The 105,432-nt window shown below is 71.1% G+C and carries 81 protein-coding genes, 1 tRNA gene, 1 other RNA gene and 1 pseudogene (1 of these 84 running past the window's edge); 37 read left to right on the plus strand and 47 right to left on the minus strand.

From position 1 onward, the window contains the following. Positions 1 to 45, plus strand: partial view of a CdaR family transcriptional regulator gene (locus tag AV521_RS16615; RefSeq protein WP_256725568.1) — the final stretch only. 1,557 nt of this gene lie to the left of the window's left edge; 45 of the gene's 1,602 nt are visible here — the last part of the coding sequence; its start codon lies off the left edge, out of view; it ends in the stop codon at positions 43 to 45. Here AV521_RS16615 and dapE read toward each other — a convergent pair. From dapE to AV521_RS16635, 4 genes are all read right to left on the minus strand, one after another. After that, a complete protein-coding gene (dapE, locus tag AV521_RS16620; protein WP_076089047.1) occupies positions 26 to 1,096 on the minus strand; it encodes a succinyl-diaminopimelate desuccinylase in 1,071 nt (356 codons plus the stop codon). The genes AV521_RS16615 and dapE overlap by 20 nt on opposite strands. Beyond that, positions 1,093 to 2,688 (minus strand): amino acid permease, encoded by a 1,596-nt coding sequence (locus AV521_RS16625; RefSeq protein ID WP_079249268.1) that lies wholly within the window; start codon positions 2,686 to 2,688, stop codon positions 1,093 to 1,095. Before AV521_RS16625 ends, dapE begins: the two co-directional genes overlap by 4 nt. A 95-nt stretch (positions 2,689 to 2,783) precedes the next feature. After that, on the minus strand, positions 2,784 to 3,425 hold the full coding sequence (locus AV521_RS16630) for an IclR family transcriptional regulator (RefSeq protein WP_076089051.1): 642 nt from the start codon (positions 3,423 to 3,425) through the stop codon (positions 2,784 to 2,786). 296 nt (positions 3,426 to 3,721) lie between these two features. After that, the gene (locus AV521_RS16635; protein ID WP_076089053.1) at positions 3,722 to 5,512 is read right to left on the minus strand and encodes a DEAD/DEAH box helicase; all 1,791 of its coding nucleotides are present in this window, start codon (positions 5,510 to 5,512) and stop codon (positions 3,722 to 3,724) included. Between the two features lie 335 nt (positions 5,513 to 5,847). On the opposite strand from AV521_RS16635, the gene AV521_RS16640 reads away from it, so the two are divergent. Both AV521_RS16640 and AV521_RS16645 read left to right on the plus strand, forming a co-directional pair. Next, a tRNA-Cys gene (locus AV521_RS16640) sits at positions 5,848 to 5,919 on the plus strand. Between the two features lie 131 nt (positions 5,920 to 6,050). Then, positions 6,051 to 7,031 carry a hypothetical protein gene (locus tag AV521_RS16645; RefSeq protein ID WP_076089055.1) on the plus strand — a complete coding sequence of 327 codons (981 nt, stop codon included), beginning with the start codon at positions 6,051 to 6,053 and terminating at the stop codon, positions 7,029 to 7,031. Positions 7,032 to 7,043: 12 nt separating this feature from the next. Here AV521_RS16645 and AV521_RS16650 read toward each other — a convergent pair whose 3' ends face one another. The 7 genes from AV521_RS16650 to AV521_RS16680 form a co-directional block, all read right to left on the minus strand. Then, positions 7,044 to 8,204 carry an SUKH-4 family immunity protein gene (locus AV521_RS16650; protein WP_076089057.1) on the minus strand — a complete coding sequence of 387 codons (1,161 nt, stop codon included), beginning with the start codon at positions 8,202 to 8,204 and terminating at the stop codon, positions 7,044 to 7,046. 340 nt (positions 8,205 to 8,544) lie between these two features. Beyond that, positions 8,545 to 10,854 carry a xanthine dehydrogenase family protein molybdopterin-binding subunit gene (locus AV521_RS16655; protein ID WP_076089059.1) on the minus strand — a complete coding sequence of 770 codons (2,310 nt, stop codon included), beginning with the start codon at positions 10,852 to 10,854 and terminating at the stop codon, positions 8,545 to 8,547. Further along, positions 10,851 to 12,938, minus strand: a complete 2,088-nt coding sequence (locus AV521_RS16660) for a (2Fe-2S)-binding protein (RefSeq protein WP_076089061.1) — start codon at positions 12,936 to 12,938, stop codon at positions 10,851 to 10,853. Before AV521_RS16660 ends, AV521_RS16655 begins: the two co-directional genes overlap by 4 nt. Further along, positions 12,935 to 13,828, minus strand: coding sequence for a xanthine dehydrogenase family protein subunit M (locus AV521_RS16665; RefSeq protein ID WP_076089063.1), 894 nt, complete (start codon positions 13,826 to 13,828; stop codon positions 12,935 to 12,937). The genes AV521_RS16660 and AV521_RS16665 overlap by 4 nt, the downstream gene beginning before the upstream one ends. Before the next feature lie 258 nt (positions 13,829 to 14,086). Continuing rightward, positions 14,087 to 15,757 carry a beta-N-acetylhexosaminidase gene (locus tag AV521_RS16670; protein ID WP_107480932.1) on the minus strand — a complete coding sequence of 557 codons (1,671 nt, stop codon included), beginning with the start codon at positions 15,755 to 15,757 and terminating at the stop codon, positions 14,087 to 14,089. 188 nt (positions 15,758 to 15,945) lie between these two features. Beyond that, a complete protein-coding gene (locus AV521_RS16675; RefSeq protein WP_076089065.1) occupies positions 15,946 to 16,233 on the minus strand; it encodes a DUF3039 domain-containing protein in 288 nt (95 codons plus the stop codon). A gap of 29 nt (positions 16,234 to 16,262) precedes the next feature. Beyond that, positions 16,263 to 16,835 (minus strand): YqgE/AlgH family protein, encoded by a 573-nt coding sequence (locus AV521_RS16680; protein WP_069780554.1) that lies wholly within the window; start codon positions 16,833 to 16,835, stop codon positions 16,263 to 16,265. A gap of 276 nt (positions 16,836 to 17,111) precedes the next feature. Here AV521_RS16680 and murA point away from each other — a divergent pair, with 276 nt between their 5' ends. Then, entirely contained in the window at positions 17,112 to 18,452 is a 1,341-nt protein-coding gene (gene murA, locus AV521_RS16685) for a UDP-N-acetylglucosamine 1-carboxyvinyltransferase (RefSeq protein ID WP_076089067.1), read from the plus strand. 139 nt (positions 18,453 to 18,591) lie between these two features. Here murA and AV521_RS16690 read toward each other — a convergent pair whose 3' ends face one another. The 6 genes from AV521_RS16690 to AV521_RS16715 all read right to left on the minus strand — a co-directional run bounded on the left by AV521_RS16690 (position 18,592) and on the right by AV521_RS16715 (position 25,907). After that, positions 18,592 to 18,873 carry an HU family DNA-binding protein gene (locus AV521_RS16690; RefSeq protein WP_023550134.1) on the minus strand — a complete coding sequence of 94 codons (282 nt, stop codon included), beginning with the start codon at positions 18,871 to 18,873 and terminating at the stop codon, positions 18,592 to 18,594. A 386-nt stretch (positions 18,874 to 19,259) separates the two neighbouring features. After that, positions 19,260 to 20,684 (minus strand): NAD-dependent malic enzyme, encoded by a 1,425-nt coding sequence (locus AV521_RS16695; protein WP_076089069.1) that lies wholly within the window; start codon positions 20,682 to 20,684, stop codon positions 19,260 to 19,262. A 413-nt stretch (positions 20,685 to 21,097) separates the two neighbouring features. Continuing rightward, a complete protein-coding gene (locus AV521_RS16700) occupies positions 21,098 to 23,485 on the minus strand; it encodes a UvrD-helicase domain-containing protein (protein WP_076089071.1) in 2,388 nt (795 codons plus the stop codon). Between the two features lie 130 nt (positions 23,486 to 23,615). Further along, on the minus strand, positions 23,616 to 24,386 hold the full coding sequence (locus AV521_RS16705) for an anti-sigma factor (protein ID WP_256725569.1): 771 nt from the start codon (positions 24,384 to 24,386) through the stop codon (positions 23,616 to 23,618). A gap of 62 nt (positions 24,387 to 24,448) precedes the next feature. Then, positions 24,449 to 25,033, minus strand: coding sequence for a sigma-70 family RNA polymerase sigma factor (locus tag AV521_RS16710; protein WP_030167252.1), 585 nt, complete (start codon positions 25,031 to 25,033; stop codon positions 24,449 to 24,451). A 280-nt stretch (positions 25,034 to 25,313) separates the two neighbouring features. After that, positions 25,314 to 25,907 carry an ABATE domain-containing protein gene (locus tag AV521_RS16715; protein ID WP_076089075.1) on the minus strand — a complete coding sequence of 198 codons (594 nt, stop codon included), beginning with the start codon at positions 25,905 to 25,907 and terminating at the stop codon, positions 25,314 to 25,316. Positions 25,908 to 26,303: 396 nt separating this feature from the next. Here AV521_RS16715 and AV521_RS50840 point away from each other — a divergent pair, with 396 nt between their 5' ends. The 5 genes from AV521_RS50840 to AV521_RS16740 all read left to right on the plus strand — a co-directional run bounded on the left by AV521_RS50840 (position 26,304) and on the right by AV521_RS16740 (position 28,805). After that, a complete protein-coding gene (locus AV521_RS50840) occupies positions 26,304 to 26,432 on the plus strand; it encodes a hypothetical protein (protein WP_256725575.1) in 129 nt (42 codons plus the stop codon). Positions 26,433 to 26,509: 77 nt separating this feature from the next. Then, positions 26,510 to 26,944, plus strand: a complete 435-nt coding sequence (locus AV521_RS16725; protein WP_076089077.1) for an SRPBCC domain-containing protein — start codon at positions 26,510 to 26,512, stop codon at positions 26,942 to 26,944. Beyond that, positions 26,931 to 27,281: a helix-turn-helix transcriptional regulator gene (locus tag AV521_RS16730; RefSeq protein ID WP_076089079.1), complete on the plus strand. Its 351-nt coding sequence runs from the start codon at positions 26,931 to 26,933 to the stop codon at positions 27,279 to 27,281. Before AV521_RS16725 ends, AV521_RS16730 begins: the two co-directional genes overlap by 14 nt. A gap of 45 nt (positions 27,282 to 27,326) precedes the next feature. Further along, positions 27,327 to 27,995, plus strand: coding sequence for a DUF2182 domain-containing protein (locus AV521_RS16735; protein ID WP_076089081.1), 669 nt, complete (start codon positions 27,327 to 27,329; stop codon positions 27,993 to 27,995). 42 nt (positions 27,996 to 28,037) lie between these two features. Then, a complete protein-coding gene (locus AV521_RS16740) occupies positions 28,038 to 28,805 on the plus strand; it encodes a DUF899 domain-containing protein (protein WP_076089083.1) in 768 nt (255 codons plus the stop codon). A gap of 16 nt (positions 28,806 to 28,821) precedes the next feature. Here AV521_RS16740 and AV521_RS16745 read toward each other — a convergent pair whose 3' ends face one another. The 4 genes from AV521_RS16745 to AV521_RS16760 all read right to left on the minus strand — a co-directional run bounded on the left by AV521_RS16745 (position 28,822) and on the right by AV521_RS16760 (position 33,972). After that, entirely contained in the window at positions 28,822 to 29,982 is a 1,161-nt protein-coding gene (locus tag AV521_RS16745) for a uroporphyrinogen-III synthase (RefSeq protein WP_076089085.1), read from the minus strand. Positions 29,983 to 30,069: 87 nt separating this feature from the next. Next, positions 30,070 to 31,461: a NarK/NasA family nitrate transporter gene (locus AV521_RS16750; RefSeq protein ID WP_076089087.1), complete on the minus strand. Its 1,392-nt coding sequence runs from the start codon at positions 31,459 to 31,461 to the stop codon at positions 30,070 to 30,072. Between the two features lie 169 nt (positions 31,462 to 31,630). Continuing rightward, on the minus strand, positions 31,631 to 32,320 hold the full coding sequence (locus tag AV521_RS16755; protein ID WP_076089089.1) for a response regulator: 690 nt from the start codon (positions 32,318 to 32,320) through the stop codon (positions 31,631 to 31,633). Further along, positions 32,320 to 33,972, minus strand: coding sequence for a sensor histidine kinase (locus tag AV521_RS16760; RefSeq protein ID WP_256725570.1), 1,653 nt, complete (start codon positions 33,970 to 33,972; stop codon positions 32,320 to 32,322). Before AV521_RS16760 ends, AV521_RS16755 begins: the two co-directional genes overlap by 1 nt. Before the next feature lie 236 nt (positions 33,973 to 34,208). Here AV521_RS16760 and AV521_RS16765 point away from each other — a divergent pair, with 236 nt between their 5' ends. The 3 genes from AV521_RS16765 (at position 34,209) to AV521_RS16775 (ending at position 37,100) form a co-directional block, all read left to right on the plus strand. Further along, on the plus strand, positions 34,209 to 35,069 hold the full coding sequence (locus AV521_RS16765; RefSeq protein WP_076089091.1) for an ABC transporter ATP-binding protein: 861 nt from the start codon (positions 34,209 to 34,211) through the stop codon (positions 35,067 to 35,069). Beyond that, positions 35,066 to 35,944: an ABC transporter permease gene (locus AV521_RS16770; RefSeq protein WP_076089093.1), complete on the plus strand. Its 879-nt coding sequence runs from the start codon at positions 35,066 to 35,068 to the stop codon at positions 35,942 to 35,944. The genes AV521_RS16765 and AV521_RS16770 overlap by 4 nt, the downstream gene beginning before the upstream one ends. Positions 35,945 to 36,014: 70 nt before the next feature. Next, positions 36,015 to 37,100, plus strand: coding sequence for an ABC transporter substrate-binding protein (locus tag AV521_RS16775; protein WP_076089095.1), 1,086 nt, complete (start codon positions 36,015 to 36,017; stop codon positions 37,098 to 37,100). A 69-nt stretch (positions 37,101 to 37,169) separates the two neighbouring features. On the opposite strand, the gene AV521_RS16780 is transcribed toward AV521_RS16775, so the two are convergent. Continuing rightward, complete coding sequence (locus AV521_RS16780) at positions 37,170 to 38,141, minus strand: LysR family transcriptional regulator (RefSeq protein WP_076089097.1); 972 nt, start codon at positions 38,139 to 38,141, stop codon at positions 37,170 to 37,172. Positions 38,142 to 38,225: 84 nt separating this feature from the next. On the opposite strand from AV521_RS16780, the gene AV521_RS16785 reads away from it, so the two are divergent. Continuing rightward, a complete protein-coding gene (locus AV521_RS16785) occupies positions 38,226 to 39,443 on the plus strand; it encodes an MFS transporter (protein ID WP_076089099.1) in 1,218 nt (405 codons plus the stop codon). 100 nt (positions 39,444 to 39,543) lie between these two features. On the opposite strand, the gene ssrA is transcribed toward AV521_RS16785, so the two are convergent. The 5 genes from ssrA to ftsE all read right to left on the minus strand — a co-directional run bounded on the left by ssrA (position 39,544) and on the right by ftsE (position 43,471). Continuing rightward, positions 39,544 to 39,912: a transfer-messenger RNA gene (gene ssrA, locus AV521_RS16790) on the minus strand. Positions 39,913 to 40,013: 101 nt separating this feature from the next. Continuing rightward, the gene (smpB, locus tag AV521_RS16795) at positions 40,014 to 40,493 is read right to left on the minus strand and encodes an SsrA-binding protein SmpB (protein WP_076089101.1); all 480 of its coding nucleotides are present in this window, start codon (positions 40,491 to 40,493) and stop codon (positions 40,014 to 40,016) included. A gap of 96 nt (positions 40,494 to 40,589) precedes the next feature. Continuing rightward, positions 40,590 to 41,762 carry a S41 family peptidase gene (locus tag AV521_RS16800; protein ID WP_079249270.1) on the minus strand — a complete coding sequence of 391 codons (1,173 nt, stop codon included), beginning with the start codon at positions 41,760 to 41,762 and terminating at the stop codon, positions 40,590 to 40,592. Between the two features lie 67 nt (positions 41,763 to 41,829). Beyond that, entirely contained in the window at positions 41,830 to 42,747 is a 918-nt protein-coding gene (ftsX, locus tag AV521_RS16805; protein WP_076089105.1) for a permease-like cell division protein FtsX, read from the minus strand. Positions 42,748 to 42,781: 34 nt separating this feature from the next. Next, positions 42,782 to 43,471, minus strand: coding sequence for a cell division ATP-binding protein FtsE (gene ftsE, locus AV521_RS16810; RefSeq protein ID WP_076089107.1), 690 nt, complete (start codon positions 43,469 to 43,471; stop codon positions 42,782 to 42,784). A gap of 235 nt (positions 43,472 to 43,706) precedes the next feature. Between ftsE and AV521_RS16815 the strand changes: the two genes are divergently transcribed. After that, positions 43,707 to 43,898 (plus strand): hypothetical protein, encoded by a 192-nt coding sequence (locus tag AV521_RS16815; RefSeq protein ID WP_023550109.1) that lies wholly within the window; start codon positions 43,707 to 43,709, stop codon positions 43,896 to 43,898. Positions 43,899 to 43,992: 94 nt separating this feature from the next. Here AV521_RS16815 and AV521_RS16820 read toward each other — a convergent pair whose 3' ends face one another. The 4 genes from AV521_RS16820 to AV521_RS16835 all read right to left on the minus strand — a co-directional run bounded on the left by AV521_RS16820 (position 43,993) and on the right by AV521_RS16835 (position 49,488). Beyond that, positions 43,993 to 44,961 (minus strand): hypothetical protein, encoded by a 969-nt coding sequence (locus AV521_RS16820; RefSeq protein ID WP_076089109.1) that lies wholly within the window; start codon positions 44,959 to 44,961, stop codon positions 43,993 to 43,995. Between the two features lie 298 nt (positions 44,962 to 45,259). After that, the gene (gene prfB / locus AV521_RS16825) at positions 45,260 to 46,366 is read right to left on the minus strand and encodes a peptide chain release factor 2 (RefSeq protein WP_076089111.1); all 1,107 of its coding nucleotides are present in this window, start codon (positions 46,364 to 46,366) and stop codon (positions 45,260 to 45,262) included. A gap of 61 nt (positions 46,367 to 46,427) precedes the next feature. Continuing rightward, positions 46,428 to 47,654 (minus strand): serine/threonine-protein kinase, encoded by a 1,227-nt coding sequence (locus AV521_RS16830; RefSeq protein ID WP_076089113.1) that lies wholly within the window; start codon positions 47,652 to 47,654, stop codon positions 46,428 to 46,430. A gap of 157 nt (positions 47,655 to 47,811) precedes the next feature. Further along, entirely contained in the window at positions 47,812 to 49,488 is a 1,677-nt protein-coding gene (locus tag AV521_RS16835; protein ID WP_076089115.1) for a serine/threonine-protein kinase, read from the minus strand. Between the two features lie 426 nt (positions 49,489 to 49,914). Between AV521_RS16835 and AV521_RS16840 the strand changes: the two genes are divergently transcribed. From AV521_RS16840 to AV521_RS16865, 6 genes and pseudogenes are all read left to right on the plus strand, one after another. Next, positions 49,915 to 53,742 (plus strand): FHA domain-containing protein, encoded by a 3,828-nt coding sequence (locus AV521_RS16840; protein WP_076089117.1) that lies wholly within the window; start codon positions 49,915 to 49,917, stop codon positions 53,740 to 53,742. 299 nt (positions 53,743 to 54,041) lie between these two features. After that, positions 54,042 to 55,427: an ABC transporter substrate-binding protein gene (locus tag AV521_RS16845; RefSeq protein WP_076089119.1), complete on the plus strand. Its 1,386-nt coding sequence runs from the start codon at positions 54,042 to 54,044 to the stop codon at positions 55,425 to 55,427. Positions 55,428 to 55,434: 7 nt separating this feature from the next. Beyond that, positions 55,435 to 56,778, plus strand: coding sequence for a carbohydrate ABC transporter permease (locus AV521_RS16850; protein ID WP_079249271.1), 1,344 nt, complete (start codon positions 55,435 to 55,437; stop codon positions 56,776 to 56,778). Between the two features lie 186 nt (positions 56,779 to 56,964). Then, positions 56,965 to 57,873, plus strand: coding sequence for a carbohydrate ABC transporter permease (locus AV521_RS16855; protein ID WP_076089123.1), 909 nt, complete (start codon positions 56,965 to 56,967; stop codon positions 57,871 to 57,873). A gap of 186 nt (positions 57,874 to 58,059) precedes the next feature. Further along, positions 58,060 to 60,297, plus strand: a complete 2,238-nt coding sequence (locus AV521_RS16860) for a bifunctional glycosyltransferase/CDP-glycerol:glycerophosphate glycerophosphotransferase (protein ID WP_076089125.1) — start codon at positions 58,060 to 58,062, stop codon at positions 60,295 to 60,297. Between the two features lie 254 nt (positions 60,298 to 60,551). Next, positions 60,552 to 60,928: pseudogene (locus AV521_RS16865) on the plus strand (CDP-glycerol glycerophosphotransferase family protein); the annotation flags it as partial. 97 nt (positions 60,929 to 61,025) lie between these two features. On the opposite strand, the gene AV521_RS16870 reads toward AV521_RS16865, so the two are convergent. Further along, positions 61,026 to 61,439 (minus strand): organic hydroperoxide resistance protein, encoded by a 414-nt coding sequence (locus tag AV521_RS16870; RefSeq protein WP_076089127.1) that lies wholly within the window; start codon positions 61,437 to 61,439, stop codon positions 61,026 to 61,028. A 118-nt stretch (positions 61,440 to 61,557) separates the two neighbouring features. Here AV521_RS16870 and AV521_RS16875 point away from each other — a divergent pair, with 118 nt between their 5' ends. Beyond that, entirely contained in the window at positions 61,558 to 62,052 is a 495-nt protein-coding gene (locus AV521_RS16875; RefSeq protein ID WP_076089129.1) for a MarR family winged helix-turn-helix transcriptional regulator, read from the plus strand. Here AV521_RS16875 and AV521_RS16880 read toward each other — a convergent pair. Further along, the gene (locus tag AV521_RS16880) at positions 62,006 to 63,718 is read right to left on the minus strand and encodes a glycosyltransferase family 39 protein (RefSeq protein ID WP_305965170.1); all 1,713 of its coding nucleotides are present in this window, start codon (positions 63,716 to 63,718) and stop codon (positions 62,006 to 62,008) included. The genes AV521_RS16875 and AV521_RS16880 overlap by 47 nt on opposite strands. Positions 63,719 to 63,851: 133 nt before the next feature. Here AV521_RS16880 and AV521_RS16885 point away from each other — a divergent pair, with 133 nt between their 5' ends. The 3 genes from AV521_RS16885 (at position 63,852) to galE (ending at position 67,922) form a co-directional block, all read left to right on the plus strand. Further along, positions 63,852 to 65,120, plus strand: coding sequence for a glycosyltransferase family 87 protein (locus AV521_RS16885; protein ID WP_076089133.1), 1,269 nt, complete (start codon positions 63,852 to 63,854; stop codon positions 65,118 to 65,120). A 67-nt stretch (positions 65,121 to 65,187) separates the two neighbouring features. Next, complete coding sequence (locus AV521_RS16890) at positions 65,188 to 66,885, plus strand: glycosyltransferase family A protein (protein ID WP_079249273.1); 1,698 nt, start codon at positions 65,188 to 65,190, stop codon at positions 66,883 to 66,885. Between the two features lie 56 nt (positions 66,886 to 66,941). After that, the gene (galE, locus tag AV521_RS16895) at positions 66,942 to 67,922 is read left to right on the plus strand and encodes a UDP-glucose 4-epimerase GalE (protein WP_076089136.1); all 981 of its coding nucleotides are present in this window, start codon (positions 66,942 to 66,944) and stop codon (positions 67,920 to 67,922) included. 357 nt (positions 67,923 to 68,279) lie between these two features. Here galE and AV521_RS16900 read toward each other — a convergent pair whose 3' ends face one another. Then, positions 68,280 to 68,906, minus strand: a complete 627-nt coding sequence (locus AV521_RS16900) for a TetR/AcrR family transcriptional regulator (protein WP_076089217.1) — start codon at positions 68,904 to 68,906, stop codon at positions 68,280 to 68,282. Positions 68,907 to 69,125: 219 nt separating this feature from the next. Here AV521_RS16900 and AV521_RS16905 point away from each other — a divergent pair, with 219 nt between their 5' ends. The 4 genes from AV521_RS16905 (at position 69,126) to AV521_RS16920 (ending at position 74,943) form a co-directional block, all read left to right on the plus strand. Further along, positions 69,126 to 70,037 carry an ABC transporter permease gene (locus AV521_RS16905; RefSeq protein WP_076089138.1) on the plus strand — a complete coding sequence of 304 codons (912 nt, stop codon included), beginning with the start codon at positions 69,126 to 69,128 and terminating at the stop codon, positions 70,035 to 70,037. Continuing rightward, complete coding sequence (locus tag AV521_RS16910; protein ID WP_076089140.1) at positions 70,030 to 70,842, plus strand: ABC transporter ATP-binding protein; 813 nt, start codon at positions 70,030 to 70,032, stop codon at positions 70,840 to 70,842. The genes AV521_RS16905 and AV521_RS16910 overlap by 8 nt, the downstream gene beginning before the upstream one ends. 196 nt (positions 70,843 to 71,038) lie before the next feature. Next, on the plus strand, positions 71,039 to 73,270 hold the full coding sequence (locus tag AV521_RS16915; RefSeq protein ID WP_076089142.1) for a CDP-glycerol glycerophosphotransferase family protein: 2,232 nt from the start codon (positions 71,039 to 71,041) through the stop codon (positions 73,268 to 73,270). Continuing rightward, positions 73,267 to 74,943 carry a glycosyltransferase family 2 protein gene (locus tag AV521_RS16920; protein ID WP_076089144.1) on the plus strand — a complete coding sequence of 559 codons (1,677 nt, stop codon included), beginning with the start codon at positions 73,267 to 73,269 and terminating at the stop codon, positions 74,941 to 74,943. The genes AV521_RS16915 and AV521_RS16920 overlap by 4 nt, the downstream gene beginning before the upstream one ends. 104 nt (positions 74,944 to 75,047) lie before the next feature. Here the strand turns inward: AV521_RS16920 and AV521_RS16925 are convergent, their stop codons facing one another. From AV521_RS16925 to AV521_RS16935, 3 genes are all read right to left on the minus strand, one after another. Next, positions 75,048 to 76,559, minus strand: a complete 1,512-nt coding sequence (locus tag AV521_RS16925) for a hypothetical protein (RefSeq protein ID WP_371917043.1) — start codon at positions 76,557 to 76,559, stop codon at positions 75,048 to 75,050. Beyond that, positions 76,540 to 76,941 carry a GtrA family protein gene (locus AV521_RS16930; protein ID WP_256725571.1) on the minus strand — a complete coding sequence of 134 codons (402 nt, stop codon included), beginning with the start codon at positions 76,939 to 76,941 and terminating at the stop codon, positions 76,540 to 76,542. The genes AV521_RS16925 and AV521_RS16930 overlap by 20 nt, the downstream gene beginning before the upstream one ends. Positions 76,942 to 77,157: 216 nt before the next feature. Beyond that, positions 77,158 to 82,095 (minus strand): NAD-glutamate dehydrogenase, encoded by a 4,938-nt coding sequence (locus AV521_RS16935; protein WP_076089150.1) that lies wholly within the window; start codon positions 82,093 to 82,095, stop codon positions 77,158 to 77,160. Positions 82,096 to 82,861: 766 nt separating this feature from the next. On the opposite strand from AV521_RS16935, the gene AV521_RS16940 reads away from it, so the two are divergent. Next, a complete protein-coding gene (locus tag AV521_RS16940) occupies positions 82,862 to 83,428 on the plus strand; it encodes a DJ-1/PfpI family protein (RefSeq protein WP_076089151.1) in 567 nt (188 codons plus the stop codon). A 209-nt stretch (positions 83,429 to 83,637) separates the two neighbouring features. On the opposite strand, the gene AV521_RS16945 is transcribed toward AV521_RS16940, so the two are convergent. Both AV521_RS16945 and AV521_RS16950 read right to left on the minus strand, forming a co-directional pair. Further along, positions 83,638 to 84,306: an HAD family hydrolase gene (locus AV521_RS16945; protein ID WP_076089153.1), complete on the minus strand. Its 669-nt coding sequence runs from the start codon at positions 84,304 to 84,306 to the stop codon at positions 83,638 to 83,640. A 72-nt stretch (positions 84,307 to 84,378) separates the two neighbouring features. Beyond that, entirely contained in the window at positions 84,379 to 84,891 is a 513-nt protein-coding gene (locus tag AV521_RS16950; RefSeq protein WP_076089155.1) for a hypothetical protein, read from the minus strand. A 329-nt stretch (positions 84,892 to 85,220) separates the two neighbouring features. Here AV521_RS16950 and AV521_RS16955 point away from each other — a divergent pair, with 329 nt between their 5' ends. Next, positions 85,221 to 85,745 carry an Rv3235 family protein gene (locus AV521_RS16955; protein WP_076089157.1) on the plus strand — a complete coding sequence of 175 codons (525 nt, stop codon included), beginning with the start codon at positions 85,221 to 85,223 and terminating at the stop codon, positions 85,743 to 85,745. Between the two features lie 101 nt (positions 85,746 to 85,846). Here AV521_RS16955 and secA read toward each other — a convergent pair whose 3' ends face one another. Then, entirely contained in the window at positions 85,847 to 88,657 is a 2,811-nt protein-coding gene (gene secA / locus AV521_RS16960) for a preprotein translocase subunit SecA (protein ID WP_076089159.1), read from the minus strand. A gap of 252 nt (positions 88,658 to 88,909) precedes the next feature. On the opposite strand from secA, the gene AV521_RS16965 reads away from it, so the two are divergent. After that, complete coding sequence (locus AV521_RS16965; RefSeq protein ID WP_076089219.1) at positions 88,910 to 89,479, plus strand: GNAT family N-acetyltransferase; 570 nt, start codon at positions 88,910 to 88,912, stop codon at positions 89,477 to 89,479. A gap of 59 nt (positions 89,480 to 89,538) precedes the next feature. Beyond that, complete coding sequence (locus tag AV521_RS16970) at positions 89,539 to 90,741, plus strand: winged helix-turn-helix domain-containing protein (RefSeq protein WP_076089161.1); 1,203 nt, start codon at positions 89,539 to 89,541, stop codon at positions 90,739 to 90,741. A gap of 37 nt (positions 90,742 to 90,778) precedes the next feature. Here the strand turns inward: AV521_RS16970 and AV521_RS16975 are convergent, their stop codons facing one another. From AV521_RS16975 to mtnA, 7 genes are all read right to left on the minus strand, one after another. Continuing rightward, the gene (locus AV521_RS16975; RefSeq protein WP_023550070.1) at positions 90,779 to 91,525 is read right to left on the minus strand and encodes a response regulator transcription factor; all 747 of its coding nucleotides are present in this window, start codon (positions 91,523 to 91,525) and stop codon (positions 90,779 to 90,781) included. 204 nt (positions 91,526 to 91,729) lie between these two features. Continuing rightward, a complete protein-coding gene (gene hpf / locus AV521_RS16980) occupies positions 91,730 to 92,422 on the minus strand; it encodes a ribosome hibernation-promoting factor, HPF/YfiA family (protein ID WP_256725572.1) in 693 nt (230 codons plus the stop codon). Between the two features lie 310 nt (positions 92,423 to 92,732). Beyond that, positions 92,733 to 93,623, minus strand: coding sequence for a ComF family protein (locus AV521_RS16985; RefSeq protein ID WP_076089223.1), 891 nt, complete (start codon positions 93,621 to 93,623; stop codon positions 92,733 to 92,735). Between the two features lie 141 nt (positions 93,624 to 93,764). Beyond that, a complete protein-coding gene (locus AV521_RS16990; protein WP_179023147.1) occupies positions 93,765 to 95,600 on the minus strand; it encodes an LpqB family beta-propeller domain-containing protein in 1,836 nt (611 codons plus the stop codon). Next, the gene (gene mtrB, locus AV521_RS16995; protein WP_179023149.1) at positions 95,590 to 97,704 is read right to left on the minus strand and encodes an MtrAB system histidine kinase MtrB; all 2,115 of its coding nucleotides are present in this window, start codon (positions 97,702 to 97,704) and stop codon (positions 95,590 to 95,592) included. Before mtrB ends, AV521_RS16990 begins: the two co-directional genes overlap by 11 nt. Before the next feature lies 1 nt (position 97,705). After that, positions 97,706 to 98,395 (minus strand): two-component system response regulator MtrA, encoded by a 690-nt coding sequence (gene mtrA, locus AV521_RS17000; protein WP_191870552.1) that lies wholly within the window; start codon positions 98,393 to 98,395, stop codon positions 97,706 to 97,708. A 4-nt stretch (positions 98,396 to 98,399) separates the two neighbouring features. After that, positions 98,400 to 99,542 carry an S-methyl-5-thioribose-1-phosphate isomerase gene (mtnA, locus tag AV521_RS17005; RefSeq protein WP_076089163.1) on the minus strand — a complete coding sequence of 381 codons (1,143 nt, stop codon included), beginning with the start codon at positions 99,540 to 99,542 and terminating at the stop codon, positions 98,400 to 98,402. A gap of 140 nt (positions 99,543 to 99,682) precedes the next feature. Between mtnA and AV521_RS17010 the strand changes: the two genes are divergently transcribed. Genes AV521_RS17010 through AV521_RS17030 form a run of 5 tightly spaced genes read left to right on the plus strand, consistent with a single transcriptional unit; the run spans position 99,683 to position 105,323 of the window. Next, positions 99,683 to 101,047, plus strand: coding sequence for a glycerophosphoryl diester phosphodiesterase membrane domain-containing protein (locus tag AV521_RS17010; protein WP_076089165.1), 1,365 nt, complete (start codon positions 99,683 to 99,685; stop codon positions 101,045 to 101,047). A gap of 4 nt (positions 101,048 to 101,051) precedes the next feature. Then, positions 101,052 to 101,831, plus strand: a complete 780-nt coding sequence (locus tag AV521_RS17015) for a DUF4129 domain-containing protein (RefSeq protein ID WP_076089229.1) — start codon at positions 101,052 to 101,054, stop codon at positions 101,829 to 101,831. After that, positions 101,828 to 103,024: a DUF4350 domain-containing protein gene (locus tag AV521_RS17020; protein WP_076089167.1), complete on the plus strand. Its 1,197-nt coding sequence runs from the start codon at positions 101,828 to 101,830 to the stop codon at positions 103,022 to 103,024. The genes AV521_RS17015 and AV521_RS17020 overlap by 4 nt, the downstream gene beginning before the upstream one ends. Continuing rightward, a complete protein-coding gene (locus AV521_RS17025; RefSeq protein WP_107480933.1) occupies positions 103,024 to 104,013 on the plus strand; it encodes a MoxR family ATPase in 990 nt (329 codons plus the stop codon). The genes AV521_RS17020 and AV521_RS17025 overlap by 1 nt, the downstream gene beginning before the upstream one ends. Beyond that, a complete protein-coding gene (locus AV521_RS17030; protein ID WP_076089171.1) occupies positions 104,013 to 105,323 on the plus strand; it encodes a DUF58 domain-containing protein in 1,311 nt (436 codons plus the stop codon). Before AV521_RS17025 ends, AV521_RS17030 begins: the two co-directional genes overlap by 1 nt. Positions 105,324 to 105,432: the final 109 nt, after the last annotated feature.

Below are 105,432 nucleotides of genomic sequence, written 5' to 3' on the forward strand. Positions count from 1 at the left end.
CTGCAGTTGCGGGCGCTGGCCGGTCTCAGCTCAGCCACGCCCTGAGCCCGGCCTCACACCGCTCCAGGTGCGCGACGGGGACGTACTCCCCCGCCGTGTGGGCGAGGGACGGGTCCCCCGGGCCGTAGTTGAGCGCGGGCACGCCCAGCGCCGCGAACCGGGCGACATCCGTCCAGCCGAGCTTGGGCCGTGGCTCGGCCCCGAGCGCGGCGACGAGTCCGCCGACCCGGTCGAGGTGGGGCAGTGCCCCGGCGACGGCTTCGGTGACGCGGACCTCGTACTCCGGGAAGAGGGCGCGTACGTACGCCTCCGCCTCCTCGGGTGAACGACTCGGCGCGAAGCGGCAGTTGACGGTGACGACGCACTCGTCGGGTACGACGTTCCCGGCGACCCCGGCCCGTACGGCGACGGCGCCCAGCCCCTCCCGGTACTCCAGCCCGTCGACCACGACCCGCTCCGCCCGGTGTTCGTCGAGCCGCCGCAGAACCTCACCGGCCTTGTGGGCGGCGTTGACGCCCTGCCAGGCGCGGGCGGTGTGGGCGCGGGCGCCCTCGACCACGATGTCGGCGGTGAGGATGCCCTGGCAGCCGGCCTCCACGCCCGCGTCGGAGGGCTCCATGAGGATGGCCAGCCCGGCATCGGCGAGCAGGTCGGGCCGCTCGGCGCCGATGCGGCCGAGCCCGTTCCGGACCCCGTCGACCTCCTCGCACTCGTAGAAGACGTAGGTGAGGTCGCGGACGGGCGCGGGCACGGTCGCGGCCAGCCGCAGCGCCACGGCGACCCCGCCCTTCATGTCACAGGCGCCGAGCCCGTGCACCCGGCCGTCGGCGAGCCGCGACGGGAGGTTCCCGGCGGCCGGCACGGTGTCCAGGTGCCCGGCGATCAGGGCGCGTTCGGAGCGGCCCAGCCCGGTGCGGGCGACGACGGAGTTGCCGACCCGCTCGACGCCGAGGTGGGGCAGGCCGCGCAGGGCGGTGTCGACGGCGTCCGCGATGACGTCCTCCCGCCCGCTCTCGGAGGGCAGGTCGACGAGGGCGCGGGTGAGGGTGACGACGTCGGCGGTGAGGTCGAGTGCGGGGATGCCGGGGGCGGTCATGCGGAGTCTTCCTGGAGTGCGGGGTCTTGCTGGAGTGCCAGGTCTTCCCGGCGGCTGTCGAGCCCGTTGAGCTTGGAGTGCCGGATGCCGTAGAGGCCGTAGACGACGAGCCCGGCCGCCAGCCACGCGCCGAACGCGATCCAGGTGTCGCCGCCCAGGCTGCCCAGCATGTAGACGCAGAAGCCGACGCCGAGGAGCGGTGTGACGGGCGAGAACGGCACCCGGAAGGAGCGCGGGGTGTCGGGGCTGCGCCGGCGCAGCAGTACGACCGCCAGGTTGACCAGCATGAACGCGAACAGCGTGCCGATGCTGGTGGCGTCGGCGAGTCTGCCGAGCGGCACCAGGGCGGCGAGGACCGCGATGAAGCCGGACACGATCACCGTGTTGGCACGGGGCACGCCGGTACGGGGATGCACCTTGGCGAACAGCGGCGGTACGAGCCCGTCCCGGGCCATCGCGAAGAGGATGCGGATCTGCCCGTACTGCACGGTGAGCACCACGCTGGTGGTGGCGACGACCGCGCCGACGGACAGCAGGATCGGCCACAGACTCCCGCCCCCGACGGACCGCACGAGCACCTCACTGAGCGTGGCCTCGGTGCCCGCGAACTGCTTCCACGGCATGGCGCCGAGCGCGGCGACCGCGACGAGGACGTACAGCGCGGTGACGAGGACAAGGGACAGGATGATGGCGCGCGGCAGGTCTCGCTGCGGATTCCGGGCCTCCTCCCCCGCGGTGGAGGCGGCGTCGAAGCCGATGTAGGAGAAGAAGAGGGAGGCCGCTCCGGCACTCATGCCCGCGGCGCCGAGCGGGAAGAGGGGGTGGAAGTTCCCGGCCCGGAAGGCGGTGAAGGCGACGGCACAGAAGAGGACGAGGGCCGCGATCTTGACGCCCACCATGATCGTGTTGGCGACGGCGCTCTCCCTGGCGCCGCGCAGCAGGACGACCATGGCGAGTACGACGATGAGGGCGGCGGGGATGTTGAGGGTGCCTCCGGCGCCGGGCGGCGCGCTGAGCGACTCGGGGAGAGTCACCCCGAAGGTGAGGTCGAGCAGCTCATTGACGTACTGCCCCCAGCCGACGGCGACGGCGGCCACGGACACCCCGTACTCCAGGATCAGACACCACCCGCACACCCAGGCGACCAGCTCGCCGAGGGTGGCGTAGGTATAGCTGTAGGAGGATCCCGAGCCGGGGATCATGCCGGCCAGTTCGGCGTACGACAGCGCCGAGAACAGGGCGGTGACGCCGGCCAGGACGAAGGAGACGACGACGGCTGGGCCCGCCTCCGGCACGGCCTGGCCGAGCACCACGAAGATTCCGGTGCCGAGCGTTGCGCCCACGCTGAGCAGGGTGAGCTGGGCTACGCCCATGGTCCGCCTCAGCGGGCTACCGCCTGCTTCGCCGACCAGTGTGTCCACGGTTTGCCGCCGGGTGAGCCGACGTCTTGTAGCTTCCACCGCACTGTTCCCTCCGCCTTGGGGCTGTTTGGCCCCTGATGATGCGGAGGTATGGGTGCGGTCGGGTGAGCGGATCGGCCAAAGGTGCGGGTTGGATCTTGGCCGGATGAGCAAAGAGGTGGCGAAGGGCATCGCCGAGTGCGGGTGGGTGGGGGCTGGTCGCGCCCACGCGGCGGAGCCGCGAGTCCGACACGGCCCCGCACCCCTTGGGGAGTGACTACAACGCGTCAGCGCAGGGCGTCGGCGACCTCTCGGGCCGCTTCGACGACCCGCGGCCCCACCCGCTCCGGTACGGAGTCCGCCAGCATCACCACGCCCACGCTGCCCTCGACCCCCGTGACCCCGACCAACGGCGCCGCCGCCCCGCTCGCCCCGGCCTCCAGTTCCCCGTGCGTGAGGGTGTACCCGGGCCCCTCGGCCGGCGACTGCCGAGCGGCCAGGATGGCCCGGCCCGCGGCCCCCCGGTCCAGCGGATGCCGGAACCCGGCCCGGTACGCCACGTGATAGTCGGTCCACGTCGGCTCGACCACGGCGACGGCCAGCGCCTCCGTCCCGTCCACCAACGTCAGATGCGCCGTCGCGCCTATGTCCTCGGCGAGCGACCTGAGCGCCGGCAACGCGGCCTCCCGCACCAGCGGATGCACCTGCCGCCCGAGCCGCAGCACCCCGAGCCCGACCCGGGCTCGTCCGCCCAAGTCACGCCGTACGAGCGCGTGTTGCTCCAACGTGGCGAGCAACCGGTACACAACGGTACGGTTCACGCCCAGCTTCGTGGACAGCTCGGTGACGGTCAGCCCGTGGTCGGTGTCGGCCAGCAGCTTGAGGACGCGCAGTCCCCGGTCGAGCGTCTGAGAGGTCTCCGCGGTCACGACGCCCACTCCTTTGGTGGTGAGGTCGGCGAACCCCTGAGCGGCGAATGCGTCACCGAGTCCCGTCGGCGACGCGCTTCAGAGGCCGCCGATCGGCAGGTCGGCCCGGCGGCTCCGGGCCAAGTCGCTTCACGGCTGCGCTCCGCGGCGGCGCTGCCACGGGGCGTGTGCGTAGCGGGACAGTAGCGAAGCAGGTTCGCTGAGCGGAAGTCTCCGTCCAGAATCCGGGCAGGACCAGATCCGGCCTGCTGTGATTCGTCCGGGTACGCACATGCCCCAGGAACCTGCACGCCGGTCTACCGCATCCGCGTGGCCCACTCCTGCACCTTGGCGATCCGCTGCCGCAGCTGCCCCGCCGTGGCCTCCGCACTCGGCGGCCCCCCGCACACCCGGCGCAGCTCGGTGTGGATCACCCCGTGCGGCTTGCCGCTCTGGTGGACGTACGCGCCGACCATCGTGTTGAGCTGTTTGCGCAGCTCCATCATCTCCTTGTGGCTGACCACCGGCCGCCGCTCGGCGGGCAGCTCCAGCAGGTCGGCCTCGGTGTCCGGCTTCTTACGGCTGTGCGCGATCTGCCGGGCCTGCCGCTTCTGCAGCAGCATCTGCACCTGATCGGGCTCCAGCAGCCCGGGAATCCCGAGGTAGTCCTGCTCTTCGTCGCTCCCGGGATGGGCCTGCATGCCGAACTCGGCGCCGTCGTACAGCACCCGGTCGAAGACGGCGTCGGACTCCAGCGCCTCGAACGGCAGCATGTCCTGCTCGCCGGTGTCCTCGTCCTGCTGCTTGTTCGCCTCCTCCATCTCCTTCTCGGATTCGGCGTACGGGTCCTCCTCGCCCTCCTTCTTCGGCTTGTCGAGGGCGTGGTCCCGTTCCTTTTCCATCTCGTTGGCGAAGGTCAGCAGGTCAGGGACGGTCGGCAGGAAGACGGACGCGGTCTCGCCGCGCCGCCGGGACCGCACGAACCGCCCGACGGCCTGAGCGAAGAACAGCGGGGTCGAAATGGTGGTGGCATACACCCCCACCGCGAGCCGCGGCACGTCGACGCCCTCGGACACCATCCGCACGGCGACCATCCACCGGTCGCCACTGTCGCTGAACTCGTCGATCCTGTTCGAGGCGCCGGCGTCGTCGGACAGCACGAGCGTGGCCTTCGTACCGGTGATCTCGCGGATCAGCTTGGCGTAGGCGCGGGCGGAGTCCTGGTCGGAGGCGATGACGAGGGCACCGGCGTCCGGGATGGCCTTGCGGACCTCGGTCAGCCGCTGATCGGCGGCGCGCAGCACGCTCGGCATCCAGTCGCCGCGCGGGTCGAGCGCCGTACGCCAGGCCTGGCTGATCGCGTCCTTGGTCATCGGCTCGCCGAGCCGGGCGGCGACCTCGTCACCGGCCTTCGTACGCCAGCGCATGTTGCCGCTGTAGGAGAGGAAGATGACCGGCCGGACGACCCCGTCCGACAAGGCGGACCCATATCCGTACGTATAGTCGGCGGCGGACCGCCGGATCCCGGCGTTGTCCTCCTCGTACGTCACGAAGGGGATGGGGTTGGTGTCGGACCGGAACGGCGTACCGGTGAGCGCGAGCCGGCGCGTGGCGGGCTCGAAGGCCTCCAGACAGGCCTCGCCCCAGGACTTGGAGTCACCGGCGTGATGGATCTCGTCGAGGATGACGAGGGTCTTGCGCTGCTCCACCCGGTTCCGGTGGAGCATGGGCCGCACGCCGACACCGGCGTAGGTGACGGCGACCCCGTCGTACTCCCTGCCGAGCGGCCCCGCGCTGTACTCGGGGTCGAGCTTGATCCCGATCCGGGCCGCCGCCTCCGCCCACTGCTTCTTCAGATGCTCGGTCGGTGCGACCACGGTCACCTGCTGCACGACGTGGTGGTGCAGCAGCCAGGAGGCGAGCGTCAGCGCGAAGGTGGTCTTGCCGGCGCCGGGCGTGGCGACGGCCAGGAAGTCACGCGGCTGCTCCTGGACGTACTTCTCCATCGCCCCCTGCTGCCAGGCGCGCAGCTTACTGGCGGTACCCCAGGGGGCCCGGCCGGGGAAGGCGGGCGAGAGGTGGTGCGAGTGCGCGGAGGAAGCAGACATAGGGGTGGGCCCGGAGGGCCCTCCGTTGAGGGCGGTGGCGGGCGACGGGCGGGCAGTAGTCACGGTCTCCGTATGTATGGGCTCGTCTTGTGGGGCGGCTACGTATGACAACCGGGCCACCCTACCGGCGCCCCCCACCGTCCACGGCCGGACGAGCCCGGGTGACCCGCGGGTGGGACCCACGTCACAGCCTCCACGATCACCACCACGACCCCGGCACCACCAAAGGCCCCCTCCACCCCCTTTCATGAACGCGGTATGGCAGTCCCATTGCAGCCCCGCACGTCCCCTTGAGCCGCCCCGCACCCTCCCCATAGCTTCGTATCCACGAACACGGCCGTGTGCCCGAGTGGTTCAGGGGCTCGCCTGCAAAGCGAGTTACGTGGGTTCGATTCCCGCCACGGCCTCTACGTCTTGACCAGGCAGAACCAGCGGGGCGGCACCCATGACGGGGCCGTCCCTCTGCTCGCCCGTCTCCGTTCTCGTCCCACTTCCCGGCCGAACTGACCTGGTGGCGGCGGCGTTAGGGTTACCGCACATGTGGCCAGGACAGCAGCCGCCCGGGGGCGAGCAGAACCCGCAGCACCAGAATCCCTACCAGCAGCCGAACCCGTACCAGCAGACGGGCTATCAGCAGCCGAACCCCTATCAGCAGCCGGGGCAGCCTCAGTGGGGCGCGCCCCCGCCCCTGGGGGCGCCGCAGCCGCCGAGCGGCGGAGGCAACCGGACCAAGGTCGTCGCGATCGGGGCGGCCACGGCCGTGGTGGTGGCCGCCGGCGTCAGCGGTTTCCTGATCCTGGGCGGCAACAAGGACGACAACGCCGGTGGCGGCAAGCCCAAGGCGTCGGCCAGTGCGCCGCCGCAGAGCCCGGCGGCCTCCGCTTCCGGGTCGGACGACTCACGCGGCACCGGGGCCGAGAAGCCGACCGTCCCTGGCTGGAAGGTCACCGTCAACGCCAAGTGGGGCATCGCCTTCGACGTGCCGGCGGACTGGGAGGTGGAGCCCCCGACCGCCGCCATCGGTTACGCGGACCACAAGACGGGCAAGCCGATCGCCTACATGTCAGGCATAGCGTATGACAAGCCGAAGTGGTGCACGTCCGACGACGACAAGGACGGCCGGACGGAGGACACGGAACTGGCCGCGACCGGCACCAAGGGCGCGGGCGGTGCCAAGAACACCGACCAAGTGGCGCTGAACACGGTGGGCTGGTGGGTCTACGCCCCCTATACACAGCCGGACAAGAAGAGCTTCACCGTCGATGAGAAGGCCCAGCCCTACACGACCACCGCGGGAGTCAAGGGGAGCATCGCCTGGGCCTGGTCGACCAACACGCCCCAGCGGGGCAAGTGCGCCAGCGACGGCAAGGCGCTCTCGTTCGGCTTCAAGAACTCGGCCGGTGACTTCGTGTCGTGGATCTTCTACGGCGCCAAGGGCGTCCACGACGAGGTGCCCAAGGCGACCGTCATGAAGATCCTCAGCACGGTCCGTCTGCACGGCACGCCGACGCAGTCCTGAACCGGTTCGTGCTCAGAGTGCCCCACCCGACTTGTCCTGGAACTGTTCCGTCCAGTAGTGCCAGTCCGTGGTCGGGAGGGTGGCTGTGGGGTCGAGGGTGGTCAGGGTGTGGAGCATGGCGGCGGCCAGCTGGTCGTAGGCGCGGGTCGTCAGTTCGGCTGCGAGGTGGCCGTCGATCGTGCGCTCGTGGTGGAGGAGCCAGAGTGTGAAGGCGAGGGTGGAGACGTCGGTGTTGAGGGGGTGGAGCGTCGCCCCCGGCTCGCTGAAGGTCAGGACCGAGCCCGTTCTCCCGTCGACCACCAGGCTGTTGTCCCCGACCAGGCGTCCCAGGCGGATCAAGTGGTCTGCGTGGGCCGGGAGTTCGTCCGGAGGGTGATCGCCGGCGCAGTCCTCGGTGGCGTACTCCCGGAGCGTCGGCAGCGGGACGTCCGTGTCGGCGTGGAAGAGGACCGCCTCCTCCGGCAGCCCGGTCTCGCGCAGGAAGCGCCGGGTCGGCTCGTGCGTGAGCGTCGCGGGGAAGTCGACCTCCTCGAAGCGGGCCACCCGGCCGTGCCCGAACTGCTGGTCGAGCAGGCGGGCCGGGACGTCCAGGGTCAGCCCGGACGCCGTGCCGGGGCCCGCGACGAGAGCCAGCGGGCGGATCAGGGCCGCCGCCTTCCAGTACGGCGGGACCTTTCCGTCCGTGCCCTCCTCGAAGAGGGAGAGCAGCCGGCGGGTGGCCTCGGTCACCGTCCTGGGGCCGTACCGGCCCGCGAGGGAGGCGAAACGGCCGCGCAGGCCCGCCAGTTCCTCGGTGACCGCGGCGAAGCGCAGGAGGGTGTCCAGGGAAGGGGCGAAGGGGCGGGCGCCGGACGGGTCGAAGAGGTAGGCCGTCGTCAGCTCGCCGGTGCCGCCGTCGAGCAGGATGGACTCGCGCGCCATGCCCGCCGGGTTGAGCAGTTCGCCTATCACCAGCCGGTCCCGCAGCTCGTCCGCCACGCGGAACGGGCCGTCCGCGGCGTCGGCGAGCGTGCGCAGGCCATGCCTGCGGAGCGGGGAGAAGGTCAGCAGGTCGGTGGCCGCGGGCAGGCCGGAGCCGCTGAGCAGGCCGCGCGTCGGCGCGTGCGTGACATAGCGGTCCAGCTCGGCCTCGGTCAGCGTGATCGCCGTGACCCCGGCGTCGGTCGTGCTCATCGCTCCCCCGCGATCTTCCCCGTCGGTGCACACGTGAGTCCGTCCACGTGTGAGTCCGTGAGTGCCACTGCCCCCACTGCTCAGGACACTACGCCGCCCCACTGACAACGGTCCTCATCGGCAAAGACGCCCGGCGGGGCGGGGCCGTTGCGCGGCCTCGGGAATCACCCGTGCCCTCGCCCCCGGCCGCACCCTCCCGGACTCACGTGAAGTGGATGCCGCCCGGCACCACGGCCTGGCGCCGCTCCGATGAACAGCGGGATGCGCAGGCCCAACTCTCCCACGCGGGGCGGTTGTTCCTAGCGCCACTCCTCGGGCGTGTCGGGCGTGTCGAAGGTGCTCACTGGGGCGTGACCACCGCTGCCTGCGGGCGGATCGGGAGCCGGTTGACCGGGCGGCCGGTGGCCGCGCGGACCGCGGAGGCGACCGCGGCCGGTGCCGTCACGACCGGGACCGCGCTGACGGACTTGGCGCCGAAGGGGGCGACGACGTCCCGCTCCTCGACCAGTTTGACGATCCGGATGTCCGGGGCGTCAAGCGCGGTCGGCAGGGCGTAACCGGTCAGGTCGGGGTGACGGATCAGGCCGCGGGGCGTCCGGAGGTTCTCCGTCAGGGCGATGCCGATGCCCTGGGTCACGCCCGCCTCGATCCGCGCGGCCAGCTGGGTCGGGTTGAGGATCCGGCCCACGTCCTGGGCGACCGCCAGCTCCACCACGCGGACCGAGCCCAGCTCGATGTCGACGTCCACCACCGCGCGGATCGCGCAGAAGGCCAGGCCCACGAAGGCGTCGCCCTGCCCGGAGCCGTTCAGCGGCTCGGTCGGGTGCGGACGGCACTGCGCGGTTGCCCACAGCTCCTTGCCGTCCATCGCCTCGGTGACGGTGGTCGACAGCACACCGTCGTACGAGGTGATCTTGCCGTCGGTGATCTGCAGCAACTCGGTGGACATGCCGAACTTGTGCGCGAGGGGCTGCAGAAGCTGGGTGCGGACCATCTTCGCCGCGCGCTCCACCGCGCCGCCCGACACCCAGGTGTGCCGGCCCCGGCAGCCCGCGCCGGCCGGCGGCTGGTCGGTGTCGACCGGCGCCACATGGACTTCCTCGATGCCGAGGGTCTCCTGGACGATCTGCCGGGCGAGGGTGGTGAAGCCCTGGCCGGTCTCGACGGCCGCGCACAGCACGGTGGCGACCCCGTCGTGGACCTTGACCGTCGCCGTGGACACCTCGTCGGCGCCCTCCGCGCCGAGCATGTGCACCATGCCGAGGCCGTAGCCGACGCCCCGGCGCACCGCGCCCGGTTCGCCCGCGCCCTCGGGCCCGCCGGGCAGCAGCCACTCCTCCTCGGGGGTGTCCTTGGGCAGGGCGGGAAGCGGGAAGTCCCGTACCGCCTGCAGGAGTTCGGCGACCGGGGCGGGGCATGTCACCGTCTGGCCGATGGGCAGGACGTCGCCGGTCGCCAGGACGTTGCGCAGGCGCAGTTCGGCCGGGTCCAGGCCCAGCTTCTTGGCCAGCTTGTCCATCTGCGCCTCGTAGGCGGCGCACACCTGCATCGCGCCCTCGCCGCGCACATGGCCGGAGGGCGGGTTGTTGGTGCGTACGGCCCAGCCCTCGATGAAGGCGTTCGGGACGACGTACGGGCCGCACGCGAAGGAGACCGCGGCGGCCAGGGATTCGGCGGAGGTGTCCGCGTACGCGCCCGCGTCCAGCAGGACCTGCGCCTCCACCTTCACCAACTTGCCCTCGGCGTCCGCGTGGTGGCGGTAGCGCAGCAGGGTGGGATGGCGGTGGGCGTGACCGAGGAAGGACTCCTCGCGGGTCGCCGTGAGCTTCACCGGGCAGCCGGTCTTCAGCGCGAGCAGGCCGAGCGGGAGCTGGAAGCCCTGGTCCTCGCGGTCGGCGGTGGCGCCCGGCACCCCGGTGACGACGATCTTCACCCGATCCGGGGACAGGCCGTAGCAGGCCGCGGCCGAGTTGCGATCGCTGTGCGGGTCGGTGGAGGCCAGGTACAGCTCGACGCCGCCGTCGGGACGGGGCACGGCGAGACCTGCCTCGGCACCGATCGGGGCCGGGTCCTGGCGCCCTATCCGGTACAGGCCCTCGACGACGACCTCGCCGGCCGCCTCCGGATCGCCGTGGTGCAACGGGATGTGCCGGATCAGATTGCCGTCCGGGTGCAGGGGTTCCGCCTCGAAGGCCTGCTCCGGGTCGGTGACGGGATCGAGTACTTCGTACTCGACGATGACGGCGGCGGCGGCCATCCGCGCGGTGTCCGGGTGGTCGGCGGCGACGGCGGCGATGGGCTCGCCGTGGTGGCGTACGACCTCGGAGGCGAACACCGGCCGGTCGGGGGTGCCCCGGCCGTGGCGCGGGGTGCCGGGCACGTCCTCGTGCGTGACGACCGCGCGTACGCCGGGCATCTCGCGCGCGTGGCTGGTGTCGACGGACACGATGCGCGCGTGCGCGTGCGGGGAGCGCAGCACGGCCGCCCACAGCAGGCCCTCGGCCCACAGGTCGGCCGCGTACGGGAAGGTGCCCTCGGTCTTGGCGCGGGCATCGGCGTGCGGCAGGGAGGCACCGAGGCCGTGCGGCAACGACTCTGCCTCGGCAGCGGGTTCCGCGGCAGTGGTCGCCGTGGCGGCTTCGTTGCTCACGCCTGGCCTCCGTCCTGGCCGTAGTGCGGGTCGTGCGGGTCGTGCGGGCCCGGTGTGCCGTGCGGCGGCGTGCCGTACGGGTCGGGCGCGCCGTACGGGTCCGGTGCGTCGCCGTAGGCGGCCGCGGCGGCCGGCGGCGTGTCGAACGCGCCCGGCGCCTCGAACGCCGACGGGTTGACGCCACCGGAGCCGGGACCCGCCTGGTGAGGGATACGTACCTCGTCCGCGTCCGTCTCGGCGTCGCCGGCGGCGGCGTGGGACGACGCCTCGCGTTCGGCGACGACCTCCTTGACAGCGTCGAGCACGCCCCGGTAGCCGGAGCAGCGGCACAGGTTGCCGCACAGCGCCTGCCGGGTCTCCAGCTCGGTCGGAGCCGGGTTGCCCTCCAGCAGGTCGTGCACGGTCATCGCCATGCCCGGCACGCAGAAACCGCACTGCACGGCACCGCACCGGGCGAGCGCGCGCTGCACGTCGGAGGGCTGTCCGTCGGCGGCCAGGCCCTCGACCGTACGCACCTCGCAGCCGGCCGCGGTGACCGCCGGGGCCAGGCAGGAGGCCACCAGACGGCCGTCGACCTGGACGTTGCAGGCGCCGCACTCGCCCTGCGAGCAGCCGTCCTTGGCGCCCGCCAGACCGAGCCGCTCACGCAGGACGTACAGCAGCGACTCGCCGATCCAGGCGTCGGTGACGGGCCGGTCGACGCCGTTGACGCGCAGGACGTACGACGCGAGCGGGTGGTCGTCGTGCGGCGGGGGCGCGGGGTGCTCCTCGGCGGCCGCCTCCGGGCGGGGCGCGGTGTCCTCGCCGGTGGTTTCGGTGCCGCTCCCGGGCGTGTCGCCCTCCCCCGGTGCCTCAACGGCCCGAGAACCACGCCCATCCGGTGCCGGATCCGGTACGGCTGTCCCGTGCGCGTCGGCGGTGTGCTCCGGTACGGCTGCTGCGGCCGGGGGCCGGGGTGCCGCCGGGGCGGCGGTCACTGCGGCGCCGGGCGCGTCAGCCGTGGCGGGCGTTGTCGCGGCCTGCGGAGCCTCGGAGGTTCCTGCGGGGCCGCCGTGGCCCGCCGGGCCGTCAGCGGGGCGCCCAGAGGCCTTCGCGGGGCCGTGGTCGTCCACGTCCGGCATCGCGGCCGGCTCGGCATCCGGTTCCGCCGACCCGGTGAACTCGCCTGGGTGACCGGCCTCGACGTGCGCCTGCGCGGCGTCGACGCGCCCGGCGTCCGGCTGCCCGGCCTCTTCGTGCCCGGTCTCCTCGTGAGGGGCCGGGGCTTGCCCGTACCGCTCGTCCGGGGCGTACTGACCGTCGGGCGCGAACTGCCCATCCGGCACGTACTGCTCATCGGGTGCATACCGCTCACCCGACGCGAACTGCTCGTCGCGCACATACCGCTCGTCCCGCGCATATCCCTGCGCCCCCGCACCATCCGGCGCCGGGACCGGCGCGGCCGAACCGCCCGCCGGGTGCGCGTCCGTGTGGTCCGGCAGGCCGGGGTGACCGGGGTCCGCGGGGCGGTCCCAGGCGCGGCCCGCCTCCTCCGTCGCCCAGGGGGCGGGCGCGCCGCCGGGCAGCGTGGCCGGCGGGGTGCCGCCCCACTGTTCGACCAGGGAGGACGTGGTGAACTCGCCCGATTCGTCCGGAAGGTCACCGCCGGCGACCGGGATGGACCACTGCCCGGTGACGTCGCGTCCCGGCGCGGCCCCGGTGACGTCGCGTCCCGGCGCGGCCGGGGCTGCCGCGGGTTCCTCGAAGGTCCACTGCTGGGTCGCGCCGGGCCGGTAGGTGAACCGGTCGTCCGCGGCCGGCGCCTGGGGCGTGGCGTTCGGGTCGGGCCACTGGACGCCGCTCGCGGGCGCGGTCCAGGTGCCGGGCGCGGCGGGATCGTCGGCACCGGGGGCGGCCGTTATCCGCGGCGGCACATAGCCGTGTCCGGGCGCGGCCAGCGGGCTGTCGCCGGACAGCAGGGCGTCGATGCCGCCCTCGGGGAGCTTGACGAAGGCGGTGGCGCCGTCGTCGTAGTCGCCCTGGGGCAGCGGGTCCCAGCGTCCGCCGCCCTGGGGCGTGCCCTGTCCGTGCTGGTCGTCGGTCACGACAGCGCCCTCCCCAGTGCTCGTCGGGCCAGTGCGGCGACGGTGCGCCGCAGGTGCAGTACGGCGGGCGGAAGCGGGGTCACCGAGCCGTCGGGCTCCGGTACCGGGTCCGGGATGCAGGCCGCGGCGACGTACTCGCCGAAGGCGTTCAGGGCCTCCGGGACGAGCGCGCGGTCGTTGTCCCAGTCGATCAGCTGCGCGACCCACTGCTCGGCATCCAGGGGCCTGAGCGGCATCGGCGCTATGGCGCCCACGGCGCACCGCACTCCGCGCCGGGCGGGGTCGAGGACGAGCGCCACGGAGGCCAGCGCCCGGCCGGGGCCGGTGCGGCCGGTCGCCTTCAGGAAGACCTGCGGGGCGTGCAGCAGCGGCACGCGCACGTAGCCGATGAGTTCGCCGCCGCGCAGCATCTCCACGCCGGCCAGCAGGTGCGACACCGGGATCTCCCGGCGGGCACCGCCCGGGCCCGCGATGATCAGCGTCGCCTCCAGGGCGGCCAGGACCGGCAGCGCGTCACCCGTCGGAGCGGCCGAGGCGATGTTGCCGCCGAGGGTGCCCGCGTTGCGGATGTGCGGCGGGCCCGCGGCGCGCGCGGCGGCGGCGAGCGCCGGGATCAGGGCCGCGAAGTCGGGGCGTCCCATGCGCGCGTGCGTGAGGCCCGCGCCGAGCAGCGCGTGGCCGTCCTGGTACTGCCAGCCGCGGATCTCGCTGATCCGCCCGAGGCCCACCAGGGCGGCGGGCCTGAGCTGGCCGGAGTTGACGGCGGCCATGAGGTCGGTGCCGCCCGCGACGGGCACGGCGGTGGGCACGGCGCCGAGGGCCGCCACCGCCTCGTCCAGCGTCGTGGGCAGCGTGACGGCCTGCGCCGCCTGCGGTGCGTGCGTGGTCAAACCGGCTGCCCCTTCCCGCTGCCCCACCTGGTCCCACCTGTGTGGCCGTACGGTACGTGCTCACAGGGCGGACGTGGCAACTCTGGCACATCTTCGCAAGGGCCGAACGCGGGGGTCCGCTAGGAGGCATTCGCCCACCTCATCGCGGAGATGGTCCGTTTTCACACGGCATCACCGGTGCGCACCGATTGACACTCTTTGGTGATCCTTGGAGCGTTTTTCCAGCACTTGTTCGGGACAGTCGGCTGGACGGCACGGTCACTTGTTCGGGGGCTGTCCCTCGATCGGGCGGCCGGGGACACCGGGGCGCCGCTGCCATGGCCGGGGCCCGGCGGGCGGCCGGTAGGCGACGCCGAGGGCGTCAAGTCGCGCGTAATGGGCGGCCATACGGCGTTCGAACCCGGCGAAGTCCCGTTCCTCAGGGGCGGGCAGCCGGCTCCAGGCCACCTCGGCGAAGGCCGCGAGCCGGGGGAAGGCCTGGTAGTCCACGCGCGCGGCGTCCTCCAGCACCTCGGTCCAGACGTTGGCCTGAGTGCCCAGCACATGCAGGGCCTCCGCCTCGGTGAGGTCGGCCGGGACGGGTTCGAACCGGTAGACGTCCTCCAGGGTGCGCACGAACCCGATCGGCACCGGCTCGTCCTCGCCCGGGGCCTGACGGTGGTCCAGATACACGAACTGCTCCGGGCACATGACGACGTCGTGGCCGGCCCGCGCGGCCGCGATCCCGCCGCCGTAGCCGCGCCAGGACGACACCGCGGCGCCCTTCGCGAGGCCGCCCTCCAGGATCTCGTCCCAGCCGATGAGGCGGCGCCCGCGCGCGGCGAGCCAAGCGTCGAAGTGGCCGATGAACCACGACTGCAGCTCGTCCTCGCCGGCGAGGCCGAGGTCCGCGATCCGGTTCTTGGCGGTCACCGACCCGGTCCACTGCTCCTTGCGGCACTCGTCGCCGCCGACATGGATGAACTGCGAGGGGAACAGCTCCAGGACCTCCTCGAACACCCCCTCGTAGAAGCGCAGGGTGGTGTCAGTGGGGGCGAGTACGTTGGCGGAGATCCCCCAGTTGTCCCAGACGTCCAGGGCGGTGGTGTCGATGACATCGGAGTTGCCGAGTTCCGGATACGCGGCGATGGCGGCCTGTGAATGGCCCGGTACGTCGATTTCCGGGACGACGGTGATATGCCGCTCGGCGGCATAGGCGACGATCTCCCGGATGTCGTCCTGGGTGTAGTAACCGCCGTGCGGTTTCTCCTCCCACAACGGCGATGCGCGGTGACCGAATTTCGACCGCGCCCGCCAGGAGGCGGTTTCGGCCAGCTTCGGATACCGCTTGATCTCGATCCGCCAGCCCTGGTCGTCGGTCAGATGGAAGTGGAAGACGTTGAGTTTGTGCGCGGCCATCAGATCGAGATAGCGCAGCACACCGTCCTTGGGCATGAAGTGCCGGGCCACGTCGAGGAGAAGGCCGCGCCAGCGGAATCGGGGCGCGTCGCGGATGGTGACGGCCGGGAACTCCCACTCGGTCCGGCCGCTGACCGGAGCGCGCCGGAAGGCCTCCGGGCCCAGCAGTTGACGAAAGGTCTGGGCGCCCCAGAACAGACCGGCCTCGCTCGCGCCGTCGATGCAGACGAGATATCCGTCGGCACACAGCTGATAGCCCTCGTCACTGCCGAGTGCGTCCGCGAGCGCGGGGTTGATCCGCAGCAGGATGCGGCAGCCGCTGTCGCGCAGCGGGGCCAGCGGCAGCCCGGTCCCCGCGCCGACGGTCGTCCGCAGCCAGCGCGCGACCCGCTCGGTGCCCTCCGTGGCCTCGATCTCGGTGTCCGCGTCGATGACGAATCCGGTTCCGCCGCCGGGCAGCGAGGCCGCGAGGCCGGCCGGCGCGGGGATCAGCGACACGTCGGGTTCCGGGAAGAGGGGTTTGTCGCTCATGCCGCCCGCCGCACCTCCGCCACGCGCGTTGCACTGAGTGCAACGACCGTTCCACTGTGCACAACTGCGAGGAGGCTACAGGTCTCGACCACTCATGACCAGAGAACACGAGGACCCCCGGAACGCGCGCACCGCGCACGCGACCGGGGGCCTCACGACCTCGGACAGACGAGTCCTGGACGGATCCTTTACTTGTCGCCGCCCTTGCCGCCCTTGTCGTCGCCGCCGCTGCCCATGGATTCGTAGATCTCCTTGCACATGGGGCACACGGGGTACTTCTTCGGGTCGCGGCCCGGCACCCAGACCTTGCCGCACAGCGCCACGACGGGGGTGCCGTCGAGGGCGCTCGCCATGATCTTGTCCTTCTGGACGTAATGGGCGTAGCGCTCGTGGTCACCGTCGCCGTGGGACACCTGCGGCGTCGGCTCTACGAGGGTCCCCGTACCAGTCCCGCGCTCGGGCTCAAGAGTGCTCATACCAGCCAGGGTACTGAAGCACACACGTATCAGTTGAGCGAAGGGTCGTCCGGATATGTGGCCACCATCGCCAGTTCGTTGCGCTGGCGGCGCAGGACCTCGCGCCAGAGTCTTTCCGGGGCCGGCGAGGAGACGTCGCCGGGCTCCGACTCGACCACGTACCAGGCGCCCTCGACCAGCTCGTCCTCCAGCTGGCCGGGGCCCCAGCCGGCGTATCCGGCGAAGATTCTCAGGGAACCGAGGGCCGCGGCGAGCAGCTCGGGCGGGGCCTCCAGGTCGACCAGGCCGATCGCGCCGTGCACCCGGCGCCAGCCGAGCGGGGCGAGGTCGCCGTTCGCACCGCCCGGGATGACCGCGACGCCGAGCGCCGAGTCCAGCGAGACGGGACCGCCCTGGAAGACCACACCGGGCTCGCCGGCCAGGTCGGCCCAGCCCTCCAGGATGTCGCCCACGTCCACGGGGGTCGGGCGGTTGAGGACGACACCGAGGGAGCCCTCCTCGTCGTGGTCGAGAAGGAGCACCACCGCGCGGTCGAAGTTCGGGTCCGCCAGGGCGGGAGTGGCCACGAGCAGCCGCCCTGTGAGCGAGGACACCTCGGTCATGCCAGAAATGATCCCGCATCTTCCCCCGGAGTGGGGAGCCAACGGGGGTGCGGGAGTGAACGCAGCTCAGGGAGCGCGGAAGCGCCCCAGGCGCACGTCCGGGGCCGGTGACCCCATGTGCCCGAAAGGGAACGGTTCGTGTTGTGACACAGCTATGACGTGGCTGGGTGGTACTTGGGCTTACGGGAGGGGGGTAATCGGCGATTACCCTGTCTTCCCGGCCCCTGCGCACAGTGATCGGCCGGCCCCTGCCCGACTCATCGGAACGCGAGATACATGACCGTCAACGACGATGTCCTGCTTGTCCACGGCGGAACCCCGCTGGAGGGCGAGATCCGTGTCCGCGGTGCGAAGAACCTCGTACCGAAGGCCATGGTCGCCGCCCTGCTGGGCAGCGCGCCGAGCCGACTGCGCAATGTTCCCGACATCCGTGACGTGCGGGTCGTCCGCGGCCTGCTCCAGTTGCACGGGGTGACGGTCCGTCCGGGCGAGGAGCCCGGCGAGCTGGTGATGGACCCGACGCACGTCGAGAGCGCCAATGTGGCTGACATCGACGCCCATGCGGGTTCCAGCCGTATTCCGATCCTGTTCTGCGGTCCGCTGCTGCACCGTCTCGGCCACGCGTTCATTCCCGGCCTCGGCGGCTGTGACATCGGCGGCCGGCCCATCGACTTCCACTTCGACGTGCTGCGGCAGTTCGGCGCGACCATCGAGAAGCGCGCGGACGGCCAGTACCTGGAAGCCCCTAAGGGTCTGCGCGGTACGAAGATCCGGCTGCCGTACCCGTCCGTGGGCGCGACCGAGCAGGTGCTGCTGACGGCCGTAATGGCCGAGGGCGTCACGGAGTTGTCCAACGCGGCCGTCGAGCCGGAGATCGAGGACCTCATCTGCGTGCTGCAGAAGATGGGCGCGATCATCGCGATGGACACCGACCGCACGATCCGCATCACCGGTGTGGAGAGCCTCGGCGGCTACACCCACCGTGCCCTGCCGGACCGCCTGGAGGCCGCGTCCTGGGCCTCGGCGGCCCTCGCGACCAACGGCAACATCTATGTCCGCGGCGCCCAGCAGCGCTCGATGATGACGTTCCTGAACACCTACCGGAAGGTGGGCGGCGCCTTCGAGATCGACGACGAGGGCATCCGCTTCTGGCACCCCGGTGGCCAGTTGAAGTCCATCGCACTGGAGACGGACGTACACCCCGGTTTCCAGACGGACTGGCAGCAGCCGCTGGTGGTGGCCCTGACGCAGGCCACGGGCCTGTCCATCATCCACGAGACGGTCTACGAGTCCCGTCTGGGCTTCACCTCGGCCCTGAACCAGATGGGCGCCCACATCCAGCTCTACCGCGAGTGCCTGGGCGGCTCGGACTGCCGTTTCGGCCAGCGCAACTTCCTGCACTCCGCGGTCGTCTCCGGCCCGACCAAGCTGCAGGGCTCCGACCTGGTCATCCCCGACCTGCGCGGCGGCTTCTCGTACCTGATCGCGGCCCTGGCGGCCGAGGGCACGTCCCGCGTCCACGGCATCGACCTCATCAACCGCGGCTACGAGAACTTCATGGAGAAGCTCGTGGAGCTGGGAGCGAAGGTGGAACTGCCGGGCAAGGCCCTCGGCTGACGGCACACCACCCAGCTCCGGCCCGGACACCCGGCGGTGTTCTTACGACGATGGGGCGGCACCCGGAAACCCGGGTGCCGCCCCATCGTCGTTATGCACAGTGCCCCTACGCCGTCCCGTTGGCACAGGGGCGGCAAGGTCACTTGCCCTTGGCCGCTTCCTTGAGCTTGCTGCCCGCGGTGACCTTCACGCTGTAGCCGGCGGGGATGTTGATCGGCTCGCCGGTCTGCGGGTTGCGCGCGGTGCGAGCGGCACGGTGGGTGCGCTCGAAGGTCAGGAAGCCGGGGATGGTGACCTTCTCGTCGCCCTTGGCGACGATCTCGCCGACGGTCTCGGCGAACGCGGCCAGCACGGCGTCGGCGTCCTTGCGGGTCACCTCGGCGCGATCGGCCAGCGCGGCCACCAGCTCACTGCGGTTCATGTTGTTACTCCCGTGTTTTTCTTGCCGTTGGGGTGTGCCACGCGGCGGATCCGCCCGAGGCACTGCGATGCCGATGCGCTCGCGCCCAGGGACGCATCCTGCCCCTACCTGCGGCGGTAAAGCCAATCCGGCACCCGTAGGAGTCGTGAGAACACCCTGGGGAGTCACACGAAAAGCGCCCGCTCGGCGTCACCCTAGAGCGCGCCCGGCACCAGCTGGTTCCACGACGCGCCGGTGCGGGGGCAGCCGTGGTGATCCTCACAGCCTCCACACAGTACAGGGCGGGAAAATCAGCCCTTCCGGCGCTCGACGACGTGGCCGTGCGGGCCGAAGCGGGGGGTCCGGGGACAGCGGCCCCGGTACCCGCCCGCAGCAACGCCGGTCGCCTACTCGGCCGACGCCGACGCGCCGACGGCCTTCGCGGCGTCGCGCACCGCTCCGGCGACGGCGCCCGCGACCTTGTCGTTGAAGACACTCGGGATGATGTAGTTCGGGTTCAGCTCGTCCTCGGTCACCACGTCGGCGAGGGCCTGCGCGGCGGCCAGCATCATCTCGGTGTTGACGGTGCGGGACTGGGCGTCCAGCAGGCCGCGGAAGACACCCGGGAAGACCAGCACGTTGTTGATCTGGTTCGGGAAGTCGGAGCGGCCGGTGGCCACGACGGCGGCCGTCTGACGGGCGACGGCCGGGTCGACCTCGGGGTCGGGGTTCGCGAGCGCGAACACGATGGCACCGTCGGCCATGGCGGCCACGTCGTCGCCGTCCAGCACATTGGGTGCCGAGACGCCGATGAACACGTCCGCGCCGCGCACGGCCTCCTTCAGAGTGCCCGTGAGGCCCTCGGGGTTGGTGTTGTCCGCGATCCAGCGCAGCGGCGAGTCGGCCGGTGCGCTCACCAGGTCCTCGCGGCCGGAGTGGACGACACCGTGGATGTCGGCGACGACGGCGTTCTTCACACCTGCGGCGAGCAGCAGCTTGAGGATGGCCGTACCGGCCGCGCCGGCGCCGGACATGACGACCCGGATGTTCTCGATGGCCTTGTCCGCGACGCGCAGGGCGTTGGTCAGGGCGGCGAGGACGACGATGGCGGTGCCGTGCTGGTCGTCGTGGAAGACGGGGATGTCGAGGGCCTCGCGCAGCCGGGCCTCGATCTCGAAGCAGCGCGGCGCCGAGATGTCCTCAAGGTTGATGCCGGCGAACCCGGGGGCGATCGCCTTGACGATCTCCACGATCGCGTCGGTGTCCTGGGTGTCCAGGCAGATCGGCCAGGCGTCGATGCCGGCGAAGCGTTTGAAGAGGGCCGCCTTGCCCTCCATGACGGGCAGCGCGGCCTTGGGGCCGATGTTGCCGAGGCCGAGCACGGCGGAGCCGTCCGTCACGACCGCAACGGAGTTGCGCTTGATGGTGAGGCGGCGGGCGTCCTCGGGGTTCTGGGCGATCGCCATGCAGACACGGGCCACACCCGGCGTGTAGACCATGGACAGGTCGTCACGGTTGCGGATGGGGTGCTTGGACTGCATCTCGATCTTGCCGCCGAGGTGCATCAGGAACGTACGGTCGGAGACCTTGCCGAGGGTGACGCCCTCGATGCCGCGCAGCTTCTCGACGATCTCCTCGGCGTGGGCCGTGGAGGTGGCCGCGATGGTCACGTCGATACGGAGCTTCTCGTGGCCGGACGCGGTGACGTCGAGGCCGGTGACCGAGCCTCCGGAGGACTCCACGGCGGTGGTGAGCTGCGAGACGGCGGTTCCGCTCGCGGGCACCTCCAACCGGATGGTCATCGAGTAGGAGACGCTGGGCGCCGTTGCCATGGCCGACTTCCTCTGCTTTCACCGTGTCGCGAGTTGTGCCGTCCGATCGTCGCACCTACCCGCGAGTACCTGATAGTCGCCCGGGGTTGCGGACGTTTTGTTCACAGGGATCGGCAGGCAGGTGCGTGGTTTCGGAAAACCACTTCCACCATACGAGAAATGATCAGGCGGGAAAAGGGGTGCGCACCCCAAAGAAAGAGACCCACATCACGGACGTGATGTGGGTCTCCCACAAGTTCATGACACCGACCCGCCATGCTCGCCTCGCGGCAAGTGGTCCCTCGCAGGGACGAAGGTTGGGCCCGGGGGCTTGGATCGGGCCGGTGCCACACCAAGGCTAACAAACCGACGTCGTACGGCCATTCCCGTCCGGGATGTTCACAGGAAAGTCAGTCGCACAGCAGATCGGAAAGTCAGTCGCGCAGCAGATCCGGCACCCCGGCCGCGTCCGGCTCGTCCCGCTCCCCCGACACCACCGTCAGCTGCTGGGTGGCCCGGGTCAGCGCCACGTACAGCACGCGCAGCCCGGCCGGGGACTCGTCGGCGATCTCCGCGGGCGACACGACGACCGTCGCGTCGTACTCCAGCCCCTTGGCCTCCAGGCTGCCGAGCGCCACCACCCGGTCGCCGAGCCCGGCCAGCCACCGCCGGGCCTCCTCGCGCCGGTTCATGGCGACGACCACGCCGACCGTGCCGTCGACCAGGCCCAGCAGCCGCTCGGCCTCGGCCCGCACGGTCCGCTCCGCCGAATCCCGTACGACCGTGCCGTGTCCGTCGCTCGTTGTCACAAAACGCGGCTCGACGCCCGTGGACCGCACCGCGCGCGGCGACTCGGAGCCGGGCATGGCGAGCGCGAGCACCCTGGCGGCCAGCTCGGCGATCTCCGCCGGGTTGCGGTAGTTCACGGTGAGCTGGAAGCGGCGCCGGGGCCGGGTGCCGAGGGCCTCGTCGCGGGCCTCGGCCGCCTCGTCCGGGTCGGACCAGGAGGACTGGGCCGGATCGCCGACGACCGTCCAGGTGGCGTGCCGGCCGCGACGGCCGACCATGCGCCACTGCATCGGCGTGAGGTCCTGCGCCTCGTCCACGATGACGTGTGCGTACTCGGTGCGCTCCTGCGCGAGCCGCTCGGCCCGCTCCCGCTGGCTCTCCTCGCGCACCGGCATCAGCTCCTCCAGGCCGGTGAGCTGGTCCAGCGGATCGAGCTCGCGCTTCCTGCGGGGGCGGGCCGGGGCGCCGAGGATCGCCTGCAGCTCGTCCAGCATGGCGATGTCGTGCACGGTGTGGCCGTCCCGCTGCAGGGCGCGGGCGACCTTGCGGACCTCGCCGGGGTTGAGGATCCGGCGGGCCCAGCGGCCGAGCCGCTTCTCGTCGGCCATGGCCTTGAGGACCTGCTTCGGGGTCAGCTCCGGCCACCAGGCGTCGAGGAACGCGATGAAGGCGTCCTCGGTCGTGACGTCCTCGTCGAAGGAGGAGCGCAGCTCGGCGGCCAGCTCCGGGTCGGCGTGCCGGGCGGCCGCCCCGGACTTGGCCCACAGGGCGTCCAGAAGCAGCTTGCGGGCGCGCGGTCGGAGCAGGTTGACGGGCGCGGTGCCGCCGAGGGCGGTGCGGCGGACCCGGTCCAGCTCGGCCGCCTCCAGCTCCAGCCGGCGCCCGAAGGCGACGACGCGCAGGCGGGCGGGCGGGCCGTCGAAGGCCTGCGGCCCGGCGTCCTCGTCCCGGGCGGGCCGGGCGGTGGGCCCCAGCTCCAGCGCGCCCCGGGCGGCCTTCCGCAGCACCTTCAGCATCCGGTACGAGCCCTTGGCGCGGGCCACGGACGGGGAGTCGTACAGCGTGGCCTCGGCGCCGACGGCGTCCACGGCGAGTGAGCCGATCGCGCGGATCGCGACCTGTCCCTCCTCGCCGAGCGAGGGCAGCACGCCCTCGGTGTAGGCGACGAGGAGCGGGGTCGGGGAGACGATGAGGATGCCGCCCGCGTACCTGCGTCTGTCCTGGTAGAGCAGATAGGCGGCGCGGTGCAGGGCGACCGCGGTCTTGCCGGTTCCCGGCCCGCCCTCGACATAGGTGATGGAGGCGGCGGGGGCGCGGATGACCAGGTCCTGCTCGGCCTGGATGGAGGAGACGATGTCCCGCATGGTGTGGCCGCGGGCCTGGCCGAGCGCGGCCATGAGGGCGCCGTCGCCGATGACCGGCAGCGTGCGGCCGTCCAGGCGGGCGGTCAGCTCGGGTCGCATCAGGTCGTCCTCGACCCCCAGCACCCGGCGCCCCTTGGACCGGATGACCCGGCGCCGTACGACCCGGCCCGGGTCCACGGGCGTGGCCCGGTAGAAGGGCGCGGCGGCCGGCGCCCGCCAGTCGATGACCAGCGGCGCGTAGTCCTCGTCGAGGACGCCGATGCGCCCGATGTGCAGGGTCTCGGCGATGTCGGCGGTGTTGTCGTCCCGCACGGCGCCTTCGGCGGGCTCCACGGCGGTGTAGGCCCCGTCGGGGCCCTTCTTCCCGTCCTTGCCGAGCAGCAGGTCGATCCGCCCGAAGAGGAAGTCCTCGAACTCGTTGTTGAGCCGGTTCAGGTGGATGCCGGCCCGGAAGACCTGCGCGTCCCGCTCGGCCAGCGCGCCCGGGGTGCCGACCTGTCCGCGCTTGGCCGCGTCGTTCATCAGGAACTCGGCCTCGTGGATCTTCTCCTCCAGCCGCCGGTACACCCGGTCCAGGTGTTCCTGTTCGACGCTGATCTCCCGGTCACGGACGGAGTCGTGTGCGTCGTGTACCGAGCCGACCGCGGACTGCTGAACCTGAGCGGCCACCGGGCCCCCTTCTGACGTGCTGGGCAGCCGTCAACCGTACGCGAAGGGGGGCCCTCAAAGCTACGGCGTGGTGCGGCCGGGGCGGCCGCACCACCCGGGCGCGCGCGAGGCTGTGACGGTGTGCGGCGCGCTACGCCTGCACCTGCACGATTTTCTTTCCGTCGAAGGTCACGACCTCGAAGTGGTCGATCTCGTTCGGCTTGAAGGCCGCCGCGCCGCCGATGTAGAGCGGCTTCTTGGACTCCTCGGTCTTCGCGGTCGGGATGCCGTAGCCCCAGTTCGGCACGGACCAGGAGGACATCGTCACACGCTGGCCGTTCTTCGCGACGAGCACCAGCGAGCACTTCAGGGGGCCCGTGACGTTCTTCAGCTCCAGGACCGCCTGGGTGCCCCAGTCCTTCTGCTGCATGCCGACGGTCGCACTGGCGTGGGACGTCGGGTCGGTGGCCGACACCTTGTTGGCCATGGCCTCGAAGGTGGTCTGCGCGGAGGACGCGGTGACCTGGCCGCCTCCGCCCGACGAGCCGCTGTTCGCGGCGATGGCGGCCAGCGGTCCGGCGATGATCAGGGCGGCCGCCGCGGCGATCATGTAGAAGGAACGCCGCCGCTTCTGGGCGCGCTTCTCGGCGACCTCGTCGACCAGCTTCTCCACCAGCCGCGGGCTGGGCCTGGCGGACAGCGAGTCGCCGATCGCGGGGGTGCTGCCGGCGCCCGGCAGGTCCGCGAGCGCGGCGAGCATCGGCTCCATCCCGGCCAGCTCGTCCAGCTGCTGGGCGCACCACTCACAGCCGGCGAGATGCGCCTCGAAAGCGGTTGCCTCGGCGTCGTCGAGAATCCCGAGGGCATAGGCGCCGACGGTCTCGTGCTCGCTCGGCACCGAAGATCCCTGGTTGGGGCTCATGGGGCCAGACATACCCGGACCACCCATGCCGAATCCCTGCATCCCCCCGTATCCACTGCTCATCACGCCGTCACCCCCCGCTCCTCCAGTGCCAGCTTCATCGATCGCAGGGCATAGAACACCCGAGACCGCACCGTGCCACTGGGTATGCCCAGTGTCTCGGCCGCCTCATTGACCGTACGCCCCTTGAAGTACGTCTCGACGAGGACCTCCCGGTGGGCCGGGGTCAGGTCGTCGAGCGCGTCCGACAGCGTCATCAGCCACAGCGCCTTGTCGATCTCGTCCTCCGCGGGGATGACCTCCAGCGGCGACGGATCGACCTCCTGCGGCCGGGCCTGCCGGCTGCGGTGGCCGTCGATGACGATGCGGCGCGCGACCGTCACCAGCCAGGGGCGTACCGATCCGGTCGCCCGATTGAGCTGACCGGCGTTCTTCCAGGCACGGATGAGCGTTTCCTGTACGACGTCCTCGGCGCGCTGCCGATCACCGGCGACCAGCCGCAGGACATACGCGAGCAGAGGTCCGGCGTGCTCTCGGTACAGCGCACGCATCAGCTCCTCATCGGGTTCCGAGGGCTGCGAGGACATGCGATGTCGGGCCCTCGATCCACGTTCATTGGCCACGGCCGCATCCTTGCGCACGCCCACCTCCGGTGTCCGGGGGTTCCCCCAGTCGGTCGCTCGCCCACCCGTACGGAAACGAGCGTTGAGGTGTTCAAACGGAGGTGACAGTTTTCTCGGGGGTGACGTGACGACAGGGACATGCGAGCACATTCCTCCCGCATGATCTTTACATTTCCGACACATCGGAGGTGGGTCGTCCGGGATGGCAGAGCTGCCCGGCTGGGTCGGCCGAGAAACCGGGTGTTACGCAAATCACGCCCGGGCGAGCCGGGTTCAGGCGGGTCGGGGCGCGGTCGGGGCCCGCTCAGGCTCGGGTGAGGGCGACCCGCCGCCGGTGCCGGGCCACCCGCTCCCGGTTCCCGCAGACCTCGCTGGAGCACCATCGCCGGCGCCGCCCGCGGGAGGTGTCCAGGTACACGAGCGGGCAGTTGTCCCCTTCGCACTCCCGTACGGCGGCCCTGGCGACGGGATCGGTGAGCAGCTCGATGGCGTCCCGGGCGACGACGGCGAGCAGCTCCGCGCACGTCGGCGGACCGGCCAACTCCCTGATGAGGCGACCGTCTTCGGCGGGTACGGCGAGCGGGGCCGGGGTCGAGGCGCGGGCGGCCTCGTTGACGCGGGCGAGGGAGCGGTCCCACGACGGAGGATCCACGGCATGCGGAGCCCGCACCAACCGCCCGATGTGCGCCCGCAGTTCACGGAACCCGGCGAGCCAGGGGCCGTCGGCGTGGGCCAGCGGCGTACCCTCCGGCACGAGCCCCGCCCCGCCGATCCACGCGCACAACGCCTCGGCGGAGTCCAGCCGTTCGGCCGGATGCGTGGTCGCGAGGAGATCGAGACAGATCCGTCCGGCGTCGAAACGCAGCTCGTACGCGGGCGTGGCCGTACCCAGTGCCATGTGCCTGTCACCGCCTAGGCAGGAAGCGTGGGGGAACCGAAGGGGGCTCTTCTCTTCACAGTGCCCGCCCGGACGCCAGGCCGGAACCCCTCGTACCGGGCTGGACGCACGCGCATGCGAACGCGCGCCTCGGCCATGTCCGGGACCGGGGCCTCCGGGTTGCCTGAAGACATGACGAACACACCCACCAGAATCGCCGTCCTGATCGCGGCGACGATCACCGTGGGTTTGAGCGCCGGGGTCTTCTACATCTTCGCCCTGCGCGGTGATGCCGGCCCTGGCCCGCGGCGACGACCGGACGTATGTCGAGGTCATGCGGAACATCAACACCGTGATCCAGAACCCGGTGTTCTTCCTGAGCTTCATGGGGGCGCTGTTGCTGACGGGACTGTCGGCGTGGCAGCCGCGCGGCACACCGTGCACGAGGTGGGCCAGAACGCGGTCCGGGCGGTGGGCTCGGCGCCGGCCCTGGGACACCCGACCCGAGCACTGCTGCTGTACGGCCGCCTCGGCCGCTCCGCGTAGGCGCCGATCCGGTTGACGCAACCGATTGGTTGCCATAGTGTCGCAATCAGTTGGTTGCTATACATGTGGAGGCAGCTATGGCATTCCCCGATCGCATCGAGCGGACCGTCGAGATCGCGCACCCGCCGGCCAAGGTGTGGGCGGCGCTCACCACGGCCGAGGGACTGAGCGCCTGGTTCGGCGACAAGGCCGGGATCGATCTGCGCCCGGGCGGCTCGGCCTGGATGAAATGGGACGGCGGCCACTCCGCCGACATGCGGGTGGAACGGGTGGAGGAGCCGAGGGTGTTCGGCTACACCTGGCGCATGGCCGGACTGCCCGAGGACGATCCGCGCCGCACCTATGTGGAGTTCACGCTCGAACCGGTCGCCACCGGCACCCGGCTGACGGTGGTCGAGACCGGCTTCGCCCAGCTGCCGGACGACGTCTACCGCACGGAGTACGACGGCCACACCGAGGGTTGGGCGCGCGAGCTGGGCGAACTGGTCGACTACCTCGATGCCGCAGCCTGATGTCGAGGCGGTCGCCGAACAGGTCTTCGCCGCTCTGGCCGACCCGACCCGGCGCACCGTCCTTGCCGCGCTGGCCTCCGGGGGACCGGCCACCGCCACGGACCTGGCCGGACGGTTGCCGATCACGCGGCAGGCGATCGCCAAACACCTGGCCCTGCTGGCCGAGGCCGGACTGGTGACGGCCGAACCGGGTGAGCGGCGCCGGGTGCGGTACCGGTTGCGGACCGCGCCGATGCAGGTGGCACAGCAGTTCCTGGCCGCGCTGGCACGTGACTGGGACAGTCCGCTCGACGCGCTGAAGGATCACCTCGACGAGCAGGCGCGCGGATCATCGTGACGGGGTCCGGCGCCGCCCGCACCCACTGCGGAGGGAGCACCGACGGTGAACGCGGAATTCCGCCGGCCGGCCGAGCCGGCGATCGCACTGGGGATGACGCTCGCGACGGCCGCGGCATGCTGGGCGGCCGCGGTCCGGCTGATGCACGGCATGGACATGGGGGTCGCGACCAGACCCGGGGCGTCGGGGTTCTTCGCCGCGACGTGGACGACGATGATGGCGGCGATGATGCTGCCGGGCGCGGCTCCGGCCGTCGCCCGGCACGTCCGCGCGACCGGCGGGCTGCGCACCGCGCTGCCGTTCACCACGGGCTACGTGGCCGTCTGGGCGCTCGCGGGTGTCGTGGCGTACGCGCTGGACCGGCCGCACGGCTCGACGGCCGCCGGCGCCGTGGTGATCGCGGCGGGCGCCTATGAACTCACGCCGGTCAAACGGTACTTCCGGCGCCGCTGCCGTGAGGCCGCCGGTTCCGGGCTCAGGTACGGGTGGTACTGCGCCGGTTCGAGCGGCGGGCTGATGGCGATGCTCGTGGCGCTGGACGTGATGAGCCCGTTGTGGATGGCGGTGGTCGCCGTCCTCACCTGCGCCCAGAAACTGCTGCCCGCGAAGACCGCGATCGACGTTCCGCCGGCACTGGCGATCGTCGGGCTCGGAATCGTGATCGTCATCGCGCCTTCGCTGGTTCCGGGGCTGCTCATGCCACCAGGGACATGACGACACCGAAGAGGAAACGGGACAAGAAACGGAGAACAGACCATGACCGGTCACAAGACGGGGACACGCGAGGAGTGGCTTGCCGCGCGGCTGGAGCTGCTCAAGGCGGAGAAGGAGCTGACCCGGCGCGGCGACGAGCTGACCCGGCGCCGGCAGGAGCTGCCCTGGGTCCGGGTGGACAAGGACTACCGCTTCGAGACGGACGAGGGGACGGTGTCGCTCGCCGACCTGTTCCAGGGCCGCTCGCAGCTGCTCGTGTACCACTTCATGTTCGGGCCCGACTACACCGCCGGATGCCCTTCCTGCTCGGCGATCGCCGACGGCTTCAACGGCTCCGTGGTCCATCTCGCCCACCACGACGTGATGTTCTGGGCGGTCTCGCGGGCCCCGCTCGCCAAACTCCACGCCTACCGGCAGCGGATGGGCTGGAGCTTCCCGTGGGCGTCGTCCCACGGCAGCGACTTCAACTTCGACTTCGGGGTGGCGCACACCGAGGAGGAATGGGAAGCGGGAGTCGTCGCGTACAACTTCGGTGCGGAGGACCTGCGGCCGGCGACGGCCGACGAGAAGAGTTCCCGCGACGCCTTCACCCGCTCCATCGTCGGCACGGACTGGCAGACGTACCGCCGCGAAGGACCCGGTGTGAGCGCGTTCGCGCTGCAGGACGGCACCGTCCACCACACCTACTCGGCGTACGCACGCGGCCTGGACGCCCTGTGGGGCATGTACCAGTGGCTCGACCGCGCACCCCTCGGCCGTAACGAGACCGGCTTCTGGTGGCGCCGCCACGACGAGTACGACGGCCGGTGAGCGACCACCCGGTGGGCTACGCGTCCGCGTACTTCGCGTCCGCCGCCGGGTCCAGGGCCAGGCGGTAGCCCCGCTTCACCACCGTCTGGATCAGCTTCGGCGACCCCAGAGCCGTACGCAGACGGGCCATCGCCGTCTCCACCGCGTGTTCGTCGCGGCCCGCGCCCGGCAGTGCCCTCAGGAGTTCGGCCCGGGGCACCACCCAGCCGGGCCGCCGGGACAGGGCGCGCAGCAGCGACATGCCCGCCGGCGGCACCGGCCTGAGGTCGCCGTCGACCAGGACCGCATGGCCCCGGATCTCCACCCGGTGCCCGGCGATCGGCAGCGAGCGGGCCCGGGCCGGGAGTTCCTGGCAGAGCAGCTGGACCAGAGGGCCCAGCCGGAAGCGTTCCGGCTGGATCGTGTCCACGCCGTGCGCCTGCAGCGGGATCGCCGTGACCGGGCCCACGCAGACCGCGAGGACGTCGTGGCACAGGGCCGACAGCAGGTCGGGGAGCAGGCCTCGGGTCTCCGCCCGGGAGAGCAGGGACGCGGCCGCAGGGGCGCTGGTGAAGGTGAGCGCGTCCAGGGACCGGGCGACCGTCGCGTCCAGGAGGCGGTCCAGCGGGGTGATGTCCTCCGGGGGCATCCAGCGGTACACCGGCACCGGGACCACCTCCGCTCCCCCGGCCCGCAGGGACTCCACGAAGCCCGGAAGCGGTTCGCCGTGCAGCTGTACGGCGATACGGCGGCCCTCCACACCCTCCTCCAGGAGCCGGTCCAGGACCTCGGCCAGGGACTCCGAGGAAGGTGACCACTCCTCCGTCAGGCCGGCCGCGCGGATCGATCCCTTGACCTTGGGGCCCCTGGCCAGCAGTTCGGCGCCGCGCAGCCGGCCGAGCAGCTGCTCGCCGAGACCCCAGCCGTCGGCGGCCTCTATCCAGCCCCGGAAGCCGATCGCCGTCGTGGCCACGACCACGTCCGGCACCTGGTCGATGATCCCCTTCGTGGCGGCGAGGAGCTCGCCGTCGTCGGCGAGCGGCACGATGCGCAGGGCGGGGGCGTGCAGGACCGCCGCACCGCGCCGCTGCAGCAGGGCGCCCAGCTCTTCCGCCCGGCGCGCGGCGGTGACACCCACGGTGAATCCCGCGAGCGGACCGTGCTCAACGGCTCCGGTGTGCTGCTCTTCGTCGTACATGGGGCTCTCCTAGCTGACCGGCACGCCGAACGAGCCTGTCAACGGCGCATGACAGGCTCGGTTCGACTTCATTGCACCGGTGTTACGTCACACTTCCGCGTAGCTGAGCTGCGGTTTTGTCTCCTGTGTAGCCATGGTCGCAGCCTGCTTCGCCGGGCGCCGAAGGTATACGGCCCATGTCACCCCGAAGCAGAGGCCGTAGAAGGCGAGGAAGGCGACGAACGCGCCGGTGCCGGAGCCGTAGGAGAGGAAGGACTGGCGGAAGGCCAGGTTGATGCCGACCCCGCCGAGCGCGCCGACCGCGCCGATGAGCCCCATCGAGGCGCCGGACAGACGGCGGCCGTAAGCCACGGCCTCCTCCCCTTCCAGGCCCTTGGCCAGGGCCTTTGCCTGGAAGATGCCGGGGATCATCTTGTACGTCGAGCCGTTGCCGAGGCCGCTGAGCACGAACAGCGCCACGAAGACGCTCACGAACAGCGCCAGCGACTTCTGCTGGCTCGCGACGATCAGGACGGCGGTCGCGGCGGCCATGGCGACGTAGTTCCACAGGGTGATGCGGGCACCGCCGTACCGGTCGGCGAGCCGGCCGCCGAGCGGCCGGATCAGCGAGCCGAGCAGTGGGCCGATGAAGGTGAGGTAGGCCGCCTGCAGCGGCGTACGCCCGAACTGGATCGTCAGCACCTGCCCGAAGGCGAAGCTGTAGCCGATGAACGACCCGAACGTCCCGATGTAGAGGAAGGACATGATCCAGGTGTGCGCGTCCTTGACGGCGTCCTTGGCCGCGCCGGTGTCGTTCTTCACCGTCGCCAGGTTGTCCATGAAGAGGGCGGCCAGCACCGCGGCCACGACGATCAGCGGGATGTAGATGCCCAGCAGCAGGCGCGGGCCGCCGCTGGCGCCGATGACCGCGAGGGCGACGAGCTGGATGACGGGCACGCCGATGTTGCCGCCGCCCGCGTTCAGGCCGAGCGCCCAGCCCTTCTTCTTCAGCGGGAAGTAGGCGTTGATGTTGGTCATGGAGGAGGCGAAGTTGCCGCCGCCGATACCGGCCAGCAGGCCGACCCACAGGAACGTGGTGAAGGACGTCCCCGGCTCCATGACCGTGTAGGCCGCGATCGTCGGGACGAGCAGCAGACTCGCCGAGATGATCGTCCAGTTGCGGCCGCCGAAGACGGCCACGGCGAAGGTGTAGGGGACGCGTACGACGGCGCCGACGAGGGTGACCATCGAGGTCAGCAGGAACTTGTCGGCGGGGGTGAGGCCGTACTTGGGGCCCATGAACAGGACGAGGACGGACCACAGGGTCCAGATCGAGAAGCCGATGTGCTCGGAGAGGACGGAGAACCACAGGTTCCGGTTGGCGATCCGTTCCCCGGTCGCCTTCCAGAACCCCTCGTCCTCCGGGTCCCAGCGCTCGATCCAGCGGCCACTGCGACGGGTTGGGGCTGAGGGGGCTGGTGTTGGGGCTGGGGCTGTCATCACGCCTCCACGGGGGCTCCGGCTGCTCGGTCTGCCGTCGACCTGCCATCGACTGACTGAGCCCGAAGGTAGGGAGGGCGCGTTTCCTGCCTGTGGCTGTGAGTGACCGGAAGGGAACGTTGCTCTCACTCGCGGGGAGGCGGACCGGTGAGGGCAGGCCGCCGGGGCCTCAGGAGGCGATCCGGTACCGGTGCTCCGGGCGGCCCGTCGCGCCGTAGCGCAGAATCAGCCGGACCATGCCCTCCTTGACGAGGTACGACAGGTAGCGCTGGGCCGTGGCCCTGGAGACGCCGGTCAGTTCCGCGGCCTCGGCGGCCGACAGATCGCCGTGCGCGGCGCGCAGGGCCTGCTGGACGAGGGCGAGCGTGGGCGCGGAGTGGCCCTTGGCCGGCACCCGGGGGACGGCCGGTGGCCGGACCGCGCTGAACAGGGCGTCCACATCGGCCTGTTCGGTGTCCGTGGTCTCCCCGAGGGTGTCGACACGGTGCTGGAGTTCGCGGTACGAGGTGAGCCGCTCGGCCAGGTCGGCGGCGCCGAAGGGCTTGACCAGGTAGCCCACGGCACCGAGTTTCATGGCGGTGCGGACCGAGGCGATGTCCCGGTCCGCGGTGATCATGATGGCGTCGGGGCGGGCGCCGCCCGCGTCCCCGGTGAGCCTCCGCAGGACGTCCAGTCCGCTGCCGTCGGGCAGGAAGATGTCGAGGAGGAGCAGGTCGGGGCGGAGGTCGCGCGCCGCCGCCAGGGCCTCGGTCACGCTCGCCGCCTCGCCCACCACCTCGTAGCCCTGGACCCGGGACACGTAGTCGCAGTGGATGTGGCTGACCCGGAAGTCGTCGTCCACGACCAGGGTGCGGATCATCAGCGGTCACCTCCCACGGGCAGCGCCTTCGTGAAACGTTCCTCGCCCGCCGGTACGGGAACCGGCAGCCGTACGGTGAACACCGCGCCCGGGCCCTCGCTGACGGTGACCGCGCCGCCGTGCCGTGTCACCAGGCGGTGGACCAGGGCAAGACCGAGACCGCGCCGGGCGGTGCCCCTCTCGGGCCGGGTCGACCAGCCGTCCTCGAAGATCGACTCGCCGGCGCCGGGCGGGATACCGGGGCCCGTGTCCGCCACCCGTACGGTCGTGCCTTCCGCGTCCTCGGTGAGCGTGAGCCGGACCGCGCGTCCCCCCGGCGGGACAGGCCCGTCGCCCGCCGCGTCGATGGCGTTGTCCAGCAGGTTGCCGGCGATCGTCAGCAGCCGGCGCAGATGCGGCGGGTCCTCGCCCAGCGCGGAGTCGTCGTCGAGTACGACGCGCACCCCGCGTTCGGCGGCGACGGTGGTCTTGGCCACGACCAGGCCGACCATCAGCGGGTTGCCGATCCGCCCCCGCACGGCCTCGGTGAGCGCCTGCCCGGCGCCGGCCGACTCCACGGCCAGCTCGTACGCGTCGTCGTGGGCCCCGATGTCCAGCAGCCCGGCGAGCGTGTGCAGGCGGTTGGTGAACTCGTGCTGCTGCGCCCGCAGCGCGTCGGTCAGTCCGCGCACGGAGTCCAGCTCCCGCAGCAGCCCGACCAGTTCGGTGCGGTCGCGGACGGTCACCACCGCGCCCAGTTCGCGCCCGCGCAGGGTCACCGGCATCCGGTTGACGACCAGACAGTGCTCGTCGGTCAGCACGCTGATGTCGGTGCCGGTCAGGGTCCCGTCCAGGGCCCGGCGCAGCCGTCCGTCGGGCAGCACCTCGGCCAGGGTGCTGCCGAGCGCGGTGCCGAGGCCGAGGAGACGGCGGGCTTCGTCGTTCACCACCGTGATCCTGCCGTTCGGGGCGAAGGCGAGCACGCCCTCGCGGATACCGTGCAACATCGCCTCACGGTCCTGGAGCAGCCCGGCGATCTCCTCCAGCTCCAGTCCGAACGTGATCCGCTTCAGCCGCCTGGCCAGCAGATACGCGGCCGCGGAACCGAGCGCCGTGGCGATCGTGGCGTACACGGCGAAGGTGGGCAGTTCGCTCCACAGCTCACCGAGCACCGTGTGTTCCGGGATGCCCACCGACACCTCGCCGACCAGCTCGCCCGTCGGCCCGTACAGCGGGACCTTGCCGTTGGCGGAGCGCCCGGTCGCGCCCTGGTCGGTGCCGACGTGCGGGAGGCCGTCGCGGACCGCGATCGGCTCGGTCACCGGCGACCCCACCAGCTGCGGCATGGGGTGCGAGTGGCGGATGCCGTGCAGGTCGATCACCACGACGTACGACGCCCCCGACGACTGCCTGATGCGTTCGGCGACGGCCTGCACCACGTCTCCCCCACCCTCCTGCATGGCCCGCCGGATCTGCGGGTCCGCGGCCGTCGTCTTGGCGATGGCGACGGCCCGCTCCTCGTAGGTGCGATCGAGTGCGGAGCGCTGCGCGAAGGCGAACAGGACGAATCCGATCACGCCGGTGAGCGCCAGGATGACGAGCTGGCTGGCCAGGATCCGCGCGGACAGTCTCCCCCTCCCGCCGCGCCCGATCCGCATACGGATGGGTGTCACAGGTGCCTCATCGCCCCTGTTCTGGATGGTGCCGGGCCGGCCCTGCGCCGGACCCGTGGTGGCGTGATTGTGCCTGATGGCCGAATTTCTGCCCACCCCCGTATCACTGAGCAGAACGAGCAGAACCCCGGTTTACGCGGCTATCGCGGGATACCTCGGAAACAGCGACGTAACAGCCGGTGGCTTCTAGCGTCTGCCTTCACCTCGACCTCCGAGGGCGAAAGGAGACGGCCCCCATGGCTTCGCGAAACGATGTCGCGACGAGCCCCATCGCCGGCGCAGCCGACCGCGAGGACGCGCGCATCGAGATATCCGGGCTCACCAAGCGATTCCTGACCCCTGCCGGTGAGGTGTTCACGGCGCTGCAAGGCGTGTCGTTCACCGTGGAGCCGGGCCAGTTCTGCGCGGTGGTCGGCCCCACCGGCTGCGGCAAGTCGACCACGCTCGGCATGGTGTCCGGGCTCGACCGGCCCAGCGAGGGCTCGGTCAAGGTCGGCGGCCGCGAGGTGGACGGCATCACCGACGGCGTCAGCTTCATGTTCCAGGCGGACGCCCTGCTGCCCTGGAAGACCGTCCTCGGCAATGTGCTGATGGGGCCGGTCTTCCGTGGCGTGCCCAAGCAGCAGGCCCAGGCCTCGGCGCGGGACTGGCTGCGCCGCGTCGGCCTCGCCGGGTTCGAGGACCGCTACCCGCACCAGCTCTCCGGCGGTATGCGCAAGCGCGTGGCGATGGCCGCGGCCCTGATCAACGAACCCAAGATCCTGATCATGGACGAGCCGTTCGGCGCCCTGGACGTGCAGACCAAGGCGATCATGTCGACCGAGCTGCTGGGCCTGTGGGAGCAGATCCGTCCGTCCGTCATCTTCATCACCCACGACCTCGACGAGGCCGTGGCGCTCGCCGACCGGGTCGTCGTGATGACCTCCAGCCCCGGGTCGGTCAAGGCGGTCTTCGACATCGACCTGCCGCGTCCGCGCGGCTCCGTGCAGGAGATCCGCTTCCAGCCCCGCTTCATCGAACTCCAGCACCAGATCTGGGAAACGCTGCGCGAAGAGGTCGAGCGCGCGTACGCACGCACCGCAGGAGGCACGGCATGAGTACGACGTCCACCGCATCCGCCGCGCCGGCCAAAGGCAGCGGGCAGAACTCGGCGGCGGCCGCCGCCAGGCGGGCCGCCCGGGGACGTGTCATGCGGGTGTGGGCGGGCCGCATCGGCATCGCGGCCTTCGTCATCGGCGGCTGGCAGGCCTTCACCGCCTGGGGCATCGTCGACCCGTTCTTCTTCGGGCAGCCGTCCGGAATCTGGCAGCGGCTGATCGATCTCTTCCAGAACGGCACCGAGTTCGGCTCCTTCTACGCGAACATCTGGACCACCATCCAGGAGGCGCTCCTCGGCTTCGCCGCCGGTTCCGTCGCCGGAGTCGTCTTCGGCGTGGCACTGGGCCAGAGCCGCTATCTGTCCGACGTCCTCGGGCCCTACATCAAGATGGTGAACGCGATCCCTCGGATCGTCCTCGGCTCGATCTTCATCGTCGCCTTCGGCATCGGCGTGACCCCGAAGATCCTGCTCGCCGCGGTGCTGGTGTTCTTCATCGTCTTCTTCAACGCCTTCCAGGGCGTCCGCGAGGTCGACCGCAACATCCTGGCCAACGCCCGGGTGCTCGGCGCCTCCCAGCTGCAGATCATCCGGCACGTCATCGTGCCCTCCGCGCTCACCTGGATCATCGCCAGCCTGCACAGCGCGTTCGGCTTCGCCATCGTCGGCGCGCTGGTCGGCGAGGTGCTCGGCGCGCAGAGCGGACTGGGTCTGGTCATCAAGACCGCGCAGAACAACTTCGACCCCAACGGCGTGTTCGCGACGATGCTCGTCATCGCGGTCATCGTGCTGGGCGCGGAGTGGCTGATCGGCAAGCTCGAACACCGTCTGCTGGCCTGGCGTCCGCCGGCCCCCTCCGAGGCCAACTCCCTCTGATCACCTCCCCGTTGATCCCCCCTTCCGCTTCCCTCTCCGCTTCCCCCGTCCCGTGAACGAAAGAGCCGCCATGTTCAAGAGAACCCTCACCGCATCGCTCGTCACCGTCCTGTCCCTCGGCGCGGCCACCGCGTGTTCCAGCAGCTCCGGCAGCTCCGGTTCGGGCGGCTCCGGCGGCACCCCGAACGTCAGGCTCATGGTCGGCGGCATCGACAAGCAGATCTACCTGCCGTTCCAGCTCGCCCAGAACCTCGGCTTCTACAAGAAGTACGGCGTCGACGTCACGCTGAGCACCGAGCAGGACGGCGGGACCGGTGCCGAGGACGCCATGGCCTCGGGTCAGGTGGACATGGCCGGCGCCTGGTACAACCACACGATCGACTTCCAGGTGAAGGGCAAGGCGGTCGAGGACATCGTCCAGCTGTCCGGCGCACCGGGCGAGCGGGAGATGTGCGCCACGAAGAGCGGCGTGCACTCGGCCGCCGACTTCAGGGGCAAGACGCTCGGCGTGACCGACCTGGGCTCCGGCACCGACACCCTCACCCAGTTCCTGGCGGCCAAGAAGGGCATCAAGACCAGCGACTTCCACCGGATCGGGGTCGGCGCGGGCTCCACCGCCATCGCCGCGCTGCAGAACGGCAAGGTCGCCTGCGTGATGACGACACAGCCGACGGTCGCCGCGATCCAGAAGAAGGGCATCGGCTACTCCGCGGTCGACGTGGCCACCACCCAGGGAGCCACGGTGGCGACCGGCGGTGCCTGGCCCGCCGCGGGTGTCATCGCCCGTACCGACTGGGTCAACTCGCACAAGGACGCGGCCCAGAAGGTCGTCGACGCGCTCGTGGCCACCATGCACTGGATCAACACGCACAGCGCGGCCGACATCGCCGACAAGCTGCCGCAGTCGTTCGTGCAGAACCAGCTCGTGACCAAGGCCGACTACATCGCGGCCCTGACCCAGGACAAGGGGCAGTTCCTCCCGGACGGCATCATGCCGGCGGGCGGCCCGAAGAACGTCCTCGCCACGGAGGAACTGGTCGGCCACGCCACCTCGAAGGTCGACCTCGGCACGACGTTCACCAATGACTTCGCCCTCGCGGCCAACAAGAAGGAAGGCCTCACCACCAAGACGGCACCGGCGGGTTCGGCGGGCTGATCCGCGGCACACGCCCGCACGGGGCCGCCCGGGTGCTCACGACCCGGGCGGCCCCGTGCCGTGAGCACATCACTGCCGGGCCGTCATCGCCGTCTCGTCCGCCTCCGGGATCCAGCTCCCGCCCGGCCGTCGCAGCCAGCCCTCCGCCTCCGCGGCCTCTCGCGCCGCCCGGCGCAGCGCGTCCAGCCCGGGATGGACCAGGCCCTTGCGCCACACCAGGGAGACCGGTGACAGCGGGACGGGCTCGACGAGGGGCCGGCGCACCGTGCGGGGCAGAGCCGGAAAGTCCACCACGGCCAGCACCGGATGACGTGTCTTGCCCATGATCCGCTCGAACTCCTCGTCGCCGACGGCGAGCGGGAGGGGCGGGGCGAGCCGGATGCCGCGCCCCTCGAAGAGCCGGCACGCCAGATCCGTCCACTCCCGGGTACGCGGGTTCCCGGCGCCGGCGTACACGGTCTCACCGGCCAGCGCGGCCAGCGGCACCTCCGCTCGGGCGCCCAGCGGATGGTCTTCGGGAAGTACGACGGCCATGGGCTCGAAGCGCACCGGTTGCTGCTCCAGCCCCGACCGCACCGCCGGGTCCAGGCCGGCGAAACGGCCGAAGGAGGCGTCCAGCCGGCCGGCCAGCAGCTCGGCGGCGGCTCCGGTCAGACCGCTCTCGTAGCGGGCCATCAGCTCGCCGTCGGGGGCGAGTTCGCGGGCCCGGTGCAGGACGCGGCGGCCGGTGACCAGGCCCGCGGAGTTGAGGTCCACGAGCAGGGGGCGGGCCTGGCCGAAGGAGGCGAGGAGCTCGTCCTGGGCGGTGAGCACGCGGCGCGCGAGCGGCAGCAGGCGTTCGCCGTCCGCCGTCAGCGTCACCTGCCGGGTCGTACGGACGAACAGCTCCGCGCCCAGCTCCCGTTCCAGCCGCCGTACGTCCCGGCTGAGCGCCTGCTGGGCGACGTACAGACGGGCGGCGGCGCGGGTGAAGTGGAGCTCCTCGGCGACGGCGAGAAAGGCGCGCAGGAGCCGGGGGTCTATGGCGGAGGGGGCCGGCATGGCGGTGAATTTACAACGCGGGTGCGTGAATAGGTACGGAGAAGGTGTTGGACCCGGTGATCCACTCCGGGCGAGGGTGGGGACATGCCCGCGCCCATATCAGCGACAACTCCCGTCTACCGCCGCCTCTTCAGCCTCCCCGGAACCCGTGCCTTCACCGCCGGCAACCTGCTCGCCCGTCTCCCCATGGGCATGTTCAGCGTCAGCGCGGTCGTGATGATCGCCGGTTCCCGGGGCTCGTACGCCCTGGCCGGTGCCGTCACCGCCACCGGTCTCGCGGCGACCGCGCTGGCCGGGCCCTGGGTCGCGCGGCTCGTGGACCGGCACGGGCAGGCCCGCGTCGCCGTACCGGCCACACTCGCCTCCGTGCTCGGCAGCCTCGCGCTGCTGCTGTGCGTGCGCTACGGCGCCCCCGACTGGACCCTGTTCGCCGCCTACGTCCTCACCGCCACCACCCCCAACATCGGCGGCCTGTCCCGCGCCCGCTGGGCCCATCTGCTGCGGGAGGACCCCGAGGCACTGCACACCGCGAACTCCTTCGAGCAGGCCGCCGACGAACTGTGCTTCATGCTCGGCCCGGTGCTCGCGTCCTTCCTGACCGGCACGTTCTTCCCCGAGGCCGGCACACTCGTCGGTGCGGTGCTGCTGCTCACGGGCATGCTGCTGTTCGCCGGGCAGCGGTCGACCGAACCGCCGGTCCAGCGGCGGGCCCGGGGGAAGGGGCCGCTGCGGGCGGCCGGGTTTCCCGCGCTGCTCGCCGGATTCGTCGCCACCGGTGCCGTCTTCGGGTCCATGGAGGTCGTCACCATCGCGTACGCCGACGCGCACGGGCACCGGTCGGCGGCCGGACTGGTCCTCGCCCTGCAGGCGGCGGGCTCGTGCGCGGCGGGCCTGCTGTACGGCGCGCTGCGGCCGACCGGACCGGCCGAGCGACGGCATCCCTGGTGTCTGGCCGCGATGACGGCACTGATGACCCTGCCGCTGCTCGCCGCCCGCGGCACCGGGTCCCTGATCGCGCTGGCCGCCGCCCTGCTGGTCGCGGGCATGGCCACCGCGCCGACCATGGTGACCGCGATGACGCTCGTTCAGCGCCGTACCCCCGAGGGATGCCTCAACGAGGGCATGAGCCTCGCCGTCACCGGGCTGCTGACCGGGATCGCCTGCGGCTCGGCGATCGGCGGCTGGGCGGCCCAGCACACCGCACCGGGATCGGGCTTCGCCGTACCGGTCGCGGCAGCCGGCACGGCGCTGGCCATCGGCACGGCGGCCGTACTGCGGCCCTCGGGTCAGCGGGACTCGTAGCCGTACGGAGGCTGCGGCTGCTGCGGCCCGCGAACAGACGTAAGGCCCCGCCGCTTGAAGCGGCGGGGCCTTCGCCCACATGGGGTGCCCCCGGAGGGGCTCGTGGAGATGGCGGGAATCGAACCCGCGTCCAACGGTGCGGAACCAGGGCTTCTCCGTGTGCAGTTCGCTGCGCTTTTCTCAGCCCCGGCAATCACGCGAACAAGTCGCCGACGGGCTCAGTCACTGTTTGGTTTCCCTTTTCACCCCGTGACCGGGATCAAGGTTTAGTTCCCTAGCTGATGCCAGGATCCGGGTCGGGAACAGCCCCGGGCTGACACTTCGCAAGTCGCTACTTAGGCAGCGAGGGCGAAGGAATCGCGCTTGGTGTTGGCGATTATTTGTTTCGGCCTGTGGTTTACGAGATCATGGCCGCTTCCTCGACACGCTTCCCCTGCTTCGACAGCCGCTGTCGAAACCGATCATCCCCATGTTGATTTCTCAAGGTGCACACCGGCCGCTCGCGTCCGGTGCTGGTGCCATCGTACGGGAACAACGCGGGCCCGTGCCAGCGTATTCCCACCGACCGGCCTAGCCGCGCTGACGCCTGCGCGCCGACGCCATGGCCCGGTCCGCCTCGCGGCGGTCCTGCTGCTCGCGCAGGGTCTGGCGCTTGTCGTACTCCTTCTTGCCCTTCGCCAGCGCGATCTCGACCTTGGCCCGGCCGTCCTTGAAGTACAGGGCGAGGGGCACGATCGTGTGACCCGTCTCCTGGGACTTGGACTCCAGCTTCTCGATCTCCACGCGATGCAGAAGCAGCTTCCGCTTGCGGCGGGCGCTGTGGTTGGTCCAGGTGCCCTGGCTGTACTCGGGGACGTGCACGTTGTGCAGCCACGCCTCGTGGCCGTCCAGCTGGACGAAGCCGTCGACCAGCGAGGCCCGTCCCTGGCGCAGTGACTTCACCTCGGTGCCCATGAGGACCAGACCGGCCTCGTAGGTGTCGAGGATGTGGTAGTCATGCCGCGCCTTCTTGTTCTGCGCGATCAGCTTGCGCCCTTTTTCCTTAGCCATAGTGCCGACCATTTTGGCACTACGGAGGGGCTGTGCGTACAGCCGATTAACACGAGGCCAAGAAGGACCGAGAGGGACCGCAAGGCCCACGCATGACTACGAGGGGTCACCCAGGCCGGTGAGGACCGTCTCCGCCCGCTGCAGGGCGTCCTCCTGGCCCGCGTCCAGGTCCGGGGTGATGCCCCGGCCGTCGACCGCATGGCCCGAGGGGGTGCGGTAGTGGCCGACGGTCAGCTCGGCCACCGAGCCGTCGGGCAGCGTGGTCGGCATCTGGATGGAGCCCTTGCCGAAGGTGCGCGAACCGATCACCACCGCGCGGCCCCGGTCCTGCAGCGCCCCGGTGAGCATCTCGGCCGCGCTCATCGTGCCACCGTCGACCAGGACGACCAGGGGCCGGGAGGTGTCGCCGCCGGGGTCGGCGTGCAGGGAGCGCGGGGCGCCGTCGACGTCGTAGGTGGCGACCAGGCCGCCGTCGAGGAAGGCGGAGGCGGTCTCCACCGCCTCGGTCACCAGGCCGCCGGAGTTGCCGCGCAGGTCGAGGACGACCCCGGCGTCGGCCGGGGCCTGCCGCAGCGCGGCCCGCACGGCGTCGCCGGAGCCCTTGGTGAACGCGGCGATCTTGACGACGGTGACCCCGCCGGTCAGTCTGCGCTCGGTGACGGAGTCGGTGGACAGGCTCGCCCGGCGCAGTCTCTCGGTCCACACGCGCGTGCCACGTTCCAGGCCCACGGTGACGGTCGTACCGGCGGCCGCGTCGTCGGCGTCGCCGCGCAGCAGGGAGACGACCTCGGTGACCGGCCGTCCGTCGACCTTGCTGCCGTCGACGCTGCGCAGCCGGTCGCCCGTGCGGATCCCGGCCTCGGCGGCCGGCGACCCGGGCTGCACCTTGGTCACCTCGATCCGGCCGTCCCGCGCGCGTGCCGCCCACAGTCCGACGCCGGTGTACCGGCCGTCGAGGGACTCCTGGAACTCCTGGTACTCGCCTTCGGAGTAGACGGCGCCCCAGCGGTCCCCGCTGCGGCTCACGGCCCGCTCGGCGGCCTCCATCGGGGACTTGCCGTCGGCCATCGCCTCGGCGGCGGCCTTCTGGACGTCCTCGTGCCGGGTGGCCGTGGGCGCCGGGCCGACGGCGGCCTTCCGCGCGGTGGCGTCGGGCTCCGGGAAGGAGCCGGTCGCGGCGCCGGTGACCAGGACTCCGGCGAAGACCAATGTCAGGGCGGCCCCGCGGCGAGTGCGGCGGGGCTGAGAGAACCGGTCTCGGCCTGACATGGCCGTGAGTCTAGGACAAGGCGAAGGGCCGTACGGCCGGATGTCCGTACGGCCCTCTTGGTATGCGTCACACCTTCAGGTACTTGCGCAGCGCGAAGAATGCCGCCAGCGACGGCATCAGCACGCTCGTGGCGAGGATCAGCGGCAGCTTGGTCAACACCGCGTTCCAGCCCACGAAGTTGATGAGCGTGAGGTGGTGGGAGAGGTCCATGCCGTGGTCGATGGTGAAGTACCGGCCGACCACCAGGGCCACGCAGGCGAGCCCGCCGCCGATGAGTCCGGCGACCGCGGCCTCGGCGATGAACGGCGCCTGGATGTAGAAGCCCGAGGCACCGACCAGGCGCATGATCCCGGTCTCGCGCCGACGGCTGAACGCCGAGACGCGCACGGTGTTGATGATCAGCAGCAGGGCGACGATCAGCATCATCGCCATCACGCCGAGCGCGCCCCGGTTCATCAGATTCAGCAGTGTGAAGAGGTTGTCCAGGATGCCCTTCTGGTCCTGCACGGACTGCACACCGGCGCGCCCGTTGAAGGCCGACGCGATGACCTGGTACTTCTGCGGGTCCTTGAGTTTGATCCGGTACGACTCCTGCATCTGGTCCGGCGTCAGCGAGCTGGCCAGCGGAGAGTTGCCGAACTGCTCCTTGTAGTGCTTGTACGCCTCGTCCTGCGACTCGTAGGACACCTTCTCCACGACCGGCATCGCGCGCAGGTCGTGCAGGATCTGGTTCTTCTGGTCCTGGGTGACCGCGCCCTTGGCGCAGTTGACGTCCGAGTCGGCGTCGTGCTTGTTGCACAGGAAGATCGAGACGTTGACCTTGTCGTACCAGTAGCCCTTCATGGTGCTCACCTGGTCGCTCATCAGCAGCGAGCCGCCGAAGAGGGCCAGGGACAGGGCGACGGAGACGATGACGGCGAAGGTCATCGTCAGATTGCGGCGGAGACCGACACCGATCTCCGACAGGACGAACTGGGCGCGCATGGCGTCTGGTCGAGCCTTTCCGTCGTGAACTTGCTTAGTGCTGGTAGCCGTAGACGCCGCGGGCCTGGTCGCGGACGAGGCGGCCCTTCTCCAGCTCGATGACGCGCTTGCGCATCTGGTCCACGATGTTCTGATCGTGTGTCGCCATGATGACGGTGGTGCCCGTCCGGTTGATCCGGTCGAGCAGCTTCATGATGCCGACGGAGGTCTGCGGGTCGAGGTTGCCGGTGGGCTCGTCGGCGATGAGCAGCTTGGGCCGGTTGACGAAGGCCCGCGCGATGGCCACGCGCTGCTGCTCACCACCGGACAGCTCGCCGGGCATCCGCTCCTCCTTGCCGCCGAGCCCGACGAGGTCGAGCACCTGCGGCACGGACTTGCGGATCTCGCCGCGGGACTTGCCGATGACCTCCTGGGCGAAGGCCACGTTCTCCGCGACGGTCTTGTTCGGCAGGAGCCGGAAGTCCTGGAACACCGTCCCCAGCTGGCGGCGCATCTGGGGCACCTTCCAGTTGGAGAGGCGTGCGAGGTCCTTGCCCAGCACGTGCACCTGTCCGTGGCTGCACCGCTCCTCGCGGAGGATGAGCCGCAGGAAGGTGGACTTTCCGGAGCCGGAGGACCCCACGAGGAAGACGAACTCGCCCTTGTCCACCTCCAGGGAGACATCCCTGAGTGCGGGGCGGGTCTGCTTGGGGTAGACCTTGGAGACGTTGTCGAATCGGATCACGGATGCACCACGGGTCGCCGGGGGTAGATGAGCGTGACCATACGCGAACCGGGTGTGCAAGTGCAGTCGCAGGTCGAGGTTGGGGCAGGCTTGTCGTTTTTGTACCTGCTCCTGATGTCGCCCCGCTCTCCGGAGGCCCGCGCGGGGCTTGCGCGAACCTGGCACAGTGGAGGGGGAACGTTCTCGTTCCTGTGAGCGTTGTACGAGTTATGGCCGGAGCAAGGAGGGCGACCGCATGACGTACGACCGGTTGGTGTGCGCGAACTGCGCGGCGCCCGTGAGCGAGGGCCGGTGCCCGGTGTGCCGTGCCAACCGCGAGCGACTGCAGCAAGAGGGTTTTCTGGGCGGGGTGAACCCGATGGCGCTGATCGCGCTGCTGGCGGTGCTGATCGCCGCGGTGGCGCTGCTGGCGCACCAGACCGCGTAAGAAGAGCCCCCAGAAACCCGTCAGGGCCCGGAGCGCCAAGCTCCGGGCCCTTCGGTTTGCACATCAGGCGCGCTGCGTGACCGTACGGCTACGCTCAGGCGGCCGCGCCGCCCCGGCCGTTCACCAGCCGCGGCAGGACACGGAAGCCGATGCCGCCGGCGATCATCGTCGCGGCACCGATCACCAGGAACATGGTCTCGCCGGCACCGGTCTCGGCGAGCTGCTTGCCGTGACCCTGGCTCTTGTTGTCGGAGCCCGTGTCGGTGAGGGCCGAGGAGCCCTGGTCCTGGGTGGCGTTGTTGTTGCCGCCCTGAGGGGTGTCGTTGTTGCCACCGGTGCTGGAGGAGCCACCGGTGCTGCTCGAACCACCGGTGCTGCTCGAACCACCGGTGCTGCTGGAGCCGCCGGTCGTGCTGGAGCCACCGGTGCTGCTCGAACCACCGGTCGTGCTGGAGCCGCCAGTGCTGGAGCCGCCAGTGGTGGAACCGCCAGTGGTGGAACCGCCGGTGGTAGAACCGCCGGTGGTAGAACCGCCGGTGGTAGAACCGCCAGTGGTGGAGCCGCCAGTGGTGGAGCCGCCGGTAGAGGCATCGCCACCGGTACCGTTACCGCCGCCGGTGTTGCCGTTGTCACCACCGTTGCCGTTGCCGCCACCGGTGTTGCCATTGTCACCGCCGGTCGTGCCGCCGCCGATGACACCGCCAATGGTGACGTCACCGGAGGTGGAGGCGTCACCGCCCGTGGTGCCGGTGCCACCGGTGGTGCCGGTACCGCCAGTGGTGCTGGTACCGCCGGTGGTGGTACCGCCGGTGGAAGCGTCGCCACCGGTGGTGGAGCCGCCGGTGCCGTTGGTGCCGCCGTCGGTGGTGCAGATGGCGATCGGGCAGCCGCCGTCGGTGCCGCCGTCGTCCCCGGCGTTCGTGTGCACGCCCAGGTTGATCGGGCCGGCCTGGACATCGATGCCCGCGGCGGAGGCCGCGCCGGCGGCGGTCAGTGACGCACCGGCCGCGATCACGGTGCCCGCGGCTATCCGCGCGACCCGGATCCGCGTCTTCTTCGTCATATGGTTGCTACCCCCAGTAGCTGTTCGTCAATGAGGCGGCGTGGGGCGTTGCCGTGATCGACGGGAGGCAGCCGGTGACGAAGTCCGCGTCAACTCATTCCCCCGGTTCACATGCGCCCCTTTAAGTACGCATGCCGCGTGTCACCCTTCCGATTTTTCAAAGCAACGTCAAGGCCGTTGCGGGCGCATTGTCCCTTGAGTGATCGTTTGGGGTGAGTTGAAGCCTGTGAGTGTGATGTAAAACCCAGACAAAAGACAAACTGCCGCCTCTCGGGCGGCAGTTGTCATGTCGACAAAGTTACTTCTCCTGCTGCTTGCGCCAGCGAATACCGGCCTCCAGGAAGCCGTCGATCTCGCCGTTGAACACGGCCTCGGGGTTGCCGACCTCGAACTCGGTGCGCAGGTCCTTCACCATCTGGTACGGGTGCAGCACGTACGAACGCATCTGGTTGCCCCAGGAGTTGCCGCCGTCGCCCTTGAGGGCGTCCATCTTGGCCTGCTCCTCCTGCCGGCGGCGCTCCAGCAGCTTGGCCTGGAGGACGTTCATGGCCGTGGCCTTGTTCTGGATCTGCGAGCGCTCGTTCTGGCAGGAGACCACGATGCCGGTCGGGAGGTGCGTGATGCGGACCGCGGAGTCGGTCGTGTTGACGCCCTGGCCCCCGGGGCCGGAGGACCGGTAGACGTCGATGCGCAGGTCGGACTCGTCGATCTCGACGTGGTCGGACTGCTCGACGACCGGGAGCACCTCGACACCCGCGAAGGAGGTCTGACGGCGGCCCTGGTTGTCGAAGGGCGAGATCCGCACGAGACGGTGCGTGCCCTGCTCGACGGACAGGGTGCCGTAGGCGTACGGCGCCTGGACGGAGAAGGTGGTCGACTTGATGCCGGCCTCTTCGGCGTACGACGTCTCGATGAGCTCGGTCTTGTAGCCGCGCTGCTCGGCCCAGCGCAGGTACATGCGCTGCAGCTTCTCGGCGAAGTCGGCGGCGTCGACGCCACCGGCCTCGGCGCGGATGTTGACCAGCGCCTCACGGGAGTCGTACTCGCCGGACAGAAGGGTGCGGACCTCCATCTCGTCCAGCGACTTCCGCACCGCGGCCAGCTCGGACTCGGCCTCGGCGCGGGTGTCCGGGTCGTCCTCCTCCTCGGCCATCTCGAAGAGGACGGCGAGATCGTCGATCCGGCCGCGCAGCGCCTCCGCCTTCCTGACCTCGGCCTGGAGGTGGGAGAGCTTGCTGGTGATCTTCTGCGCCTCGTCCGGGTTGTCCCAGAGGGACGGCGCGGCCGCCTGCTCCTCGAGCACGGCGATGTCTGCCCTCAACGTGTCGAGGTCCAGGACGGCCTCGATCGACTCCATGGTCGAGGAGAGGGACTTCAGCTCTTCGGATACATCGACGACTGCCACGCCTTCAAGCGTAACGGCTGTGGCAACCGACCTGGGCCGTGCTGCACCGCGGAGGGTGCCCTCAGGGGGTCGATGTGCTGTGGGTGTCCTGCGCCGGGCCGCCGTCGCCACCGGAAGAGGCCAGGTACGCGCCGACGCCCACGACGGCCGCCACGGCCAGCCCGGCCACGCCCAGCGTGATCCGGCGCCGTCGTACCGTCGCCCGATGCTTGGCCGAGCCCGGCCGTGGCGCGCCTGCGGTCCGGGGAGCGCGGGCCGTCCCGTGCGCACCGCCCGCCAGCTCGTCCGCCCCGGGCACCCGCATCGACGTGTGCGTGTCCCGGTTGGAGTCCGGCTTGGCTCCGGGGACGAGGGACACCGCGCCCCGCCGGCGTACCGGCTCGCCCGTCGGCGCGTCCGCCGGCCCGGACTCCTCGGCCTCCTCCTCGGAGAGGTCCGGCTCGTCCACGTCCAGCGGCGGCATCCCGGCCAGCGTCGGCAGCTGCTCGCGCAGCCGCGCCGCCAGCTCCGAGGCGCGCAGCCGGGACGCGGGCGCCTTGGCCAGGCACTGCACGAGCAGCTGCCACAGCTCCTCGGGGATGCCGGGGAGGGGGACGACCGTCTCCGTGACGTGCCGTCGTAGCACCGCTCCCGGGTGCCCGCCGCCGAAGGGGGTGAAGCCGGCCAGCAGCTCGTACAGCACCGTCGCGAGGGCGTAGATGTCCACGGAGGCCCGCGGTGGCAGGCCCTCGACGATCTCGGGGGCCAGGTAGTCCGGCGTGCCGATGATCTTCGTGGCGCGGGTCCGCTTCGGTGAGTCGATCAGCTTGGCGACGCCGAAGTCGGTGAGCAGGGCGGGGTGGGCGCCGCCGGGGCCGAGCGGGCCCTGCATGTCGAGGAGGACGTTCTCGGGCTTGACGTCCCGGTGGACGACCCCGGCCGCGTGGGCCGCCGCCAGCGCGTCGGCGATGTCGGCGACGATCGCCACGGCCGCCTCGGGGGCGAGCCGCCGCTCGCGCTCCAGACGGGTCCGCAGATCGGTGCCGCGCACCAGGTCCATGACCAGGGCCAGGTCGTTGCCGTCGACGACCAGATCGCGCACGGTGACAATGTGCGGGTGCTCCAGGCCGAGCAGCGCGGTGCGCTCCTGGACGAAGCGTCCGACGAGCTCCTCGTCGGAGGCGAGGTCCTCACGCAGCAGCTTGACGGCGACGGGGCCCTCGGGTCCCTCGCCCAGCCACACCGTGCCGGCGCTGCCCCGCCCCAGGATCTGGTTCGCGGTGTACCGGCTGCCGATCTTCCGTGCCAAGACTGCTCCTACAGACGCGCGTTGTCGCGTGGTGCCGAATAAAACTACGCGTCCGACGAGCCAACCTTCACCGCAGCGGCGGAAATCACCCGCCAGATGTCGACAAATCCGCAAACTCGCGGTCAGTTACCGCGAGTACGCGCCGTTCGGTGGCCGTTCAGTTGCCGCTGCCCGAGGAGCCGCCCAGATCCTTGATCCACTTGCTCGTCTGGTTGACCCAGTGGGTCACCTCGTGCCAGTAGCTCCGGCCCTGGCCGACCCAGGTGTGCAGCGGGGTCAGCTCCCAGATCAGCCAGCTCGCCACGACCAGGATGACGATCGTGAACAGACAGCCCTTCAGGCAGCCGAGCCCCGGGATCTTCATGGGGTTGGCGCTGCGCTGCCGCGGCGCGCGGGGCTCCCGGGCGGGCCGCTGCGGCTCCGGGGCGGGCGGCGCGTACCGCTGCGGCTGCTGCGGGGCGTACTGCTGGGGCTGCTGCGGCGCATAGCCGTACCCCTGCTGGTATCCCTGCTGCCCGCCGCGCGGCTGCGGCTGCCGGGGGCGGCCCTGCGGGGCCTGGCGCGGCTGCTGGCCGGGCCGGGCGACCTGCCGCTGCGGCCGGTGGCGCAGCGGATCGTCGTCCGGGGACAGGAACTGCTGGACCTGCGTCTGCTCATTGCGGTCGCGTGCGGCGCGCAGCTGGGTCTGCCAGGGGTGCGGCTGCTCGGGCTGCTGCCCCTGCGGACCGGTGTTCGGCAGCACCGCCGTCGGGTCCGCCGCGCCCGTGTTCGGCAGTACGGCGGTGGGGTCGGCGGCGCCGGGGCCGCCGGTGTGCGGCAGGAAACTGGTCGCGGCGTTCGGGTCGTACGACCCCTGCGGCGCGTTCGTCGGCAGCACCTGGGTGGGGTCGGCGGCACCGGGCACACCCGGGACGGCGGTCGGGGCCGGGTCGGGGGCGAGCAGCGCGCCGATGCCCTCGGCGGCGGCGATCTGCGCGGCGTTCGCGTGCACACCGATGCCCTCGGAGACGACCCGCAGGCCGCGCGCGAGGTTCTCGGCGCTCGGCCGTTCCTCCGGGTTCTTGCGCAGGCAGCGTTCTATGACCGTCCACAGCGGGTCCGGGACGGTGGAGGGGCGGCGCGGCTCGGCGCTCAGGTGCTGGTGCAGGACCTCCAGGGCCGTGCTGCCCGAGAACGGCGGGCGGCCGGTGACCAGCTCGTACAGCAGGATGCCGGCGCCGTAGATGTCCACGGCGGAGGTCTGCGGGCGGCCCTCGGCGGACTCCGGTGCCACGTACGCGGGCGTGCCGACGAACTCCTGGGTGCGGGTCAGGCCCGGGGAGTCGGCGAGGCGGGCGATGCCGAAGTCGGTCAGCATCGGGTGCATCTGGCCGTCGTTCTGCGCCAGCAGCACGTTGGCGGGCTTCAGGTCGCGGTGGACGACGCCGTCGGCATGGCTCGCGGCGAGCGCGTCGGCGACCTGTGCGGTCATCAGCGCGGCGGCCACCGGCGTGAAGGGGCCGCTCTCACGCAGGTAGCGGTGCAGGTCGGGGCCGTCGACGAGGTCCATGACCAGCGCCAGCAGATCGCCCTCGACGACCAGGTCGCGGACCCGGACGATGTTCGGGTGGGTCAGGCGGAGCAGGACGGAACGTTCGCGCAGGAAGCGCATCACGATGTCCGGGTCGCTCGCCAGCTCCTCCTTGAGGACCTTGATCGCGACCGTCTCACCGGGCTGCCCGGGTACGGCCGCCTCGGCGCCCGCGGTCTCGCGCTGGCGGGCACGCCAGACGGTGCCTGTGGCGCCGCGTCCGAGCGGCTCCTCAAGCAGGTACTTGCTGCCGACTGGCCGCACGTCACGCGCTCCCTGCTGCTTGCTGTTGCTTGCTTGCCTGCATTCCGGTGCTCCGCCCCACTGTAGTGCCGCCTTTCAAGGCACTACGCAAGCGTTACCGAGCCCGTTCGAGATGTTCGAAGACTGCGGCGTGATTCGACTTGTCCAGGCCGTAACGAAGGGGATGAAGGGTTCGACGGGAAGACGCACGAGCCGGTCCGCCGGTTGCCGGAGCCGGACGTGACCGATCTCAAGTGATCGCCCGTGCGCCATCCGTCAGGCACTTTTGGGGGCAGAGCCGACCAATCAAGATCACTTGTCACCGGGTCCCGGGCGCGTTGTCAGTGGCAGGTGCGAGGATGCCTTCCAGTACTGGCCGACGTGCTCGTGTGGGGTGGGGGGAAGTCCGTCCCGCGCAGACCCGCGCAGAAGGGACCGCTGACGCCGATGCAGATCCGGCTGACCGTCGTAGACCCGCTGGGCCCGTCCACGCAGCGGGGCCGCGCCGCGAGCCGCGACGTGCTGGTCACGGCGCCCACCGGCACGGACCTCGGCGCGGTCGCGTCGGCTCTGACCGGGGCGGTCACCGGGGAGGGCGGCGCGGGCCGCGACACCGGTGCGGCATCCGTGGTGCTGTACGCGGGCGCCGAACGCCTCGATCCCCGCCGGCACACCCTCGGCGAGCCTCCGCTGATCGACGGCGCCGTGCTGTCCCTGGGCGCCCCGGCGGCCGCCGAGCCGCATCCCGAGCTGGACGACGCGCCGACCCAGCTCCATGTCGTGGCGGGCCCGGACGCGGGCGGGGTCCATCTGCTGCACGGCGGGCGGATCACCGTGGGCCGTTCGAGCGAGGCGGACGTACCGCTGGACGACCCCGATGTGTCCCGATTGCACTGCGCGGTCACCGTCGGCGCGGACGGGCGCGTCTCGGTCGCCGACCTCGGCTCGACGAACGGGACGGTGCTGGACGGGGGGCGCGTGGGGGAGCGGCCGGTGCGGTTCCCTGCCGGGGGCTTGTTGCGGATCGGGGAGTCCGCGCTCCGGGTTGCTTCGGCCGGGGGGCCGGGGACGCGGGTTGTCTCCGACGGGGAGGGATGCGTCCGGGTTGTTCCGGGCGGGGTGTCGGGGGCGGAAGCGTCGTCTTCGGGTGCGGGGGGTGCTCGTGGGGGCGGGGTGCCGGGTGGTGCGGACGGGGCTTCCATGGGGGCGGCCCAGCATGGGTATGACTCCGCCGGGTGGGGGGCTTCCGGGGGCGGGGGGCTGGAACATCGGCGTTCGGAGCCGGGCGTGGTGCCGGGGCAGGGCGGGGCGCCCACGATCGAGAACCGTAGCGGTGGGGACACACATGCCGGGCGTTTCGGTGTCGGCGGATCGACTCCTGTGGGCGGAGATCCGTACGCCGGTGCGGCGGCACACGTGCCGCCTGCCGACGGTGACCCGGAAACCGGCGAGGATCCGCACGCACAAGGCAGCCGTAAAGGCACCCCCGTCAGAGGCACCGATGTCCCGCAGGGTGCGCGGCGGCGGGGGCTCGGTGCGTGGGCTCGGCGGCTGGCCGGTGGTCGCGGGGAGCAGCCCGACGTGCCCGAGGCGTACGACGGGACCGGGCCCGTCGCCCACGCCGCCCCGGTGGTCGTCGCGCCGCAGCAACCCGAGACCTGGCCGGATCCCGCAGCCCTGCTGCTGACGGCGCTCGGGCCAGGGCCCCGGCTGTGGGAGCGCGGACCCGGCCATGCGGAGACGCTGACCGTGCGGCTCGGTACGGCCGACCGGAGCGCGCCGGACGGCTCCGGGCTGCTGCCCGCGGTACCCGTGACGGCGGCGCTGCGCGAGGCGGGCGCGCTGGGCCTGGCCGGTCCACGCCCCCGGCTGTCCGGGCTGGCCCGCACCGTGCTCGCCCAGCTGGCCGCGCTGCACTCCCCCGACCAGCTGGAGATCGTGCTGATCAGCGCCGACCGCTCGCGTCCCGTGGCCGAGCGCACGGCCGAGTGGGCCTGGCTGGGCTGGCTCCCGCACGTCCGGCCGGGCCATGGCCAGGACTGCCGGCTGCTGCTGGCCTACGACCGCGAACAGGCGGCCGCCCGCACAGAGGAACTGCTGCGCCGGGTGGACGACCACGCGGCGGCCGGCAGAAGCGCGGCCCGCCCCGCCACCCCCGCACACAGCGAGCCGTCCAGCACCGCCACGCACGGCTCCCGCGCGGCTGCCGCTGCCCAGAGCTCCCCCTCGGGCACGCCCGAGGCTCTCGGTGCGCCCGCTCCGGGCTTGGCGGCCACCGGCGCCCACGGATCCAGCCCCGCCGCCCCGGGCACACCCGCCCAGGAGCGCGTTTCCGGCCACCCCGGCACTCCCGCCCAGCTCTCGGGCACTCCCGCCACACCGGCCCAGGCACCAGTCACCGGCCGCCCGGGCAACCACGCCGGCTCTGCCGACCCCGGGCCCGGACACACCCCCGGCACCCCCGGCACACCGCCCCGGACACCCACGCCGGGCCACCCCAGGACTCCCGGCACACCGGCCCAGGCACCAGTCACCGGCCCCAGTGGCTACGGCAACTCCGCGCTCGCGCACACCCCGGGCACGCCCGGCGTACCGCCTCGGGCACCAGCCCCCGGCAGCTCCGCACCACCGCACGCGTCCGGCACACACACCACGCCCCACCTGACGGCAACCGCCGCCCCCTCCACACGCCGCCCCTCCTGGGCCAAGGGCGACGGTGAGGTCGCCGGGAACACCGGATTCGCCGGGCCCTACACCGTCGTCGTCGTGGACGGGGATCCCGGTGGTGGTGCCCTGCGGGACGCGGTCGCTCGGCTTGCCGTGGCCGGGCCTCGGGCCGGGATTCATGTCGTGTGTCTTGCCGAGACGGAGCCGGCCTCGGCCGCCTCACCCGTGGCGCTGACGTACGAGGCCGCGTGCGCGGTGGCGCCGACGTTCCGCCACTGCGGTGCCGTGGCGCTGCTCAGCGGTGATGTGGCGACCGCGCTGCATCTGATGCGGGTGGCGCCCGGCGGGCCCGTGGGACCGGGCACGCTCGCCGCCGTGGACGCCGTCTCCCCCGCCTGGGCGGAGCGGTTCGCGCGGGCGTTGGCGCCGCTGCGGCCGGACGGCCCGGTCGGCGAGCGGGACACGCGCGTGGCCACGCCGTTGCCGCAGTCGGCGCGGCTGCTGGACGAGCTGGGGCTGGCCCGGGCCACCCCGGCGTCGCTGATGGCGCGCTGGGCGGACGCGGCCGATGACACGGAGTCCCTGGGCGGGCGGGCACGGGCGGTGCTCGGCGCCGGACCGCGCGGGCCGCTCGTCGCCGACCTGGTGGCCGACGGCCCGCATCTGCTGATCGAGGGACCGGCCGGCAGCGGTCGTACGGAGCTGCTGCGGGCCGTGGTGGCCTCGCTGGCCGCGGCCGAGCGGCCGGACCGGCTGGGTGTGGTGCTGGTCGACGGCCGGGACGGCATCGGGACGGGCGCGGCGCGCGGCGAGGGCCTGCGGGTGTGCACCGACATACCGCATGTCACCACGCATCTGGTCGCCAACGACCCGGTGCGCATGCGGGAGTTCGCCCAGTCGCTGACCACCGAGCTGAAGCGACGGGCGGAGCTGCTGGGCCGGACGGACTTCGCCCAGTGGCACGCGGGGCGTGCGGTGTCGGGCCGTATGGTCGCGCAGCGTACGTCCGCCTCCGGTGACATAGAGACGCCGCCCAGCTCCACCCTGCGGCTGCGGCCGGGGGCAGCGGGGCGGCAACAGGCCGAGGCGGCGCCGCCGTTGGCGCGGCTCGTGGTCGTCGTCGACGATCTGGACGCGCTGGTCTCGCCCTCGCTCGGCTCGCCGGGCCGGCCCGCCGCCGGGTCGGTGATGCGTGCGCTGGAGGCGGTGGCCCGGGACGGCGAGCGGCTCGGGGTGCATCTGGTGGCGGCGGCCGCCACCGGTGGCCGTACGGCGGAGACCGAGCCCGCGCGGCGGGCGGCCCTGCGGGTCGTGCTCGACGCGCCCCAGCAGGGGCCGGAGGAAGCGGCGCCGGGGCGTGGGCTGTTGGCGTACGCCGACGGGCGGGCCGTCGGTTTCCAGGGCGGCCGAGTGACGGGCCGTATCCCGCGTACGGCGACCCAGCGGCCCACGGTCGTCCCGCTGGACTGGCAGCGGATGGGCGACCCGCCGGCCCGCCGGCCCGTGCGGGAGCTGGGCAACGGCCCCACCGACCTGGCCCTGTTGGCGAGCGCGGTGGAGCGGGCGGCCCGGGAGGTGTCGGCGGCGCGCGTGCCGTCCCTCCTCTGACCGGCTCAGGTGCCGCCCCCTCCCCCTGCCTCGCCCCTCCTCCGGCCCGAATCCTTCCGGATCGGCCCGGATCTGCCCCGTACACCCCCGGTCACGAGCCGGTCACGATGAGCGGGTTGACACCGCAGGCGCTCTTGCCCGCCCCGAGCGGCCCGCGTACACCGGACCGCACGGGACCGTCGTCTTGACGTTCGACGCCGTACCGCGACGCGCCACGAAGTACCACTTGGTACGACGATGTACCACGATGTACCACGACGTACCACTACGTTCAGCGGAGAACGACGAACGGGGAAGTGATGCGCAGCAAGAGCAGCACCATCCGGACATACAGGGCCGTCACCACACTCGCCGCACTGCTGGCCGGAGCCCTCGCGCTCAGCGCCTGCTCCAGCAGCGGCGACAAAAGCGGCGACAAGGAGAAGAGCAGCGGGGGGCAGACCCCGGCCGGCTCCACCGTCACCCTGCCGAAGCTGAACGGCGCCCATCTGGAGGTGGCCGCCGTATGGACCGGCGCCGAGCAGGACAACTTCAAGAAAGTCCTCGCCGAGTTCGAGAAGCGCACCGGCGCGACGGTCACTTTCGTGCCCGCCCAGGACCCGATCATCAACTTCCTCGGTTCGAAGATCGCGGGCGGTCAGCCGCCGGACGTGGCGATGCTGCCGCAGCCCGGCGCCATCAAGCAGGCCGTGCGGCAGAAGTGGGCCAAGCCGCTCGGCCCGGACGCCCTGAAGGAGCTGCAGCAGAACTACTCGCAGGGCTGGCAGGACATCGGCAAGGTCGACGGCAAGCAGTACGGCGTCTACTACAAGGCCGCCAACAAGTCGCTGATCTGGTACAACGCCAAGGTCTTCGCGAACGCGGGCGCCCAGGAGCCGAAGACCTGGAAGGACCTGCTGACGGCGGCGCAGGCGGTGTACGACTCCGGGGTCACGCCGTTCTCGGTGCCGGGCGCGGACGGCTGGCCGCTGACGGACTGGTTCGAGAACGTGTATCTGTCCCAGGCGGGGCCCGAGAAGTACGACCAGCTCACCCAGCACAAGATCAAGTGGACGGATCCCTCGGTCAAGCAGGCGCTCACGACGCTCGCCCAGATCTGGGGCAAGAAGGACTTTCTGGCGGGCGGTCAGGACGGCGCGCTGCAGACCGAGTTCCCGGCCTCGGTCACCCAGACCTTCACCGGTGGCGACCAGCCGAAGGCCGCGATGGTCTACGAGGGCGACTTCGTGCAGGTCAACATCGCCGAGACCAAGGCGAAGGTGGGCACGGACGCGAAGGTGTTCCCGTTCCCGGCGGTCGGCTCCACCGCGCCCGTGGTCTCCGGCGGTGACGCGGCGGTGATCCTGAAGGACTCCAAGGCCGCGCAGGCTCTGGCCACCTTCCTCGCCTCCCCGGACGCGGCGACGATCCAGGCGAAGCTCGGCGGCTATCTCTCGCCGAACAAGAACGTGCCGATCTCGGCATACCCGAACGCGGTGCAGCAGAAGATCGCCAAGGCGCTGATCGCGTCCGGTGACGACTTCCGCTTCGACATGTCCGACCAGGCCCCGCAGGCCTTCGGCGGCACCCCGGGCAAGGGCGAGTGGAAGGACCTTCAGGACTTCCTGAAGAACCCGGCGGATGTGGCGGGCGCGCAGGCGAAGCTGGAGAAGGACGCGGCGGCCGCGTACGGAAGCGGGAGCTGATCCGGCGATGGCGTCGGCAGCGGCGGCCGGGACCCCACCGGGCCCGGCCGCACCCCGCAGTCGCAGGAGCGTGACCGGCACCCGGAAGACCGTGGCAGCACTGTTCCTGCTGCCCGCCCTGGTGCTGCTCGGCGCGCTCGTGGTCTACCCGATCGGGTACTCGCTCATCCGCAGCTTCTACAACGCCTCCGGCGACGGTTTCGCCGGCGTCGACAACTACAAGACCCTCTTCACGGACGACGGGATCCGCACCGCCCTGAAGAACAACGTCATCTGGGTGGTGTTCGCGCCCATGGTCTCCACCGCGCTCGGTCTGATCTTCGCGGTGCTGACCGAACGGGTGCGGTGGGGAACGGCGTTCAAGCTGGTCGTCTTCATGCCGATGGCGATCTCGATGCTGGCGGCCGGGATCATCTTCCGGCTGGTGTACGACCAGGATCCGCACAGGGGCGTCGCGAACGCGGTGTGGGTGGGTGTCCACGACACCTTCGCGCAGTCGTCGGCGTTCCCGAAGGCCCACCCGGGCCGCGAGTCGCCCCTCGTCGCGCAGAACGGCGGCTTCATCACCAGGGCCACCGTGCACGCCGGCCGGACCGTCACCCTTCCCCTCGTCGGCGTCGCCCCCGATCAGATGCCGGGCAGCGCGAAGAAGGCCGTGGCGGCCGAGCCGGAGCCCGGGAAGATCACCGGCACCACCTGGCAGGACTTCACGCGCGGCAAGGGCGTGGGGCGGCTCGGCGTGCCCGATCCGTCCGAGCTGGGCTATGCCGGGATGCGGATCGAGGCGGTGAAGGACGGCAAGGTGGTCGCCGCCACCAAGGCGGCCGACGACGGCACCTTCACGCTGCCCGCGTCCGCCGACGGGGCACGACTGCGGCTTCCCGCGAGCAACTTCAGGGCGCCGTACAACGGTGTCGAGTGGCTCGGCCCTTCGCTGGTCACCCCGGCGGTCATCGGGGCGTATGTATGGATGTGGGCAGGTTTCGCGATGGTACTGATCGCGGCCGGGCTCGCGAGTGTGCCCCGGGAACTGCTGGAGGCGGCGCGGGTGGACGGCGCGAACGAGTGGCAGGTGTTCCGCAAGGTCACCGTGCCGCTGCTCGCGCCGGTCCTCGCGGTGGTCACCGTCACGCTGATGATCAACGTGCTGAAGGTGTTCGACCTCGTCTACATCATCGCGCCGGGCTCCTCCCAGGCCGACGCGAACGTGCTCGCGCTGGAGCTGTACCGCAAGGGCTTCGCGGAGGGCCAGCCAGGCGTCGCGAGCGCGATCGCGGTGCTGTTGCTGGTGCTGGTGATCCCCGTGGTGCTGTTCAACGTCCGCCGGCTGAGGCGGGAGGTCAGGCGATGACGGCACGACGCCCACGCATCGGCTGGAGGGCCGGGAGTTACCCCCCGGACGAAAACAACAACGTTCGCCGGCTGAAGCGGGAGGGCAAGCGATGACGGCACGACGCCCACGCATCGGCTGGAGGGCCGGGAGTTACCCCCCGGACGAAAACAACAACGTTCGCCGGCTCAGGCGGGAGGTGCGGCGATGACGGCGGCCGCCGGGAACGTCACGGAAGTCGGCCCCGTCCAGGCGGTGAAGGCGCGGCAGTCGCTCGGTGCGAGGATCGCCGAGAGGCTGAGCGGCGGTCTGGTCCGGGTGTTCCTGATCGTCGTGGGCCTGTTCTGGCTGGTGCCGACGGTCGGTCTGCTCATCTCCTCGCTGCGCTCGCCGGAGGACATGAGCGCGAGCGGCTGGTGGAAGGTGTTCACCAAGCCGTCCCAACTGACTTTCGACAGCTATCAGAAGCTTCTCGAGAACGGCGACATCACCCATTCCCTCTGGAACACCGTGCTGATCACGGTCCCGGCGACGGTGCTGGTCGTCGTGGTCGGCTCGCTCGCGGGCTACGCGTTCGCGTGGATGGAGTTCCCGGGCCGGGACTGGTGGTTCCTGGGCGTGGTGAGTCTGCTGGTGGTGCCGGTGCAGGTGGCGCTGATCCCGATCGCCGAACTGTTCGGCAAGATCGGCCTGTTCGGGACGATCCTCGGGGTTATCCTGTTCCACACCGGCTTCGGGCTGCCGTTCGCGGTGTTCCTGCTGCGGAACTTCTTCGCGGAGATCCCGCGCGAGCTGCTGGAGGCGGCCCGGCTCGACGGCGCCGGTGAACTGCGGCTGTTCGCACGGGTGGTGATGCCGCTCGGCGGGCCGGCGATCGCGAGCCTCGGCATCTTCCAGTTCCTGTGGGTGTGGAACGACATGCTGGTCGCGCTGGTGTTCACCAAGTCGGGCACCCAGCCGATCACGGTCGCGCTGCAGACACAGGTACGGCAGTTCGGCAACAACATCGACGTGCTGGCGCCCGGCGCGTTCATCTCCATGGTGATCCCGCTGGCCGTGTTCTTCGCGTTCCAGCGGCAGTTCGTGTCCGGGGTGATGGCGGGCGCGGTCAAATAGCCGTCCGTCACACAGCCGCGCTCTTCCAGCGCTCTTTCGGCGCTCTTCCGGGGGCGGGCCGCACATGGCCCGCCCTTTCGCGTTCCCCCGGTGTCCCCCACATGCCGTAAGGGACCGTAACCAATTCACTCCATCGGCCGTTCCCGGTCAAAGTCCCCGCGCCGACCGACGACCCATGGATGCCCCTTGCCCAGGTTCAGTGTCATTGTCCCCGCGTACAAGGTCCAGGCGTATCTCTCCGAGTGCCTGGACTCGGTACTCGGGCAGTCGTATCCCGATCTGGAACTGATCGCCGTGGACGACTGCTCCCCGGATGCCTGCGGCGCGATCATCGACGAGTACGCGGCCCGTGACGCGCGCGTGCGGGCCGTGCACCGGGCCACGAACCAGGGGCTCGGCCGGGCCAGGAACGCGGGGATGGCCGAGGCGAGCGGCGACTATCTGGTCTTCCTGGACAGCGACGACACGCTCGCCCCGGACGCGCTGCACGCGATCGCCGACCGGATCAAGGAGTCCGGCGAGCCGGACGTCCTGATGTACGACTACGCGCGCGCCTACTGGGACGGCCGGGAGGTGCGCGACCATCTCGCGGCCCAGCTGACCGAGCAGGGCCCGGCGCCGTTCCGCCTGGAGGACCGGCCGGGGCTGCTCAGGGTGCTGATGGTCGCGTGGAACAAGGCCTACCGGCGGGAGTTCGTCGAGGAGCACGGCTTCGCCTTCCCGCCGGGCTACTACGAGGACACCCCCTGGACCTTCCCGGTGCTGATGACGGCGGGGTCGATCGCCACCCTGGACCGGGTGTGCGTGCGCTACCGGCAGCGCCGGCAGGGCAGCATCCTCGGCAGCACCAGCCCTCAGCACTTCGATCTGTTCGAGCAGTACGACCGGGTGTTCGCGTATGTCGAGCAGTACCCCGAACTGGCGCGATGGCGGCCGGAGTTGTTCCGCGCCATGGTCGACCACTGTGCGACGGTGTTCACGAACGGGAGCCGGCTGCCGCGCGGGAGCCACGGTGAGTTCCTGCGCCGGGCGCGCGCCCACTACCGCCGCTACCGCGTCCCGGGAACCCGGATGCGGCGACGGAACATCCTGGTCCGCTTCGGCCTGCACCGCACCTTCCGGGCGCTGCAGCTGGCCTCGGCCGTTGCCCGGCGCACGCTGAAGGCGGTGGTGAAGCTGGCCCGCGCCGTGCGCACCGGCGCGCTGCGGCTGCACTACCGGATCCAGCTGCGGCTCCCCGTCCGCGCCGACCGGGCGGTGTTCAGCGCCGGTGCGGGCCGCGGTCACGGCGGCGATCCGGGCGCCCTGGAGGAGGCGTTCCGCACCCATGCCCCGCATGTGCGGACCGCGTGGATCGCCCGGCCCGAGCACCAGCACACGGTCCCGCCCGGCCCGCGCCGGCTGCGGCCCGGCACCGCCGCCTACTGGACGGCGCTGGCCCGCTCCAAGTACCTGGTCACCGACGACGTCCTGGACCGGCGGCTGCGCAAGCGGCGCGAGCAGATCGTGATCCAGACCCGGCAGGGCACCCCGCTCAAGCACATGGGCCTTGACCTGCAGGAACACCCGGCGGCGGCCTGCGGCACCGACTTCGCGGAGCTGCTGCGCGGGGTCGATCAGTGGGACCTCGTCCTGTCCGGCAACCGGCACTCGACCCTGACCTGGGAGCGGGTCTTCCCGGGCCGCTACACGACGCTGGAGTACGGCGCCCCGCGCAACGACGTCTTCCAGCAGGCGAGTTCGGCGGACGTGGCCCGGCTGCGCGGGTTGCTGGGCATTCCCGAGGGCGCGGTCGTGATCCTGTACGCGCCGACCTTCCGCGACCATCAGCGCACCCAGCTCCCGCTGCTGGACCTGGACCGGATCGCGCGCCGTCTCGGCCCGCGCTTCGTGATCCTGGCCCGCCCCCACCCGGTGCACGGCGGCCCGCTCGGCACGGGCACCCGGGTCATCGACGTGGGCGGCCATCCGAGCGTGGAATCCCTCTGTCTGGCCTCGGACGCCCTCCTCACCGACTACTCGTCGCTCATGTTCGACTACGTCGGCCTGGACCGGCCGATCGTGGTGCACACCGGCGACTGGCAGGCCTACCGGGCGGCCCGCGGAACCTACTTCGACCTGCGTGCCTTCCCGCCGGGCGCGGTCGCGCGCACCGAGGACGAGCTGATCGACATCTTCGCGACCGGCCACTGGCGCGGCTCGCGCTCGGCGCAGCTGCGGGCGGCGTTCCGCGAGCGGTTCTGCCCGTACGACGACGGACGCGCCGCCGAGCGGGTCGTACGGCATGTGGTGCTCGGCGAGCACGGTCTGCCGTCGGTCGTGCCGCTCGCGGAGCGCACCCCGGCGCCGTCGGCCTGCGCACGCTCCCCGCTGGCCACCGTGCCGCGACCTTCCGGTTCCTTCCCCGTCACCGAGAGGGGATGAACACCGTTGATCTCTCCGGAAGTCCCCCTGCGCCTCGGCTCGACGCGGCCCACCCCGAGCCGGCCGTCCACCTGGCGTCCGGCGGGACGGCCCGGCCGCGTGCCCGGCCGCGTGCCCGGCCGGGTGCCCGGCCGGGTGCGCAAGACGAAAGAAAGTACAGAACGGCCCGCTTCAGCGTCCCCTCCCAGGGGATGGCCGCCCGGCTGTCCCTGACACGGGACTCGGTTCCCGGCCAGCCCTTCGGCGATCTGCGGCACCGCGCTTCGGGGGACGTGTGCCTGGCCGCCGACGCGCTGGTCACCGACTGCTCGTCGATCATGTCCGACTACGCCGACCTGGATCGGCCGATCGTCGTGTACGCCGACGACTGGGACATCTACCGGGAGACGCGGGGCGTCTACTTCGACCTGGTGGCCGAGCCGCCCGGCCCGGTGGCGCGCGCCCCTCAGGAGCTGGCGGCCGTCTTCCGGGACGGCTCGTACGCGGGCGCGGAGGCGACGGCTCCGCGGCCGCGTTCCGGGAGCGGTTCCGCGAGTTCGACGACGGCCGGGCCGCCGAGCGGGTCGTACGGACGCTGCTGGGCGAGCCGATGCCGGAGCCGGGCGCGGTACGGATCCCGGCGCAGGCGGCCGAGCGGGACGCGCTGACGTCGGCGTGGGGCGGACGGAAACGCGCGGGTGCCGGTCCCTGCCGAAGGGGACCGGCACCCGGGTGAGTCCCTCGGTCGGTTACTCGACGACCAGGTCGACGTCGATGTTGCCGCGGGTGGCGTTGGAGTAGGGGCAGACCTGGTGGGCGGTCTCGACCAGCTTGCGGCCGGTCTCCTGGTCCAGGTTGTCGGGCAGCTCGACGCGCAGCGTCACCTTCAGCCCGAAGCCCTCGCCCTGCTTGCCGATGCCGACCTCGGCGGTCACCGCCGCGTCGCTGACATCCACCTTCGCCTGCCGGCCGACGAGGCCGAGGGCACTGCCGAAGCAGGCGGCGTATCCGGCGGCGAAGAGCTGCTCGGGGTTGGTGCCCTCGCCGTTGCCGCCAAGCTCCACCGGCGGAGCCAGCTTCAGGTCGATCTTGCCGTCGGAGGAGACGGCGCGGCCGTCCCGGCCGTGGGTGGCGGTGGCGACTGCGGTGTAGAGCGCGTCCATGGTGACCCGTCCTTCTCGATGTTCTCGATGCGGTGTCCGTTGCGAGCTTGCGAGTACAAGTAGAGCACACAATTAAGTTGTGCACAACTAAATGGACCACAAGAGCTACCCTGGACCCATGACCGCCTTGCCCTCCTCGCCCTCGCCCTCGCCCTCCGCCGACGCCGACTGGCTCCGCCTGGACCGCCAGATCTGCTTCTCGCTGCACGCCGCGTCCCGCGCGTTCAACGGCGTCTACCGCGTGATCCTCAAGGACCTCGGGCTCACCTACCCGCAGTACCTGGTGATGCTGGTGCTCTGGGAACAGGACGAGCTGCCCGTCAAGGCGCTCGGCGAGCATCTGCGACTCGACTCCGGCACGTTGTCTCCGCTGGTCAAGCGGCTGGAGGGGGCCGGCCTGGTGCGCCGGGAGCGCAGCGCGCAGGACGAGCGCTCGGTGCGGGTCCGGCTCACCGAGGAGGGCGCCGCGCTGCGCGAGCGGGCCCTTCAGGTCCCGCGCCGCATCATGGGCGCGACCGGCTTCGACCTGGAGGAGATCGCCGGCCTGCGTGAACGCCTCGACCAGCTCACGACGGCACTGGACGCGGCGGCGGTGGCGGAAGCGGGGCGCTGAGCGGGCCGGCCGACGCGGGCGCGGGACGCGCGGGCGGGGGACCGACTGCGAGCGGACCGGCGGGGAGTGGACCGGCGGGGAGTGGGTTGCGGACGTACAGCCGTACGGCCGTCCCGTCCCGAAGGATCGGCTCCTGCCCGGTGAAATCCCTTTTCAGCACGGCGAGTTCGGCGCGGTCGACGGGACTGCGCGGGGTCCGGTGCCCGGCGAGCAGATCCTGGTCCGCCACGGCCCACACCCGGTCCAGCCGCCCCAGCCGCCGCCGTACCTCACGCGGCCCGGCCTCGCGCCCGTACAGGGTCCCCGACTCGGCCGGCCCCGCCACCAGGACCACATCCCGCACCCCGCGGAACGCCCGCGGATAGGCGAGGGCCACATTCCGCACATGGTCCGGCAGAAACACCACCGCGTCCCCACCCCCCAGCTCCCGCCCCACCACTCGCGAAACGGCCCCCAGATCATCGGCCCGGGTCCCGGGGTCCCGATCGGCCCGGAGAAGCGGCAGCTGATGCAGAAAGCCGAGCACGACGGCGAGAACACCGGTGAGGGTGACGAGAGGGGGCTGTGGGAGGAGGTGCGACTGGGGGTGCCCTTCCGGCATGGCGCGCACACGGCGACCACCGAGCCGCATCCACACCAGTGCCCCCGCCACCCGCTCGGCACCCGCCGCCACCATCAACGGCGCCCCGCTCAACGCGTACAGCACATACCGGTCGACATACAGCGGCGAGACCTGGGACACCAGCATCAGCACCGCAGGGGGGACCACCGTCAACGGCAACGCCACCCCTGCAAGGGTGACTTCCCCCCGCCGCCCCACCAACCCCGCCAGCCCCACCAAGGCCAGCGCCAGAGACACCTCGTACACCCCACCCGCAGGCCCGAGAAACCCCCGCACCAGCCCTTCCGCCGTATCCGCGGTAGGCCTCCGCAGCCACGCCACCTGCGCCGCCTGCCCCCGCGACACGAACACCATCGGCAGCAGCGAGACCACGACCCCGCCCGCCGCACACCCCCAGCGCCGCCGCACCGGCGCCCCCACCCGGGCCAGCGCCAGCGAGCCCGCATGGGCGCACAGCAGCAGCACCGCGAACTCGTGCAGCCAGCAGGTGAGGCCGAGGACCGCGCCGTACGCCCACCAGTCCCGCCGGGAACCCCCCTGCACGGCCCGTACGAACAGCAGCGTCGCACCCGTGGCCCCGGCCGCGACCAGGGCGTACGAGCGGCCCTCCTGCGCATAGTGGCCGGCCATCGGCGCACCGGCGTAGAGCAGCCCGGCCCACAGCCCGACGCGCGGCCGGGCCAGCCGGGTGCCGAGCGCCGCCACCAGCCCCGCCGTCACCGCCGCCGCGCACACCGACGGCAGCCGCAGCACGACCTCGCCGGGGTGCACGGCGAGGACGGCGTGCATGAGCAGGTAGTACAGACCGTGCACGGCGTCCACGTCGTGCAGCAGCCGCCAGATCTGCGGCACCGTACGCCGCCCGACCTGGAAGCTGACGGCCTCGTCCCGCCACATCCCGTCCCGGTCGAGCCCCCAGAGCCCGACCGCGAGCATCACCAGGGCGGGCACACCCACGGCGACCCGGCGCCGTATCCGGGCCCGTCGCCCCTCCGGCACATGCGTCGCCCCACCGGCCGGTACGACGCCTGCCGTTGCGACCACCCTGCGCGACTGCGGTTTCGGAGGAAACCCGACGTTCACCACGGCCCGTTCTTTTACGATTAACCAATCTTTTAACGGCTATTGCGGCGTATCGAAATCGAGACCGCATCCGCGCCGCTTAGGCTCCCATGCGATGAACCGTCTCCGTGTCACCTCCGGTCCGGTCCCCGCCCTCGCAGCTCTCTGGCTCACCACGCGTGGCCTGATGCTGTGGCTGCTCCTCCACGACAGCCCCGCGCTGCTCGGCGGCGGTTCGGTGGCGGGTGAGGTGTCACGGCTGTACGCCTCCTGGTACGACATCCTCGTACACGGTTCCTTCCCGACGCACGACACCCTGTGGCAGTACCCGCCGGGCGCGGGCGCGGTGCTGCTGACGCCGGGCCTGCTGCCGTGGCTGACGTACTTCCGGGCGTTCGTGGTGCTCACGCTGGCCACCGACGCGCTGGTGACGGCGGCCCTGGTGCGCGTGGGCAGGCGGCCCGGGCGCAGCCTGCTCGGCGCGGCCCTGTGGACGGCCGGTCTGCCGCTGCTGCTGCACATCCCGCTCGCCCGCTACGACATCCAGGTCACCGCCCTGGCCGTGCTCTCCCTGCTGGCGCTCCGCCGCTCGCCGCGCGCGGGCGGGGTGCTCGCGGCGCTGGGCGCGATGGTGAAGGTGTGGCCGGCGCTGGTGCTGCTGGGCACACCCCGGGGGCGGGCGACGCGCGGGGCGTGGGGGTGGGCGGCCGGCGCCGGGTTCGCCACGCTCGCCTTCTTCGCCGTGTCGTTCGAGCATCCGCTGTCCTTTCTGCGGGAGCAGGGCGGACGCGGGGTACAGATCGAGTCACTCGGCGGTACGGCGCTGAGCCTGGCGCGGCACGCCGGATGGTCGGGCGAGCCGCGCTTCCAGTACGGCGCCGTCGAACTGGTCGGCCCGCATGTGCGCGCCGTCGCCACCGCCTGCCTGGTGCTGACGGCCGTCTCCTTCGCGCTGCTGGTGCTGTGGCGGGTGCGGGCGCGGCGCTGGAGCGAGGCCACGCCGTTCGACGCGGCGCTGTGCGCGGTGCTGCTGTTCACGGTCACCAGCCGGGTGATCAGCCCGCAGTACATGATCTGGCTGGTCGGTCTGGCCGCCGTGTGCGTGACCTCGCGGCACACCAGCCAGCGGCCGGTCGCGGCGCTGGTCCTGGCGACGACCGCGCTGACCACGCTGGAGTTCCCGCTGCGCTACGGCGATGTGATCGACGGCACTTGGACGGGCTGCCTGCTGATGCTGGCGCGCAACGGGATCCTGGCTGCCGCGGCCGTGCTGTCGTTCGTCCGGTTGTGGCGAGCGACACGGCCGGATGGAGAGACCGTGCCGGCGACGGAACCCCGACCCGGTTCTGACCGTCTTCTGGATCAGGCGCTGAGCCTCTCTTAACAACGCATGAGGAATACTCTTACCAACGTATTATCGAGTATTTCTACGCTCCCGGCCCGTGGACCCGATGCGACCAGACCCGTCCGACACACCCGACACACCCGGCACACCCCATACAGCAGGCACCGCCGAATCGACCTCCGATCCGGCGGGCACCGCCGAGCCGCCGCGCGCGGCGCAGGTCGGTGTCGTCGTCATCGGCTACAACGACCGCGCCCATGTGGGCGACGCCGTGCGTTCGGCGCTGGCCCAGGGGCAGGCGGTCGCCGAGGTCGTCGCCGTGGACGACTGCTCCACGGACGGCAGCGCCGAGCTGCTGGACCGGCTGGCAGAAGACGAGCCCCGGCTGCGGGTGGTGCGCCGGGAAGTGAACAGCGGCGGCTGCGGCAGCCCTCGCAACACCGGGATCGACACGCTGACGACGCCGTACGTGATGTTCCTGGACAGCGACGACGTGCTGCCGCCCGGTGCCGTGGACGCGCTGCTGGCGGCGGCCACGGGGGCGCACGCCGAGGTCGCGAGCGGGCTGTGCGTGCGCCGCGAGCTGCCCTCGGGGCGTGAACAGCCCTGGCAGGAGCCCCTCTACACGGCACACACGGTCCTCGCGCGCCCCTCCGAGCACCCGCGCCTGGTCCACGACACGCTGTGCGTCAACAAGCTGTACCGCACCGACTTCCTGCGCGAACACGGTATCCGCTTCCCCGACGGCCGCTTCCTCTACGAGGACATCGTCTTCACCGCGCGTGTGCTGGCCGCCGGTCCGCGCATGGCACTCGTACCGGACCGCGTGTATCTGTGGCATGTGCGCCGGTCCGCCGAGCAGTTGTCGCTCTCGCTGGACCGGGACCGCATCGACAACTGGAAGGCGCGCGTCGAGGCGTGCACGCTGGCGTACGACATTCTGCTGAGCGCCGGGCAGAAGGAGCTGGCGCGGGCGGTGCGGGCCAAGTTCCTCGATCACGAGGTGCGGATGTACACGCGCGAGCTGGGGTTGCGCGACGCGCACTATCAGCGCGCGTGGTGGGCGCACACCCAGGAGTACCTCGCGCACTATGACGCCGCCGACTGGGAGCTGAATCCGAGCGCCCCGGGCCGGCTGCTCGCGCGGGTCGTCCTGGAGTCGCCCGAGCCCCGCGACCTGCCCCGCATGCGTGAACTGGCCGCGCGCTCGGCGCGCCTCCTGCCGCCCTACGCCCGCACCCCCGACGGCCTCCCCGTCTGGTCCGAGGACCTCCCCCAGGTCACCCTCACGCCGCTCCTGACCCGCCCGATCGCCAAGCTCCCGCTCGCCTTCGAGGCAGAACTGCAGCCACGCGCGCGTGCCTCGCGTCTGCTCCTGCGGCTGCACGAGATGTACGGCAGGGTGGCGGAGGCGGAACCGCGCGAGGTGGACGTGAAGTGGCAGTCCCGGGACGATGAGCGCACACGCGGGCGCACGACGGTCCCGCTCACGCCCTCCGGCCCGGAGACGGACCCGGTCAGCTGGTCGGCCGACCTGGCCGTCGACCTGGACGCGCTCGGCGCGGGCACCTGGGACCTGCTGCTGACCGTACGCTTTGCGGACAAGACGCAGCGGGACGTCACGGCGCACGCCCTGACGGGCGCCGGCCGGCTCAGCAGGCGCGCCGTCCCGAGCGTCCGGCACGGCGTGCTCCTGGTACAGCCCTATGCCACGCACTCCGGCGCACTCGCCGTGCGCGTGGCGAGCGGCGTGCGCGGGGTGGTACAGGTGGCACGCAGCCGGCTGCGCCGACTGCTGCACTGAGAGAGCCCCGCTTCACTGACACACGGGGACCGACTGACGAGGAGACGGGCCGCACAATGACCTGGCTGATCACCGGCGGTGCCGGATACATCGGGGCACACGTCGTACGGGCGATGACCGAGGCGGGAGAGCGCACGGTCGTCTACGACGACCTGTCCACGGGCGTCGCCGAACGCGTACCGGCACAGGTCCCGCTGGTGCGGGGCTCGGTCCTGGACGCCGACCTGGTGGCCCGCACGCTCGCCGAGCACGAGATCAGCGGGGTCGTGCACCTGGCGGCGAAGAAGCAGGTGGGCGAGTCGGTGGAGCGCCCGCTGCACTACTACCGGGAGAACGTGGAGGGTCTGCGCACCCTCCTGGACGCGGTGACGCAGGCGGAGGTCCCGTCCTTCCTCTTCTCCTCCTCGGCGGCGGTCTACGGCATGCCGGACGTCGACCTGGTGACGGAGGAGACCCCCTGCGAACCGATGTCCCCTTACGGCGAGACGAAGCTGGCCGGCGAGTGGCTGGTCCGGGCGACGGGCAAGGCGACCGGCCTGTCGACCGCGTCGCTGCGCTACTTCAACGTGGCCGGCGCGGCGAGCCCGGAACTGGCCGACACGGGCGTGTTCAACCTGATCCCGATGGTCTTCGAGAAGCTCACCGAGGGCGCGGCGCCGCGCATCTTCGGCGACGACTACGCGACGCCGGACGGCACCTGTGTGCGCGACTACATCCACGTGGTCGACCTGGCCGAGGCCCATGTCGCCGTCGCCCGCGCGCTGGCCTCCTCCCCCGGCACCGACCTGACTCTCAACATCGGCCGGGGCGAGGGCGTCTCCGTGCGCGAGATGATCGACCGCATCAACGCGGTCACCGGCTACGACCGCCCGCCGGCCGTCACCCCGCGCCGCCCCGGCGACCCCGCGCGCGTCGTCGCCTCGGCCGACCGCATCGCCACCGAGCTGGGCTGGCAGGCCAAGTACGACGTCCAGGACATGATCACCTCGGCCTGGGAGGGCTGGCTCCACCGCCACCCGGAGGCGGCCCGCTCGTAAGGGGCCGCACCGATGGACGGGCCTCTGGCAGAGGCCCGTCCACAGGCCATCCGTGACTGAACACACAGTCCCCCACACCCCTTGGGCAACCCCAGCACCATCGCCCCAGCAGCACCACCGCGGCGGCACGGGTGGGCACAACGGAGCTCGGCACCCCGGAGGCGGCCCGCTCCTAGGCCGCACCGATGGACGGGCCTCTCAAGAGGCTCGTCTGCCGGTCATCCGTGGCTGATCGCACAGTCCCCCGCACCCCTTGGGCAACTCCAGCACCACCAGGGCGGCACGGGTGGGCGCAGTGGTGCTCGGCGAGCGCCCGCAAGCGACACGCGCCCGCCCTGCCACAGCACCGCGCGGCCCTCACAGCGCCTTGAGCGCCCCCGCCGTGGCCCTGGCCAGGTTCTCCAGGTACCCCTTGGGCAGCTTCGGGGAGCGGATCACGACCGCGCGCCAGTACAGGGGACCCGAGATCAGGTCGAGCGCGAGGTCGGGATCCACACCCGCTCGCACCTCCCCCCGCGCCTCCGCCGCCGCCACGATCTTGCTGGCCACGCCCTCCTGACCGTCCCGCAGGGCCTTCTGGAAGGCGTCGGCGATGTCGGGGTTGCGGGCCGCCTCCGCCTGCAGGTCGGGGATGATCTGCGAGGCGACCGGGTGGCGCAGGGCGCGGGACGTGACCTCGTAGAGCAGGCGCAGGTCGCCTTCCAGGGAGCCCGTGTCAGGGACCGGAAGGCCCAAGACCGCCATCGCCGAGACGACATCCAGGACGAGGTGCAACTTGGAGCGCCAGCGCCGGTACACCGCCGTCTTGCCGACACCCGCCCGCCGCGCAATGCCCTCGATGGACATCCGGGCGTAGCCGACCGCCGCGAGTTCCTCGAAGACCGCACCCCGAATGGCTTCGGTCACATCCTCCCGGAGTACGGCGGCCCCCGCGGGGGTCCGGCGGCGCTGGGAAGTCCGCGGCTCGTCGGCGTTCGTCGTCATGACGCACAGCATAGGCCGTGACGACGATACGGTTGCGTTCCGACGTCGATTGGTTCTACGCTCACGTGGCGACGATACGGTCCCGTTCCGACGTAAGAGAACGTGAAGAGAAGCGTAAGGAAACGCGCGAAACGACGAAACGTCGGACCATGGACCACCGACGTGACCCGGCTGCCGGCCGGGCGCGGCACCCCCTCCCCCCGAGCGAAAGCAGCGGATGTGAGCCAGGTCCTCGACACACCGCCCCCCACCCAGGCTCCGGCCGACGATCTCGCGGCGCTGGCCGCCCGACACGGCCTGACGGTCAGCGGTGCCCGCCCGACGCTGCCCGAGTACGTCCGCCAGCTGTGGGCCCGGCGTCACTTCATCACCGCCTTCGCCACCGCCAAGCTCACCGCGCAGTACAGCGAGGCGAAGCTCGGCCAGATCTGGCAGGTCATGACCCCGCTGCTGAACGCGGCGGTCTACTACTTCATCTTCGGTGTGCTGATGGGCACCAAGAAGGGCGTCCCGGACTACATCCCGTTCCTGGTCACCGGCGTGTTCGTCTGGACGTTCACGCAGAGTTCGATCCAGGTCGGCACCCGGGCGATCTCCGGCAACCTCGGCCTGGTGCGCGCCCTGCACTTCCCGCGCGCCGCCCTGCCGATCTCCTTCTGCATCCAGCAGCTCCAGCAGCTGCTGTTCTCGATGGCCGCGCTGGTCGTCATCCTGCTCAGCCTGGGCGTGCCGATCTCCGTCTCCTGGCTGCTGGTGATCCCCGCACTGGTCCTCCAGTTCCTGTTCAACGCGGGCATGGCGATGATCATGGCGCGGATGGGCGCCAAGACCCCGGACATCGCCCAGCTGATGCCGTTCGTGCTGCGCACCTGGATGTACGTGTCCGGCGTGATGTGGAGCATCCACACGCTCACCAAGAAGGACCACCTGCCGCACATCGTCACGATCCTGCTGGAGACCAACCCGGCCGCGGTCTACATCGACCTCATGCGGTACGCGCTGATCGCCAGCTTCCATGCCAAGCAGCTGCCCCCTCACGTATGGTCCCTCGCCGTCGGCTGGGCCCTGGCCGCCGGCGTAGGCGGTTTCATCTACTTCTGGAAGGCTGAGGAGAAGTACGGCCGTGGCTGAGCAGACCGAAGAGAAGATCCCCACTGTCATCGTCGACAACGTCGACATCGTCTACCGGGTCCACGGAACCGGCGCCGGCCGCGGCTCCGCCACCGCCGCCCTCAACCGCATGCTGCGCCGCAAGCAGGCCGAGCAGGCCGCCGGCGTACGCAAGGTGCACGCCGTGAAGAAGGTCTCGTTCGTCGCCTACAAGGGCGAGGCGGTCGGCCTCATCGGCACCAACGGCTCCGGCAAGTCGACCCTGCTCAAGGCGGTCGCCGGCGTGCTCCCCGTGGAGAGCGGCCACATCTACACCGACGGCCAGCCCTCCCTGCTCGGCGTCAACGCGGCCCTGATGAACGACCTCACGGGTGAGCGCAACGTCTACCTCGGCGGCCTCGCCATGGGCATGTCGCGGGAGCAGGTCAGGGAGCGCTATCAGGACATCGTCGACTTCTCCGGGATCAACGAGAAGGGTGACTTCATCACCCTCCCGATGCGCACGTACTCCTCCGGCATGGCCGCCCGGCTGCGGTTCTCCATCGCCGCCGCCAAGGACCATGACGTCCTGCTCATCGACGAGGCCCTGGCCACGGGCGACCGCAGGTTCCAGATGCGCTCCGAGGAACGGATCCGCGAGCTGCGCGAGCAGGCGGGCACCGTCTTCCTGGTGAGCCACAACAACAAGTCGATCCGCGACACCTGCGAACGAACCCTGTGGCTGGAGCGCGGCGAGCTGCGCATGGACGGCCCCACGGAGGACGTCATGAAAGAGTACGAGGCCTTCACCGGCGACAAGAAGGGCGACGGCAAGAAGGCTGCCTAGCGCGACGCAAGAAGGTGTCGCAGACCACGGTATGAATGTGGCTTGAAAGTTACTGTTAGGGAAACCGCAGGCTGCGGAACCCCGTCTTCCTCTCTGGCCCTTCTTACTCCACGTGCGGTTATCCCTTTCATCCGCTCTAGTGACAGTATGTTATGAAAGGGTTTCTTACTCGATGAACCCAAAGGAGTCCACAGCGATGCCCCAACTCAGCGTCATCGTCTACGGACCGAACGCACAGGGGCATCTGACAGAGCTGTTGGATTCCCTGGAGGCCCATCCGCACTCCGACGCCGAGGTGATCGTCGCCGCGGTCGGCGACTGGGCGCGGGAGGCCGTCGCGGGACACGCCCCCGAAACGGTCGTCGTACCACTGCCGGAGGACACCGGTGACGCGGCGGCCCGGGCCGCCGGCGCCGCCCGTGCGACCGGCCGCTGGCTGCACTTCGTCCACGCCAAGGACAGCCTGCCGGCCGGCGCCGCCCGGCTGATCGCCGAGCGGACCGCCGAACTCGACGCCGCGGACGCCGAGGGCACCGCCGGGGCCGCGAGCGCCCCCGTGGACGTCCTCCTCCTCGACCACGTCAGCACCACCTGGCAGACCGCCGCCGCCCCTTCCCGCGACGGCCGCCTCCTCGCCGCCGTCGGCCGCGAGGGCCTGCCCCTGGACGAGTCCGCCGACCTGCTGCGCCTCACCCCGCTGCTCGGCAACCGGGCCCTGCGCGCCGACTTCTGGCGGGCGCACGAGGAGCACCTCACCACCGACGACGAGCCGTACGCCGCCCAGACCGCCCTGCTGCACGCCGGCCGCGTCGCCTGTCTGAACCAAGTGGCGTACGAACACCGCGAACTGCGTCCCGAGAGCCTGCCGCCGCGCGCCCCCGAGGACCGCTTCGCGCTGATCGAGCGCTACGAGTCGCTGCTCGCGCTCGCCAAGGACCGCCGTGCCGCCCGCGTGGTGGTGTACGACCTGATGATGCGCGACCTCGTGCGCACCTTCGCCGGGGAGAACCTGCCCGACGCGGTGGCCCGCGAGTTCTTCCGCCGGGCCTCCCTCGCCGCGGTCCGCTGGCGCCCCGAGTACCACGAGCGCCCCGCGGGCGTGGAGGGCGTACGGCACGCGCTGCTGGAGGAGGGCGCGTACACCAAGTACCGCGCGTTCCAGGCCGTCAACCGCACCCGCCGCGCCGCGAAGAAGGCCGTACGGACGCGTAAGAAGCAGGTCGGCGCCAAGCTCCGCGACCAGCAGTACCGGCACGCCCTGAGCCAGCCGGTCGACCCCAACCTGGCCGTGTTCGCCGCCTACTGGGAGCGCGGAGTGGCCTGCAACCCGGCCGCGATCGCCGCCAAGCTCCGCGAACTCGCCCCGCACATCCACCCGGTGTGGGTGGTGTCGAAGAGCAACGAGGCCCTGCTGCCGCCCGGCACGGACCATGTGATCCCCGGCACCCGCCGCTACTGGGAGACCATGGCCACCGCCAAGTACCTCGTCAACAACGTCAACTTCCCCAACGCGGTGGTCAAGCGCCCCGACGCGATCCACCTCCAGACCCACCACGGCACTCCGCTCAAGCGCATGGGCCTGGACCAGATGGAGCACCCGGCCGCCGCCAAGGGCCTGGACTTCGACGCCCTGCTGGGCCGCATCGACAAGTGGGACTACAGCGTCAGCGCCAACGGCCACTCCACCCGCATGTGGGAGCGTGCCTACCCGGCCCGCTACACCTCGCTGGACTACGGCTACCCGCGCAACGACGTCTTCTACTCGGCCACGGCCGCCGACGTCCGCGCCGCCCGCGAACGCCTCGGCATCCCGCGCGGCAAGACGGCCGTCCTGTACGCCCCGACCCACCGCGACTACGAGGCCGGTTTCACCCCGCGCCTGGACCTCGCCGAACTCGCCGACCGGCTCGGCGACAACACGGTCCTGCTGGTCCGCGCCCACTACTTCTACGGCGGCGCGGCCTCCCCGCTGACCGGACTGCGCCGCTCCGGCCGGATCATCGACGTCTCCTCCTACGACCCCGTCGAGGAGCTGTGCCTGGCCGCCGACGCGCTGGTCACGGACTACTCGTCGATCATGTTCGACTACGCCAACCTCGACCGCCCGATCGTCGTCTACGCCGACGACTGGGAGACCTACCGGACCACCCGGGGTGTCTACTTCGACCTGATGTCCGAACACCCCGGCCAGGTCGCCCGCACCCAGGAGGAGCTGACGGAGATCTTCGTCTCCGGCGCCTGGCGCGACGACAGCGCCGCCAAGGCACGAGCCGCCTTCCGGCGCCGGTTCTGTGAGTACGACGACGGACGCGCCGCCGAACGGGTCGTACGACGGGTGTTCCTGGGCGAGCCGGAGGAGGCCCTGCCACCGGTGATCCCGCTCGAGGAACGCACCCCCGCCCCGACCCCCGAGGAGGCCTCGGCATGACGACCACGACGACGACCCCGGACGTCACGGTCACCGTCATCGTGTTCAACGACGCGGAGCGCCTGCCCCGGGCGGTCGCCTCGTTGCGCGCGCAGACGCACACGAACATCGAGATCATCATCAGCGACGACCACTCCACGGACGACACGCCCACGGTGGCGCGTCAGCTGGAGGCACAGGACGACCGCATCCGCTACCTCCGTCTGCCGGAGAACAGCGGCGGCTGCAGCGCCCCGCGCAACCGGGCCGTCGACATCGCCCGGGCGCCGTATCTGATGTTCCTCGACAGCGATGACGAACTCCCGCCGAACGCGGTCGAGTTGCTGCTCGCCGCGCACCGCGAGCGCAAGGTGGACTTCACCATGGGCGCGGTCCGGCGGGTGCGGGTGGACAACGGCCGCCGTACGACGTGGATGCCGCACCTGGTGGCCGAGCGCCGCACGGTCGAGGGCATCGACGCGGACCCGCGGCTGCTCTTCGAGCACCTGTCGACGAGCAAGATGTACGCCCGCTCCTTCCTGGACCGGCACGAACTCCGTTTCCCGGAGGGCATCCACTACGAGGACCAGCTGTTCTCGGCGCAGGCGTACTGCCTGGCGAAGGCGTTCACGATCATCCCGGACCCGGTGTACGTCTGGTACATCGACCCGTACGCGGCGGCGGCCTCGGCGTCCATCTCCAACCAGCGGCACAAGGTCCAGAACGTGCAGGACCGGGTCAACGTCCAGCGCATGATCGACGACTTCCTGGTGGAGAGCGGACACGCGGGGCTGCGCGAGGACAAGGACTTCAAGTTCCTCAAGCACGACTTCCGGATGTACGCGGGTGACCTGCCCTACCGCGACGAGGAATGGCTCCAGGCGTTCGCGGACATCATGAACCCCTACCTGGACACCCTGTCCCCCGGCGCGTACGCCCGCCTCCCCCGCCCCGAGCGGGTGATCCTGGAGCTGCTGCGGGACGGCCGGCTTGAGGAAGCCGTGTGCGCGGCGCGCGGGCTCGGGAACGGGGTGGCGCCGAGGCAGGTCACGGCCGACGCGTCCGGAGTGCCGTACTGGGGCGACAGCGTGCCTTCCGACGACCGCGCCCGCCGCGAACTGGAGGTGTCCGACCTGGAGTTGGACACGCGTCCGTTCCCGAGCGCGCAGTTCCGTCATGAGATCACGGAGCTGACCCCCGGTCCCGGTGCCTCGCTCACCCTGGCGATCCGCACGTACGACCCGGGCCTGCGCCTGCCGGTCGGCCCGCAGCGCGCCAGCCTGATCCTGTCCCCCGGCAACCGCCGGATGACGGTCCCGTTCCGTCTGAACCCGATCCGTCCCGGTCTCTTCGAGGGCGAGGTCCACCTGGACCTGACGCAGGCCCCGCTCCCCCTCCAGGGCTTCGAAGGCGTACGCCACCCCCTGATCCGCCTTCAGCAGCAGGGCCTGTCCAACTCCGGTCTGCTGCTGGCCCCCCTGTCCTTCCCGACGCTCACGGCCCGCATCGACTACCGCTCCGGCGCGGCCCCGCACGAGCTCACCATCGAACCGGAGGGCCGCAACCCCGGCCGCCTGCAGCTCCGCTGGCGTCCGGTGGGAGTCACGGCTCGCGTGATCCGTCCGGTGGTCAAGCGAGTGGCCCGCCCCCGCGTCCGCAAGGCAGCGAAGCTGTTGTCCAGCGTGCTCAGGTAGAAGGCCGGGTTTCGAAGCGCCGGTGTGCCGAAGGGGCGCGGGCGACTGCGGGTCGGTTGTGGCTGACCGCGCAGTTCCCCGCGCCCCTTCACGCTTGCGGCAGCTCAGTGCACGACTCGGTAGAGGATCTGGTCGTCCGGGCCGGCGGTCACCTTCCGAAGGCCCGGGCCGGACAGGCTGCTCGGACCCACGACCCAGCGGACGCCGTACTCCCGCAGGATCCCCGCCCGCTCAGCCGCAGGCGTCCCCGCGGCGAAATACCGCTCGACCGCCGCCTCCCGGCGCCCCGCGTCCGGAAGGAACACATCCGGATACCCGGGCGCCACGGTGTACGCCCCGTACGCGGGGATCTGCCGCGCCGCAAACGTCCGGGCCATCACCACGTCCCCGTACTTCACCCACGGCGTGATCCAGTGATACCCCACCCACGGCTCCCGGTACTTCGCCGCCACCACCGAAGGCAGCGCACCCTTCCCGGTCACATACCCGAGCATCCCGGCCTGCGTCCACGCCCCGATGGCCAGCGCGGCGCCCAGCACACACGCCCACCCCACGCGCACCGCCCGCCGCCCGGCCGCCACGACCTCCAGCGCGGCGGCGAGCTGCGCCGGGATCAGCGCGGCCGGCAGGGCCCGGCCCCAGGAGTAGTGGCCGGTCAGCCCGCCCGCGGCGAACATCAGCGTCCCGAGGACGAAGAACAGGACCAGCGGATCCCAGCGGTCGCGCCGGAAGCGGAGCACCAGCGCCGCCACCCCGAGCAGCACCAGCCCGAACCGCTCGGCCAGATGCTCGTACAGCGGCTGGTGGATGGCCTCCAGATCCGCGCCGGCGGAGAAGAGCGAGAAGAAGTCGTAGTACGGCCACAGCCACAGCAGGACCATCCCGAGCGCCAGCGCGGCGGCCAGGCGCAGCAGCACCGTGCGGGCCGGTCGCGCCGCGATCACCATCGCCAGCGCGCCGAGGGACGCCACGACGCCCGTGAACTGGTGGCACAGCAGGATCAGCGCCCAGAGCACGCCGAGCCACAGCCACCGTCCCCACGCGGTCTCCTCGCGCAGCGCCCGCGTGAGCCAGGCCCAGAAGTGGAAGGTGAGGCCGAGCGCGAAGACGCTGGGGTACGACACCGTCAGCGCCAGTGAGTTCAGGCCCAGGAAGCCGGACCAGTTGAACAGCACCGGGCCCCAGAGGAAGAACAGGCTCAGCAGGGCCAGCGCGGGTGCCGCACGGTGCGCGGTCAGGGTGCGGACGTATCGCCAGACCCCGGTGACCAGCAGCGTCAGCGCGACGAGCGCGCCGAGCCGCAGCACCACGAACACCGACAGGCCGGTCACCTTGGCGACCAGCCCCAGCACCAGCATCCACGGCGAGTAGTAGGGGCTCGGCGTGTCCGCGTCGACCAGCGGATTGCCGGGACGGAACAGATGGTGGCTCAGGCGCTCGATGGTGGCCGCGTGCATGCCGAGGTCGCCCGCCCACGGCAGACGGACGATCACCAGGAGCAGCAGCGCCACGACGAGCGCGGCGGCCACCTGCGGCAGTATCCGGCCGGCCCGCGCGGCGCCGCTGTGCGGCTGTGTGCGGTTCAACGGCTCGGTGTCAGACGGTGCGATGTGCATCCTGCTGGAACACCCACGTGCGGTAGACGAGAAAGCGGAAGGCGGAGGCGAGCACGATCGACGCGGCCTTCGCCACGTTCGATTCCAGCACACTGTGCAGGCCGAGACCGTGGTACCCGACCCAGAACAGGCCGATTTCCATGACGACACCGAGGCCGCTGAAGACGAAGAACAGGATGATCTGGCTGCGCGTGCGCGAAGCCCGGTCACGATAGGCGAAGTAGCGGAAACCCAGGTAATTGGTCGCCATCGCGACACAGCTGGCCACAACGGTCGCGGTCATCGCCTGCCCGCCCAGACCGCGCAGCAGCAGGTTGAAGATCAGGAAATTGACAAGGACACCGCTACCGCCGACGATCCCGAATTTCACGATCTCCAGCACGACACGTGTGACGGGTCTGGCCGGAGCCGGCGCGGGGGGTGCCGGCGCCGGACGGGTCTCGGTGAGTTGAACAGTCACAGCGCCGACCCTATCCGAGAGGCGCTGATTAGCAGGAAACGGTAAATTCATTGATCATTTTTTACTAAGGACCAGCAAGAAGCGGAACGCCCCGGTCCGACTCCGCGTCGGGCCCGGGGCGGTCTCGCCGTCGTACCGCTACGAATGCGTGCGCAGCAGCGTCCGCATCGTCCGCATCGCCACCGAGAGGTTGGCGAGGTCGAACGTCTCCGAACCGCGGATCTCCTCCAGGGTGGCGCGCGCCCGGCTCAGGATGGGCGCGTTCTTCTGCTCCCAGGCCTTGAAGCGCCGCTCCGGAGTGGAGGTGCCGTTGCCGGCCGCGAAGACGTCCGCGGTGAGCGCCGCGTGCGCCGCGTACAGGTCCTCGCGGATGGAGGCGCGGGCCATGGACTGCCAGCGGTCGTTGCGGGGCAGGTCGCTGATGCGGTCCATCAGCTGGGTGATGTTCAGCCGGTCGGCAAGGTCGTAGTAGACCTCGGCGACGTCGAGCGGCTCCTTGCCCGTGCGGTCGGCCACCGAGACGATGTCCAGCGTCGGGAAGGCGGACGAGAAACCGGCCACGCGCGTGGCGAGCTCGTCCGGGACGCCGACCGCGGACAGCTCGTCGTACACGCGCTGGTACCACTCCAGGTCCGCGCCGCGCAGCAGCTTCGGCAGCTGCTGCCAGACCTGCTCGACCCGCTCGGCGAAGAACTCGACCGTCTCGGCGAGCTGGAGCGGCTGCGGCCGGTTGTTGAGCAGCCAGCGCGTGCCACGCTCGACCAGCCGGCGCGAGTGCAGCCGGATCCGGGTCTGGACGTCCGCGTCGACCTGGTTGTCCAGGGCCTCCACCGCGTCCCACACCGGCGCCGAGCTGAAGATCGTTCGGGCCGCGGTCTGCGCCCGGACGATCTCCTCCAGGGAGGCCCCGGTCTCCTCGCGCAGCCGGTGCAGATACGTCGTACCGCCCGTGTTGACCGTGTCGTTGACCAGCACGGTCGTGGTGATCTCGCGGCGCAGCGGGTGGTTGTCGATCGCCTCGGCGAACCGCTCGCGCAGCGCCGTCGGGAAGTACGCGTGCAGCAGGCCGCGCAGATACGGGTCGTCGGGCAGCGAGGTGTGCAGCAGTTCCTCGGCGACCGTGATCTTCGTGTACGCCAGGACGACGGCCGTCTCCGGGCCGGTCAGGCCCTGGCCCTGGCCGAGGCGCTCGCGGATCTGCCGGTCGGCCGGCAGGAACTCCAGAGCCCGGTCCAGATGGCCCTCGCGCACCAGGTGGCGCAGGAACCGCTGCTGGGCGTGGAGCATGGCGCCGGCCTGGGACAGGGCGTTGGCCAGGGCGGTGTTCTGCGCGTAGTTGTTGCGCAGCACCAGTGCGCCGACCTCGTCGGTCATCTCGGCGAGGATCTTGTTGCGCTGCTTGACGGTCATGTCACCGTCCGCGACCAGGCCGTTCAGCAGGATCTTGATGTTCACCTCGTGGTCGGAGGTGTCCACACCGGCGCTGTTGTCGATCGCGTCGGTGTTGATCTTGCCGCCGTGCAGGGCGAACTCGATGCGGCCGAGCTGGGTCAGACCCAGGTTGCCGCCCTCGCCGACGACCTTGACCCGCAGGTCCCTGCCGTCGACGCGGATGGCGTCGTTCGCCTTGTCGCCGACGTCCGCGTTGGACTCCGCCGAGGACTTCACGTACGTGCCGATGCCGCCGTTCCACAGCAGGTCGACCGGCGCGTGCAGGATCGTCTTCATCAGGTCGGCCGGGGTCATCTTGGTGACCTTGTCCTCGATACCGAGGGCCTCGCGGATGTGGGCGTTGACCGGGATCGACTTGGCGCTGCGCGGGAAGATCCCGCCGCCCGCCGACAGCAGCTCCGTGTTGTAGTCGGCCCAGCTGGAACGGGGCAGCTCGAACAGACGGCGGCGCTCGGCGTACGAGGTGGCCGCGTCCGGGACGGGGTCGATGAAGATGTGCCGGTGGTCGAAGGCGGCGACCAGGCGGATGTGCTCGGAGAGCAGCATGCCGTTGCCGAACACGTCACCGGACATGTCACCGATGCCGACGACCGTGAAGTCCTCGGTCTGCGTGTCCACGCCCAGCTCACGGAAGTGCCGCTTCACGGACTCCCAGGCACCGCGCGCGGTGATGCCCATGCCCTTGTGGTCGTAGCCGGCCGAGCCGCCGGAGGCGAAGGCGTCGCCGAGCCAGAAGTTGTACCTGTTCGCGACGTCGTTGGCGATGTCGGAGAAGGTCGCGGTGCCCTTGTCGGCGGCGACGACGAGGTAGGTGTCGTCCCCGTCGTGCCGGACCACGTCCTGCGGCGGCACGACCTCGCCGGCGACCATGTTGTCGGTGATGTCGAGCAGCGCCGAGATGAACGTCTTGTAGCTGGCGATGCCCTCGGCCAGCCAGGCGTCGCGGTCCTTGCCCGGGTCCGGCAGCTGCTTGGCGACGAAGCCGCCCTTCGCGCCGACCGGCACGATGACGGTGTTCTTCACCATCTGCGCCTTGACCAGGCCGAGGATCTCGGTGCGGAAGTCCTCACGCCGGTCCGACCAGCGCAGACCGCCGCGCGCGACCTTGCCGAAGCGCAGGTGCACACCCTCGACCCGCGGCGAGTACACCCAGATCTCGTACGCCGGGCGGGGCGCCGGCAGGTCCGGGATGGCCTGCGGGTCGAACTTCATGGACACGTAGTCGTGCGGCGAGCCGTCGACCTTCTCCTGGAAGAAGTTCGTGCGCAGGGTCGCCTTGATGACGGTCAGGAAGGACCTGAGGATCCGGTCCTCGTCCAGGCTCGCCACCTGGTCCAGCGCCGCGTCCAGCTCCTCCAGCAGGGCGTCCGTGATCTCCAGGCCGGCCTTCTGCCGGTCCGGTGACATCCGCGCCTCGAACAGCGAGACGAGCAGCCGGGTGGTGTGGACGTTGTTGCGGAGGGTGTCCTCCATGTAGTCCTGCGAGAAGGTCGAGCCGGCCTGCCGCAGGTACTTGGCGTAGGCGCGCAGCACCATCGCCTGCCGCCAGCCCAGCCCGGCGCTCAGCACCAGGGCGTTGAAGCCGTCGTTCTCCGCCTTGCCGGTCCAGGTGGCGGCGAAGGCCTCCTGGAAGCGCTCACGGGCGTCGTCGCCGAGGTACTCCCCGCCGCCCGCCCCCTTCGGCATACGCAGACCGAAGTCGTAGATCCAGGCGGTGGTGCGGTCCGAGCAGCGCAGCTCGTACGGCCGCTCGTCGGTGACCTCGACGCCGAGGCGGCTGAGCACCGGCAGCACGTGCGAGAGGGAGACCGAGCCGCCCTTCTGGTAGATCTTGAACCGGCGCTCCTCGGGACCTGCGCCCACCGGCTCGTACAGGCTCAGGCTGAAGGTCTTGTCCTCGCTGAGCTGCTCCAGGTGGACCAGGTCGGCGACAGCGGAGCGCGGGGTGTGGTCGGCCTTGTAGCCCTCGGGGAAGGCGTGGTTGTAGCGGCGCAGCACCTCGGCGGCGCGCTCCTCGCCGCACTCGGCGGTCAGCGCCTCGCCGAACGCGTCGGCCCAGGAGCGGGCTGCCTCGACCAGGCGGGCCTCGATGCGGTCCTTGTCGGCGTCGGACAGCTCGGGCAGCTCGGTGCCCGGCGGGACGCGGACGACGAAGTGCAGCCGGGAGAGGATCGACTCGGTGTTCCAGGCGGTGAAGTCGACGCTGATCCCGCCGAGCTCCTCCTTCAGGATGTCGATGATCCGCAGCCGGACACCCGTGGTGTAGCGGTCGCGCGGGAGGTAGACGAGGGCCGAGTAGTAGCGCCCGTACTCGTCCTGCCGCAGGTAGAGCCGCAGACGACGCCGCTCCTGCAGGTAGAGCACGCTCGTGACGATGGACTGCAGTTCGGCGACGGGCGTCTGGAACAGCTCGTCGCGCGGGTAGGTCTCCATGATCTGGAGCAGGTCGCGGCCGTCGTGGCTGTGGGGCGAGAACCCGGCGCGGTGCAGCACCTCGTCGACCGTGCGGCGGATCACGGGGACCCGGCGCACGGACTCGGTGTACGCGGCCGAGGAGAACAGCCCGAGGAACCGCCGCTCCCCCACGACGTTCCCGTCCGCGTCGAACTTCTTGACGCCGACGTAGTCCAGGTACGACGGCCGGTGCACGGTGGCCCGGCTGTTGGCCTTGGTCAGCACGAGCAGCTTGTGCTCGCGGGCCTTGGCCCGGGCGTCGGCCGTCAGCCGCTCGAAGGAGGGGCTGACCGGGTGCTGGTCGTCCTCGGCGTGCTGCGGGTCGGAACGCAGGATGCCGAGGCCGGTGCCGGGGACGGCGGCGAGCGTGTCGTCCTCGCGCAGCTGGTACTCGCGGTAGCCGAGGAAGGTGAAGTGATCGTCGGACAGCCAGCGCAGCAGCTCGCGGGCCTCCTCGACCTCGGGCCGGGGCAGGTCGCCCGGAACGGGCTCGCTCTCCAGGTCGGTGGCGATCCGGGTCGCCGCGTCCCGCATCTTCTCCCAGTCCTCGACGGCCTCGCGGACGTCGGAGAGGACACACAGCAGATCGGCCGTGATCTGCTTCAGGTCGGCGCGGTCGGTCTCCCGGTCGAACTCGACGTGGATCCAGGACTCGAAGTGCGCGTCGTGCGGCAGGTCGCCGGTCGGCGGGGTCGGCACGACCTCGATCAGCTTGCCGGTGAGATCGCGCCGGACGACGAACTGCGGATGGACGACGACATGGATGCCACGGCCGCGCCGGGTCAGCTCATTGGTGACCGAGTCGACGAGGAAGGGCATGTCGTCGGTGACGACCTCCACGACCGAGTGGCTGCAGGTCCACCCGTTCTCCTCCACGGTCGGGGTGTGGACCCGCACGTTCGCCGTGCCCTGGGGGCGGTTCTCGGCGAGCCGGTAGTGCGAGACCGCGGCGCCGAAGACATCGACCGGGTCGCGGTCGGCGAGGTCTTCCGGGGCGGTGTGCAGGTAGTAGCGCTGGAGGAACGCGAGTACGGACTCGCTGTCCGGGGTGCTCGGGGAGCCCTCGCCCGCGGTCCCGGTCGGTAGGTGCCCCCCGACCGGGCTGTTCTCAGCTACCCGGGCAGCCCTCTCGAGCAGCTCGGCCTTGGCTTCGTCCAGCTTGGTCTGCATTGTCCTCTGACTCCTGTCGCGCGCCATTGCGTGACGTAGAAGGAAGTACGGCCTCTTTCCCTCCGGCTCGACGCCACGGCCCGGGGTCTCCGGTCCGCTTCGACGCTATGCCGCGAGGTGAGATACGCGGGGGGAATTCGGCCATTCTCGACACGCCTGTCGGGTGTGACGCTGCTCTCGGCGCCGTCGTGTCCAGGGTTGTCCTCGGCGTCCCGGAAGCAGCTGCGGCCCCGTCCCGCCCGCGAAGACCAGCGACTGCCGCCCGGTCACGGAGGTGCTCCGTGCAACCCGGGCGCAGGGCAGGGACAGGATCGCCCCCGCGAGATATCGCGCTGATCACGCCACAAGGCTATCGCTCCTTACCCGGGGCTCGTCATGAGCCGTATGTGTACAAAACCAAGGTCCGAAGTTTGACGTTCTGCACAGGGGCGGGGTGGGGGGTGGTGGCGTATTTGGTGGGGGTGGCGGCGTCCGGAGGGCGGCGGTCAGTGGGTCCGGCGGGGAGGTGCGGACCGTGGGGGCTGTGGCTTCCGGTGGGGCGATCAGCTGATGCGTGGCGGGGGCGGGGCGTCCGGTCGCGGTGGGAGAGTCGCGACCGCACTCTGAGTACAGGGCACCCCGGCATCGGGCGGGGCCTCGGCACCCGGAGGCGGACCGGAATCGCGACGGCCCTCTTGGCAAGCGCGGCCGGTGTTGGCACGTTGCCCTGGGACAGTGCGTCCCGCCAGCAGTACAGGAGCACCTCGGAGCACCCGGAGGAGCCGACATGCCCGCGAAGATCCTGCTCGTCACCGGCGACGCGGCGGAGTCCCTGGAAGTCCTCTACCCGTACCAGCGTCTGCGCGAGGAAGGCTACGAGGTCCACGTCGCGGCCCCCTCCCGCAAAACCCTGCGCTTCGTCGTCCACGACTTCGAACCCGGCTACGACACCTACACCGAGAAGCCGGGCTACACCTGGCCCGCCGACCTGGCCTTCGCCGACGTGGACCCCGGCGAGTACGTGGCCCTCGTCATCCCCGGCGGCCGGGCCCCCGAGTATCTGCGCAACGATCCCGAACTCCGCAAGATCCTCAAGGCGTTCTTCGACTCCGACAAGCCGGTCGCCCAGATCTGCCACGGCCCCCTGCTCACCGCGGCGATCGACAGCCTGCGCGGCCGCCGCGTCACGGCGTACCCCGCGCTCGAACCGGACATGCAGGCGGCCGGAGCGAGTTTCCAGGACACCGAAGCCGTGGTCGACGGCACCCTGGTCTCCTCCCGGGCCTGGCCGGACCACCCGGCCTGGATGCGCGAGTTCCTCAAACTGCTCCGAGCGAAGGCACCGGCGACCTGAGGGGACGGCGGGTCACCTTTCACCGCGGGTCCGTCGTGGCTGGTCGCGCAGTTCCCCGCGCCCCTGGGGAACTGCAGCGCCGCCGCCTGCGCGGCCCCGCCGTGGCTGCGGGCCGAACCCACCACAGTTGCGGACATTCGCAGGCCGCCGCCCAGCCAGAGCACTGGGCACCGCCCCCGCCCGGGCCCACCAGGACCCGGGCGGCGCGGCTACGCCGCTATCCGCTGCGCTTCCTCCACCGCCTCCGCCAACGTGTCGACCACCGGCACCCCCACTTCCTCCAGGCTGGCCCGGCTGTGCGACCCCCCGGTGTACAGAACAGCCCGCGCCCCCGCTCGCCGCGCCGCGACCGCGTCATCCGCCGCGTCCCCGATCACCACGGTCCGCGCAGGCTCCACCGCACCGCTCAGCGCCGCCAGATGCCGCACCATGTGCGTCGCCTTGCTGCCCCCTGACGGCCCCGTACGCCCGTCGACCCGCAGAAAGTGCGGCTCGATCCCGAACCCCCGCACGAGCGACACCAGTTCCTCGTGCACATACATGCTCAGCAGCGACTGACTGTGCCCAGCCGACCGCCACCCCGCGAGCAGTTCCGCCGCCCCCTCGGTCAGCCCGCACCGCCCCCGCTGCTCGGCATAGTGCTGATGGAAGACCCCGTCCATCAGCTCCCACTCGGCATCGGTCGGCAGCCGCCCGATCAGCCGCTCATAGAACTTCGGCACCGGCACGCAGTACAGCGACCGGTACTCCTCCAGCGTGACCGGCGCGAGCCCCAGCTCGGCGAAGGCCGCGTTCGTCGCCCCGATGATCGCGTCATTGTCGTGGAACAACGTGCCGTTCCAGTCCCAGACGATGTGCGCGTTTCCGTGCATCCCCATGCCAAAAACCGTACCCGCCCCCACTGACAACGACGGCCGCCGACCGAATCCACCAGGTCGGGCCGGGTCGGATCAGGCGAGCCCGACCAGGTTCGGGATCTCCTGCGTGGCGTACCACAGCAACTCGTGATCGTCCGCACCGTCCACGACGAACTGCGCGTCGTCGTCCCCACCGTCGGCCGCCTCCACCGCGTCCGCCGCCGCGGCCACGTCCCGCCCCGCGTCCTCGGCGTCGACATGCACCGCGGCCGCCTTGGCGAGCGGCACGGTCACGGTCACCGTCACCTCACCGAGGGCGGACGGGTCGAGCCCACGGTCCGGGTCCACGCTCGCGGCACCGTCGGCCACGTCCACGGCGACCACGACCCGGCGTCGTACCGCATCCGGATCCGCCGCCAGCAGCCGCAGCGAGGCCAGCGCGGCCCGGCTGAGCGCGGCGTACTCCAGCTCCTCGATGTCCTCGGAGAGGTGCCACTCGCGCAACGCGGGCGTGACGGCATACGCGACGAAGGGGCCGGTCCCCAGCTCACCCGTCTTGTGCGCCTCGGCGAGACCAGGGAGGGTCAGGGGGACGTAGACGCGCATGCTGGCCGCTCTTTCCTGTTCAAAGGCTCCGCTGGGCCCCGGGAAGGCCGGCTGCCGCGTGTCCCGGAGAGCCTTCAGGATACGTGCGCCCGTCCCCTTTCGGGTTTGTGCCCACACCCCGGGAGCCGTCCACTTCCGGGCCACGCGTTCACCCGGTGCACCCGCGACATCATGGGGATCAGCGCCCCCTTCATCCCCCTGATGGGTGAAGCCGCGGGACCCTCCCGAGCCCCGCCCGCCGTCCTTGCCACCCCGCTCCCGACCCCCGTACAAGATCCCCACCAGGAGTTACCGCCCGGTATCAGCCGGGCCCGCCGAACGGGGACCGCATGAACAAGGTCATGAGCCGCACCGCCCAGCCCCGCCCGCGTCATCGCCCGCCGACCCGCCACGACACCCGCCGCCCGGGCGGTGCCCCGCCGAGGAAGCCGTCGACCAGGGGCAAGCGAGAAATGCCACCAGCCGCGCCGCGGAACGCGAGTACGGCCCGTACAGCGCCGGAGACCGCCTTGCCGCCTGTACGCCCCACCGACGCCTTCGCCGAGCGTCTGCTGGCCGTCCTGAGCGGTCAGCGGCCCGTCCACTGGATGCTCCGGCACACCGTGGGCCGTGCCTACGACGACCTCGCCCGCCTCGCCGAACGCAGTCCGCTGCGCGCCCGAGGCTCCCGTCCCGTCGTCCACGACATCGGCTACTACGTCCCCAGCGAGGGCGCCCTTGAGGTCTTCGCCCGCATCTCCGCCGGCGACCAACTCCGCGCCCTGGCCTTCCGCCTGGAGCTCGGCCAGGACCTCCGCTGGCGCTGCACAGCGGTGGAAACAGGCCCCCGCCCCGCCGCGGCACAGGGCGCCTGAGGGTGCAGGACGGCTGAGGACTGGCGACGCAGAAGGGCCGGGCCCCGTAAAGGAACCCGGCCCTTCGACACAGCCGGAGCGCCGCAGCCAGCTGCAGCCGTTTACTTCTTGCGGCGCCGACCGCCCTTGGCCTGCCGCCGCCGCTCGGCCCGCGTCAGTCCGTCCGACTCGGACCGCACCGGCTCCTCGTCCTCAAGGTCGCGCTCCACGATGCCGCCCTCGCCGTCCACGGTCGGCGCCGAGAAGTGCATATCCCGCCGCTGCGGAACGTCCAGCCCCTTCGCACGGATCTCGGGACGCGCCCCGGCCTGCGCCGGAACCGTCTCCTGGACCCCCTCGCCGACCGGCTCCGCAGCCTCGACCGGGACCTCCTCGACCTGCTGCTCGACCTGGACCTCCAGGTTGAACAGATAGCCGACGGACTCCTCCTTGATGCCCTCCATCATCGCGGTGAACATGTCGAAGCCCTCGCGCTGGTACTCGACCAGTGGGTCCTTCTGCGCCATCGCGCGCAGGCCGATGCCCTCCTGGAGGTAGTCCATCTCGTAGAGGTGCTCGCGCCACTTGCGGTCGAGGACCGACAGCACGACCCGGCGCTCCAGCTCACGCATGATCTCGGAGCCGAGCTGCGCCTCCCGGGCCTGGTACTGCTCGTGGATGTCGTCCTTGATGGACTCGGAGATGTACTCGGCGGTCAGACCGGCCCGGTCGCCGGCGGCCTCCTCCAGCTCCTCGATGGTGACCTTCACCGGGTAGAGCTGCTTGAAGGCACCCCACAGCCGGTCCAGGTCCCAGTCCTCGGGGAAGCCCTCGGCGGTCTCCGCGCCGACGTACGCGTCGATCGTGTCGTCCGTGAAGTGCTGGACCTGCTCGTGCAGATCCTCGCCCTCCAGGACGCGGCGGCGCTCGCCGTAGATGACCTCACGCTGCCGGTTGAGGACCTCGTCGTACTTCAGGACGTTCTTACGGGTCTCGAAGTTCTGCTGCTCGACCTGCGACTGCGCGGACGCGATCGCGCGCGTGACCATCTTGTTCTCGATCGGCACATCGTCCGGCACATTGGCCATGGACATCACGCGCTCGACCATCTGGGCCTTGAACAGGCGCATCAGGTCGTCGCCCAGGGAGAGGTAGAAGCGGGACTCGCCGGGGTCGCCCTGACGGCCGGAACGACCGCGCAGCTGGTTGTCGATACGGCGCGACTCGTGCCGCTCGGTGCCCAGCACGTACAGCCCGCCGAGTTCCTTGACCTCCTCGAACTCGGCCTTGACCGCCCGCTCGGCCTTCTCCAGAGCGGCGGGCAGGGCCGCGGCCCACTCCTCGATGTGCTCCTCGGGGTCCAGGCCGCGCTGGCGCAGCTCCGCCTCGGCGAGGTCGTCGGGGTTGCCGCCGAGCTTGATGTCCGTACCACGGCCGGCCATGTTGGTCGCCACGGTCACCGCGCCCTTGCGGCCGGCCTGGGCGACGATCGTCGCCTCACGGTCGTGCTGCTTGGCGTTCAGCACCTCGTGCTGGATGCCCCTCTTGGAGAGCTGCTGCGAGAGGTACTCCGACTTCTCGACGGAGGTCGTGCCGACGAGGATCGGCTGGCCCTTCTCGTGCTTCTCGGCGATGTCGTCGACGACCGCCTCGAACTTGGCGACCTCGGTGCGGTAGATCAGGTCCGACTGGTCCTTGCGGACCATCGGCTTGTTGGTCGGGATCGGGACCACGCCGAGCTTGTAGATCTGGTGGAACTCGGCGGCCTCGGTCATCGCCGTACCGGTCATGCCGGAAAGCTTGCCGTAGAGGCGGAAGAAGTTCTGCAGGGTGATCGTGGCGAGCGTCTGGTTCTCGTCCTTGATGTCCACCCCTTCCTTCGCCTCGATCGCCTGGTGCATGCCTTCGTTGTAGCGGCGGCCGGCGAGGATACGGCCGGTGTGCTCATCGACGATCATGACCTCGCCGTCGATGACGACGTAGTCCTTGTCGCACTTGAAGAGTTCCTTGGCCTTGATGGCGTTGTTCAGGTAGCCCACGAGCGGGGTGTTCACCGACTCGTAGAGGTTGTCGATGCCCAGCCAGTCCTCGACCTTGGAGACGCCGGACTCGTGGATGGCGACCGTGCGCTTCTTCTCGTCGACGTCGTAGTCGCCGGTCTCCTCGATGCCCTTGAGCGGGTTGCCCGCCTCGCCCTTCTTCAGGCGCAGGACCAGCTTGGCGAAGTCGCCGTACCACTTGGTGGCCTGGTCGGCCGGGCCGGAGATGATCAACGGCGTACGGGCCTCGTCGACCAGGATCGAGTCGACCTCGTCGACGATCGCGAAGTTGTGGCCGCGCTGCACCAGTTCGTCCTGCGACCACGCCATGTTGTCGCGCAGGTAGTCGAAGCCGAACTCGTTGTTCGTGCCGTAGGTGATGTCGCACGCGTACTGCTCGCGGCGCTGGGCCGGCGTCATGTTGGCGAGGATGCAGCCGACGCTCAGGCCCAGGAACTTGTGGACGCGACCCATCATCTCGGAGTCGCGCTCGGCCAGGTAGTCGTTGACCGTGACGATGTGGACGCCGTCGCCGGAGAGGGCGTTCAGATACGCGGGGAGCGTGCCGACGAGGGTCTTGCCCTCACCGGTCTTCATCTCGGCGACGTAGCCGAGGTGGAGGGCGGCGCCGCCCATCATCTGCACGTCGTAGTGCCGCTGGCCGAGCACGCGCTTGGCGGCCTCACGGACGGTGGCGAACGCCTCGGGGAGCAGGTCGTCCAGGCTCTCACCATCGGCGTACCGCTGCTTGTACTCCTCGGTGAGGGCCCGCAGCTCGGCGTCGGAGAGGTCGACGAAGTCCTCTTCGATGGAGTTGACCTGGTCCGCGATGCGGTGCAGCTTACGCAGGATCTTGCCTTCGCCTGCACGCATGATCTTCGAGAGGACGGACACGGGGGTTTGTCTCCTTGCCGGTCGGGCCTGGGACGGTCGGTTTCCATTTGACTTACTGAGCAACGGCCATCGTATGCGAGGACCCGGCTGGGCCGGGAGGCCTGGCGACCCGACGGCTGCCTCATCCGGGACAACGGACGGCGCACGGCGATAGTGCCGCATCGGCGCGAGGAATTGCGCGAAATGTGATCACGCGCTCACACGCAGCGAAAATCGATGGCCGCCACGCGGGCGGCCGAGCACAATCGGCCGATGGAACCCGTCACACTCACCACGGATCGCCTGGTCCTGCGCACGGTCGGCCCGCACGACACCCAGGCCGTGTACGGCGCCGCGCAGGATCCCGACATCCAGCGCTGGACCACGGTGCCCTCACCGTATCTGCCCGAGCACGCGAGCGGCTTCACCGAGGAAATGGTCCCCGATGGCTGGGCGCAGGGCTCGATGTTCACCTTCGGAGTCTTCCTGACCGGCGGGGAACTCGCCGGCATGCTCGGTCTCACCATGCGCTCGCTCGGCGTGGCGGAGGTCGGCTTCTGGGCGGCCAAGGAGCACCGCGGCCAGGGTTATGTCACCGAGGCCACGCTCACCGCCTGCCGGTGGATCTTCACCGAGGTCGCCGTCGACCGGGTCGAGTGGCGTGCCGAGGTGGGCAACCACGCCTCCCGCGCGGTGGCCGAACGCGCGGGGTTCACCGTCGAGGGCACCCTGCGCTCCGCGATCAACAACAAAGGGGTACGCCGGGACTGCTGGGTCGGCTCCCTGCTCCCCTCGGACATGGGCCTGCCGTCCACGGCGCCGTACCTGCCCGCCCGCTCCTGACACCGGCGTCTGCCCAGGTCACCGCGGACTGTCAGTGGCGCCGTCTATCGTCCGGGGGCATGACGACCCTGCCGCGCCCGACCACCTCCCTCACCGCGGACGACGCCCGCCGTATCGCCCTGCGCGCCCAGGGCTTCCTCGGCGCTCCCGACCGGCGGGCCGGAGTCCGCGGTGTGCTGCGCCATCTCGGCGCGGTCCAGCTCGACACGATCTCGGTCCTCGCCCGCTCCCATGAGCTCGTGCCGTACGCCAGGCTCGGCGCGATCAGCCGCAAGACGGTCGAGTCCGCCTACTGGCAGCCCTCGTCCGTCGGCGTGTCGCCGGCCCGCCCCCATGCATTCGAGTACTGGTCGCACGCGGCCTGCATCCTCCCCGTCGAGGAGTGGCCGCACTTCGCCTTCCGCCGCCGCGCCTACCGCGACCGCCCGCACTGGAACCACGAGCTGCCCGACGGCACCTACGACCAGGTCATCAAGCAGCTGCGCGCGGAAGGCCCGCTGACCTCCACGGAACTGGGCGGCGCGAAGAAGACGAACGAGTGGTGGGACTGGTCCGGCACCAAGGTCGCGGTGGAGCGCGCGCTGATGTACGGCGAGGTGGTGTGCGTAGAGCGCCGCGGCTGGAAGCGGGTGTACGACCTCGCCGAGCGCGCCGTCCCGGACGCGCTGCTGCACGACGAGCTGGACGACACCGAGTGCCTGCGCCGCCTGGTCCGGCTGGCCGGCGAGTCCCTCGGTGTCGGCACGCGCGCTGACATCGCCGACTATCACCGGCTCAAGGGCGAGCAGGTCGACGCGGTCATCGCCGACTCGGGTCTGGTCCCGGTCGAGGTCGAGGCCTGGGGCAGGCCGGCCTGGGCCGATCCGGCGGCCCTGGCGGCACCGCCGCGCGGCCGGCACCGCACCACGCTGCTGTCGCCGTTCGACTCGCTGATCTGGGAGCGGGCACGCACAGAGCGGATCTTCGGCTTCACCCACCGCCTGGAGGCGTATGTGCCCAAGCCGAAGCGGGTCTACGGCTACTTCGCCATGCCGGTGCTCGCGGGCGGCCGGCTGGTCGGCCGGGTGGACCCGGCGCGCGAGGGGCGCACGCTGGTGGCCAAGCAGGTCACCGTGGACGGCCCTAAGGCGGTCCCGGCGATCGCCCAGGCCCTGCTCGAGGCGGCCACCTGGGTGAACTGCACGGACGTCCGCGTGGAGCGGGTGGACACCCCGGAACTGCGCGAGCCCCTGACGAGGGAACTGGCCCGCACGCTCGCCTAGCGCGTCTCCGGTCAAACAGCGCAGACCGCTCGGACCGTTACCGGATCTCGAGGATCTTCTCCCGCATGGCATAGACCACGGCTTCCATCCTGGAGTGCAGCTGGAGCTTCTCCAGGATGTTGCGGACGTGGTTCTTCACGGTGTTCTCGGAGATGAACAGCTCCTTGGCGATGTCCCGGTTGTTCATCCCGGTCGCCACGAGCTTGAGGACCTCCAGCTCCCGGTCGGTCAGCCGCGGCGCGGGCACCAGCCGGCGCTCGTCGGTGCGCTGGATCATCGACTTGAACTCGGTGAGCAGCTTGGACGCCATGGACGGGCTGATCTGCGACTGCCCGTCGGCCACCGCGCGAATGGCGGTCGCCACCTCGTCCGTGGAGATCTCCTTGAGGAGGTATCCAGTCGCGCCCGCCTTGATCGCGTCGTAGAGGTCGGCCTCCTCGTCGCTGATCGTCAGCATGATGATCTTGGCGCTGGGGGCGACCTCCTTGATGGAGGTGCACGCCTCGATCCCGCCGCGCTTGGGCATGCGGACGTCCATCAGCACGATGTCGGGCAGTAGATCGGCGGCCTTGTCCACGGCCTCGGCGCCGTCGCCGGCCTCGCCGACGACCTGGATGTCCTCCTCGGCCGCGAGCACGATCTCCAGTCCCCGCCGGAAGAGGGCATGGTCGTCCACGACCAGGACTCTGATCGGCTCCGCGCGTACGGATCCGGCGTCCGGGCCCATGCCGATGACACCGTCGTCGCCATCCTCGTCCCGCATCGGTCCGAAGGTGTCCGCCATCGTTCCCTCCCCCTGAGGCTGTGGCCTGTGGTCCTGTGCCATCGCCAACCCAAGGCAGCGGCCCACCGGTTGGGCCGGTCCGGCCATGATTTCATGCCCAGGCGACGCCGAGGTGACGTGCGGGGCGTGAAGTGGTCGCACGCAGGTGCCCCTGGGGGCGCACACGCGCTGCCAGGGGCACCGGCTCGACGTCGACCGGGTGGGTCAGCCGCCCAGTGTGCCCCCCGCCTCGGGAGCCTGAGCCTTGGCGACCATCGGGTCCGAGTTGAGGTGGATCACGCCGTAGTCGTAGGCGTGGCGCCGGTAGACGACGCTCGGTTCCTTCGTCTCTGCGTCGACGAACAAGTAGAAGTCGTGGCCGACCAGTTCCATCTCGTAGAGGGCCTGGTCGAGGCTCATCGGTGCGGCGACATGGGTCTTCTCGCGGACGACGAGGGGGCCGTCACCCTTGACCTCCAGCGAGCCGATCTTCTTCGTCGGCACTCCGTCGGTCTCTTCGTCGTGGACGGGGAGGCCGTTGCCGTTCAGCGTGGCCGCGCCCGGGACGTGGTCGGGAACCTCGGCCGCCGAGATCCGCCGTGCGCCACGGCGCGAGAACCGCTTGTCGTGCTGCTTGCGCAGCCGGGCGTCCAGCTTCTCCGCCGCCAGGTCGAGTGCGGCGTACGGGTCACTGGCCGCCGCCTCCGCCCGGATCACCGGACCGCGGGAGCGGAGCGTGATCTCCACTCGGTCACAGCGGTCGGCCTGTCGGGGGTTGGGCTCCTTGGACACCTCGACGTCGAGGCTGATCACCTTGCCATCGAGCTTCTGGATCTTCTCCAGCTTCAGCTTCTCGGCCACGTGCTTGCGGAACCGCTCGGGCACCTCGGTCTTGCGGCCTTTGACGACGATGTCCACGCAGAACTCCGTTCCCGGATCGCTCCGCTCCAGCGGCGGAGCATCTCCCTTTTGCACCAGGCCCGGTGAGCACCGGACCTCGGACTCGGTGACTTCCACCTCCTCCTCCCCCGATGGCGAGATCTCCACCCCGTCGGCACGGGTTTGCGGAAAACCCGTGGCACGGCATTCCGATATGAGAGGTGTGGCCTGCGCCTTTCCTCACAACCGAACATATCTCGCCCGGACGGATGTCGTCACCCTCTACTCCGGCGTACCTCCGTTCAGGTGAATTACGCCTCTCCCTACCTGCAACGATGCAAGTCGCCGGTCAGTTCCTGTTTATTTCAAAAGAATCGCGCGGAGCGGCGATCACAGCCGCATGGAGAGCATGCCCGAGGGTGTTCACCGCTGCCTTTTCCGGTGCACCATGCACCCACTTCCCGCTCTCCGGCCGTGCCCCGATCCGTCGTTCATCCCTTCCTTCCCGAGTTACGGCCCCGTACACAGCCGTTCCCCCTCTGGTTCGCTCTTCCGCCACCTCCCGTACGACTCTTGCCGCCTCCGCGAGGCTGGCGCCAGTCGTGATCAGGTCGTCGACGAGCACGACGTGTCCGCCGCCGAGCAGCCGCTCGCCGCCCGCCGTCACCTCCAGCGCGCCCGCGAGGTTCGCAAGGCGCTGCCGCGCGTCGAGTCCGGCCTGGTCCGCCACGGCCCGCCGCTGGCGCAGCACAGCCGCCACCCTGGCCGGAGTCCCGTTGCGCCGCAGCTCCCCGGCCGCCGCGAGCGCCATCCGCCGCACCGGGTCGTGCCCACGCGCCCGCACGGCCCAGCGGGCGGAGGGCACGGGGACGAGCAGCACGGGCCGGAAACCCGCTGCGCCGCCCGGCCGGCCGCCCGAAGCAGCCCCATCGACATCGGCACTGCTCCCGCCGAGCCCCGCTCGCACGGCCCCCGCCAGGGCCGTACCCAGTGCTCCCGCGAGAGCCAGCGCGCCCCGCTCCTTGTGCGCGAGAAGCAGCGCGCGCACCTCCTCCGCGTAAGGAGCGGCGGCATGCACCACCGGCAGCCCGGCCGGCTCCGGCACCGGCCGCACCCGCCGCGGCGCGCGCCCGGACAGCGCGCCCCGGCACCGCGGGCAGAGCACTGTACGAGGTGCTCCGCAGCCCGCGCAGTCGGTCGGCAGCACCAGGTCGGTGAGGTCCCGCCACCACCCCCGCATGTGCACCACTGTGCCAATGCCGCGGCCGTCCGGCCACCCCTGTGGAAAACCCCCTGTGGACAAGCCCGGAAGGCTGCACTTCGCCGGTCGCTCACCCGCCCGTCACCCGCACGCAGGCGGAGGAGATGCGCGACGCGGCGCTCAACCCGGATAGACCGGTGCCGTCCCGTCCTTGTCCACCTTCTGCCACTGCGCCCCGGACGGCAGCCGTACGATCCCGTCTTCCGAGCAGGCCACCAGCGGCACCCTCTCGTCCTCGGACGCGGCGATCGTCTTGACGCCGGGGAGCGCGCCCGGCGCCGGGCCGTCGAGCGTGGAGCCGTCGACCTGGACGTACCGCATCTGCAGCACGCCGCCCTGCTCCCGGCCGACGACGAGCAGTCTGCTGTCCCCGGCCCACGACAGGGCGCTGACCTGCTCCAAATCGGGCGCGGCCGAGCGCAGTTCGACCACCGAGGTCCCCTGCCCGGTACCGTCGTCGCGCTGGACGCGGCCGATGAGCAGGGACTGCTTGCCGTCCTTCTCCACGACCAGCGCGATCCGCACGCCGTCGGCCGCCACCCGGGCGTCCTGGATCTGGCCGGACAGGTCCGGGATCGCGACCTCCTCCGGCTTGTCGGCACCCTTTTGCACGACGTACAGCCGTGTATGGCGCGGGTCGCGGTCGGCCACCCACAGGTCGCCGCGGGCGTCCCAGCTCGGTGTCGTCAGCCGGTCGTCCGCGGTCGCGCCATGGCTGGTCACCAGCGCGTCCCCGACGGAAGCGCCCGCCACCAGCGACGTCATGTACAACGATCTGCCCTGGTCACCGACCCCGGCCGCATAGTGCTCGTCCCGCGACACCGCCACCGACTCCAGCGCCTTGGCACCCTCGCCCAGCGGCCCCGGCGCCGGAAGGGCGCTGGTGCTCGTGCTCCCCGTCGGCATCCGTACCAGCCGGTGCCTTCCGTCGAGGTAGTACAGGTTGTCAGGGGTTTTGGACGACCCGTGCCAGGCGGCGGACTCGGCACGCTCCTCGCTCAGGTCGCACAGCCGGTGACCGCCGACGCCCTGCAGTTCGACGGACTCCAGCGTCGGCGCCAGGTTCCGCAGGGTGAACAGCACCTGCGTCGCCATTTCGGTGCACTTGGTCGCCGCGACCTGGGACTGCTTCAGATTCAGCGGCACGGTCAGCTTGTTCTGGTCGTCCGGCGCCAGGCCCGACACGTCCTGCTGCAGGGCCGCGCCGGTCGGGAAACTGGACCTGACGACCGGCCCGAGCCAGCCGGTGGGGCCGTTCAGCAGCGAGCGGACCATCTGCGTCATCGGGTCCACCTTGCTGCGCACGAACACCGGATCGGCGACCGCCACCGGCTGTCCCGTCGACCCGACCGCCGTGTCGGAGGCGAAGTAGTACTTGTCGACGGGGGTGTAGTTGCGCTGGAAGTCCGACTTGCCCATGACGACGCCGTCAAGCAGCTGGTCGATGCGCCACTGCCCGTTCTTGGGGTTGCGCGTCAGGTGGACCTTCTTGCGGAAGGCCCCGTCGGCCGGCTGGTACGCCTGCTGCCCGTCCACGGTCGCAACCTGGCTGCCCGCCAGCACGCAGGTGATGCTGCTGGGCAGGTCCGGGCTGCCACCGGCCCGGCAGCCGGGCTCAATGCTCGGCCCGCCCGCGAGGACCGTGGTCGACTGCTCCGGCCGCCAGGTGCGCGCCGCGTCGGAGGTCAGATACTTGCGGGCCGTGTCGTACTCCGGGTCGTCGCTGGTCAGCGCCTCCAGGAAGCCCTGCATGATCTCGGCGGGCCCGGCGCCCTCGGCCGGCGGCATGGCGAACACCCGGACCCCGGTGTCCTGTCGCGGCGTGGACTCCACGTTCTTCAGGTCCCCGCTGTCGGGCATCGAGGCGCACCCGGCCAGCAGTACGGTCCCCAGGGCGGCGTACGCCAACGCGCGTCCCGGCTTGTGCCGGGCGCCCCCCTTGCGGTCAGCGCCCACGAAATGCCTCCCCTGGCTCCGTCGAGTCCTGCGCGCCGGTCGTCTCCGGCCGGGCCGCGCCCCCGTCGGCTGCCGGATCCGCGGCGGCCTTGTCGTCCGCGCGTCGTGCGCCGCCGGTGGGCCTGGGCACCACGCGCGCGCCGTTGCCGTTGCCGGGCAGTGCGGCCGGGTCGGCGGCGGGGGTGACGGCGGCCAGCCGCGGCGCGATCTGGGCGCGCGGCGGCAGCGCGGGCGTCTGGGCGCCGCCCTGCTGCACGGGCACCGTCGCCCGCTTCTCCTCGGCTCCGCCGGGCAGACCGGCCTCGTCGAGGCCGCGGTTGCGGCGCGAGTCCTTGGGCTCCAGCGGTATCGGCGAACCCCGCAGCGGCTCGTCCGCGGTCCTGGGCAGCGTCAGCCGGAACTGGGAGCCCCCTCCCGGCTCGCCCCAGGCCTGCAGCCAGCCGCCGTGCAGCCGCGCGTCCTCCAGGGCGATCGACAGCCCGAGGCCCGTACCGCCGGTGGTACGCGCGCGTGCCGGGTCCGCCCGCCAGAAGCGGCTGAACACACGCGTAGCCTCGCCCGGCTTGAGCCCCACGCCGTAGTCGCGCACGGCGACGGCGACCGCGCCGCCCGCCGCGGCGAGCTTGACGACGACGTCCCTGCCCTCGCCGTGCTCGACGGCGTTGACCACGAGGTTGCGCAGCACGCGTTCCACCCGCCGGGCGTCGGCCTCGGCGACAACGGGCTGCTGATCTCCGACCACGCGTATGTGCGTGCCCTTGCGCTCCGCGAGCGGCGCGGCACCGCTGACCACGCGCCGGACGACCTCCCTGAGGTCTATCGGCTCGGCCTCCAGCGCCGCCGCGCCCGCGTCGAACCGGCTGATCTCCAGCAGGTCCGCAAGCAGCGACTCGAACCGGTCCAGCTGGTCGGCGAGCAGCTCGGCAGACCGCGCGGTCACCGGGTCGAAGTCCTCGCGCGCCTCATGGATGACGTCGGCGGCCATCCGGACGGTCGTCAGCGGCGTACGCAGCTCGTGCGAGACGTCCGAGACGAACCGGCGCTGCATCCGTGACAGGTCCTCGAGCTGCTGGATCTTCACCTGGAGGTTCTGCGCCATCTTGTTGAAGGCCTCGCCCAGACGCGCGATGTCGTCCTCGCCGGTGACCTTCATCCGCTCCTGCAGCCGCCCGGCGGACAGCCGCTCCGCGATCCCGGCCGCCATCCGCACCGGCGTGACGACCTGACGCACCACCAGCCAGGCGATGGCACCGAGCAGGACGACGACGAACAGCCCTGCGGTCGCCAGCGTGCCCTTGACCAGGCTGAGGGACTTCTCCTCCTGCGTGAGCGGGAAGAGGTAGTACAGCTCGTACGGCCGCCCGTTGGGGTCGTTGACCTGCTTGCCGATGACCAGCGCTGGCTGCGAGTCCTTGCCGTTGGAGTAGACGATCCGGGTGTAGCTCTGCGCGGCCGTGGTACCGCTGTTGACCCGATCACGCAGATCGGCAGGCACGCTGGAGGTCGGGTTGACGTTCCCGGAGCCGCGCGGGCTGCGTCCGCCGCCGCTGTCGTCACCGACGGGCAGCGTGACGACGTCGAAGGCGCCCGCGCCGCCGCTGGACAGCGACTCCACGAGGTCGCTCATCCACTGGATGACGTTCTGCGACTGGCGGCCGTCCGTGGTCGACGTGCCGTCCGCGGTGCCGGTCCCGGCGGCGCCACCGGTGGCGGCGCCGCTGGCCGCCTCGTCGGCCTTCTGCTTGGCCACCGCGAAACCGCCCGTGGCCTGGCTCTGCGAGGCCCTCACCTTCGCGTCCAGCAGGCCGTTGCGCACCTGCCCGATCACGACGAAGCCCAGCAGCAGGACGACGCCCAGCGACATCACCAGCGTGGTCGCGACGACCCTCAGCTGGATGTTGCGCCGCCACAGCCGCATCACCGGCAACAGCGGACGGCGCACCCAGCGCAGGAACAACCTGAGGACTGGGCTGCCCTGGACTCCGCCCTCAAGCAGCCCGCCCTCGAAGAAACTCCTGAACCGCGCACCCGTAGTCCGGCCGACAGCCCGCTCCGGACGGGCCCCGGACCGGCCGGGGGCCGAAGCGGCGCTGTCCCCGGACATGTCAGCTCGGCCCTGCCTTGTAACCGACGCCACGGACGGTCACCACGATCTCCGGCCGCTCCGGATCCTTCTCGACCTTGGACCGCAGCCGCTGGACATGCACGTTGACGAGCCGCGTGTCAGCGGCGTGCCGGTAGCCCCACACCTGCTCGAGCAGCACCTCACGCGTGAACACCTGCCACGGCTTGCGGGCCAGCGCGACCAGCAGGTCGAACTCCAGCGGCGTCAGCGCGATCGACTGTCCGTCCCGCTTCACCGAGTGCCCGGCCACGTCGATGACCAGATCACCGATGGTCAGCTGCTCCGGCGCCGGCTCCTCCGACCTGCGCAGCCGCGCGCGGATCCGGGCGACCAGCTCCTTCGGCTTGAACGGCTTGACGATGTAGTCGTCGGCGCCGGATTCCAGGCCCACGACCACGTCGACGGTGTCGCTCTTCGCCGTGAGCATCACAATCGGCACCCCGGACTCGGCCCGGATCAGCCGGCACACCTCGATGCCGTCCCGTCCGGGCAGCATCAGGTCGAGCAGCACCAGATCGGGCTTGGTCTCCCGGAATGCGGCCAGCGCCTTGTCGCCGTCGGCTACGAAAGACGGCTCAAAACCTTCACCACGCAGCACGATGCCGAGCATCTCGGCCAGTGCGGTGTCGTCGTCGACGACAAGGACTCGTCCCTTCATAAACGACATCATCCCATTAGCTAATCGTTACCTGGCGTGACCTGGCACACAGCTCCGCAAGAGCCTCGGCCGTCACGGGTGAAACGGCTCCCTCCTCGGTGACGATGGCCGTCACCAGCTCGGGCGGCGTCACATCGAACGCCGGGTTGTACGCCTGGGTTCCCAGGGGTGCCACCGGAATCCCGCCTCCTGCTCCCGTCACCGGCACCTGGGGTGCTGTGACCTCGGTCACCTCGAAGCCGGGTCGCTGCTCGACCTCGATGGACGCCCCGTCGGGGGTGTCCGGGTCGACCGTCGTCACCGGCGCCACCACGATGAACGGCACATGGTGGTATCGCGCCAGAACTGCGAGCGGATAGCTCCCCACCTTGTTCGCCACCGAGCCGTCGGCCGCGATCCGGTCCGCCCCTATGAGCACCGCATCCACCTCGCCCGCCGCGAACAGGGAACCCGCCGCGCTGTCGGTGAGCAAGGTGTACGCCATGCCGCTGCGTGCCGCTTCGTACGCCGTCAGGCGAGCACCTTGCAGCAACGGACGCGTTTCGTCCACCCACAGCCTCCGCAGCCGCCCCTCACGGTGCGCCGCGAGGGCCACCGCGAAGGCCGTGCCCTCACCGCCCGACACCAGCGAACCGCTGTTGCAGTGAGTGAGGAGCCGGTGCCCACCGCCGGGCATCAGCTCGTCCAGGAGCGCCAGACCGTGGGTGGCCATCCGGGCGCTGGCCTCGGCGTCCTGCCGGTGCAGCGTCCGCGCCGCGGCGAGAGCCGCCGCAGCCGCCTCGGTGGCATCGCCGGTCTTCGCCAGCGCGGCCTGGTGTGCGGCCTCGGCCCGGCGCACACCGCCGGACAGGTTCACCGCGGTGGGCCGGGCGCTCTCGAGCGCGCGTGCCGCCTCGGCCACGTCGAAGCCACGTGCGGCGGCGAGCGCGACACCGTACGCCCCGGCGATCCCGAGCACCGGCGCCCCGCGCACGGCGAGCGAACGGATCGCCTCCACCAGCGCCGACGCGTCCGTGCACACCAGCTCGACCTCCTCGGCAGGGAGCCGCGTCTGATCGAGAAGGACCAGCACAGGGCCTTCGGGTGGTTCCTCCCATCGAATCGTGGGTACCTGGGTCGGCCGCTTGTTCCCGTCAGTTCGCGCCTGCTGATCAGCCATGCGGTCAGTCTGCCCCGGATCCGGTGGACAATTGAAGGCATCCAGCGCCCACCGCGGCCGGTCCCCCGGTGACCACCCCATGGCACGATGGCTGCCAACCTGCCGCCGCCTCCGCGGAAGGGCACCGTGAAGGAGCTTCGATGACAGACACTCCGGGCTGGGCCTCGCCCGGATCCGCCCCGTCGAACGAGGGACGGGAACCCGGCGCGTCCGACCCCGCCGACCACCCCGGCGACAGCGCGTCCGCACCGCAGCCGGACGCGGACGCGCAGCGCCCAGGTACGAAGTGGTCCAAGGAGCAGCCGCCACCCGGCCAGTGGACCGCGCCCGCCGGTGCCCCCAGCCCGAACCAGGCCCCGCCGCCCCCGCCGCCCGGCCCGGGCTGGGGCCCCCGGCCGCCCGCCAGCCCCGGCGGCGGCTACGGCGGAGGTCCGCCCCCCGGCTACGGCGGTTACGGCACCCCAGGCGGCCACGGAGCCTGGGGCGGCGGCTGGGGCGGTCCCCCGCCCGCGGCGAAGCCCGGCGTCATCCCGCTGCGCCCCCTCGGCGTCGGCGAGATTCTCGACGGCGCCGTCTCCACCATGCGTACCCACTGGCGCACGGTGCTCGGCATCTCGCTGGCAGTCGCCCTGTTCTCGGCGACCAGCCTCGTCCTCGTACAGGGCTTCATCCTGAACGACGTCCTCGGCCAGATGCGGGTCACCAGCCCCCACGCCAACCCCGACGACGTGTTCCGCGCCCTGCGCGACGTCATGATCGGCGCCGGTGTCGTCAGCCTGATCTCCGGCATCGCCGTGGTCATCGCGACCGCTCTGCTCACGACCATCACCAGCCGTGCCGTTCTCGGCAGGCCGGTCAGCATCGGCGAGGCCTGGCGAGACGCCCGCCCGCAACTCCCCAAGCTGTTCGGGCTGCTCATCCTGCTGGGCCTGATCGTCGTCGGCGTGATGTTCGCCGGGGCCCTGCCCGGCATCCTCGTCATGCTCACCGGCGGCAGCGACGCCGCGGGGGCGGGCCTGCTGGCCCTGGGCTTCCTCGCCGGCATCGCCGTCTCGGCGTGGCTGGTGATCCGCTTCTGCCTGTCGACGCCCGCCCTGATGCTGGAACGGCAGAGCATCTTCAAAGCCATGAGCCGCTCCGCGAAACTGGTGCGCGGTTCCTGGTGGCGCACTTTCGGCATCCTGCTGCTCACGGGGCTCATCGTCAGGATCGTCCAGGCCCTCATCAGCATCCCCTTCACCGCCATCGGGGCCGCAGTGAGCGGCGACGGCATGGACAACCTGCTCGGCACCGGCGGCGGGCACATCGGCTGGGCGTCCCTGATCATCCAGGGACTCGGCGCCCTCATCGGCACCGCGCTCACCCTGCCGATCAGCGCGGGCGTCACCGTGCTCCTCTACATCGACCAGCGCATCCGCCGCGAGGCCCTCGACCTCGAACTGGCCCGCGCCGCCGGTATCCAGGATGCCGGCACCGGGGCCCCCGGTCCCGTCCCGGGGAGCTGACGAGGTGAGTCTCACGGGGGGAGTGCTCACGGCGGCGGCCCCGTCGCGCGCCGACGGCACGGTCGTACGAGGCCTGCTGCGCGCGGCGGACGTAGCCGCCCGCGCAACCGGCGGCTCGGGAGACGAGCCACCCGTGACCATCCCGCGTGATCCCGCGCGGGAGGCGGCTCGCCGCGAGCTGTCCAAGCGGATGTACCACGAGAACGACCCCGGGCTGTTCCAGCGCGCACTGAACGCGTTCTGGGACTGGCTCGACCGGCTGCTCAACTCGGCAGCCTCGGCGACCCCCGGCGGCACGGTCGGCCTGATCGTCGTGGTCCTGTTCGTCGTCGCCGTCCTCGCAGCCCTGTGGTGGCGCCTGGGGACCCCGCGCCGGCAACCCTCCTCCACCGCCGTCCTGTTCGACGACCGCCCCCGCAGCGCCGCCGAACACCGCTCGGCCGCCGAGGCACACGCCGCCCAGGGCCACTGGAACCAGGCAGTACAGGAACGCATGCGGGCCATCGTCCGCTCTCTGGAGGAGCGCACCCTGCTCGACGTCCGCCCGGGCCGCACCGCCGACGAGGCGGCCGCCGAGGCCGGCCGGACCCTGCCCGCACACGCCGACCGACTGCGGGCCGCGGCCCGCGAGTTCGACGACGTGACATACGGCGGACGCAGGGCGACCGAGGAGTCGTACCACCACATCGCCGAACTCGACCGCGACCTGGAACGCACCAGGCCCACCCTCGCCCACAGCACCACCAGCACGGCCCACAACACCCGCCAGGGGGCCGCCCAGTGACTGCCCCGGCCACACTGCCGACGACCTCCACCGCGCCCACCGTCCGCCAGGTGTGGACCCGTGCCCGGGGCATCGCGCTCGCCGTCGTACTGATCCTGGCAGGCGCCGTCGCCATGGCCGCCGTACGCTCCACCGCCCGGCACGGCGAACTGGACCCACGCTCCGCCGACCCCTACGGCAGCCGCGCCGTCGCCCAACTCCTCACCGACCGGGGCGTCTCCACGCGCGTCGTCACCACGCTCGGCGAGGCACGCGCCGCCGCCGGGCCGGACACCACCCTCCTGGTCGCCGTACCCGACCTGCTGACGAACCGTCAACAAACCCGGTTGCACCAGGCCACCGCGGCCTCCGGCGGGCGCACCGTCCTCATCGCGGCCGGCAGCCCGTCCGTCGAGCGACTCGCGCCCGGAGTCACCGCTGACCCCGCCACCAGCGCCGGCAGCACACTCGCCCCCGCCTGCACCCTGCCCGAAGCCCGGCGCGCGGGCAGTGCCGACACCGGCGGCATCCGCTACACCACCACCCGCCTCGACGCCGACTCCTGCTACCCCAGCGAGCGGCTCGCCACCCTGCTGCGTGTCCCCGAGGCATCCGGGGACGGTGACACCGTCGTGCTCGGAGCGCCCGACATCCTCTTCAACGACCGGCTCGACGAGCAGGGCAACGCCTCGCTCGCCCTCCAACTCCTCGGCTCCCGCCCGCATCTGGTCTGGTACCTCCCCTCGCTTTCCGACACCTCGGTCACCGACAACGGCGACCGGAGGAACTTCCTCGACCTGCTTCCCTCGGGCTGGCTCTGGGGCGCCCTGCAACTGTTCATCGCAGCGGCACTGGCCGCCGTCTGGCGCGCACGCCGCTTCGGCCCCCTCGTGCCCGAACGACTCCCCGTGGCGATCCGCGCCTCCGAGACCACCGAAGGCCGCGCCCGCCTCTACCGCAAGGCCGACGCCCGCGACCGCGCGGCCGCCGCTCTTCGCTCCACAACCCGCACCCGGCTCGCCCCCCTCGTCGGCGTCTCCGTCACCCAGGCGCACACGCCCGAGACCCTGCTCCCCGCCCTGTCCGCCCACCTCTCACGGGACGGCCAGGCCCTGCACTCACTTCTCTTCGGACCGCCGCCCGGCGACGACGCGGCCCTCATCGCACTGACCGACCAACTCGACGCCCTCGAAAGAGAGGTACGCCGTCCATGATGGACCCGACCACTGACAACGCCGGGACCGCCGGGGACGCGGGCGCCGCCCGTGCCTCCCTGGAAGCCCTGCGCGCCGAGATCGCCAAAGCCGTGGTCGGCCAGGATCCCGCTGTGACCGGCCTCGTCGTCGCTCTCCTCTGCCGTGGACACGTACTGCTCGAAGGAGTCCCCGGGGTCGCCAAAACGTTGCTCGTCCGCACCCTGGCATCCGCACTCGAACTCGACACCAAACGCGTCCAGTTCACTCCGGACCTGATGCCGAGCGACGTCACCGGATCGCTCGTCTACGACACCCGTACCGCCGAGTTCTCCTTCCAGCCCGGCCCGGTCTTCACCAACCTGGTCCTCGCGGACGAGATCAACCGGACCCCGCCCAAGACCCAGTCCGCACTGCTCGAAGCCATGGAGGAACGCCAGGTCACGGTCGACGGCACCCCGCGCCCGCTCCCCGAGCCGTTCCTGGTCGCCGCGACCCAGAACCCGGTCGAGTACGAGGGCACCTACCCCCTCCCCGAAGCGCAACTGGACCGATTCCTGCTCAAACTGACGATCCCTCTGCCCTCCCGGCAGGACGAGATCGACGTTCTGACCCGCCATGCCTCGGGCTTCAACCCGCGCGACCTGCACGCAGCCGGCGTACGCCCCGTCGCGGGCGCCGCGGACCTGGAAGCGGCCCGCGCCGCCGTCGCCAAGACGGCGGTGTCTCCCGAGATCACCGCCTACGTCGTGGACATCTGTCGCGCGACCCGCGAGTCACCCTCCCTCACCCTCGGTGTCTCGCCGCGCGGTGCCACCGCCCTCCTGGCCACCGCTCGTGCCTGGGCCTGGCTGACGGGCCGCGACTACGTCATACCCGACGACGTGAAGGCCCTGGCCCTGCCCACCCTGCGACACCGGATCCAGCTGCGCCCCGAGGCGGAGATGGAAGGAGTGACGGCGGACTCCGTCATCAACGCCATCCTCGCCCACGTGCCGGTCCCCCGCTGATGGCGCTCACCGGACGCGCCGCCCTCCTCGCGGCCCTCGGCTCGATCCCCGTCGGCATCCTGGAACCCGGCTGGACGGGCATCCTCGCAGTCAACGGCTCCCTGGCCCTCGCCTGCGCCTGCGACTACGCACTCGCCGCGCCCGTACGACGGCTTGTGCTGTCCCGGTCCGGCGACACCTCCACCCGACTCGGCGAAACCGCCGACGTCACCCTCACGATCACCAACCCGTCCCGCCGCCCCCTGCGGGCACAGCTGCGGGACGCCTGGCCGCCCAGCAGCTGGCTGCCAGGCACCGAGATCGAGGCCTCCCGCCACCGTCTGACCGTGCCCCCGGGCGAACGCAGACGCGTGACCACCAGACTGCGCCCCACCCGTCGCGGTGATCGCCAGGCCGACCGCGTGACGATCCGCTCCAACGGCCCCCTCGGCCTGTTCTCCCGTCAGGGCGCCCATAATCTGCCCTGGTCGGTACGGGTTCTGCCCCCGTTCACCAGCCGAAAGCATCTCCCGTCGAAACTCGCCCGATTGCGTGAACTCGATGGACGCACCAGCGTGCTGACCCGAGGTGAGGGGACGGAGTTCGACAGCCTGCGCGAGTACGTACCCGGCGACGACACCCGCTCGATCGACTGGCGGGCCACCGCACGTCAGTCCGCCGTGGCCGTCCGCACCTGGCGCCCGGAACGCGACCGTCACATCCTGCTCGTCCTCGACACCGGCCGCACCTCCGCCGGCCGCGTGGGCGACGCGCCCCGCCTCGACGCCTCCATGGATGCGGCGCTCCTCCTGGCGGCACTTGCTTCCCGGGCCGGTGACCGGGTGGCACTCCTGGCGTACGACCGCCGGGTACGCGCTCTGGTCCAGGGCCGCTCGGCAGGAGACGTACTGCCAGGCCTCGTGAACGCGATGGCCCCACTGGAGCCGGAACTGGTCGAGACCGACGCCCGCGGGCTCACCGCGGCCGCTCTGCGTACGGCACCTCGCCGATCCCTGATCGTGCTGCTCACGACACTCGACTCGGCCCCCGTTGAACAGGGGCTGCTCCCTGTGCTTCCGCAGCTCACCCAACGACACACTCTTCTGGTCGCCTCGGTGGCCGACCCGCACATTGCACGTATGGCAGAGGCACGAGGAAACGTGGAGGCAGTGTACGAGGCCTCGGCAGCGGCTCAGGCACAGAGCGAGCGTCAGCGCACAGCTGAGCAGCTACGTCGGCATGGGGTGACGGTTGTGGACGCGACGCCGGAGGATCTGGCGCCGGCGCTGGCGGATGCGTATCTGGCTCTGAAGGCGGCGGGCCGGCTCTAATCCGCTCCGGCTCGCGCCCTTCGGGGAAAGCGCCTTTCCATTGCTTTGAGAAAATGCTCCAGAACGCAGAAAACCCCCGCACCGTTCCCGGTGCGGGGGTTTTCTCAAT

This window comes from Streptomyces sp. IMTB 2501 (assembly GCF_001953885.1).
In the GTDB taxonomy this organism is placed as follows: domain Bacteria; phylum Actinomycetota; class Actinomycetes; order Streptomycetales; family Streptomycetaceae; genus Streptomyces.

What these genes read in the sequence shown, in the direction of transcription:
- AV521_RS16955 (WP_076089157.1), top strand. Translation starts at nt 85,221, where the DNA reads ATGAACAAGGTCATGAGCCGCACCGCCCAGCCCCGCCCGCGTCATCGC.
- AV521_RS16730 (WP_076089079.1), top strand. Translation starts at nt 26,931, where the DNA reads ATGCCGCAGCCTGATGTCGAGGCGGTCGCCGAACAGGTCTTCGCCGCT.
- AV521_RS16890 (WP_079249273.1), top strand. Translation starts at nt 65,188, where the DNA reads ATGCGACCAGACCCGTCCGACACACCCGACACACCCGGCACACCCCAT.
- AV521_RS16635 (WP_076089053.1), bottom strand. Translation starts at nt 5,512, where the DNA reads ATGTCTGCTTCCTCCGCGCACTCGCACCACCTCTCGCCCGCCTTCCCC.
- AV521_RS16975 (WP_023550070.1), bottom strand. Translation starts at nt 91,525, where the DNA reads ATGGCGGACACCTTCGGACCGATGCGGGACGAGGATGGCGACGACGGT.
- AV521_RS16740 (WP_076089083.1), top strand. Translation starts at nt 28,038, where the DNA reads ATGACCGGTCACAAGACGGGGACACGCGAGGAGTGGCTTGCCGCGCGG.
- AV521_RS16800 (WP_079249270.1), bottom strand. Translation starts at nt 41,762, where the DNA reads ATGTCAGGCCGAGACCGGTTCTCTCAGCCCCGCCGCACTCGCCGCGGG.
- AV521_RS16925 (WP_371917043.1), bottom strand. Translation starts at nt 76,559, where the DNA reads ATGCACATCGCACCGTCTGACACCGAGCCGTTGAACCGCACACAGCCG.
- AV521_RS17025 (WP_107480933.1), top strand. Translation starts at nt 103,024, where the DNA reads ATGGACCCGACCACTGACAACGCCGGGACCGCCGGGGACGCGGGCGCC.
- AV521_RS16705 (WP_256725569.1), bottom strand. Translation starts at nt 24,386, where the DNA reads ATGAGCCCCAACCAGGGATCTTCGGTGCCGAGCGAGCACGAGACCGTC.
- mtrB (WP_179023149.1), bottom strand. Translation starts at nt 97,704, where the DNA reads ATGTCCGGGGACAGCGCCGCTTCGGCCCCCGGCCGGTCCGGGGCCCGT.
- AV521_RS16945 (WP_076089153.1), bottom strand. Translation starts at nt 84,306, where the DNA reads ATGGGGATGCACGGAAACGCGCACATCGTCTGGGACTGGAACGGCACG.
- AV521_RS16855 (WP_076089123.1), top strand. Translation starts at nt 56,965, where the DNA reads ATGACGGCGGCCGCCGGGAACGTCACGGAAGTCGGCCCCGTCCAGGCG.
- AV521_RS16725 (WP_076089077.1), top strand. Translation starts at nt 26,510, where the DNA reads ATGGCATTCCCCGATCGCATCGAGCGGACCGTCGAGATCGCGCACCCG.
- AV521_RS16765 (WP_076089091.1), top strand. Translation starts at nt 34,209, where the DNA reads ATGGCTTCGCGAAACGATGTCGCGACGAGCCCCATCGCCGGCGCAGCC.
- AV521_RS16870 (WP_076089127.1), bottom strand. Translation starts at nt 61,439, where the DNA reads ATGGACGCGCTCTACACCGCAGTCGCCACCGCCACCCACGGCCGGGAC.
- AV521_RS16920 (WP_076089144.1), top strand. Translation starts at nt 73,267, where the DNA reads ATGACGACCACGACGACGACCCCGGACGTCACGGTCACCGTCATCGTG.
- AV521_RS16690 (WP_023550134.1), bottom strand. Translation starts at nt 18,873, where the DNA reads ATGAACCGCAGTGAGCTGGTGGCCGCGCTGGCCGATCGCGCCGAGGTG.
- dapE (WP_076089047.1), bottom strand. Translation starts at nt 1,096, where the DNA reads ATGACCGCCCCCGGCATCCCCGCACTCGACCTCACCGCCGACGTCGTC.
- AV521_RS16915 (WP_076089142.1), top strand. Translation starts at nt 71,039, where the DNA reads ATGCCCCAACTCAGCGTCATCGTCTACGGACCGAACGCACAGGGGCAT.
- AV521_RS16625 (WP_079249268.1), bottom strand. Translation starts at nt 2,688, where the DNA reads ATGCCCTTCGCCACCTCTTTGCTCATCCGGCCAAGATCCAACCCGCAC.
- AV521_RS16750 (WP_076089087.1), bottom strand. Translation starts at nt 31,461, where the DNA reads ATGACAGCCCCAGCCCCAACACCAGCCCCCTCAGCCCCAACCCGTCGC.
- AV521_RS16775 (WP_076089095.1), top strand. Translation starts at nt 36,015, where the DNA reads ATGTTCAAGAGAACCCTCACCGCATCGCTCGTCACCGTCCTGTCCCTC.
- AV521_RS17010 (WP_076089165.1), top strand. Translation starts at nt 99,683, where the DNA reads ATGACAGACACTCCGGGCTGGGCCTCGCCCGGATCCGCCCCGTCGAAC.
- AV521_RS16650 (WP_076089057.1), bottom strand. Translation starts at nt 8,204, where the DNA reads ATGAGCACGACCGACGCCGGGGTCACGGCGATCACGCTGACCGAGGCC.
- murA (WP_076089067.1), top strand. Translation starts at nt 17,112, where the DNA reads ATGACCGTCAACGACGATGTCCTGCTTGTCCACGGCGGAACCCCGCTG.
- AV521_RS16845 (WP_076089119.1), top strand. Translation starts at nt 54,042, where the DNA reads ATGCGCAGCAAGAGCAGCACCATCCGGACATACAGGGCCGTCACCACA.
- AV521_RS17030 (WP_076089171.1), top strand. Translation starts at nt 104,013, where the DNA reads ATGGCGCTCACCGGACGCGCCGCCCTCCTCGCGGCCCTCGGCTCGATC.
- AV521_RS16885 (WP_076089133.1), top strand. Translation starts at nt 63,852, where the DNA reads ATGAACCGTCTCCGTGTCACCTCCGGTCCGGTCCCCGCCCTCGCAGCT.
- AV521_RS16965 (WP_076089219.1), top strand. Translation starts at nt 88,910, where the DNA reads ATGGAACCCGTCACACTCACCACGGATCGCCTGGTCCTGCGCACGGTC.
- AV521_RS16970 (WP_076089161.1), top strand. Translation starts at nt 89,539, where the DNA reads ATGACGACCCTGCCGCGCCCGACCACCTCCCTCACCGCGGACGACGCC.
- smpB (WP_076089101.1), bottom strand. Translation starts at nt 40,493, where the DNA reads ATGGCTAAGGAAAAAGGGCGCAAGCTGATCGCGCAGAACAAGAAGGCG.
- AV521_RS16985 (WP_076089223.1), bottom strand. Translation starts at nt 93,623, where the DNA reads ATGCGGGGGTGGTGGCGGGACCTCACCGACCTGGTGCTGCCGACCGAC.
- AV521_RS16900 (WP_076089217.1), bottom strand. Translation starts at nt 68,906, where the DNA reads ATGACGACGAACGCCGACGAGCCGCGGACTTCCCAGCGCCGCCGGACC.
- AV521_RS16715 (WP_076089075.1), bottom strand. Translation starts at nt 25,907, where the DNA reads ATGGCACTGGGTACGGCCACGCCCGCGTACGAGCTGCGTTTCGACGCC.
- AV521_RS16755 (WP_076089089.1), bottom strand. Translation starts at nt 32,320, where the DNA reads ATGATCCGCACCCTGGTCGTGGACGACGACTTCCGGGTCAGCCACATC.
- AV521_RS16850 (WP_079249271.1), top strand. Translation starts at nt 55,435, where the DNA reads ATGGCGTCGGCAGCGGCGGCCGGGACCCCACCGGGCCCGGCCGCACCC.
- mtrA (WP_191870552.1), bottom strand. Translation starts at nt 98,395, where the DNA reads ATGATGTCGTTTATGAAGGGACGAGTCCTTGTCGTCGACGACGACACC.
- mtnA (WP_076089163.1), bottom strand. Translation starts at nt 99,542, where the DNA reads ATGGCTGATCAGCAGGCGCGAACTGACGGGAACAAGCGGCCGACCCAG.
- AV521_RS16935 (WP_076089150.1), bottom strand. Translation starts at nt 82,095, where the DNA reads ATGCAGACCAAGCTGGACGAAGCCAAGGCCGAGCTGCTCGAGAGGGCT.
- ftsX (WP_076089105.1), bottom strand. Translation starts at nt 42,747, where the DNA reads ATGCGCGCCCAGTTCGTCCTGTCGGAGATCGGTGTCGGTCTCCGCCGC.
- AV521_RS16950 (WP_076089155.1), bottom strand. Translation starts at nt 84,891, where the DNA reads ATGCGCGTCTACGTCCCCCTGACCCTCCCTGGTCTCGCCGAGGCGCAC.
- AV521_RS16875 (WP_076089129.1), top strand. Translation starts at nt 61,558, where the DNA reads ATGACCGCCTTGCCCTCCTCGCCCTCGCCCTCGCCCTCCGCCGACGCC.
- AV521_RS16940 (WP_076089151.1), top strand. Translation starts at nt 82,862, where the DNA reads ATGCCCGCGAAGATCCTGCTCGTCACCGGCGACGCGGCGGAGTCCCTG.
- AV521_RS16815 (WP_023550109.1), top strand. Translation starts at nt 43,707, where the DNA reads ATGACGTACGACCGGTTGGTGTGCGCGAACTGCGCGGCGCCCGTGAGC.
- AV521_RS16780 (WP_076089097.1), bottom strand. Translation starts at nt 38,141, where the DNA reads ATGCCGGCCCCCTCCGCCATAGACCCCCGGCTCCTGCGCGCCTTTCTC.
- AV521_RS16820 (WP_076089109.1), bottom strand. Translation starts at nt 44,961, where the DNA reads ATGACGAAGAAGACGCGGATCCGGGTCGCGCGGATAGCCGCGGGCACC.
- AV521_RS16670 (WP_107480932.1), bottom strand. Translation starts at nt 15,757, where the DNA reads ATGAGCGACAAACCCCTCTTCCCGGAACCCGACGTGTCGCTGATCCCC.
- AV521_RS16770 (WP_076089093.1), top strand. Translation starts at nt 35,066, where the DNA reads ATGAGTACGACGTCCACCGCATCCGCCGCGCCGGCCAAAGGCAGCGGG.
- galE (WP_076089136.1), top strand. Translation starts at nt 66,942, where the DNA reads ATGACCTGGCTGATCACCGGCGGTGCCGGATACATCGGGGCACACGTC.
- AV521_RS16840 (WP_076089117.1), top strand. Translation starts at nt 49,915, where the DNA reads ATGCAGATCCGGCTGACCGTCGTAGACCCGCTGGGCCCGTCCACGCAG.
- AV521_RS16645 (WP_076089055.1), top strand. Translation starts at nt 6,051, where the DNA reads ATGTGGCCAGGACAGCAGCCGCCCGGGGGCGAGCAGAACCCGCAGCAC.
- AV521_RS16785 (WP_076089099.1), top strand. Translation starts at nt 38,226, where the DNA reads ATGCCCGCGCCCATATCAGCGACAACTCCCGTCTACCGCCGCCTCTTC.
- AV521_RS16745 (WP_076089085.1), bottom strand. Translation starts at nt 29,982, where the DNA reads ATGTACGACGAAGAGCAGCACACCGGAGCCGTTGAGCACGGTCCGCTC.
- AV521_RS16680 (WP_069780554.1), bottom strand. Translation starts at nt 16,835, where the DNA reads ATGACCGAGGTGTCCTCGCTCACAGGGCGGCTGCTCGTGGCCACTCCC.
- AV521_RS16695 (WP_076089069.1), bottom strand. Translation starts at nt 20,684, where the DNA reads ATGGCAACGGCGCCCAGCGTCTCCTACTCGATGACCATCCGGTTGGAG.
- AV521_RS16675 (WP_076089065.1), bottom strand. Translation starts at nt 16,233, where the DNA reads ATGAGCACTCTTGAGCCCGAGCGCGGGACTGGTACGGGGACCCTCGTA.